Genomic DNA, 86,516 nt, shown 5'->3' on the forward strand with positions numbered 1-86,516 from the left:
AGAATTCAGGAGTTAGAATTCAGAATTCAGAAGTAAAACAGTCTTTATGCTTGGGTTTGAAGCCTAGGATCTGTACTTCACTAACTTGAAATTTGTTGTAAGTGTAAAGTCGATATTGTCCACCCTATATATATTTCAAATATCTAAATCATTAATGAATAATAAAATTCCCGACTTTCTTGCAGAAGTCGGGAATTTTATTCGACAAAAATCATTAGACTAAAATGCGATCGATCGCCCATCCGCAAGCAGTGCAAAAAAGCGATGCCTACGGCGGGCTACGCCTACGCTATGTCAAAATTAATCAGAAGAGTTTTTTCTTTTATCTTAATTAAAGTGCTTCTGGTGGAGAAATATCAGGTCCGACTATGACACTAGTTGTACTAGACTTGATTCCTGGTTTAGCAGTTGCTTCAGTTTTCTGTTTTGACTGAGATAACGATGAAGAGAGGTTACTATCCACATCAACATGCAGAGTTTTGTCGGAGTTGGCTTGTTGAGACATTAAGGATAATCCTCCCACTGCTCCAGCAACGAGCGCTGTATAACCAACATACAAATGCATCGGGCGGATTTCAAGCCCCGACACCCCAGACGCTTTTTTCGCTTGACACCAAGAAGGCAAAACTGATTTGACTGTCTCAAGTTTAGGTAAAGAAGCTGCTAAGGCTGTACCATTTAGCCCTAAAGCATTGCCTGTGATGCGTATAAAACCACGAATAAATACATCTTCTGGTAATAAATCTAAATTAGCATTTTCTAACGCCTCCATATGATGGAGTGGTATGAGAGTATATGCTTGCAGTTGCATCAAAGATAATCCTCTAGACTCACGAGCTTGCCGGAGTTGTTGACTTATTTGACGCAAACTTACTGCATATTCTTCAGCTACGGTTAGCTTATTTTGTTCAGCATTAGACGTTTGTTTATTTAAATTAAACCGCTTCATCCATGCTGCTGGAAATTTAGATTCTTGAGTTTTTGGTAAATCTACAGATGTGTTCGTCTGTGAAGGTAAATTACCCTTATTGCTATTTGCAATCGATTCTGGTGCGTGTGATTTAATACTTGTTAATCGCTGTGTCTGATTTTTTAAATCTTCCTGTTCAACACTGGCAGAAATACTAGTTACATCTGCCTTTGGACTACTATCTGCAACTTGCTGACCATGTGTTGCAAATTGCTGAAATGCTAAACCAATTGCTTCCCGACTGACAGCTTTAAATAACATTTTGGCTTGCTCAGCTGATGATCCTAGCAACTGCTGTAAGGTAGCTAAAGCACGGCGATAAACCTTACTACGATGCAATTCAGCTTCAATTTCGCCAAGTAGCGATCGCAATTCATCTTGAGAAATTTCAATAGGAGTATTTCCAGGAATTGTTACTAAATATACAGGAGTCATAGCCATAATTTTATTCTCTTCCAGTACTGGAGTAGATAGTAGTTCCACCTGTATAATTTCTACGACTATTGGCTAACTTATCCGGATTGTTATATATTATTTTTTTACCTGTTTGGGTCTAAATTTGCAAAATAAAAAGATTTTCTAAATATATTAATACCACCATATTAGTTACTGTAGCCTGCGTAGAGCCGCTACGTATCTATGGATGCACAAATTAATGTAATTACGAGATTTTATTAAACAAGATTATATTAAACTAGAGTGGCAATAAACCTACCATAAGAAATAGTTTAAAAGTTGAGAAGAGAATTTATTATATGTAGAAACTTGAATAATAGCTTTCATAAGGTAGTTAACGTTTTGCATAATTTTTATTAGCCATTTAATTACCTGGGAGCATAAACTTGTTGAACAAAATCATCTATCCATTGCATATATTCCCCACCAGCTACATCTGCTACGTCATTGTGTCCTGCGTCAGGAACTAAAATCAGCTTTTTGGTTTCAGGCGTAATCGCATACAGTTGTTGACTCATGAAAAACGGCACACTCGAATCGGCGGTGCCGTGAATAAATAAAACTGGCATTTTTAACTTCGGTAATTTTTTTTTGATTCAAAGCGCTGTGTCAGAATTAAATTGACGGGGAACATCCAAAACAAGTTCCTGTAGGCTACTACCTCGCGAATGGAGGTGAAAGAACTTTCCACAATTAATCCAGCAGCATTTGGATGTTTGACTGCCAGATCAATGGCTATTGCACCTCCCAAAGAATGCCCGTAAACAAAGATCTGCCCTGGTGGAATTTGTAGTTGCTGTACCAGGTAATTCCAAGCTGTGGCTGCATCTTGATAAACTCTCCTTTCATTAGGAAAAGTACCTTCACTGCGTCCATAACCCCGATAGTCAATAAGCAATACAGAAAAGCCTAGTTGATAAAACCGATAGGCATGAGCAATATTTGCACCAATATTGATACCGTTACCATGCAGATACAGCAACACTTTGGCATTCGAGTGCTTAGCTTTGAGCCACCAACCGTGGATGTGTTCCACTCTACGCGATCGCATCGGTACTGGTAACCAAACTTCTTCATAAGCAACATTAAACAGCGCTGGTGTCTCTTGAATGACATTAGAAGGAAAAAAGATAAACCGCGGTTGCTGAATAAAAAGTAACAGACAAAATCCACAATAGGCGATCGCGGCAATAATACCTAAATAAAGTAGTACCTTTAATAAAAAATCTAATGGTAGTTGCAGCTTGTCTATTCTCATGTACATAATTGGGTAAAATTACTAGTATTTATAAACACAACAATTTTCTTACCTGGTAGCTTAGAAACGCTCCAGCTAAGATAAACCCGAACATAAAATTTTAATGAGTTTGAGTTATCAGTAAGATTATATACAAAAATTTACAAAAATTCACTATGCCAGAAGTAAGTTTTCAAACAAGACTGAGAATAAACAACTTACGAGAAATTTAAGCAGGTCTCATAGTGGGTTACGTCATCACAGATAAAAACATCGTGGTGCTATGTCTATTGCAATTAAAAAAATATCCAGATCTCTGTCTTACCAAAAGCTTTTCTATGTTCCGTTCCCGGATAAATTATTGTTTTATTGCACTGATAAAGCAAAATTCCCGAATTTTTGAAAATTCGGGAATCTCGTAGCTCGTCATAATTAATGTATTTGAATACTATTCCTGCATCAAAAGCCTCTATTTTTAAGAAAATTGTGGTTGATGGATATGCCAGGAAGTTGATTGCTCATAGGCGTAAGCTACCTGAAACAGTTGATCTTCTCGCAGCACTCTGCCAATTAGCTGCAATCCAATAGGTAGCCCTTGCTCATCAAATCCGCACGGTACACTTAAGCCTGGTAAACCCGCAAGGTTTACAGGAATAGTCATCAAGTCAGTTAAGTACATGCTCAAGGGATCTGTAGTTTTTTCTCCAGCTTTAAATGCTGTAGTGGGAGCAGTAGGAGAAACTAACACATCAACTTGTTCAAATGCTCTTTCAAAGTCTTGCTTAATCAGAGTGCGGACTTTTTGAGCTTTGAGATAGTAAGCATCGTAATAGCCAGCAGAAAGCGCGTAAGTGCCAATCATAATCCGCCGTTTCACTTCTGTACCAAAACCAGACGCGCGGGTACGAGTGTACATTGACAGCAGATTCTCTGCATCAGGAGCACGCAAACCATACTTCACACCATCATAGCGAGCTAGGTTGGCAGAAGCTTCCGATGGGGCAATGATGTAGTAGCTAGGTAAGCCATACCGGAAGCGGGGACAGGAAACTATATGAATTTCTGCTCCCAAATGTTGCAGTTGATCGATCGCTTTGGTAACTGCTTGTTCTACCACTGAGTCTAAGCCTTCACCAAAAGTTTCTTTGATGATACCTATTCTCAGCTTTCTTCTAGCTTTCAAGTCTGGTTTTAAACTAGCCGCATAATCAGGAATTTCTACTTTGAGGCTAGTTGAATCTTTGGGATCGTAACCTGCGATCGCATTTAATAATATTGCCGCATCTTCTACTGTGCGGCCAAAGGGTCCTATTTGATCCAAAGATGAAGCATAAGCCACCAAACCGTAACGAGAAACTAATCCGTAAGTTGGTTTTAGCCCAACTACACCACAGAACGAAGCAGGTTGACGAATTGAGCCGCCAGTATCAGAACCAAGGGCAACAACACATTCTTCTGCCGCTACCGCCGCTGCTGAACCGCCCGAAGAACCACCAGGAATCCGCGATAAATCCCAAGGATTAGCAGTGACTTGGTAGGCAGAGTTTTCTGTAGAACTGCCCATTGCAAACTCATCCAAGTTTGTTTTTCCTACCATCACAGCGCCAGCATCTGCTAGTTTTTGCGTTACCGTTGATTCATAAGGCGGCACAAAATTTTCTAAAATCCGGGAGGCGCAAGTGGTGGTAATACCTTTGGTACAGAGATTATCTTTGATACCAATAGGAATCCCTGCTAGCAGTCCGATTTCTTCACCAGCAGCGATTTTAGCATCCACTGCACGAGCCTGCTCTAACGCCTGCGGTGCAGTTACACACAAGAAACTGTGCAATTTCGGCTCTAACGCTTGGATGCGGTCTAAAGCTTCTTGGGTAATTTCAACGGCAGAACGTTCTTTTTTAATTAGTTGTTCGTGCAACTCGCGGATGGATGCCATGATTGCTCCCTTTGTGACTCAAGTCCTTGATTTTAGTACATTATGATTGGGCATGGGTCATTGAGAATTAGGCATGGGGGAGGCAGTGCGGTCTTGGGGTTTCCCCAAGTGGAGCAACTGCCGTCATTGGTTATTTCCCCCAGTTCCCAGTACCTAAATTTTGCCTATTTTCGTGTAAGAGTATAGCAGTGTTCGCCCTGGAATAGATTTTGTAGTATGGGCATTGGCTAGTTTAAAATCTTGATAACTTTATAAATTAAAGCATTTTATAGATTTACTTAAGGAATTAATAAAAAAATGGTCAAAATAGTTACACGTAAATTATTGAGCGAACAAAATGTTTATGACATTGGAGTTGAGCGCGACCATAATTTTGCTATCAAAAATGGTTTGATAGCTTCCAATTGTTTCAATAAATCACATTCAACTGCCTATGGTTATGTAACTTATCAAACAGCGTATTTAAAAGCTAATTACCCGTTGGAATATATGGCGGCACTGTTAACGGCTAACAGTGGAGACACCGACAAGGTGCAAAAATATATTGCCACCTGTATGAGTATGAACATTCAAATCGAACCACCAGATATTAATCGCTCTGGTGTAGATTTTACGCCAGCAGCAGAAAAAATATTGTTTGGATTTTCCGCAGTTCGGAATGTGGGGCAGAATGCGATCGCTTCTATTTTAGAAGCTAGAAACGAAGGTGGAGAGTTTAAATCTCTGGGGGATTTTTGCGATCGCGTGGATCTGCGTGCTGTTAACCGCAGGACTTTGGAGTCGCTGATTTCTTGTGGCGCTTTTGATAAAATCCAACCCAACCGTCACCAGCTCATGCAGGATTTACCGTTAGTCTATGATTGGGCACAATCCCGTGCCAAAGACAGAGCCAGCGGGCAAGGAAGTATCTTTGATTTATTAGGGGGATTTGCTTCTACTAATAATAAAACTGCCAATAATGCGTTTGAAATTGCTCCTAAAGCTCAAGCTGTTTCCGATTTTCCTCCACAAGAAAAATTACGGATGGAAAAAGAACTTTTGGGCTTTTATGTATCAGACCATCCTCTAAAATCTATTAAGCAATCATCTCTAGTTTTAGCTCCAATTAACCTGTCACAGCTTGGTGAGCAACGAGAAGACACAATGCTTTGTGCTGTTGTCATGCTCAATGGTGTAAAGAAAGTTATCACCAAAAAAGGCGACCCAATGGCAATTTTGCAAGTTGAAGATTTAACTTCTCAATCAGAAGCAGTGGTCTTTCCTAAAAATTACGAACGTATTAGTTCCTTGCTCCAAGTTGATGCCAGATTGATTATTTGGGGTAAAGTCGACCGACGAGATGAACAAACTCAATTTATTGTTGAAGATGCTGAAGTAGTTGATACTGTAAAACTGGTAATGGTAGAATTAACTCCCCTACAAGCAGTCAACATTGAAGAACGCGATCGCTTAAGAAATATTTTGAAAGAACAATCAGGAGACAAAGACAAGGCAAAAATACCTGTGATTGGCATAGTACAAGCTGGAAATTCTCGTCAACTTGTCCGTTTTGGTAGACAATTTTGGGTACAAGATTCTCTTAGCGCTGTTATCGCTCTTCAAAATGCCAGATTCCCAGCTCATATCAAACCGCTTACTGGTAGTTGAAACCAGGAAATCACAAGTTAACTAGGTTTTATTAGATACTACCTTTACAGCGTCATTACTGAGATTTTTTGAATTAGCTTGACATAAGATTTACTACTCCGTCAACAGTATATAGCCGGAGATAAAAGGCTGTTTAGTCTGTTTTTTGGTTACTTATGCGGATGATATCTTCCCGTAATACATGGTATCTTTTGATGCCATGCCATTTTGGCAATAGCCAGGGGAAGGAGCTAAGATTTGATGATCATCAATGATCTAGATAAATTTGTCTCATATTGTAAAAGAATTCAACCCCAAACGCAGGAAGATATCAAAAAATTTTTTGAAGGGGTGATTTTTTTTCCATATGACAAAGAACTTCTATTACAAGCTTATTTATTTCTAAATCTTAAGAAATTTTTTCCTTCATGCTCTGAATTGTTGTTATTTGAGAAGTCACCAATTGCAGATTATACTGATTTAGGAAAATGTGATTTTGTTTACCTTACAAATCGAGGTAATCTGTTTTTAATAGAAACTAAATTTATTGATACAGAAGCAACAGGAGCCACAGAAAGAAAAAGAAGAAATAAGCATAGAAACAAAGTATTTGAGCAGGTTATTACTTTAAAAGGCCGATTCAGTGAATATTGGCATATCAAACCTGAGCAATTGGAGTGTGGTGTTTTTACCACAGATCCAGAAGTTGATTGGCGAGGTAATGGTGTAAATGTAATAACTAAATCAGTAACTATAGAGCATCTGGAAGAATGGCGGAAAAATTATCAAATAAATAATTAAATTTATAATTATCTGTATTGGGGAAGGCTACCAGCAGATGTGAAAAGTTTACTTTATAAAAAGTCTAACTTTTTTATAATATAGCCAACTTATTTGTTTCATGAATTTAATCTTAGAGGTAGGCAATAGGTAGCAGAGAAAGAATAAAAATAAGTATGTCTTTTTTCCAAAAATCAAAGATGATTCCTATATACGCAAATGAATTATACGTAGCTATTAATTGCTTCCATAACTTTTTATAACAGTTTTTTCAACTTGGTCCCAATAATTGGCTGCTGTGTCATGCTGAAAAGTGAGAGTTAATTCGGTGACCTTGTTTGTTTTTATTATTCATAGGCTTTATTCCTTTTGGTATTCACAGACTATTCTCCGAAATCTAAATCTCTACACACTCATGATTTTGGGAATAATCTATGTCAGTTTATGTAGGCAATCTTTCTTACGAAGTTACAGAAGAGAGTTTGAGCGCTGTGTTTGCAGAATATGGTTCTGTTAAGCGGGTTCAGCTACCTACTGACCGTGAAACAGGTCGTATGCGTGGCTTTGGTTTTATAGAAATGGGTACGGATGCTGAAGAAACAGCTGCCATTGAAGCTCTTGATGGTGCTGAGTGGATGGGACGTGACCTGAAAGTGAATAAGGCTAAACCCAGAGAAGACAGAGGTTCGTTTGGTGGTGAACGTAGAAACAACAACTTCCGTAACCGCTACTAAGCGTTATCAATTTAGCTATTGAAGCTAATACTAATTTGAAAAATGATTGCGACAGATGGAAATCTAAAACGCTTATACAATAAATGTTTCACAATCCAAAATCTGTCTTGGAAAGTTTGCTACGGAGGGAAACCCTCCTGGTAACGCCAGTTGCTACCCTGCGGGAACGCTTACCTTAGCCTTCGGCAACCCCTACCCTGCGGGAAGGGCTACGCCCAACGGGGAACGGGAACGGCTCCGCCGAACAGCGAACAAGCCGGAAAACCCTTTCGGCAGTTGCTCATGGGGGACTCGGGGTCCCCTCTGGGGATTGGGGGCGAACCCCCAAGACCGCACTGCCTCAACTTTTCGCAAAATCTAAAATCCAAAATGGTATAAGCCATTGAAAACGAAAATTAATTAAATTTAAGTATCAGCTCAGGCAGGAATGCTTGAGCCTTTTTAATCCAAAATATAATTCTTTTGTGAGATAAAACTTCTAGCAAGGCCGGGTTTTCAAGGCACAAATCTGAAATCTAATTTTTATAGTACAAATATACTATTTAACTGTTAAAATGCCTGAACAGCCAATTAGTCTTGTCAGAGGAATCATGAGAGAAATTAAAGACAGCGACAAAAAACCTTTTGCTACGCCTATTTCACCGCCACAGGTAAAAACAATAACTACTGCGATCGCGCCATTGCAATTTCCAGAGAATGATATTGGTAATGAATGGGAGCGTTTAGTAGCACAAGTGCAATGCATCAATCAAATGGCCGCGCAGTTAGAAGCAATGATCTTGGAATTCAAAACGATAGCTGGCACACTGCAAGAGAAAGGTCAGCCATACAAAAGCATTTGTCAGTATTTGCCAGTTAGCGTCCCTTGGGTACTACAAAAGCCAGACGAGTCATTTATCCTGACGATGCGAAAAGTAGATATCTTTCATGCAGAAAGAGAAGCAGCACAGCTAGCACAGCAACTTCGTCTGCAAAGCCGAAAAAAAGAATGGCGATCGTAGTAGCACAGAAAACTGAAGAACCATAATTTTTTCTCAAGACTGTTAATCAACAAATCTTAAAGATATGAAGGTGCAACTAAAGCCCAACCCATAAACTGTAAAAGTTATGCTGATTAAAGTGGTAGTCGATAATTCTTACCCAAAGTCGCTAGTACCACACGCCATTGTCGTCTGCAAAAACTTTACTTCCAAGGCGCAAAGGCGGAACTGTCCTAATAGTTGCACTCACGACAATAACGATAGTGCAATGTCGGGGACGATTAATCAGCAAATAAAAGAGGTAAAGAAAAAGTGTTAAGGACTCTTTTGGTGATTGCCATTGGTTTCCTACCATCCCTGTTCTCCCTGTGGATAATCCGCAAAACTCATTTGCGGACACGTTTAAGGATGAGACAAGCAGCTATGAACGTTACGGGAGTGCGGGTAAGGCAAGATATTAGGCCAGTTGAGGGCGATGCCTGCGGCAACCCCTACCCTTCGGGAACGACTTCGTCGAACGGGGAACGCTACTATCTAGAAGGGGTGGGTTATCTAGTTGGCGACATCAGCTGCAAATTTAATGCGAGATCCGGCTATATTCGCTGTGCTGTTAATCCCAACGGTCCATGTCAGGGATGCCGTCACTACGAACCCAAGGAATTAGTTGGCAGTGAGCATAGGACTTAAAATATTTAACCCTGTGCACTTTCCTTTCATAGGAAAGACTGAAGTAAACTTATTTAATTTAGACCATGCACTTTTAAAGGAACTTTTTAGAAAATAGTTAGATTTTGTGAACTAATTGATATTAGATAATCAAATGATGACGTCAATTAATTAACACCACATCTGTTTATCTATAGCAATCTTAAATGAGTTGTGAAATTACTCGTTAAGGCAGGGAACAGGTGAAGCAGTGACGGGTACGCAGGAGAGCCACTGCGTTGCAGTGAATCCAGCGCTGTGGGAGGGTTTCCAACGCCTTTCGGGTGACGCTCCGAGGAACGAGCGTCACCCGAAGGGATGTTGTAGCAACTGGCGTCGGGTTTCTCGGCTTGTACTCCAAAGGAGAACCCGTTCGCGTAGCGTCTCCGTTAGGAGAAGGATAGCAAATGGCGTGGTTTCCCCCATCAGCAACTGCACCAAGCCGTTCGCTGAAAGCGTTCCCGTACCCCTCCGGGGAAGCAAGCTACGCGTAGCGTCTCCGCAGGAGAAGGGTAGGGGAACAGAGGAAAAACAAACTACAAATTTACTTTATTTTTTCACAAATGAAATAGGACTGCTATATTAAGGCGATTGAGATGATTTTGGCAGACTGAGTAACTAGAACTTATTATAAATTCCATGACAATTTATTTTTACACCGTTCGCGAACAATATGGCTGTTTCTCGAACTTCTCACCCCACGGGTTTGAGTTAGATGAGTTATATTGGCCTACCAGCGAACACTATTTCCAAGCACAAAAATTCGTTGGAACCTTGCATGTAGAACAAATCCGGTTAGTAAAAAATCCTAAGGAAGCAGCAAGGATGGGGCGTGAAAGAAGCCGTCCTCTGCGCCAAGATTGGGAACAAGTTAAAGACGACATTATGCGCAAAGCTGTACTACGCAAATTTGAAACTCATGCAGATATTAAGGAAATTCTGTTTTCCACAGGTAATGAAGAAATCATCGAAAACTCTCCTATTGATTTTTACTGGGGTTGTGGATCTGATGGGAGTGGTAAAAATATGTTAGGAATAATTTTAATGGAAGTTAGAGAAATACTTCGTTCCATCTAAAGTGCAGAGGTTGGAATATATCTGTAAAATAATGTTGTTCTCTTCTTTACTGTCTCTCACCAAGTTCTAAAATAAGTATTGAGTAGCAAACAATTTCAAGGTGTAGCCCTGTTGCTGTAAAAGTGCGTTTATGCATCAATCATCCTTTGTTGCCTATTTATGGAGAATTAGGCTAAAGCTTGTATGCTAGCTATGAAACTTCTATTTGTTTTGTGAAGTTACTTATAGAAGCTGTTAACAGGGAACATGAAAGAAGCTAGATAGACGAGTGTGAAACTTTTCTAAAATAAAACCGGATTTTTATAGTACTGCACGGCAGAAATAAACCACTAATTGGAAATGTCTGTAACTCTTACCAATAGTTAATTACGAATTCCTAATTTTGCACAAAGATAATAGCGACTTCGAGTATTATATAACCTTTTGACCATACTTACTAACTTTAATCTTTAAAGGTCTCTTAACTCAAACTTAAAACAATTATATTTGCATAACAAACAACTAAAAATTAGTCATCTCTCAAAGGAGGAAAGCATTTATGTCTTTCTCAAAAAACAAAAAGAGATATTGCAAATGGTTTTGGGATGAATCCTTGGGAGGCGAATACGAGCATTGGGGCACTAGCACTTACTTTATGGAAGTTGGGCATGATTTATATGCCGTAAGGCAAATAGAAATTTACGAAAACGGTAATATCTTGTCTTATGATCGCAGCCACTTAACAGATGACTATGGTATGTTATGCGATAAGCAATTCAATGAAGAGGATCTCCTAGAATTTGCCATTACTAAGGCAGAATTTGAACAAATTTGGAATACCAAAATTCCAATAAATCGTTCAGTAGTCGATATCAAGGAAGAATAAATTACTTGCATGAAGATTTACTGAAGATTTTGGGAATACTAAAATATATCACCAAACTTCATAGGACTTGGTCGATGTCTACAGGCGGAAAAAACATAGATCCCTTAAAAGTTCCAACAAAATATGGAAAATTAAGAAAGAGCAACACCATTGCCCATGAATTTGACCAAGGTTTATCAGAAGAAACAATTTTTTCACAAGAAAGTAACTCCCAGCTATTAGAAGCATCCAAACTACTGCGGCAAGGAGTCAAACAGCAGCAAGCTGGCGATTTAATTGCTGCAATAAAGTCTTTAGAAGAATCTTTAGCGCTGTTTCAAGCAGTCGGGAATTCCCAAAAGCAGGAAAAAGTGCTTTCCTTTTTAGCATTAACAGTCTATACATCAGGGGACTACCAGAAAACTATCTCCTACTGCCAACAATGTCTTGCCTTAATGAAGGACACCTCAGATATAGCTGTGCGGATGCAAGTGCTTTCCCATTTAGGCAATGCTTATCGTCACCTCAACGACTATGACAAAGCCATTCAGTTTTTAGAAGATAGTTTGAAAATCACGCAGCAACAGCAAGATAAGCGAAGTCAAGTCGCAGCTCTAAATAATCTGGGTTTGGTTTATAAAGCTGTAGGTAACGTTGCAAAGGCAATTAAGTATCAAGAGCAAAGTTTAAAAATTGTCCAGGAACTCCAAGACAATTGGGGTGAAGAACAAGTACTCAAGAATTTAGGCAATGCTTGGTATGCATTGGACGACTACCCAAAAGCGATCGCTTACTATGAAAAGTGTGTAGTCATATCACGTTCTCTAAAAAATCTGCGTAGTGCTGTTCATGTACTCAAGAATTTGGGTAATGCCTGCTATGCCTTAGGTGATTATGCCAAAGCTATTATTTATTACGAAGAGCGTTGGCAATTAGCCAGAGAACTTCAAGACAACCGAAGTGAGGAACAGTCTCTAGGGAGTTTAGGAGTTGCTTGTGAAGCATTAGGTGACTACGCTAAAGCAATTACATACCATGAACAACGTTTGCTCTTAGCCAAGGCTATCAAAGATCGTCGCAGTCAAGAACAAGCCCTTGCCAGTCTAAGAGTTGCCTGTTACGCCTTAGGCGATTATGCCAAAGCAATGCAATACCAAACAATGGATCTTGACTGAAAATACTTTTGCTTTGCTCATGACTAATTGCTGCTGAAATAAACCGATACAACTGATACAATAAAAGTTCTGTAAATAACAATTTTCAGCAACAGTTGATTCCAAAAAAATCTCCTACAGGAGAAGTATTGCACCTAAATTAGACAGGTGCTACTGACCCCAACTTCCAGATTGTCATGAGCAGCGAAACCCAACTCAGCCTATTTGACGATTCAAGCTTCAATCAAAGAGATCTGATTCCTACAGACGCCAAAATTCCCATACCTGCCAATACCTATTCTGACATGACTGAGTTGGCACAGCACTGCAATCAGTGCCACCGTTGTGGTTTGGGAGACAATCGTACTCACGCTGTCGTTGGGCGTGGGAACCTCAAGGCACCAATTATGGTTGTGGGGGAAGCACCAGGGCAAAATGAAGACGAAACAGGTTTACCATTTGTAGGCAGATCGGGGCAGCTGCTAGAGAAAATATTGGCATCTGTGAGTTTAAGTACTGAGAATGATGTATATATTGCCAATATCAATAAATGTCGTCCACCAGAGAACCGAGTTCCTACTACTGAAGAAATGGCGGCTTGCTTGCCCTACTTATTGGAACAAATTCGGCTCGTAGATCCAAAAATTATTTTGTTAACTGGTGCAACTGCGGTTAAAGGCTTAACAGGCGATAAGCGTGGTATTACTAAAATTCGTGGACAGTGGATAGAGTGGCAAGGACGTTTGTGTATGCCAATTTTCCACCCTTCCTACTTACTGCGGAACCCTTCTCGGGAAGTAGGCGGTCCCAAATGGTTGATGTGGCAAGACATACAGGCAGTTCGTGCTAAATATGATGAAATTCATTAAAAAGGTTTACTGCGCATCCGTATACTTCCTGCCTGACAATCCCGCAGCCAAATATTAATCGCTTGCGCAATAGCGCTGTTGCTACTATCTCGTGGCGGAGACGGCGGTTGTTGCTTTGGAGATGAACCAGTTTGGGTAAACATCATTACCAAACGCCAACCATTTTGAGTTTTAGTCAACAGTAGCCAATGGAATTCTTGTAATTCCACCGCTTTTCCACTTATATACTGCCGCTCTAAAGTAGTAAAGAATACTTGGTCGACTCCTGATGCTGTACTTTTGGAGGTATCTGCGGTGTCAATCCCAGGATTCAGGGGCAAAGGCGTAAACTCAGGTCTACCTGCAACTAGCATGTAGCTGTAAACTTCACTACTTCTGCTACGACGGCGGGCACGTTGCGTAACCCGGTTGGTATAACTAGGTAAATCCCGTAATAGATAAGTAGTTAAACTATCTAAATTATGCTCCGAGCAAGAAGACGCTGCCTTATTATTAATCACACCTTTATCCGGTGACGGAGATGGGTTCTGCGACAATGCTAAGTTATCAATACTACTTGCTATTACCAGCCAGAAGCCACAAACAGTAAACCATAAGCTACCCTTGCCTTTTCTGATTGAAGAGGACGCGGATAATGAAGAATATCTTCCGTTGAATGCGAATGCTTTCACGAAAGCGGATTTATCCTTAGAGGCAAAAAAAAGTATTCCTTGTTTGGTGGGGTTTACCCGTGTCTTCGTGTCTCTTTGTCCCCGCGTCTTCTTTATTCCTGCCTTCATGCCACTGTGGTTATCTCCTCAGAAATTCTCTTCCAAGCTAACTCAGGGTCAGCAGCAGTAGTAATAGGACGCCCAATTACTAGGTAATCGGCACCCGCTTTGATTGCTTGTGCAGGAGTGAGCGATCGCTTTTGATCTGCCTTGTCTGACCAAGTAGGGCGGACTCCGGGACAAACTAACAGAAAATCATCCCCGCAAGTTTGTCGTAGTTGTGCTACTTCTTGAGGTGAACACACTGCCCCATCTAATCCGGTTTCTTGAGCTATTAGTGCCATCTCTAGGGCATATTCTGGCAGTTCTACGGGAATTTTTAAATCGAATGCCAACTGCCTAGCAGAAATACTTGTCAGCAGCGTAATAGCAATTAATTTTGGCGGTTGAACACCCGTCTGTGCTGCCCCTGTTTGTACTGCCTCAGTTGCCGCTTTTAAGGCATCCTTACCAGCAGTAGCATGAATTGTCAGCAAATCTACCTCATAACGAGCCGCAGCCTGACAAGCACCAGCAACAGTGTTGGGGATGTCATGAAACTTTAAGTCCAGGAAAATGCGCTTTTGCCGGGACTTAAGCAGTTCGAGGATTTTAGGCCCAGTGCTGGTAAATAACTCCAAACCAACTTTCCAGAAACCAACTTGGGGAAGTCGATCCACAAGGGCGATCGCACTCTGCAAATCTGACACATCCAAAGGTATAATAATTCGCTGCTCGGCTTTCATCGGCGTTTATCGGCGTACCCTGCGGGAAGCCACTTCGTGTCTATATCGGGGTTCATTTCATACATTAAGATACTAAGCGCACAAACTTGTTTTTCCCCACTTGCAAAACTCTCCCAGATAAGTCACTAGGCTGCTCAAAAGTGGTATCGACATTAGTAATGCGATCGCCATCTATGTACACCCCACCCTCTTGAATTTTGCGTTTTCCTTCCCCACTACTTTTGCACAAGCCACTAGCATTGAGCAGATAAGCCAACTTGACGGGAAACTGGGATATGCCAGCTAGAGAAAATTCTGGTAATGCACCTTTTTGTCCACCACTGTCTACTACTTCTTTAGCCTTATTCGCCGCTGCTTCGCCGTGATATTGGTTGACAACTTCCCATGCTAGAAGTAATTGGCGATCGCGTGGTTTTTCGGGCAGTTTCTCTAAAGCTAAATCTGTCAATAGCTCAAAATATTGTTCTAGTAGTTGATCGGGAACTCCCTGCAATTTTTGATATTTCTCAGATGGGTGTTCCGATAAGCCCACATAATTACCTAAAGACTTAGACATTTTTTGCACACCATCTGTACCAATTAAAATCGGCAGCAGTAATCCAAACTGGGGTTTTTGTCCAAAATGACGTTGCAAATCTCGCCCCACAGCAATGTTAAATTTTTGATCAGTCCCGCCTAACTCCACATCTGCCTCAACTGCGACCGAATCATATCCCTGCATCAACGGATAAAGGAACTCATGAAGGAAAATCGGATTCTCTTTTTTATAACGTTCTGCAAATCCTTCCTTGGCCAACATCTGCCCCACCGTCATCGTAGAGAGTAACTCTAAAATTTTCCCCAAATCAAGTCGGGAAAGCCATTCGGAGTTATAGCGTACCTCTAATCTCCCAGGTGTGTCAAAATCCAATATAGGACGTACTTGATCAAGATAAGTCTGGGCATTTTGCGCTACCTCTGCCTCTGTCAGTTGGCGACGCACCTCAGACTTACCAGTCGGATCGCCAATGCGAGCCGTAAAATCCCCAATAATTAGAACTGCTGTATGACCTGCATCTTGAAAAGCTCGCAGTTTTCTTACCGGTATGCTATGACCAAGATGAATATCAGCACCCGTTGGATCAATGCCCAATTTGACCCTTAAAGGTCTGCTTGTAGTTGCCAAGCGCTTTTCTAAACTTTCACTTTCGTTGTCAGCATCAGTTGGTTGTGGGAAAATTTCCACAATACCACGACGCAACCAAGTAAAATCTTGCGCCATACTAGAAGATTCGCTATTAATTAAGCTTTGGGCTGGAGAAGTTGGGTTGGTTGTATTCACTGGCAATTTGTCCGTTCTCTTATCTGCCAAACTACTATAATTGCAAAAAATCAACCGCCTTGCTTCACCAAATCAATTACATTTATATTTACGAGTGAGGAAGTGAAATCGCCGTGTCGTCTAGGACTTTTGAAGACAAGGAAGCCCAAAATAAGGCTTCATCAGGTTTTGAGTTTTTGAAAGGAGTAGGTCAGGTAGCTGGCGGAACTCTATTATCAATCACGATGCTGACAAGTTCAATTGTAGCGGGCGGATTGGTGGGCTTGGCTATAAGTTTCCGTAATTTGCCGGATGTCAGGCAATTACGTAACTTCTTTCCTTCAGAAACTACTTATATTTATGATCTAAAAGGCAAACTGTTAACGAGCGTTCATGGGGAAGCCAACCGAGAAGTTGTACCTTTAGATAAAATTTCCCCAAATCTCAAAAGGGCAGTATTAGCCAGCGAAGATGGTCATTTCTACAATCACCACGGTATCAATCCTACAGGTGTGGGCCGTGCCATAGTTGTTAACTCGATAGCTGGTGGAGTCAAGGAAGGTGGCTCTACCATCACGATGCAGCTAGTTAAAAACATATTTTTGTCTCAAAAGCGTGCCTTTACCCGCAAGATAGCGGAAGCAGTGCTGGCAATTCGCTTAGAGCAAATTCTTTCCAAAGACCAAATATTGGAAATGTACCTCAATCAAGTTTATTGGGGTCATAACAATTATGGTGTGCAAACAGCAGCACGTAGTTACTTTAACAAGTCATCAGAATTTTTAACCTTGGGTGAATCGGCAATGATGGCTGGTTTAATTCAAGCGCCAGAAGAATTTAGCCCATTTGTCAGCATGAAACTGGCAAAACAGAAACAAAAGGAAGTTTTAGGGCGGATGCTGGACTTGAATTGGATTAGTCAGAAAGAGTACGACGATGCCCTTAAACAAGAAATCAAACTTGGTAAAATTCGGTCGTTTCAAGGTAGTGCTTTACCTTATGTAACCAATACTGTGTCCCAAGAATTGGCGAAAAAGTTTGGACGCGACGCACTGCTCAAAGGTGGTATGCGAGTCCAAACTACAGTTGATGCTGACTTCCAAAAAATGGCAGAGCAAACTGTCGTTAAGTGGCATGAAACACTCCAAGGCGAAGGGCTATCTAAGAATCAAATGGCCCTGGTGGCAATTGACCCTCGGACACATTTTATCAAAGCTTTAGTAGGCGGCGTAGATTCCAAAACTAGCGAATTCAACCGTGCCACCCAAGCTCAGCGTCAGCCAGGATCTTCTTTTAAGCCTTTTGTTTACTACACCGCCTTTGCTTCAGGAAAATTTGCACCAGACACAACAGTTGTCGATGCTCCAGTTAGCTATCGAGATGGTGATGGTTGGTACTATCCGAAGAACTATGATGGTGGCTTTTCGGGAGCAATGTCAATCCGCACTGCGCTTGCCCAGTCGCGCAATATCCCTGTGATTAAACTTGGTAAGGCTGTAGGGATGAATAAAGTCATTGAAACCTGCCGCACCTTGGGGATTATGAGTCCGATGGAGCCGGTGACTTCTTTGCCTCTAGGAGCAATTGGTGTCACACCTCTAGAAATGGCTAGTGCTTATGCTACCTTTGCCAATTATGGCTGGCAGTCACCACCAACGGTAATTGCGCGCGTTACGGATAGTAGCGGCAATGTTCTACTAGACAACACACCCAAGCCTCAGTTAGTTCTCGATCCTTGGGCATCGGCAGCAATTCTCAATATAATGCAATCGGTAATTACTGATGGTACTGGTAAAAATGCTGCTATAGGTCGCCCCGCTGCGGGTAAGACGGGTACAACATCCTCAGAAAAGGATATTTGGTTTGTGGGTACAGTACCCCAGTTAACTACTGCTGTTTGGGTAGGTAGGGACGACAACAGACAATTAGCCCACGGAGCTACAGGTGGCGTGATGGTAGCTCCCATCTGGCGCGACTTCATGCAAAAGGCGCTCAAGGATGTACCAGCAGAGAGCTTTAAATCGCCCTCGCAATTTACTCGCCCCAAAGCCCAATAATTTCGGATGCTGGATTTTGGATTGGCAATTAATCCAAAATCCAACATCTAAAATTGCTCAGGGCTGTTTTTCTAGCTCGGCTTTCATCCTCTGTAGGGTGAGATGCATTTGCTCAAACATTTGCTGAGGAGTAACCCCAAACTGACCTAGCTGAGTTTTCATCTGTTCCATAGTCATTTGCGCCATGAAATCTTCTGAGAGCTCGAAGCGCTTCATAAAGATGCGATAGCGATCCATCATGGCTTCCATTTGCTCAATAAACAGCTTTTTGCCCTCACGGTCAAATTTGCCGTAGTTGTTACCAAGCTTGATTAGCGCTTGATAATCGTCAAACAGCTGCTTTGCTTCTTGCTGAACTATCTCAGAGTCAAAGAATCCCATTTTGTTTAATATTCAACTGAGTGCTAACACTCAGTAAATTATGGTTTTGCTTATATTTTTATTCTAATCTAGGGTACTAATCTAGGGAATAAGCTTCGGTTCTATTACTATTATTTACCGAAATTTCAACACTTGACTCAAGACTGTTGCTGCGTTACAAACAAACTTAATAAAGCGGCAATGCTCACAGACGTTGCCATTGATCTGGGATTTACATTGTCATTTGGTTTAATGTTCAACTTGCAAGCGTACTTTAAAGCTAGTGGGTGTTGGGGATTAAGTTTTGATGCTTGAGGAATATAAACCGTTGCCATTCCCGGAAAATTCTGTTGGAGATGTACAACGCCGAGTAATGCATGATAGTCACTATTTTGTAGTTCTAGCTTGATAGCATCGCGCAGTTCTTCTACTGCTCTTGTCCAGTTCGCTAGGTTGGCATACTGAATAGCTCGTTGGTAATGACGTCGAGCGTATTTTTTCAAAACTGGTTGAACATTATTGTCTTTATCTAATCTCCGTTTTACTGGCTAGGCTCTAACTTGCGGAATTATGAGAATCACAAATATTGGCTGCAATAGATCAAGGTTGTGAAACAATTAAGTAAACTAAAAATCTATAATTTCAATTTGTTGATGAAGATTTACTCGATCTAAAATTTTGTTTTTAGATGTATTAATCTTTTAAATATTTTTCTAGCTTACTTGTATTATACGATAATACATAAAAGAGGATGAAATAAGCTAAGAAACACAATGGATTTGGACAAGTTGTCTGGGTAGAGTTGATCTGAATATACCCTACATCTAAGTAGCGGCTCCCCTATAGCGGAAATCAATACAATAGATTTATATGTTGGCGGTTCAGTAGGAGAGCACCAATACAGCACTTATCCAGGTACTTTGCTACGATGACTATCTAATTGTAGGAAATGTGGTAATGGTGAATTGAGGAATATGTTAACTAAGCGCAAAAGCCGCAGTGTTGCCGCTATTTTAGCTTTTTCCGGCACGCTAACAATTTCAGGATTACATAAGTTTTATCTAGGACAGCCTTTCTGGGGACTGTTATATGTTTTGCTTTCTTGGACGCCCATTCCCAAGGTAGCTAGCGCTATTGAGGGAGTTTGGTACTTAGCTCAAGACGAAGAAGCTTTTGATCGTAATTTTAATTTTGGTAAGTCAGCAATTAAGAACTCACAGCAAGTCAGCAATCAGGTTGGGGCAATCGCTGAAGCTTTGCGTGAGTTAGATGCCTTGCGCCAAGATGGACTGATTTCTGAGTATGAATTTGAGCAAAAGCGCCGCCAGATGCTAGACCAAATTTCTTGAAACCAGCGAAAATTATGAAAAACTGGCTACCTTTAAATTCTAGGTTGCAAAAACTTCGTGCCAAGCTCCTCAACGACCCGTACTACAGACTACAATCTGGGGAGGAACTTCAGATGGCGGTACAACTGGGTATTCAGATTGATGCCAATCAAGCAACTGTAGATGACTGGTTACGCTTACCTGGGTTGTCAATTCACCAAGCGCGATCGCTGGTGGAAATTTCACATTCAGGTGTTAAATTCTATTGTATTGAAGATATTGCGGCGGCTTTAGCTATTCCTGTACAGCGGCTAAAGCCAATAAAGCCATTGCTGAATTTTGTTTACTATGACGAAGAATCTTTAGATTGTCCTGCACCTTTGGTGAATCCAAATTTAGCCACAGTTGAACACCTGGCAAAAATACCTTTTATCGATATATCTCTGGCGCAAGCAGTGGTGCAAAATCGTCTATCTGCTGGGCCTTACCGCAACTTAGTTGATTTCCAGCAGCGCTTAGCACTATCACCAGATGCGATCGCTCAGTTAATGTATTATTTAAAATTTTGAGTAGTCAGTTATCAGCTCGTTTATTGTTAACTGACTACTGACTACGGACTAATTAAATAAATCCCACTCGGTTAAGAGGCCAAAACCGAAATGTGGCTCGACCAATAATATTTCTTTTGGGCAAAAAACCCCAGTAGCGAGAGTCGTTGCTGTCGTTGCGATTGTCTCCCATAACAAAAAATTCGCCTTCTGGAACTGTATGTGGCGGGTAAGGACTATTTGGTGGTTCAGCAATGTACTCTTCTTGCAAGGCTTGACCGTTGAGGTAAACTTTTCCACGCGCAACGCTTACTACCTCTCCAGGCTCACCAATTACCCGCTTAATAAAAGCTTGGTCTTGAGGATATCCGCGACGTTGGAGTTCTGCTGGCGGCTGAAAAACAATGATATCTCCAGTTTTGGGAGGATGAAAACGGTAAGAGATTTTTTCCACAACCAGGCGATCGCCTGTATGTAAAGTGGGTAACATTGAATCAGAAGGGATGTAGCGCGGTTCGGCAATAAAAGTCCTAATCACAAATGCCAAACATAGAGCGATCGCAATTAAAATCAGATTTTCCTGCGAACTACGCCATATTTTTGAGGACGCTGGAGTATCTTTTACATCACTTTCGTGAGAAGCCATAGAATTTTTCAGCCAGTTAAAAAAGTGGAACAAATCCCTTGATTATTTAGAAGGTCAAGGTATACTTGTAATCAAGCTGGGTTTTACGCAAAAACCCTTACAAGCATTAAAAATAAGGCTATCGCATCTACCAATTATAGGCAAAAACGCTGAAAATAACCTAAAGCCTGTCTAATTCGATACAAGCTAAAGATTAGGTAGAACAAGTAGGTAATTAAAATACCGTTACCTAACTTTTGCAATTATAAGGCAATGTTTTAGAACATTCTTCGTTTTATTGTCTACTCCTGAAAACTAAGATAGTTGCCGACTGGTAGAGCGATACAGCCAGTCGGTTTTTTCTTGTTTCGGCTCTAATTGTCATAAAAAGAGTCAGAACAGATAATTCAGGATTGAGAATATCCTCACTAATTAATCCGGTTTTTTGGGCAAAGATGCTTTGCTTCTCTATTATTCCATGCGTTCATTAATCAAATGAAATTTGATGCATTTTAATTATTGGTTAAGAAAAACTTAGTCAAATGAAAAAAGTCCTAGCTACAAACTGTAATTTGTTTATGCCTAGCTAGTTATGAAAAAATATGATTTTTCAATACACTGATGTACTTGTCGCTCTTGCAACTGCGAATTTTGAAAGTTTAGTGAGTTTCTATACACAAGTTTTGGGGCAAAATCCTACAACTCTGATTCCCAATGTTTATGCTGAATTTCTGTTTTCTGGTTTGCGGCTAGGTATTTTTAAACCTAAAAGCACACACGAGGCTGAATTTGAAACTACAGCCAAAAGTAAGATAAGTTTGTGTTTAGAGGTGAGTAACCTGGAAGCTGCGATCGCTCACCTTACGGAGTTGGGTTATCCCCCACCCGGAAATATTACAGTTGCTTCCCACGGTAGAGAAATCTATGCCTATGACCCCGATGGCAATCGTTTGATTCTACATCAAGCAGTTACACAAAGTTATGAGTCCTGAATCATGAGTTATTAGGGACGAATGACAAATGACAAATGACCAATGACCAATGACAAAGGACAAATGACCAATGGCTTTAACTCAAAACTATAAATTAAACGTGATCCAATGGTATCCGGGTCACATTGCCAAGGCTGAAAAGAATCTAAAAGAACAGCTAAAGCGAGTAGATGTTGTACTGGAAGTACGAGATGCACGTATTCCCTTAGCGACACACCATCCCCAAATCGGTGAGTGGGTAGGAAATAAGACGCGGTTATTAGTGCTGAACCGGGTGGATATGATTTCTCCCCAAGTGCGATCGCTGTGGGGTGATTATTTTAAACGTCAGGGAGAAGTAGCATATTTTACCAACGCTCAACATGGTCAAGGTGTAGCAGCAGTGTTAAAAGCAGCACAAGCAGCTGGGGTAGAACTCAATCAAAGAAGACGCGATCGCGGGATGTTACCCCGTCCAGTTCGCGCAGTGGTGATTGGTTTTCCTAATGTTGGTAAATCAGCGTTAATTAACCGTCTGTTGGGTAAACGGGTAGTTGAAAGTGCAGCTCGTCCTGGTGTGACTCGTCAACTCCGCTGGGTGCGAATCTCCGACCAGTTAGAATTACTAGATGCTCCTGGTGTTATTCCTCTGAAGCTGGAAGATCAAGAAGCCGCATTAAAATTAGCGATTTGCGATGATATTGGTGAAGCATCTTACGATAATCAACTAGTAGCATCAGAACTTGTAAACATACTTAATTATCTACATGATGTAGCTACTAATTTATTACCACAAAAACCATTAGAAGCCCGCTACGAACTTGACTCTTCACCCCACACAGGAGAAGCATATTTGCAAGCTTTAGCAGAACATCGCTACACAGGTGATGTGGAAAGAGCCGCTAGGCATCTGTTAACAGATTATCGTAAAGGGTTATTGGGTGAAATTCCTTTGGAAGTACCGCCCAATTAATTCATAATTCGTAATTCGTAATTATAGAATTGTCAGGTTTGATCTGGGTTGTTAGGTTGAATCGATTGCTTAAATTGTAAAATCGATAGTTTTGCTATTTATTAGGACAGGAGTTTTTTGTCCGACTTTTCCAAATCCAACCTGGCTCTGGAGAACTAATTTCTATCCAGCCACCCTCTGTTCTGCCAGTTGTTGTGACTTTAGTACCTGCTTTCACAACTTTGCCTGTTTTCCTTTGTCCAGATCCAGATAAAGAGCGTAAGTTTGATGAACTAACAACCATCAGACAACTTTTTTTCTGTTCAGGTGGATTTGGATCATTTGCTACTTGCTTAACTTCATTTTGAGCAGGCTCTGAAGATGGTTTTTGTGAGTGATTAGCAGACATGATACCAACCGCAACTACTGCGATCGCTCCACCAGCCCCGATTAGCAATCGGGATCTTGGAGAGGATTTAGGAATAGAACGCCAGTGAAACGGCGAACTACTAGGCGATCGCGTTGGATTGGTAGTCATAGTTAACAGTTCATTCTGGGCCTCAGAGGCTCTTAGGGTAGATGGAGCGGTGATAAGTTGTGGTGTAGAACCAGAGGAAGTTTCGTTATCTGGCGGAATGTAGCTAGGCTTTGCCAGTTCCTGTAGATAGTGCATCACTTTGGTTGCAGTCACATAGCCATCTTTCAAATAGTGACCTACCACTTGGGTGACAACAGCTGCTACAGCTGCGGGTGTGTTGGCATTAGTTATGGAAGTGAGTGCTTGGAGTGCATCGGTTGCTGACTGATAGCGGTATTTGAAGTAATGGCGGATCATCTTATTCAAGATTGATGCCAATTGATCGCTGACTTGAGCATGATGCTGCCATAATATCTCTCCACTGACGGCATCCTCTCCTAATTGCTTGGGATTCAAGCCTGTTAGAGCTTGGATACAAGTCATACCTAGTGCATAAATGTCGCTACAAGGACGTGGCCTGCCTTGTCCCTGCTCACTTGGCATATAGCCTGGGGTTCCAACAGCAACAGTGTCGTTTTTAAGCTGTTCTGGAGTCATCAGTGAGTAACTCTTAATTTGTTTTACAGCCCCAAAATCAACCAAGACGATTGTATTGTCAGAAGCACGACGGATTAAATTTTCGGGTTTGAGATCTCGATGAATCACCCCATGACTATGAATAAATTCTAGGATAGGTAAAACATCTTGCAGTAGTTTAATTACCTGCTCTTCACTCCACCTGCCAGCGGCTACTTCTAACGACAGTGGTTGTCCCTCGATCAACTCTTGCACTAAGTAAAATTCTTCGTTTTCCTCAAAGTAAGCCAAAAGTCGGGGAATCTGGTCATTGTGTCCCAGCTTTTCTAAAGTTTCGGCTTCCCTATTAAACAAGCGTCTAGCTAATGGCAAAAATTCGGGGTCGCTAGTAACAGGTTTAAGATGTTTAACGACGCAAGTTGGGTTTCCAGGACGGCGAGTATCTAGGGCTATGTAAGTATGACCAAATCCGCCTTTGCCTAATAGTTCGACCACTTGGTAACGGTGGTCTAGTAATCTGCCGATCATGGTATAGCTGGACTGAGGTTAACTGTTAACTAGAATACACTTTTTCCTAAAAGAAGAAGTTTATTGGGAATTTCTTCATAACGCTGATGTATATCTGAATATAATTGTTCCGTAATATTCACTAGATTTATAGTTGTCGAAATGCCATTAATAGTGCCATAAAGATAAAGCCAAGGGCTGATAGTTAATATATTCCCAGTCTTAGACATGCTCTAACCTCCAAATTCCAGAACAGATATTTCACACTCATGACTGAACTCAAACTACGTCTACAAGAGGGAAATACTGAAACAACGGTTTCAGTAGATCAAGATGTATTTACTATTGGCCGTTTACCGGAATGTAGCTTATATCTACCTTTTGGGGGAGTCTCCCGTAACCATGCCCAGATTGTGAAAACTGCTGATGGGGTGTGGACTATTGCGGATATGGGTAGTAAAAATGGAACGCAAGTAAATGAACGTATACTTACTCGTCCACAACAGTTGCATCATGGTGATGTTGTTTGGTTGGGTAATGTGAGTTTACTTGTTTTTGTTCTAGATCCTGCTGCACAGCCGATGAGTAAGCGTGAGCCAATCAAGGAACGGGATGGGGATAATACTGAGCAAAAAACGATTCTACGGAACGTCAAACAACTGCAACAGCAATGGATACAAGCTGATAGCAAGGATGGTGATATCAACAATAAGGATATAACCATTGCCCGACTTAAAGACTTGGTAGATATCGCAAAAAATCTTTGTGCAGCCACATCTATAGAAGAGATTTTCTTCCAAGTGCAAGAAGTGGTGTTTCGTTACCTAGACAGCATCGATCGCTTGGGATTATTAATTGATGTCAATGGTGGGGGAAATCTGGAATTGATGAATGCTGCTACCAGAAACGCTTCCCAACAACAAAATCTAGCAGCTGATGGTAGTTGGATTAGTCGTAGTATTTGCCAAAAGGTATTTGAAGAAAAAGTTGTCATTCAATCTGCTGATACCCATAAAGATGAACGCTTTTCTGGAGAACACAGCGTTTTGGTTAAAGGAATTCGCAGCGTCATGGCGGTGCCGTTATGGGATGAGAATAAAGTTGTTGGCGTTCTCTACGCAGATGCACATCTGTCTTCGTACCATTGGGCTAATGAAGGTGAAGAAGAACTTAGCTTTTTTTCGGCTTTAGCTAACCTTGTAGCTTCTAGCGTGCAACGCTGGCTATTAGTAGATAAACTCAAAAACGAAGAAGTAATTCGTCACAGGCTAGAACGTTATCACTCTCCGGCTGTAGTTCAGCAGTTAATATCTGTAGGTAGGTTACCAGATGGGCGTTTATCTCCCGCAGAAAGCGAAATCAGCATTTTATTTGCGGATTTGGTTGGTTTTACTGCCATTTCTGAAAGAGTGACACCAACCGCGATCGCTCAATTACTTAATAATTTATTTGAAGAGATGCTGCAAGAAGTGTTTGGCTATGGTGGCACTTTAGATAAATATATTGGTGATTGTATTATGGCGTTCTTTGGCGCTCCCGAACCCCAACCGGATCATGCCGAACGTGCAATTGCGGCTGCTAAGGGTATGCTAACTCGCTTAGAACGTCTGAATATGAATGGTTTTTGGCAAGAACCTCTACAATTACGCATTGCGATTAATAGCGGTAAAGCAGTTGTGGGAGATGTTGGTAGCTCTCAACGGGTAGAATATACGGCTTTAGGGGCTACTATTAACCTGGCTGCACGCATGGAAGCTGTTTGCCCTCCAGGTGAATGCGTGATTAGTGAAGTTACTTACAAAATGCTTTCACAACCCTTAGACTTTCAAGAAATGGGAAGTTATAGTTTCAAAGGTATTAATCGTTTAATTAAGGTTTACCAAACAACTATGCATAAATAAAGCAGAAGGCAGAAAATTAGGTTATTTGTAATTTATATAATGTGAACTTAAAATTAAGGCAAAATCGGATTTTCACACAATATTCTTTGATGAATATGATTTGATTTTTTCGGTTTTGCAATTAATATTCCAGGCTTTTTTTATATTTTCTAATGACTCTTTTCTTTCCATAACTACGATCGCAGTCAAATCAGCGCTCAACAAGCCATTCTCAGTTCTCCAACCTAAGTAATGAGTTTTATTATTTAGCTGCGTCACTAAAAATGACTTCATAAGTTGCATAAAATGCATAGCATAAAGCTGAAATATTCTCTATATACTGAGTTGACGCAAGCTAAGAATCTCTAGTTTCCAGCAAATTTAACTCAGTAACATAACAGTAAAAAAGGAGCAGAAATTGATCCGGCCATCGCATCTTCAATTTTGGATGACAGTTTTATTAGCCAGCATCTTCGTCATCAATAACTTCCCTAGTCGTGCAGCACAAACTCAACCAGAAACAAAAGGTGCAAGTTTACCAACATCCCTTAGGGACAAAATATTACAAGATATGGCTTGGCGATCATTTGTACCTAAGCCAGAAGTGCAGATTCTTACTACGGAGGAAGCTTTATTCAATGGCTGCTTGGATGTTGCACCACCAGATCAACTTTGTAGCGCCATTGGTCTTCGTGGTTGGAAAGTCACGATCGCAGCCAGACAAAATCGTTGGATTTATCATGCAACCCAAAATTATGGCTTTAAGTTGAATGCTAAAGCAAGTTTATCGCCTGCGATCGCCAATGAAGTTCTAGAAGAAGCATCTTGGCGTTCTGGTTTACCGATTTCCCGACTCAAAATTTACTGGGCGGAAAACAAAACTTGGGATAATGGCTGCTTTGGTTTGCCAGGTTTAATCTCCTGTATTGCTGCCAAAACACCTGGCTGGCAAGTCACTGTCACTGATGGCACAAAGCAACGCTGGGTATATCGCACAGGTTTGTCTTATTCAGTCTTATTTGATATTGCAGCCAGCCAAATCAATCTGAAAATACCACCTAATTTCACAAAAGGAACTGCAAACGCCGTTTTGCAAGATATGTCCAAGCGTACAGCTATTCCATTAGCTGCGCTGCAAGTTGTGAGTGCTGAACCCAGAATTTTGAATGGTTGTTTAGATATTGCCCCGCCAGGAACAGCCTGTACTGAGATTGGTTTGGCAGGGTGGCGAGTAGTTGCCCAAGGCTATCAACAACGCTGGGTTTATCATGTAGCAACCGGACGCGGTTTGAAGTTGAATGGCCCAGAAAGTTTTCCTAGAAAGCTGGTCAGAGGTGTATTGAAAGATGTCTATCCTGCCACAGAAACACCCCCTGCCAACCTCAAAATCTTTTGGGTAGAACAAAAAGTATGGACAGACAGCTGTCGTGGCTTTCCAGTAAGTGTTCCTAAAGATATTTGTACACCTGGCAATTTTCCCGGTTGGATTGCCACAACTACCAATGGAGAGCAAAATTGGGTTTATCACACAAGTCTATATGAAGGGGCTACCCTATTTTCAACATCAAAGAAACAATGAGTGAATTCTCATCTTCTTTAAAATTAGAAAAATTAAACTATTATTTAGCTTTTCTGAATACTCAATCACTATCAAAATAGGATTAATAATATTTATTGTTATTAACCTATTTTGACAATCAGGTAGTTCCAATATCAAGATTTTCATCACCATGTATGGGAACTCAATCTCTGTGCCTATTTTGAAGTCAAAATAGCTAAGAATTTTTATGTCTAAATTATGAATGCTGAGTTATCAAATAGATTTTCCGGTGTACTAATATACGGCATTCATGATGACTACTTAAAAGTAGAAAAAGCTATAAGTAAAAATACAGAGTATATTGTATAGTTTATTTCTATTTTTATTTTGAAATTGTAATATTAAGCCACCAATTCTTGATGAAAAGACTACAATTTGGGTGGTAGCCTCCACAATTTATCTGTGTAACACTAAGAAGCTACCGCAAGTTATTTTTGAACGGGAGGTCAGGTAATGGCTATCGCCACCATTAATCCCGCTACTGGGGAAACGCTCAAAACCTTTGAGTCACTGAATGATACAGAAATTGCCGCTAAACTGGATTTAGCAGGTCAGGCTTTTGAGCATTACCGCAAAACGAGTTTTGCAGAGCGATCGCAATGGCTACAAAAAGCTGCTGAGATTTTAGAGCAAGAGAAAGCAGAATTTGCTAAAGTGATGACTCTGGAAATGGGCAAGCCTTTGAAGGCTGCGATCGCGGAGGTCGAAAAATGCGCCCTTGTCTGTCGCTACTACGCCGAACACGCTGCTAGTTTCTTAGCTGATGTTACTGTAGAAACCGATGCGAGCAAAAGTTTTGTTCGCTACCAGCCATTAGGTGTAATTCTCGCAGTCATGCCGTGGAATTTTCCCTTTTGGCAAGTGTTTCGCTTTGCTGCACCAGCACTAATGGCGGGCAATGTTGGCTTACTCAAACACGCTTCTAATGTGCCCCAATGCGCCTTAGCAATTGAAGATATTTTTCAACGGGCAGGTTTTCCTAAAGGTGTGTTTCAAACTCTGTTAATTGGTGCTGTCAAAGTTGCCGATTTAATGGCTGATGAGCGAGTTAAAGCTGCTACCTTAACCGGAAGCGAACCCGCAGGTGCATCTTTAGCTGTGGCTGCGGGAAAACAAATTAAAAAAACTGTTTTGGAATTGGGAGGAAGTGACCCATTCATCGTGTTAGAGAGTGCTGATTTAACAACAGCAGTTGTCACAGCTACTACAGCACGAATGTTAAATAACGGGCAATCTTGTATAGCAGCGAAACGTTTCATTGTGGCAGAAGCGATCGCTGATAAATTTGAAAAACTGTTGTTAGATAAATTCCTGTCCTTAAAAGTTGGCGATCCTATGCAACCAGACACCGACTTAGGACCATTGGCTACCCCTGGTATTCTCCAGGATTTAGATCAACAAGTACAAGCTGCTACTCAAAGCGGCGGTAAAGTTCTTACAGGTGGACATCCTATCTTAGATCGTCCTGGCAATTATTACGCGCCAACGATCGTCACAGATATCCCCCAAGATAGTGCGATCGCTCAAGAAGAATTTTTTGGGCCAGTGGCTTTACTATTCCGCGTCCCAGATATTGATGCAGCCATTAAACTAGCAAACGCCATACCCTTTGGCTTAGGCGCAAGCGCTTGGACAACAAACGATCAAGAACGCGATCGCTTGGTTGAGGAAATCGAAGCAGGTTCGGTATTTATCAACGGTATGGTGAAATCCGACCCCCGCTTACCTTTTGGCGGCATTAAACGTTCTGGGTATGGCAGAGAATTAAGTATCCAGGGGATACATGAGTTTGTCAATGTTAAAACTGTGTGGGTTAAATAATTAGTTATTAGTCATTGGTCATTAGTCATTGTTAAAACTGTGTGGGTTAAATAATTTAGTCATTAATCATTGGAATCACAAATGACAATTGACTAATGACAAAGTGCAAAGTCGAGCCAGTCGTGTGGTGAGGCAGCGCGGTCTTGGGGGTTCGCCCCCAATCCCCAGAGGGGACCCCGAGTCCCCCATGAGCGACTGCCGAAAGGGTTTCCCGACTTGAACGAACTGGCGTTGAGCGAAGGAAACCTCCGCTCAGAACTTTGTAAGAATGGCAAATGACAAATGACAAAATTGAGGAAATAATAATGAATACGGCAGAATTATTAGTACAGTGTTTAGAAAATGAAGGTGTAGAATACGTTTTTGGGCTTCCTGGTGAAGAAAACCTCCATGTTTTAGAAGCGTTAAAACATTCTTCAATTAAATTTATTACTACCCGTCATGAACAAGGTGCAGCATTCATGGCGGATGTCTATGGACGCCTAACGGGAAAAGCCGGAGTTTGTCTTTCAACTCTTGGCCCTGGAGCAACAAATTTGATGACTGGGGTAGCAGATGCTAACCTCGACGGTGCGCCTTTAGTAGCAATTACTGGGCAAGTAGGCACAGATAGAATGCACATCGAATCCCATCAATATTTGGATTTGGTGGCAATGTTTGCCCCTGTAACTAAGTGGAATAAACAAATTGTCCGCCCCAGTATTACACCAGAAGTTGTGCGCAAAGCATTTAAGCGATCGCAAAGCGAAAAACCAGGTGCAGTACATATCGATTTACCAGAAAATATCGCTGCTATGCCTGTAGAAGGCAAACCCTTGCATAAGCATAATATTGAAAAAACCTATGCATCTTTTGCTAGTATTCGCGCAGCCGCAGCCGCAATTTCTCAAGCAGTAAATCCATTAATTTTAGTAGGTAACGGTGCAATTCGTGCTCAAGCTAGTGATGCTGTAACGCAATTTGCCACTCAGCTGAATATTCCTGTTGCCAATACTTTTATGGGCAAAGGCATTATTCCTTATACTCATCACTTAGCCTTATGGTCAGTAGGATTGCAACAACGAGATTTCATTACTTGTGGCTTTGATAATACAGATTTAGTAATTGCTATTGGCTACGATTTAATCGAATTCTCACCGAAAAAATGGAATCCTGACGGTAAAATTCCCGTTGTTCATATTGGTCTTAGTCCTGCTGAAATTGATAGTAGTTATATTCCCTGTGCAGAAGTAATTGGTGATATTTCTGATTCCTTGGTTGAAATCTTAAAATTATCAGATAGACAAGGTAAACCTAATCCCTACGCTATCAGCTTACGGGGAAATATTCGTGCCGACTACGAAGAACACGCTTATGATGATGGATTTCCCATCAAACCGCAAAAATTAATTTATGACTTGCGGCAAGTGATGGGCCCAGATGATATTGTCATCTCTGATGTCGGCGCACATAAAATGTGGATGGCTCGCCATTATCATTGCCATAGCCCTAATACTTGCATTATTTCCAACGGCTTTGCTGCAATGGGGATTGCGATTCCTGGTGCTTTAGCTGCTAAACTCGTACATCCAAACCGCAAAATCGTAGCTGTAACTGGCGATGGTGGCTTTATGATGAATTGCCAGGAACTAGAAACAGCTTTGCGTGTGGGTACTCCCTTCGTCACCTTAATATTTAATGATGGTGGCTATGGGTTGATTGAGTGGAAGCAAGAAAATCATTTCGGTCCAGGACAGTCAGCTTTTGTCCGCTTTGGTAATCCCGATTTTGTCAAATTAGCCGAAAGCATGGGTTTAAAAGGTTATCGAGTTGAAGCTGCTACTGATTTAATTCCTGTACTCAAAGAAGCCCTAGCTCAAGATGTACCTGCGGTCATCGATTGTCCTGTAGACTATCGTGAGAATCGCCGCTTCACCCAAAAAGCCGGCGAGTTAAGTTGTGCGCTGTAAAAACTTGAGAGTAAGTAGTTAATTCAATACCTTCGCCGCTAAAATCCGGCACCCTAGACGTAGGGTGGGCACTGCCCACAAAAACCCTACAATTAAACTTCAGTGTACAGAATTTTTTCAAAAATCAAGCCGGATTCCTATACTCGTAGACGCAGTTCTAATATCGTCTACGAGTTTTATATATTAATGCATGAGTTTTAAATACTTGTGAATGAGGCTTTTATCCTCATTAATGAGGTTCTGATACTCGTGAATGAGGCTTTTATCCTCATCAACGAGTCTTTGATACTCGTAAATGAGGCTTTTTTCTTCGTCAGCGAGTCTTTGATACTCGCGAACGAGTCTTTTATTCTCATTCATGAGGTTCTAATACTCGTGAATGAGGCTTTTATCCTCGTCAACGAGTCTTTGATACTCATTAATGAGGCTTTAATACTCGTGAATGAGCCTTTTATCCTCATTAGCAAAGCAGCATTCTGACTCAGGACTTTGCTTCTAATGCTCGTGCAGCCTCATCTAGCCTGTCATTACTATCTTTTGCCAGTTTTAGCCATGAAGCTGTAACACTACCATAAATCCCACCGCCCGCGGCTGTGATAGTTCCGGCTGAGATGTTGCCGGAAAACAGTAGCATAATACCAGCAAAACCTGCGATCGCACTAATCGTTGTCATGGCAAAAGCAAGGTTAAATGCTGCACTAGCTTGGCGGAGTCTCTCCTGATAAATGTTGTGGCGTTCCTGGTAAATTAGATTCACAGAAATGTGAGTTTCTTCTGTTGCCTGTTCTGTATTTGCTTGGTTTTGGTTATCCATCTTGCTTGCCCTTCCAATGAACTCTACAATCTATTGAAATCGGGCAATAGGTGAGAATATAGCTGACTAATAGCTGACTTTTAGTAGATTTCTGAAGTGATTTGTAGTCTTGGTAGGGTTTAGTGCATTAAGCTGTCACGCTTGCTACTCTACAATTAACTTTGAAATTGGTATAACAAATGAGGCGTGATGGCGCGATCGCTTCGGGTAGCCCCAGAGTATATTGAAAAAGTGAAGCTAGCACTTCAGCGTAATGGCTATCCTAGCCAGAAATCGTTAGCTAATGAAGTAGGAATTTCTCTATCCACTATTAAAAACTTTCTTAGTGGAAAACCTGTTGATTATCTCAATTTTGTAGAACTTAGCGGCAAATTGGGATTAGACTGGCAAGAAATTGCATCCAGAGAACTAGAAACTCAACCATCTAAACCCCAGCTAACCAACGGGGAAGCCTCACCCTTCATCACTGGCCCACCCATCACCCAACCGCGTTACTTTTTTGGACGAGAGAAAGAACTAAAACGCCTCTTCAACCTACTCAAACGCCATCCCCTGCAAAACGCCGCCATCATCGGTAAAAAGCGTAGCGGTAAAACATCCCTACTACACTACCTGAAAAACATTACCACCACCCCAGCAGCACAGCTGCGTCCTAATCAAAAATCTGATTGGCTACCACAACCAGAAAATTACCAGTGGATTTTCATCGACTTGCAAGACGCACGAATGCAGAATCGAGAGGGGTTGCTAAAGTGCATTTTAGAATCCCTGAAAATGCAAGTACCGACACCTTGCAACTTAGATTATTTCATGGATGTAGTAAGTGAGAACTTGCATAAACCTACAGTCATTTTGCTGGATGAGATTGGTGTGGGATTGCAACGCTGTCCAGAATTAGATAATGGATTTTGGGAAAGTTTGCGTTCCTTGGCGACTAACTCTACAGGCGGAAATTTAGCATTTATTTTAGCTACCCCCGAATCACCAATTGAACTAGCGCACAATACAGGACATAGCTCGCCTTTCTTCAATATTTTCGCCTACACCACATATTTAGGAGCGTTCACTGAACAACAAGCGCGAGAATTAATAGCCAGTTCACCCATTGCTTTTGATGATGACGATATAGAGTGGATTTTAAATCAAAGTCAGTGTTTGCCAATATTATTACAAATTCTATGTCGCGAAAGATTATTTACTTTAGAAGAAGGAGAAGATGAGAATTGGCAAGAAGAAGGATTGCGACAGATTAGACCATTTTCTGATTGGTATTTGTAATTTGTAATTACTTTTTATGGTTGATTTAGACATCGCTCAATCTTTTTCTTTCTGCTAACCGTTCATCAGTATTAAACTGTAGTAACTTTACTGTTGTTCGTCCTTCTGGTGTTAAGCCAACAATTGCTGCTTCCTCACAAGCAAAATGTTCAGACCATTGTTGTGTCCGGGGATTGAAGAGAAAACTAAATTTTTCTGTTTGGGGATCGAAAGAGCCAAGGTCTGTTCCTTTATGACGATTGCAACGCCAACAAGTTAAAGCTAAATTAGCGGCATCAGTTTTACCACCATGCTTTTCTGGAATTACATGGTCAATTTCGTGAGCATAGAAAGAAACATTTTCGGGAAGTAAACAATACTCGCAACGACGGTTTGCTCGTTCTTCAACTAGGCGACGCAGTGCAGCAGAGATATAACTAACACTCATAAGTTAGTAGTTAAGTGCGATAAATTGCCTGTTTTGAGCATAATTATCAGATGTTCAATGCGCTCATATTCGTCTAGTTCTTTTTGTTCTGTAGGATTGAGTTCTCCAGCTTTATTACGTCTAAGTAAAGTTTGCATTCGTTCTTGCATTTCTGCTGTGGGACGGAAAGCTAAGATTTGTTCTGAAGTCGGATTGCTGACAAGGAAATCAAGAATATATTGATATACACGAGTTGGGAGTGGTGGTTGCTCAAGACTAAGAGCAAGGAGTTCTGGCAAGCGATCGCCTAACTGTACGAGCTTGTGTGATAATTCTTCAGGAACTTCTAAGGTTATTTTGACCACGGTTGAAGCTTTGAGATGTAACTATTTCCTCTAATTTACCTCAAAGTCATTGTCAACCACTTTTATAACAAATTCTGTGTCGAGAAAGATTATTTCTTCTAGAAGAAGGAAAAAATGATGAAAATTGGTGTGAAAAATCCGAGTTACGATACATGAAACAGTTTGCTCATTTATTAGATTCAGAACTAGCAGAGTAATAATGAAAGCACATCGAATTGAAACAACATTAACCGAAGACGGAACTTTGATCATCAAAGACTTACCATTTCAGGCTGTTCTACCATTTTTTTGTCCCAAAATTTATATTTCGGACAGGTTTATTGTCTAGCATTATACTCATGATGCAAAGAAAGAGAGGTGCTATGGTGGCTGTTCGGAGAAAATCACAGTTAAAAGCTTTTGAGACGTCGATTTTGGAGGCTTTAGACCAGGTAGAACGAGCTACCTCAAAACTATTTAAGCTGGAAGATATTTTAGAAGCAGTTTGTCAAAACATCCTGGCACTGGGTTTTGATTTTGCCAACATATCTTTAATTTCTCTAGAAAAGAATATTATTGAAGGCGTACATGGAAGTGGTACGGGAGTAGTATGGGCTAATTTGGCCAAACATTACTTGGAACCAGACCCAGAACTCAGAGATATTCAAGCAGATATAATTCTCACTCAACAAACTGAGATTATTTCTGGATGGGACAAACGCTTCGATCGCTGGATTTATCAAGAGTATGGTCATGAAAAGTTAGTTCGTGTATTTACTCCTATAGTTCTGGTTCAGGATTATAACGGCAGAGTCATTAAAAATTGGTATCAGCGCTGTAAATGGCAGAAAATCAACCCTCAATTTGAAGAGAGTAGCGAAAAACAGCATGAGGTTTACAAATTGCGTCTACCACCAGATCTGCAACCTGAGGGGCGCAATCCAGAAGTGATAGTTATTGGTACAGTAGAAGCGGGTTATAGTTCTCCAGAAAGGCGAATTGAGGAGCCAATATTATCGCGATTACTACAATATATTGCTTGGCAATCTTTCGATATTTGGCAAGCACAACTACCGCGAGTTCTAGAAACGATCGCAGAAAAAGCCAAACAAATTCTTGATGCTGATGCAGCTACGCTGCATTTTTTATACGAGCCAAATGTAGAGCAGGGTCGCTACATTTATGAAGTATTTTCCGGTGGCATTGGTAAGCAATTTCTGAAAGCTTGTCCACCGCGTCATAATGGGCTGGGAAGACAAGCCATTCAAGAAAGAAAGTACAAGTTTATCCCAGACTTATCTCAAGGTCACGACAATCTGGAAATGGCAAAGCTTAACCCCCAAGCTTTTTCGGCTGGGATAAAAGCAATGGCAGCTTTTCCATTACAGGTTGAGAATAAAGAAGGAGTACTTTATGTTGTTTTTCGACGCAGCTATATCTTATCTACACGCAAGCTGCGCTTAGTAGAATTATTTGTTCGCCGCTGGGCTGTTGATGCAATTTGGCACACGATCAAACTCCAACAAATGCGTGATGAAGCACGCCAGCTAGCAGGACTCTACTCTGTCACCCAATCCCTCGGTCGCATACCAGAAGATAATCTTTTACATCGTGTCGCTTGGGATACTTTGAATCTTCTGGGTGCAGATGTAGTTAAGGTCTACGAATATATCCAGACCGAAAGGCAATTTACAACTCCTCCGAAAACAGCAGGAAGATTAAGGCAAGACCAGAAGATGCAAGATGAGATTATTGAACAAAATGTCCCATTTTTGCTGCTTCAAAGGGGAGAAAATGTTTATGCTCCACAACTAGAAAAAGAACCAATATTTCAAAATTCAGCCTTTACTCATAGAGAAAAAATCCGTTCGGCATCTGGTGTTCTATTAGAAGTTGATAAAGATATAGTCGGAGTAATGTTTATTAACTACCGCCGACCTCACAGTTTTTCTGAAGATGAGAAAAAGATTATTGAAACTCTGGCTTCTTCAGCTGCGATCGCGATTAAAAATCAAAGCTGGGAAGTTCAAGCTGCTCAAATTGAACTGGATGCACGAAGTTTAGAAAACTGTGCGGATGTAGAAGCGATCCGTCAAGCTCATCGTGGTCTGGCAAATGGCGAACTTGAAAGCCCAGTTCGCACTCTACTAAACATTTTCAGTCGCATCAGTGAAGGTGTTGATGCTGCACTGAATCAGGCAAGTACTTACAACCAACGCCTAGCCCTCAGATCTGTCACCGACCGTTTAGACGGATACTTGCAAGAATTTAATCGTACTAGTAAAAAATACACAATCAATTTCTATCCCATCGCCAAACGTTGGCGTGAAATTATAGCCAACTATGCAGAAGAACTAGCAAAAGCTACAGAACTTCGCCAAGAAATTGACTCTCCTTACATCATTGGCGTGCCCCTCACACAAGAACAAGAAATTTTCACAGGTCGTAATGATATCGGTACACGCATTGAGCAATTACTTTTAGACCGTCGTCGCCCACCTTTGCTACTTTACGGTCAGCGACGCATGGGCAAAACTTCTCTGCTCAACAACCTGGGAAAGCTGCTACCTAATACCATCATCCCCATGTTTGTAGACTTGCAAGGTGCACCCTCATCAGCTAGCGACCATGCAGGTTTTCTCTACAACCTTGCTAGAGAAATGGTGAAATCAGCAAAAAAGCATGATGTTACTCTCCCACCCCTGAGTCGCGAAGCGTTAACTTCTGATCCCTTTACCAGCTTTGACGAATGGCTAGATACGGTAGAACAGACACTCGAACAAAATACCGCCTTGCTTATGCTAGATGAGTTCGAGGTACTAGACAGCGCCATAACCAAAGGACGCTTTGATGAGCAAGATATTCTAGGAATGCTGCGTCACCTCATCCAACATCGTCCACGCTTCAAAGTTTTGCTGGCTGGTTCCCATACTATTGAAGAATATCAACGCTGGGCTAGTTATCTCATAAATGTGCAGGTAGTGCATATCTCATACCTCAAAGAAGCAGAAGCGCGACAACTAATTGAACGCCCTGTGAAAGATTTTACTCTGCGCTATGAACCTGACGCGGTTGAGCGAGTGTTGCAACTCACCCGTTGTCACCCGTTCTTGGTACAGCTACTTTGTGCGGAAATTATCGCCCTCAAAAATGAGCAAGATCCCTCAATTCGTAGATTGGCGACTTTAGCCGATGTAGAAGCAGCAATTCCCGAAGCTTTCAAAAGTGGCGGTTTCTTCTTCGCTGATATCCAAAATAACCAAGTAGATGACAATGGTAGAGCGATTTTACGCTTTATTGCGGCTCAAGGGGAAGGTGCGATCGCTCCTCATCAAACTCTATTACAACAGTTTCCCCATGCAGACATTACCCGCAAATTGCTATTGCAGCGGGAGTTAATTGAGGAAGTGGGTGAGGGCGATCGCTTTCAGGTTGAGTTGATTCGTCGTTGGTTTACTCTGGAAAAGTAAAGCCTTCATTTACTGACTCGATTAATTCCACGCCAAAAACTTCGGCAAAAGCCTGTGCAACATGGAAGCGTACCTCTTGGCAGGTAATCCCCGGAATCCATTCGGCTAAACTCGCTACAGGTTTATCAGCAATACCACAGGGAACAATCTTCGTAAAACCTTCCATTTCAGGACAGACATTTAACGCAAAGCCGTGCATCGTAATCCAACGGCTGACTTTAATCCCAATAGCTGCAACTTTTCGTCCTTCTACCCAAACACCTGTAAATGAAGGGATGCGTTCACCTTGCAATCCGTAAACTGACAATACTCGAATTAAGACTTCTTCTAGTTGCCGCAAGTACCAATGTAGGTCTTTCTGATAGCGTTGCAGATTTAGAATTGGATAGCCCACCAGTTGACCAGGGCAATGGTAAGTAACTTCGCCGCCGCGTTCAACTCTATGGACATCAAACTTAGTTTTGTCAAGGTCAAATTTGAGAAATTCTGCATTAGCTCCTTGTCCCAAGGTGTAGACAGGGGGATGTTCTAGCAGAATTAACACGTCATCCAGATTGGGGTTGTGAATGCGATCGCTCATCAGCGATCTTTGCCATGCCAGCGCCTCTAAGTAGGGTAACAATCCTTGGTTATATAACAAACAACGATATAAATGCATTTGCTTACTACGGATTCCATGAAAAATCAACTGTTTTAGGGACCAAATATATTTCAAGTCACTAGGTTAGAGTCAACAATTGTCAAGCTTTGCAAAGGATTTTAAAGGAACATCAAGGGAACCCGCTTTAGAAAATACAAAGTGCTAGTTTGAATATATAACCTGAATGGTTTTAGGAGGAATTCTCTGCAATAAGCATCACGCCAAAACAACACAAAAAAATGTACTGGCTGGTGACGTCTAAATAAATTGTTTGCATCGAAAACACTAGTATTCTCTATGCAAAGCGAGCGAACACCTTGGGAGAAAAAGAAACTACTCATAGTTATAAAAACCTTGCTCCGACAGCAAAGGCAAGTAGGAGATCGCCTCCTCAAACTACCTCAAAAAGTGATTTCGCATAGGTGACCAATTGCCTGACAACCATTTGGATACTAACGCAGAGATAGAGAAAATTTATCAAGGGAACGCGTGGTAACACAAAAAGATACAACAACAATCATGATAGGCGTATCGGTAGTACATAAAATTGCTTCAGATATAGTTTTGGCGGCAGTGATAGACCTTACCGCAATTTCGTTTCATACAAAACTAATTCACATCAAATAAATATTGAGCGGGAGAGTTTACATGAAGCTTGTCATCCACGGCAAAAATATTGAAATCACCGAGGCGATTCGGGATTACGTGCATCAAAAAATAGAAAAGGCAGTTAGTCACTTTCAGAACATCACAAATGAAGTGGATGTGCACCTTAGCGTAGCTCGCAATCCCCGAATTAATCCTAGACAGGCGGCTGAAGTCACTATCTATGCCAATGGTAGCGTTATCCGTGCCGAGGAAAGCAGTGAAAACCTATATGCCAGCATTGACTTAGTAGCAGATAAAATTGCTCGTCAATTGCGCAAATATAAAGAAAAACGTCAAGATAAGAAAACTCAAGCTCAACCAACTAATGAGGTAGTAATACCGGAACCAGTAGTTGCAGATTTAATTGGCGATCGCACTCCTGAACTCCCCAGCGAAGTTGTTCGCACGAAATATTTCTCTATGCCACCGATGACTCTTGCAGAAGCTTTAGAACAGCTGCAACTGGTAGGACATGACTTTTATATGTTCCTAAATTCTGAGACAAATGAAATTAACGTAATTTATGAACGCAACCACGGCGGTTATGGTGTGATTCAACCCCGCCATAACAATGGTCATACAAACGGTCATGCCAACAGCAAGAATGGTAAAACAGCCAATGCTAATTTTGCCATCTCGGAAAAACCGTATTTAAGTAAATGAAGCCATTGAGCACTAGTAACTAGTAGAATGGGCATTGCCCACCATCATATCGAGGTTATGGTGGGCAATGCTTGTAGTTCAAAAATCAGATATGAATTCTATAGAGATTAGTAACTCACAAAGAAGGCAAGAGTACGGAAGATAAGAGGACAAGTTAGATAAGGGATACTTTTACCTTGTCTCCCCATTACTTCTACACTCCTGCTATCTATTTCTTCTCTAATCCCCATACCCTCACTTAGCTGCAAGCTGTTGCAGCTTTTTTAGTGCTTCTTCAACGTGAGCTTCAAATTTAAACATTGAATCAAAGATATATTGCACAACTCCCTGTTGGTCAATTACATAAGTCACGCGTCCAGGTAACAAACCAAAAGCAGCTTTTGCACCGTATAGCTTCCGGACTTCGTCGCCTTTGTCACTCAAGAGAGTAAACGGTAAATTGTACTTGGCAGCAAATTTCTGATGTGACTCGTTGGAGTCAGCACTCACGCCAATTACTTCAGCGCCAACGGTTTTAAACACTTCATACTGATCGCGAAAGGCGCAGGATTCAGCAGTACATCCCGGTGTGTCGTCCTTGGGGTAAAAGTAAAGGACTACAGCTTTTTTACCACGAAAATCTTTCAGACTCACCGTTGAGCCGTTTTGAGCAGATAGACTGAAATCAGGAGCAGTATCTCCGAGTTTAACAGGCATAGTTAAATGAAATCAAAACTAGGTTTCTTAGATAATGTTTAACAAAACATTGCATAATATTAACGCAGACTGCTCTTCAAAACTCTAGCTTCAGTTTCAGATAGCAGCTTGAATAACTTGGAACTTGTTCTCAATTCTGCCAATGGGTTCAACTTTACCTAGATAGATAAGTACCTAAACAAAAATATTGACAGTCATTGCGAGCGAAGCGAAGCAATCGCAAGAGGTGAGATTGCTTCATTCCGCTACCCTTCGGGAACGCCAAGGGCGAACGCTGCATTCGCAATGACATTGTGTAATTAATTTTGTGTAACTACTTAGCGCTGAGGAAGTAAAAACGGATGCGATCGCTACAGGTTGAGTTTTTTAGCCAAAAGTTATTTATTACTCATCTGTAACAGCAAAGGTGCTTAAGGTTATGGTTAAAAATTGGGGTTTAAAACAAAATTTTTTAGTCTGTGATCGCTCCCATTGAGTAGCAAAGCCTCATTAATGGAGTTAAAAGCCTCATTCATGAGTATCAAAGACTCATCCACGAGTATCAAAGACTCGTCCACGAGTATCAAAGACTCGTTCACGAGTATCAAAGACTCATCCACGAGTATTAAAGACTCATCCACGAGTATCAAAGACTCGTCCATGAGTATCAAAGACTCATTCACGAGTATCAAAGACTCGTCCATGAGTATCAAAGACTCGTTGACGAGGATCAAAGACTCGCTCACGAGTGTCAAAGACTCATCCACGAGTATCAAAGATTCGTTCACGAGTATCAAAGACTCGTTCACGAATATCAAAGATAAATTCTTGGGCTTTAATTCTCCACCGCCCCCAATGCTTTCAGTGCAGCTATCTGGGCTTCGGTTAAGCCTGTAACCCCGGTGATATTCATGCCCTCATAAGGCCTTTCAACTTGCAAAGTTTTGAAACATTCACCAGTGTTAACATTCCATAGTTTAATCGTCCCATCGCCGCTACCACTAGCTAGGGTTTGACCATCGGGATGAAATGCGACTGACCACACTCTATTAATATGTGCCTGTAAAACATGGATGCATTTGCCGTCATTCACTGACCACAGTCGCAATGTTTGGTCATCACCGCCACTGGCTAAAGTTTTACCATCAAGACTAAATGCGACTGACCAAATCCAATTAGTGTGTCCTTGGAGAATTTTTAGGCATTTACCATCTTTGATTGACCATAACCGCACTGTTTGGTCATTACCACCACTAGCTAAAAGTTGCCCATCTGGACTGAATGCTATTGGCCCAACTTGACCAGTATGTCCCTGTAAAACTTTAAGGCATTTACCATCACTGAGTGACCATAGCCTCACTGTTTGGTTATAACCAGCACTAGCTAACATTTGTCCATCTGGACTAAATGCCAGTGACCATACTTGGTTAGGATTTTCTTGCAGAATTTGCAGACATTTACCTGTGCTTACCGACCATAGTCTAACTGTACTGTCATGGCTGCCACTAGCTAAAATTTCACTATCGGGACTAAATGCTAATGACCGCACTTTATGAGTGTGTTCGCCTAAAACGTTCAGGTACTTACCATCTTTAACTGACCATAGCCGAACTGTTCGGTCATTGCTGCAACTAGCTAAAATCTCTCCATCAGGGCTAAAAGCAACTGACCGTACTTGCTGAGTATGTCCGATTAAAGTATTGCTGCATTGATTATTACCGAGTGTCCAAAGCCTAACTTTTTGGTCGAAACCACCACTGGCTAAGGTTTTACCATCGGGGCTGAAGGCTACTGACTCTACGCCGTTAATATAGCCTTGAAAAACTTTGAGGCATTGACCATCACTGACTGACCACAGCCTAACTGTTTGGTCATAACCACCACTGGCTAAAATTTTACCATCAGGACTAAATACGAGCGACCAGACGCGATCGCTATGTCCTTGAAGAATTTGGTAACATTGAGCGTCACTGACTGACCATAATCTTATTGTTTTGTCGTAACTACCACTGGCTACAGTTTGACTATCTGGACTAAAGCTAACGCATAAAACTTTATCGCTATGTCCGTGCAGTACTTGCAAGCATTGACCATTACTAACAGACCATAGTCTCACAGTAGTATCATAACTACCGCTAGCGAGAATTTTACCATCGGGACTAAATGCTACTGACCGCAACCCATCAGTATGTCCTTGGAGTACTTGCAAACATTGACCAGCACTAACTGACCACAGTCTCACTGTGTTGTCAAAACTGCCACTGGCGACAGTTTGACTATCAGGGCTAAAGGCGACTGACCAAATCTCACGGGTATGACCTTGGAGTACTTGCAAGCAATTACCGTCACTAACTGACCAAATTCTTAGGCTTTGGTCAACACTGCCACTAACTAAAAGTTGACCATCTGAACTATATGCTATCGACTCTACGCGATCGCTATGTCCCTGTAAAGTTTGGATGCACTTACCGTCATTAACTGACCAGAGTTTTACTATTTGGTCAACACTACCACTCGCTAAAGTTTGACCATCTGGGCTAAACGCTACTGACCGTACAAAACCTGTATGACCTTTACAAATTAAAATTTGTTGACCATCTTCTATCTGCCATAGGCGAATTTCGCCATTAGCATCGCCTGTCGCGATAATCTTGCCATTGGGACTGAATGCGACTGAGAAAATAGTTGCCAAAATATCTGTAAAAACTGACCTATCTAAAGCAGCATTAACTAATTTTAGCTGCTGCAAATTCTCACCCTTGAGATATGCTTGCCAAAGTGTCAGATTAGAAAAATCATAATTTCTTAAATCTGTTTGCAGGTAGCAAAGCAAATTTAAAATATTACCGCCTATATATCCCGGTTGATGGGTAAATTTTTCCTGTAATGTTGAGAGAATTTCAGTTAGCTTATTTTCAATTTTTTTATTGCTTCCCAGTAAATTAAGTAACCTTTCCGCAAGGGGTTTAATTATCAGGCGAATTTGGGCTTCCCGAATATAATCTTTGGCGGTTGCTTTCATCAAAGCATAGCGATTGAAAAGTGCAATTTCCCCACCAATAATATTTTCTGCTAATTCTGCAATTAAGCGATCGCTTAAATATTCCATGACCACAGGTTGCAGCGTAAACAGTGCATGACTTTTTTCGATCAGCGACCTTCTCACTAATGACTGCAATGCCTCCATCAAATTTGACTGCGATGGTAAGGCAACAATATCCTCGCGTAATTCCGCAATCCCTATCGGTTCCCGATTAATGGCTAGCCAGTACATCACCTCTGTTTCTAAATCTGATAAGCGATGAAATTGCTGGTCTAAAAGTTGGCGTATCCCCCCAAAAACTACAGTATCCTGTGATAAAAATGCCGAAATACTACTATCAAATAATTCTTTAATTGTGGTAGAGATTATTTTTAATGCTAAAGGATGACCTTTATAAAATTCGATAAGTTTAACTTGTTCTGGTTTTGTACCTGACAGTCCTTGAGTATGAAAAATTTCTTCTCCATCTACTGCTTTTAACCCAGCCAGTTGCAAAACCCGCACTGGCAAAGTTTCGCCCTCTAATGCAGCAACTTCTTGGGGTTTTTCTCTACTTGTTAAGATTAAGCAACTTTCATGAGTCGTACCACCAATGCGTCTGAGTAATTCGCCATAAGCTTCATAGCCTTCTCGATATGCTAAAGCGCCTGACTGAAAAATTGACTCAGCATTATCTAGTATCAACAGACAGCGTGATGAGCGTAGATACTCGATAAGTAAAGAAATTCTCTCTCCCACATCTGGCGGTAAATCGATTTGCTGTTGGTGAGAAATAAATTTAATCAAGTCTGCCAGAATATCTTGTATGGGTGGCGCATTCCTGAGACTGCGCCAGATTACATAATCAAATTCCCCTTGAATCTTTTGCGCCAGCTTAATAGACAGAGAAGTTTTGCCAATTCCCCCCATCCCCAAAACCGCCACCACACGACAGCGTTCTTGGACAACCCACTTTTCCAGTTTGGCAAGTTCTTCAGCACGGCCATAAAAAACTGATACATCAACAGCCTCACCCCAATCAACGCGATATGAGGTTTGAGGTTTTAACTGTGGAGTAGGTTTTGTCTTGTCTACTTGTTCAACTGCTAGCTTTTTCTCACGCCGTTTGTCGATGTAGTCGAGAACTTGTACCGTGCTAGCAATAAAGCCGATTAAGCCCACAATAAAGCCGATGGTAGCGGAGATAGGGTCCATGTTAAGCAATTCAAAATTCAAAGATTCAAGATGAAAAACCTATAGTTAATAGGTATCAGACTATTCACTGTATGCAAATTAAATAATGAGGAACAGCTTATCAGTGCCTTACTGAGGATATTGCTCTGCTAAATTTAACATTTTCGTAAATTAGCGGCAGTCTACTTGAGTGGGAGATTTAATAAAATAGCGATCGCAAATACGAATAAATGCACAGGAAGTATTTATCATGGATTACAATGGCTGATAGATACTTAACTATGAGCTACTGCCTCAATCCCAGTTGCAATCAACCCATCAACCCACACGACACTAATTTTTGCCAGAGTTGTGGGATAAAACTTATACTCCTGCTGCGAAATCGCTATCGAATTATTCAACCACTGGGAGGCGGCGGATTTGGGAGAACTTTCTTAGCAGAAGACGAAGATAAGCTCAAGGAAAATTGCGTTGTCAAGCAGCTAGCGCCGCAAATCCAAGGAACTAATGCCCTACATAAAGCAACTGAACTGTTTCACGAAGAAGCACAGCGTTTGCAACAGTTAGGAGAGCATCCTCAAATTCCCACTTTGTATGCTTACTTTAGTGAGGATCGCTACCTGTATCTAGTACAGCAGTTCATCCAAGGACAAAGTTTACGACAGGAGTTGCAACAACAGGGAACTTTTAGTGAAGCAAAAATTTGGGAACTTTTAGCCGAATTATTACCTGTTTTAAATTTTGTTCATGAAAATCAAGTAATTCACCGCGATATTAAACCAGATAATATTATGCGTCGCATCCCCCACTCCAAAGGAACAGGGGGAAATTTAGTATTGATTGATTTTGGTGTCGCCAAGCTATTAACAGTAAACTCTGCGGAACACACAGGTACAAGCATTGGTTCCTATGGCTACGCACCACTAGAACAAATGAAGTATGGTTTTGCTTACCCAGCTAGTGACTTATTCAGTTTGGGTGTAACTTGCTTTACGCTGTTGACAGGAATTCATCCATCGCATCTTTATATGGAAGCAGGCTATGGCTGGGTAGCAAGCTGGCGAGAACATTTAAAGTATCCAATATCTGCACAATTAGACCGAGTTTTAGACAAGCTATTACAAAAAGATATTGAGCATCGCTATCAGACAGCGAATGCAGTTCTCGAAGATTTGCCGCACCAACCACCACAAGCAACTGTGCCACAGGATCGTGTGGTTAAATCACAGCTTGTAGGGATTAGCCAGACAGCTTCAACTACTATTAGCAACTTGATTAAGCCTAAAATCTTGTTGCCATATCAACTACTAATGGCGGGTGCAATCCTGCTTGTAGGATTAGGGGGATATGTAAATTGGCAAAGTTTGCCCTTGACTGGACATGAGGGGGAAGTCAATTCCCTGGCTTTTAGCCCGATTCCCTCATCTCATACTTCCCAAAGTAAACAAACAAATGTCTCTAGTATACCGTTACCCCAAGCTTCGATAGGGCAAGGAGAAATATTAGCTAGTGGTAGCGATGACAATACCGTTAAAATCTGGAATCTGACACAAAAACAGGTAACTCGCACCCTCAAGGCTGATTCTGGCTGGGTGTATACTGTAGCGATTAGCCCAGATGGTCAAACTGCGATCGCAGGTTATCAAGACAAAACTATCAAACTCTGGAATCTCAACACCGGAGAAGAAATCCGCACCCTCAAAGGGCATCAAGGTTTAGTAAATTCTGTGGCCATTAGCTCAGATGGTCAAACTGTAGTCAGTGGCAGTTACGATAAAAGTATTAAAATCTGGGATTTCCACACAGGAAAAGAAATTCGCACCTTGAAGGGGCATACAGGAGAAGTTTTGTCTGTTGCCATCAGCCCCAACGGTGAGAAAATTGCCAGTGCTAGTGCCGATAGAACTATCAAGATTTGGCAGCTAAACACAGGCAAGGAAATATATACTATTGGCGGTCATTCCCAAGATGTCAATGCTTTAGCTATTAGCCCAAATGGCCAGATATTAGTCAGCGCCAGCGATGATAAAACTATTAAACTATGGAACCTGAATACAGGGAAATACATCCGCACCTTTGAAGGACATACAGCCGATGTGAATGCGATCGCCTTTAGCCCCAATGGAGAGTATATCGCTAGTGGTAGTGATGACAAGACTGTGAAAGTCTGGCAACTGAATACAGGAGAAGCAATACAAACTTTTAAAGGGCATTCATCTGAGGTTTATGCTGTGGCTTTTAGTCCCGATGGTAAAACCTTAGTTAGTGGTAGTAAAGATAAAACTATCAAAATTTGGCATTTAAGGGGTTGACTCTCTAGTTAACTGGACATTTCAGAATGTAATCAGAAAACTATTGAGCTTACCCTTATGCAACTCCCTAATCTAAAAAATAGTTGTTTAGCATTTACCCTAGTAGCGATCGCTTCTTTTTCCAGTAGTCTGTTAACAGCCTGTTCTACAAAAACTTACCACACCAGAACGCAAGAACCAGTACCCCACATTACTACTCGTGATGCTAGCGACAAACAACAGACCAACCAGCATGGTGGAATAGATCACAGTGGTATGAACCACAGCATGGCGATGGATTTAGGCCCAGCCGATGCTAACTATGATTTACGCTTCATTGATGCGATGATTCCGCACCATCAGGGCGCGACTGTCATGGCTAAGGAAGCACAGCAAAAATCAAAACGCCCAGAAATTAAAAAGCTAGCAGACGACATTATCAAAGCACAGAACCAAGAAATTACCCAGATGAAAAGCTGGCGCACAGCCTGGTATCCCAAAGCTGGAGATAAACCAATGGCTTATGATGCTCTCAAGGGCCAGATGAAGGAGATGTCATCTGAGCAAATGCAAGCCATGATGATGAACATGGACTTAGGCGCTGCTGATGCAGAATTTGACCTACGCTTTATCAATGCCATGATTCCACACCATGAAGCAGCTGTAACTATGGCTAAAGATGCTTTGCAAAAGTCTCAGCGTTCGGAAATTAAGAACTTAGCTCAAGCAATTATCAAAGCACAAGATACTGAGATTAACCAAATGAAACAGTGGCGAACAACTTGGTACAAAAAGTAAGCTGATGCATTAACAATATTTGTATTACCTCTGCGACTCTGTGTCTCTGTGGTCAGAAAAATTCTTTTAACCACAGAGGCACAGAGAACACAGAGAAGAAAAGCATTTCTCAATTTCATCCCAATTTCATTTTCAGATGAAACACTGGGAATCAGGTGAACACAGCTAGCTTTGTTTACACTCCCATACTGAAAAATTCCTGATAGCGATGTCCAACTCTCTGCGTTCCCAATCACCTACAGCAATTCGTTCTCTTTCTGGCATACTACTGAGTCTGCTTATATTAGCTAATCCCGCAGTAGTTTTAGCCCACGGCGGACACGGTAATGAATTTCAAGCAGGAACTGAAGCAACTCAAACTGCTACCCCTATTCAAGTTGATGCCCAAACAGCTAAACGTCTAGGAATTAAAGTTGAGCCAGTTAAACGTCAGCCGCTAGCTGTGGGGATTAAAACCACAGGGCAAATTGAAACTCTACCCAGCCAAAAAGTAGAGGTGAATACCCCAATTTCTCAGGCAAAGGTGGTGGAGTTGTTGGTGGAACCAGGCGCTACAGTGAAAAAAGGTCAACCTGTAGCCATTGTATCTAGCCCTGATTTGGTGGAACTGCGGGTTAATTCCCAAGAAAAACTAGCAGAAGGTCAGGCGAATTTGCAACAAGCATTAGCTGATTTAAAATTAGCGCAACAAAACCGCGATCGCTATCTACAAATCACCGCAGCTGAAATCGCTCAAGCGCAGACTCAAGTAGCATTTGCTCAAGAAAAGTACAACAAAGACAAACAGTTAGCCAATACTGGCGCTTTACCACAACGCACAGCCCTCGAATCTCAAACCCAACTAGCTGAAGCTAAGGCCGAACTCACCAAAGCTAACAGTCGCCGGGAAGTTATCGAAGCGGAAAATCAGCTAAAACGTGCGGCTTCAGCAGTTCAAGTGGCAAAATCACGAATTCAACTTAGTAATACCACCTATCAAACTCGGCTCTCGCAATTGGGAACCCGCGCCAATGCTCAAGGACTGGTGACGGTGGTATCGCCAATTTCTGGTAAGGTTGCCGATCGAGAAGTTACCCTCGGTCAATCATTTGAGGATACAGGCGGCAAATTGATGACCATTGTCAATGACAGCCGGGTTTTTGCCACAGCGAATATTTATGAAAAAGATTTAAATCAAGTCAGGAGTAGTCAACGGGTAAGTGTTAAAGTTGCTGCTGTGCCTAACCGTACTTTCACGGGACGAATTACCCGAATTGGCTCTGTTGTTGAAGGAGAATCGCGAGTTGTACCAGTACAAGCTGAACTGGAGAACTCTGGCGGATTGCTCAAACCGGGAATGTTTGCCGAACTCGAAGTTTTGACAAACCAAACATCAGCAGCTATCTTAGCTATCCCCAGCGTGGCGGTAGTAGAAGCAAATGGCAAAAAACAGGTTTATCTGCAAAATGGTAAAGCCTATCAGCCTGTGGAAGTTACCTTAGGTCAAACTTCTGGTGACATGGTTGAGGTAAAAACTGGCTTATTTGAAGGTGATTTAATAGTTACACAACGCGCACCGCAACTTTACGCACAATCTCTGCGGGGGAGTAGTGGAGCAGAGACGCATAGCATGGGAGTAGAGGAGAAACCAGCAACTTTTAATTCCTCAATTCCTTTGTGGATGGGAGTTGGGGGAGGAGTTGCACTTATCGGTGTAGCTTTTATGGGTGGTGTTTTCTGGGCTAGTCGTCGCAGTAAACATCAATATCAACTAAGCACAGCACCAGTAGAGGTATCGCCAGAATGGGTTGATAACCATCACCTAGCGAATCAGGATTCAGAAATCAGGATTGAGAAATAACAATGCTTAGTGCGATCATTAAGTGGGCGATCGCTCGCCGTTGGCTAGTGGTTCTTAGTGCAATTATCTTGATGATTGGGATATTTCGCACGATTATCCAAATGCCTTTGGATGTTTTCCCCAGCTTTGCACCACCGCAAGTAGAAATTCAAACTGAAGCACCAGGACTCGCTCCTGAAGAATTGGAATCTCTGGTAACTTTACCGATTGAAAGTGCAATTAATGGTACTCCTGGGGTACAAGCAGTACGCTCATCTTCAGCAGCCGGAATTTCTGTTGTCAAAGTCATTTTTAATTGGGGAAGTGATATTTATCAAGCTCGTCAGCTGGTAACAGAGCGATTGCAACAAGCACAAAGTAAGTTACCAGCAGGGGTAGAAACGCCGCAAATTTCTCCCACTAGTTCCCCTATCGGTACTGTATTGCAATATGCCTTTACTTCCAAAACAACTCCTTTAATGGAAGTGCGGCGGCTTGTTGATTGGCAAGTAACAAATCGGCTTTTGGCTGTTCCTGGTGTGAGTCAAGTTGTAGCTTATGGCGGTGATATTCGCCAATATCAAGTATTAGTTGAACCAGAGAAATTAAAAGCATTTAATGTCACTTTGGCTGATGTCGAAGAAGCAACGGCTGCGGCTAATATTAATGCTCCTGGTGGTTATCTAATTACCCCCGATCGCGAAAAATTAATCCGGGGTATTGGCAGAATTGAATCTATAGAGGAATTACAGCAATCTGTAATTACTGCTCGCAATGGTACACCAGTAAAAATATCCGATGTCGCAGATGTGCAAATCGGTGCAGCTATCAAACGGGGTGATGGCAGTTTTAACGGTGAAAAGGCGATCGTCGTCATGATTAACAAACAGCCGCAAGCCGATACTCCTACCGTTACCCGTGCTATTGAGCAGGCGATATCTACGATGGGCTACGCCAACGCAGAAATTAAAGCGGGCTTACCCAAGGATATCAAAGTTACCCCGACATTTCGTCAAGAAAATTATATCGATGCTTCGATTGAAAATGTCCGTGCAGCTTTAATTGAAGGCAGTATTATTGTTGCGATTATCCTGATTCCTTTTTTAATGAATTGGCGTAATCTCGCCATCTGTTTAACTGCTCTTCCTTTATCTTTACTACTAGGAATATTTCTCCTCAATTGGTTGGGGCAAGGTTTAAATACCATGACTTTGGGAGGATTAGCCGTAGCCATCGGTTCAGCAGTTGATGATGCAATTGTCGATGCCGAAAATGTCTATAGAAATCTGCGAGAAAATAAATATTCTCCCAAACCCAAACCAGTTTTAGATGTAGTATTTGAAGGTTGTCAAGAAGTACGCGATTCGGTATTTGGAGCAACGATAATTACTATTGTTGTCTTTTCGCCTGTGTTTGCCTTAGGTGGGGTAGAAGGTAGCATTTTTATCCCAATGGGGTTAGGCTACATGGCAGCGGTGATTGCTTCGAGTATCACAGCACTGACAATAACTCCAGCTTTATGTGCAATTTTATTACCCCACGGTCACCTTCCAGAAAGCGAACCTTGGGTAGCGAGATTTTTTAAGCGGCTGTATTATCCACTGTTAACATTTTCTTTGCGGCGTTCGGGAATTATTTTAGCTTTAGCTACTGCTAGCACTGTAGCAGCGATCGCGATCGCTCCGGCTTTCGGCAGAGTCTTTTTACCAGAGTTTCAAGAACAAACTTTGGTAAATACCATAACACTCTATCCCGGTGTATCTTTGGAAGCTACTAATGCAGCAGGATATGCAATTCAAGATGCACTCAAAGGGGATTCTCGATTTCCTTATGTACAGTTGCGTTCTGGACGTGCGCCTGGTGATGGGGATGCAGCGGGGGTGAATTTGGCACATTTGGATATTGAATTGAGCCGCGAAGCCCTAGAAGATAGGGAGTCGGCGATTAAAAAGCTGCGTCAGGAATTTGCGAAATTACTAGGAGTAGCGCCAAATATTGGTGGTTTTATCTCGCACAGGATGGATGAGGTATTATCTGGGGTAAGGAGTGCGATCGCAGTCAAGATTTTCGGCCCCGATTTAGCCCAACTCCGCACGATTGGGAGTCAAGTAAATGAGGTAATGAAAACTGTAAATGGCATTGTCGATTTACAACTTGAACCTCAAGTACCCATCGAACAAATACAAATTAAATTCAATCGCACAGATGCTTCTCGCTATGGTTTAACAGTCGGAAAAATTTCCCAAGTTATTGAAACTGCCCTTAATGGAAAAGTAGTATCCCAAATCTTAGATAAACAACAAACCTTTGATTTAGTTGTGTGGTTAAAACCAGATGCACGGCAAAATTTAGATACAATTCATAATTTATTAGTTGATACTCCAAATGGGCAAAAGATTCCTTTAGCGCAAGTTGCTGCAATTGAAAACGGCACAGGACCAAATACGATTAACCGGGAAAACGTTTCGCGTTTGATTGTCGTATCTGCTAATACTAGCGGTAGGCATTTGCGCTCTGTTGTCAATGAAATTCAAGAGAAAGTTAATCAACAAGTACATCCGCCTGCTGGTTACTATATACAATATGCTGGTCAATTTGAGGCGCAAGAACGAGCTACTCAAAATATCTTAATATCGAGTGCGATCGCCTTTGTTGCCATCACAGTTATCATGTATATTTCTGTGAAATCAATTCCTTCTACCGCCATGATTATGATTAACTTACCTTTGGCATTGGTAGGAGGAGTATTTTCAGTAGCTTTATCTGGCGGTATTATCTCTATTGCCTCTTTAGTTGGCTTTGTTACACTGTTTGGAGTTGCAACCCGCAATGGTTTATTACTAGTAGATAACTACAACAATAAATTTGCGGAAGGAATGCCTTTGAAAGAGACTTTAATCAAAGGTTCAATGGAAAGACTAAACGCCATTTTGATGACAGCTTTTACCTCAGCTTTGGGATTAGCACCTTTAATAGCTGACAGCGGCCCTGGTAAGGAAATATTACAACCGCTTTCCATAGTGGTGTTAGGTGGTTTGTTTACCTCTACAGCATTGACATTGGTAGTTATACCCGCGTTATATGCTAAGTTTGGCAAAATTTTGCTACACAAACAATGAATTTAATTGAGGATTAAATCTATGAATTCACTCAAATATAGCTTGATGATTATAGGAAGTATCGGGTTAATTTTCTTGGGAGCTTGTGCTAACAATCAACCAGCAGCTAATACAGAGAACAATCCAAATACCTCTAGCGCAAATACTCAATCTTCAGCAGCACCTGTAGCTAAAACAGAAGGACAACATGGTAAATCTCATGGCGGTCAAGTTGTAGAAATCGGCGCTTACCATTTAGAGTTTGTTCCAGAGAAAGAAGCTAATACAACTCACATGGATTTCTATCTACAAAAAGGCGACAATCACGAAGCAATACCTGATGCCAAAGTTACGGCTCAAGTGCAGTTACCTGATGGCACGCAAAAGACAGTTCCCTTTACCTATGATGCCAAAGATAAGCATTACACAGGTTTATTAAAAGAAACTGCAACTGGTCAGTATCAGGTTAAGATAAATGCAGATATCAAAGATAAAAAAGTAGATGGGCGGTTTAATTTTAATCGCTAACTGTTAGTTAATTGAAAATTAGATAGAAGTCAAAAATTTTAAGTAGGGTGAGCACTGCCCACCACATCTGTAATATGATAAAAACAAAAGAGTAAATTTAAAGACTTTATGCCAAGTTTAGGTAATATAAAGTTTATAAGCACCAAAGGCTAACTAATTTCAAGGATTTATTAAAAGAATTAATATGACTGAAACTACAGTTCGCAAACAGTATGACCAATTGGCTGCCGTTTACGATCTACGTTGGAAAAGTTATATTGCAAAAACACTTTCTTTTCTCAAAACTTGGGCAGAAATATCACGACTAAATACTGTACTTGATATTGCTTGTGGTACAGGTGAGTTTGAACGTTTACTGCTGAGTGAGTATTCATCACAACAAATTGTTGGGGTAGATATTTCCGAAAAGATGCTGGCAATCGCTAAACATAAATTGAAAGCTTATCCCCAAGTATTATTTAAGAGAGCTAGTGCATCAAATTTACCATTCGACAGTAATAGTTTTGATGTAATCGTATGTGCAAATTCATTTCATTACTTTGATAATCCATCTGCTGCATTAACAGAGATGAGACGTGTTCTTAAGCCTAAAGGTAAAGTTATTATCCTAGATTGGTGTAGAGATTATTTAAGTTGTAAAATATGCGACTTGATTCTTAAATATATTGATCCGGCTCACAAGCGGTGTTACACCCAAGAGGAATTTCATAGCTTGCTTAGAGATGCAAATTTTGTGCTTTCTCATGCGGACAGAATTCGTTTTGGTGTCGTGTGGGGATTAATGGTAGCCACAGCCAGCCTCAAGGTTTAAGGCGATTTTTTATGCGAGTACTACTAGTAGAAGATGAAGCTGATTTAGGTGATGCTATTAAGCGAACTCTTACCCAGCAAAAATACTTGGTAGATTGGGTACTAGATGGTAACGATGCATGGGCATATTTAGAAAATAGCTGGACGCAATATACTCTAGCTATTTTCGATTGGATGCTACCAGGAATATCAGGTTTAGAATTATGCAAAAGGCTACGCCATCATAAAAATCCTCTGCCTGTGTTAATGCTAACAGCCAAAGACAGCATGGAAGATAAAGTTGCTGGGCTGGATGCAGGTGCAGATGATTATTTAGTCAAGCCATTTGGCATGGCAGAATTATTAGCAAGATTGCGAGCATTACAGAGGCGATCGCCCCAATTTCAGCCAGAAGAATTAACGGTTGGCAACCTAACTCTAGATTATGGCAACAATTTAGTTGTCAGCCAGAATGCTACGGAAAAAAAACAGGAAATTCCTCTAACAAATAAAGAATTTCAGTTACTAGAGTATTTTATGAAGCACCCAAACCAAATTGTGACCACAGAACAAATTCGCAATCAGCTTTGGGAAGTGAGTGCAGAACCAGTTAGTAATGTAGTAGCTGCTCAAATGCGATTGCTGCGTCGCAAACTAGCTAATAGTGGCTGCGAAAACATGATTGAAACTTTACATGGGATGGGATATCGTCTGAACCTTACCGATGAAATTCCCTAATTTGAATGCTTGAGGTAATGCCAAGGGGAACTGGTATGCGATGCCTGCGGCGGGCTACGCCTACACGGCCTGCCGTTACACTCAAAATATAGCTATAACTACAAAATAAATCTCAAGGAAGCATATTTACTATGAAGTGGCGAGTAATTCTCGAACCCGATCAAGAAACCGGAGAATGGGCTGTTTGGTGTCCTGAATTACCTGGTTGTACATCCGCAGGTGATACGGAAGAAGAAGCTTTAGAAAATATCCGCGAGGCAATTCAATTATATCTGGAAGCCGATCCAATTCAATTAGCACCAGGAGCAATATCCCGCGAGGTTACGGTAGGATGACTCGTACCCGACGAATGAATGCGGATGAGGTTGAAAGAATTTTACAAAACTACGGATTCGAGCTTATTTCTCAAAAAGGTAGCCATCGTAAATGGCGAAATGGCGATCGCCAACTACAAGTAATTGTGCCCTATCACAAAGGTCGGAATCTACCAATTGGGACTTTGCGTAATATCATGATAGGTGCAGATATTCCCGAATCTGAGTGGAAAACTGATTAGTAAAGAGTCGCAACTTACAACTTACATTTGTTCTTTGCACTAGTGGCGGTTAGTCTATGAAATATTTTTACTTTTCTATTGATTGATTGTTATACTAATTCAAATAATATTTACAACACATCAATTATTCGCCAGGGCACAACAACATTGTGCCCCTACTCATCTGTTACATTCTTTTTTTAATTTGGCATTAAATGCCTACAAACGCATTGAGTTCATTAAGAAGAGTTGCTGCCTGTTCCATCTGTGTTAGAGGCAGAAAACGCCAGTCAGGTAGACTTGGCCATTTACAAAGTCGAGAGTTCAAGTTATCTGCTTGTTCTTTTAGAAAATCGTAACAATCAGGCTCAGTCTTTTCAGTGAGACGGGCAAGGCTTTTACTTGATAGAGAGACATAAACATAGCTACTATCTATTTGCAACTTCTCATGATAAGATTCACATCCCATATAGAAGGCTGCTACATAAATCGGCTGACCATTTTTACCTACTTGGGTTATATCTTTCTCCCAAAAGCTGACACTCAAGTTCTTGTGTACCCTGGGGGATGAGTAAAACTTTGATGCTTCATGCCAAACATATTCAATGATGTCTAGCATCTCAAACTCTTTGGCTCTCTCAAATACATGATTTAATATATTCATTTGTTGTAGTGTTAATTTTTTGCACTTGCAATTTCTGGTGTAATCCATATAACTATCTCCATCAACTTATTACCTCTAGGATTCCCACAAATCTACGGAATTCATATAACGCTCTACTTGACTACTGAGATTTATAATTTTCTTCTACAGGCTCAAGTTGCATAGCTGCCAAAAATGTTTGATTATGAATCAAAATAAACTATTCCAGCAAACTCGCCTGCATTTGGCGCTGTGGTATGCGCTTGTTATGGCTGTAATTTTGAGTAGCTGCGGATTTGGCATTTATAGAGCAATCTCTCATACCCATTGGATGACATTAGACCGAGAATTAGAGTCTGTGGCAGGAACTTTACACGATACTATTGAACTGAAACTACAAAAACCTGGTCAATTGGAACCAGTTATACAACAGCTTTTACCTAATATTTGTGTAGTTGGTAAAAACTGTATTCAAGAACAATCAATTTCTAAGCGTCATATTTTAAGCGCTATCAATCAAAGTAATTACTATGTACGTTTTTATGATAATTCAGGAAGCTTAATTGCTATTGCAGGTAGCCATCCAAAGGAATTACCTATAGTTTTTAACAAAGAACTTTGGCAAACCCTTAAAGATAGTAAAGGTAACTTTTATCATCAAATTTCTTTTGTGTTGCACACCCAAGAAAATCGTGATTGGGGTTACATCCAAGTAGGGCGAAGTCTTGCAGATTATAAGAGTTATCTGGTGGCGGTAAAACTCACTTTAGCATTCGGATTACCAATTGTAATGGGTTTGGTTGGTGTTGCTAGTTGGTTGTTAGCAGGATTAGCAATGCAGCCGATTTATCGCTCATATAGACAAGTTCAACAATTTACAGCCGATGCTGCACATGAATTGCGAACTCCTTTAGCCGCAACTCAAGCGACAGTAGAATCAGCGCTGATGATGTCTCACCTGGATGAAACAGAAGCGCGGGAAATTCTCCGAACTACACAACGTCAAAATCAGCGACTTACAACTTTGGTTACAGATTTACTGCTGCTAACTCGCCTAGATCGTCAATCAGTACCAATGCAACGTGAAATTTGCTGCTTGGATGACATTATCAACGACTTAATCGAGGAATTTGCAGCTTTGGCGATCGCAGCCGATATTACACTCACATCTTCAATCCGGGTTTCCCATCCGCTGAATGTTATCGGCAATCAAGATCAGCTTTACCGTCTATTCTCTAACTTAATTGTCAATGCCATTCAATACACACCATCAGGAGGAAAGGTAACGGTTTGCTTAGACCGTAGTGATTATTATGCTGGAATTCAGGTGCAAGATACAGGTATTGGGATTCCACAGCCAGAACTAACTCGGATTTTTGATCGCTTTTACCGGGTGAATAGCGATCGCTCTCGCAGCACTGGCGGTTCTGGATTAGGATTAGCGATCGCTTGGGCAATTGTCCAAGCACACCACGGTAGCTTAGATGTGCAAAGTGAATTAGGTAAAGGTAGCACTTTTACAGTTAAATTACCCCGCCAGAGTTGGGAAATGGGAAAGGGAGACAAGGGGACACGGTGAGCCACTTGCGGTGGACGGGTTTCCCGGCATAAGCAAAGTGGCGAACCCGGAGGGAGAAACGACAAATGACAAATGACGAATGACAAAGGACAACTCCGTGACGGTAGAATATACCTAATTTTCGTAGCTTCAAATAACGAAGTATGACAATGCATTCTTCTCTTCAACGTGCTTTTGCTAACCGCTGCGTCCTGAAAGCGATCAGCGGTTTAAATAACTTTGATAGCGATCGCGTCGCCGCTACTATCAAAGCTGCCGATCTGGGCGGTGCTACTTTTGTTGATATCGCTGCTGATGCTGCTTTAGTAAAATTAGCGAAAAAGATAACCAATTTACCAATCTGCGTATCAGCAGTAGAGCCAGAAAAATTTGTGGAAGCTGTGGCAGCTGGTGCAGATTTGATTGAAATCGGGAATTTTGATTCTTTCTACGCTCAAGGACGTAGATTTGAAGCTGAGGAAGTTCTAGCACTAACTTACCAAACTCGTGCCTTGCTACCAGAAATCACTCTATCTGTTACCGTTCCCCACATTCTGGAACTAGATCAACAGGTACAACTAGCAGAAGAATTGGTGAAAGCTGGCGCTGATATTATCCAAACCGAAGGCGGCACTAGCAGCAACCCAGCACATCCCGGAACCTTGGGTTTAATTGAAAAAGCTGCCCCCACCTTGGCAGCAGCTTTCGAGATTTCCCGTGCAGTTTCAGTACCCGTATTGTGTGCTTCCGGCATTTCTAGCGTTACAGCACCATTAGCGATCGCTGCTGGTGCAGCTGGTGTTGGTGTTGGTTCTGCGATTAACCAACTCAACAGCGAAGTAGCCATGATTGCCGCTGTTCGTAGCATTGTAGAAGCTTTGGCAACAGCCAATAGCCGGGCGATCGCCTAATAAGTGATGGGAGACAGGGAGGACAAGGAGGAATCATACAAGAGACTTCTTCCTTGTCTCCCCCCTCTCCCTTGTCTCCCTCATCCCCCCGCTTTTCTTACCCCAAGCAATCCTTCAGGGCATAAATCACCTGGTCTTGCTGCTCTTGTGTCAGTTCTGGGAACATGGGTAAAGATATCACCTCATGACAGATTTGCTCTGCTACTGGTAATTGCCCTGGTTGATAGCCCAGATTTTGATAAATTGGCTGTAAGTGTAAAGGCAAGGGGTAGTAAACCATTGAACTCACGCCCCGTTCCTGCAATTGCTGACGCACTGAATCGCGATATTTGGCGGTAGCACCGTTTCGCCCTTCGCCAGAGATGCGAATAGTGTATTGATTCCATACACCAACGCCTCCAGCTAATTCTTCAGGAGCGATGATACCGGGAACTTGGCTGAGGAACTGGTGATAATAAGCTGCGATCGCTCGTCGTTGTCCATTCCAATTATCCAGATAACGTAGTTTAATCTCTAGAATCGCTGCTTGTATCGCATCCAAACGGCTATTTACACCGATTTCCTCGTGAATGTAGCGAACTTTGCTGCCATGATCCCGTAGTACCCGCAGTTTGCTAGCAATTTCTGGGTCATTAGTGGTAATTGCCCCACCATCGCCGCAGCCACCAAGATTTTTGGTTGGGTAAAAACTAAAGCATCCAATGTGCCCAATACTGCCAACTTTTTGATCGCCCCAGGTTGCGCCTGTGGATTGAGCGCAATCTTCAATTACTGCCAAATTGTGAGATTGAGCGATCGCCATTAGCGCCGTCATATCTACAGGTTGCCCAAACAGGTGAACTGGGATAATGGCTTTAGTTTTGGGTGTAATTGCCGCTGCTACCTGCTGTAAATCGAGATTAAACGTAGTATCAATATCTACGAAAATCGGCTTGGCTCCTACAGCACTAATGACTTCAGCCGTAGCAATAAAGGTGAAGGTTGTCGTAATTACTTCATCACCTGGACCAATATTCAAAGCGCGTAGCGAGAGAAAAAGTGCATCAGTACCAGAGTTACAAGCTACACATTCAGTCACACCATGATAAGCGGCAAACTGTTTTTCAAAGCCTTCTACTACAGGCCCACCAATATAACGACCAGAAGCCAGAATCTCTAATACAACCGCACTCACCTCTGCTTCTAGAGTAGAGTATTGCTGTTTAATATCAAAAGCAGGGACGGGATTTACACTTTGGATCATGAGTTTTTATTGATCTGGAAATACAAAAGATGCACTTCGACGGTCAATTGTTGCTGATTGAATTTTTAATCAAAAAGTCAGGTAAGACTGTCGCTGAAAATACGCATCGCTGAGGGTTTATACCGGAATTATTTTATAAGGCAGGCTAACATGATTTCTGCAAAAAAGGTATTGTATATCAACCAAGAGCTAACACCTAGAATCTAAGTTCCAAGTGTGTAAACTGTTCTAAAAATAGAATCTCAGGAGGTAGATAACCAATGCAAGAGCTAATCAAACTGGATTTGGCTGATTTGGCGATCGCTGTCGGCTTAATGGCGATCGCAGTTGGTTTGTCCGCTTGGGAAAAATTAGGACTAGAGTTGAACTTCGTCTTCGCTACTGGGAGAACTATTCTCCAGCTACTCGTCTTGGGATACGTTTTGGACTTCATCTTTGCTGTAGACAATGTTTGGGCAGTTTTGGCGATTCTAGCAATCATGCTGACGATTACGGCGATTGTCGCACGAAACCGCATCAGTCAAAAACTTCCCCATGTATTGCTTTGGGTATGGGGGTCAATTTTTATCAGTACAGCCATAACAGTGTTTTACAGCATCTTTTTGATTGTGCAACCAGAAAGATGGTACGAACCCAGGTATATGATTCCTTTAGCTGGGGTAGTTTTAGGTAATGCTATGAATGCAGCTGCGATCGCCGGAGAACGTCTGGTAAATACTATCAATACATCGCATTCAGAAATAGAAACCCACTTAAGTTTAGGTGCAACTCCCCAGCAAGCCATTACCCAATATCGCAGAGAAGCCATTCGCGCTGGATTGATTCCTACTTTAAATCAAATGATGCTCATAGGTATGGTTGCACTACCAGGTATCACCACTGGACAGTTATTAGCTGGAGTCAAACCTCCAGATGCTGTATCGTACGAAATTTTACTGTTATTTATGGTTGCTTTTGCTAACTTGCTCACAACAATGTTAGTCACGCGAGGATTATGCCGTCAGTTTTTTAGCTCCGCCGCACAGTTGGTGAGGTGATGAGCAGCAAGGTTTTTGAAGAATTCCGATTTGTTCCAGATCCCCGACTTCTCAAAAAAGTCGGGGATCTAATTTTTGATGGATGATTTAGGACTGCTATATTAGTCCTATATAGTGGAACTAATTACTACATCTAAAGTCGTTTTTACTTATAAAAAACGTAAGGATTTAGCCAATAAAAATATGAAACTTACATCTATTAATACAGCAGTAGCCTTCGCCTTGATTAGTGTAGGTTTGTCACAAACTGCCTATACTAAAACTCCCAGCACAAACAATGTGCAACTAATACAAGAAGTTGCGGTACTGCGATCGCAAGGACCGCGTGGTTTAGAAAAATTTCTTAATACTCACGCGCAAGAACTTAAAAACCCTTCGCCGCAGATGCGTGAGGCTTTAGATAAGCTTTGCCAGCAAAGAGATTGCTACGCTTCTAAGCTTTATTGGTATACCGATTTAGAACAAGCTAAAGCCGCCGCTAAAGCTAGTAATAAACCTATCCTCTCACTGCGTTTATTAGGAAATCTTGACCAAGATTTAAGTTGTGCTAACAGCCGCTTTTTCCGTGTATCTTTATATCCTAATAAAGAAATTTCGCAATTTCTGCGCGATCGCTATATTCTCCATTGGCAATCTGTACGTCCTGTACCCAAAGTTACTGTAGATTTTGGTGATGGTCGTAAGCTAGAACGTACCCTTACAGGTAATAGCATTCACTACATCTTAGACAATTCCGGCGAGCCAGTCGATGCCATTCCCGGTTTGTACGGGCCGCAAGCTTTCTTACGTCAGTTAGTTGCTGGTGAAAAAGCAGTTAAAGAATATACCAATTCCCAAGATGTAGTCCGCGCAGGCTTTTTGCGTGAGTATCATCGTAAACAATTAGCATCTACTCAACGTCAATGGGGAGCAGATTTAGCGAAACTAGGTATAAAAAATCTTCCTCGGCTTGTGGAAATGTCTGATGATAATCAAACACCCAACGCGGCCGTTGCTGGTACGCTAGCTGTTACTAAGATGCGAGTCGAATCTCCCCTACTACGAAACATCACTTCTGCGACTAATAATCAAGCAGCACTCCAAGACATTACTGACTCGGCAACATGGCAACGAATTGCCCAACTCTACACAAAAGATGCAAAGTTAGATAATAACAGTGTGGCATTAATAGGTAGCAAACGTTTTCAAGCAGACAATCTTAATAATTTACAGCGCGTTGTTGGTAATTTTGAATTAGCAATAGCATTAGATACTGTGAGAAATGAATATACGCTGCACAGTAAAATTCATCAGTGGTTTATGCAAGGTAATGAAACAAATGATGTGAGTGCATTGAATGAAAAAGTTTACAGCGAATTGTTTTTAACACCGAGTTCCGATCCTTGGTTGGGATTGATGAGCAGTGAAAGTTACAGTGCTATTGATAATGATGGAATTCGCAAGTAATTAAAAACAAACCGTATACATTTCATAGGAGCACAACATTGTTGTGCTCTTAGTTACATAACTCATTCAAACGGAAATTACTATAATTATTTATTAAAATTTTTCTGGCTTTTAGATAATTAGAGAAATTTATAAAAGTTATGAAATTCATTTATTTATCTGTGATTGTTGGCGCTGTTACAGCCAGACGAATTTCAAGCGTCTAATATACATCAAGACTTTAACAAAACAAAAGTAGTTTACCTAGGAATAAGTCTTTCATCCTTGAGAGAGGCTTGTTTTTGTTTTATCTTGAGACATCATCATGTTATGTATTTCACTGGTCAAAAATTCCAATTTTTTATGGAGTCGAAATATAGAAACAATTAATCAACATCAGTTTACTAATTAAATAGAAGCTAAAGGCTAGGTAATAAAAATAGCCGATTACTTGTACATGATTCAGGGTACTAAAAAATTAGTTGCTTGCAAAACTCAGATTTTCTGCGCCACCAGTAAGAGGTAATCTATGGTGCAAAATTCAAAGTTAGGGGACAATGTGTACCCTAAGTCTATTCTGCGTCCATCCGTTTTGATCAGTATAATTGCATCTTTATTGGTAGGTGGAATCAGCTTTTATACAGTGAAACGTTTGCAATATTCTGGCAATTCAAATACAGAAGTTGCAGCCAAAAAATTACCACAAATCAAAACAGTAACAGCCTTAGGAAGATTAGAGCCAAAAGGAGAGGTAATTAAACTTTCTGCTACTGTCTCTACACAAGGAAGCCGAGTAGAGCAGTTGTTGATAAAGGAAGGGGATAGAGTTAAAAAAAATCAGGTAATTGCCATCTTAGACAGTCGCGATCGTTTGCAAGCAGCCTTAAAAGAAGTCCAAGAACAAGTAAAAGTAGCTCAAGCGAATCTAGCTAAGACGCAAGCAGGAGCCAAACGCGGTGAGATTGTAGCTCAAAAAGCTGCGATCGCTCGCATAACAGCAGAACGCAAAGGCAATATCGCATCACAAATCGCCACAGTCGCCCGCTTGCAAGCTCAAGTGGAAAACGCCGCAGCCGAAAACAACCGCTATCAGCAGTTGTATCAACAAGGTGCAGTTTCCGCCTCACAAAAAGATAGCAAACGCCTGGCTCTAGAAAGTGCCCGCAAAAGTCTGCAAGCAGCCCAAGCACAGTTGCAACAAATTCAATCAGCCAGCCAACAACAACTCAATGAAGCCACAGCCAATTTAGATCAAATTAGTGAAGTTCGCAGTGTAGACGTCGCAGCAGCCCAAGCAGAAGTGCAACGTGCTCAAGCAGCCATCAATTTAGCAAAAGCAAATTTACAACAAGCTTACGTGCGATCGCCCGAAGATGGACAAGTATTTGAGATTCACAACCGTCCGGGAGAAATAGTCTCAGATGATGGTATCGCCAATATTGGACAGACCAACCAGATGTATGCTGTAGCCGAGGTTTATGAAAGCGATATCAGCAAAGTACATCCAGGACAGCGAGTACGAGTAATTAATGAATTTCTCCCTCATGAATTGCAAGGAAAAGTAGATTGGGTTGGCTTACAGGTGCGACGGCAAAATGTCATTAATACTGACCCTTCTAGCAACATTGATGGCCGAGTCATTGAAGTTCATGTGCGCCTAGATCCGTCTTCTAGCCAGCAAGCTGCCACATTTACCAATATGCAAGTCAAAGTTGTCATTAAACTCTGACATTTACTCAGAACTCAGCACTTTCAATAATGGGACTCATCCAACAACTGCGACGACGAACACCTCTAGGATGGCTACAACTAAGTCATGAAAAAAGTCGGCTGCTAGTAGCATTGTCAGGCATTGCTTTTGCTGATGTTCTGATGTTCATGCAGTTTGGCTTTCAGAGTGCTTTGTATGACAGTAACACCAGACTACATCGCAGTTTGCTGTCAGATATCGTTGTTATCGGTTCTCAAACCCGTAACCTGCAAAGAATATCTACTTTTTCTCGACGGCGACTTTACCAAGCTATGGATATACAAGGGGTGAAGTCAGCAGAGGCAATTTATATTGGCACGATGATTTGGAAAAATCCCCAAACACGACGTGACACAGAGATTTTGGTGATTGGGTTCAATCCAGACAAGCCAACTTTTGATTTACCAGAAGTTAATCAACAATTACAGACAATTAAACAACCATATACCGTCTTGTTCGATCGTGGCGCTAGAGGAGAATACCAAAAAACAATTGCTCAACTGGAACAGGGTAAGCCTGTCAAGACCGAAATCGAGCGCCGGACGGTAACAATTAGTGGTTTATTTAAAGTCGGTGCTTCCTTTGGGGCTGATGGCACTTTGATGACTAGCGATGAGAACTTTCTGCGACTATTTCCTCGACAACTAGCTGGCAATGTCAGTGTCGGTTTGATTCAGTTGCAACCCAGTACTGACCCGCAGCAGATAGTAGCAGCGTTAAAATCTCATCTGGGAAATGAGGTCAAAGTGCTGACTCATCAAGAATTCATTGAATTTGAGAATGACTTTTGGCGAACAAACTCTCCCATTGGATTTATTTTTAACTTGGGTGTTTCGATGGGTTTTTCCGTAGGGGTGATTCTTGTTTATCAAGTCCTCTCTACGGATGTGAATGCCCATGTAAGAGAATATGCCACTTTCAAAGCAATGGGTTATCGCAATTTATACCTGCTAATTGTGGTGTTTGAAGAGGCAGTTATTTTGGCTATTTTAGGCTTTATTCCCGGCACAGCAGTATCTTTGGTACTTTATTATCTAACTTGCAATGCCACCAATTTACCAATGTACATGACTGCTGCAAGGGCTTTATATGTGCTATTTCTTACTATTATTATGTGTGCTATTTCTGGGGCGATCGCTACTCGTAAATTACAGTCGGCTGACCCCGCTGATATGTTTTAAATGTTATTTGTCCTTTGTAATTTGTCATTGGTCAGTTGTCCCCCTCATCTCCCTAGTCCCTAGTTATGGCTAGCAAACCAGCGATCTCGATCCGCAATCTCGACCACTACTTTGGTTACGGTCAACTCCGCAAGCAAGTTTTATTTAATATCAACCTAGAAATTAACAGCGGTGAAATTATCATCATGACTGGGCCGTCTGGTTCTGGTAAGACGACACTTCTCACCTTGGTGGGTGGGTTGCGTTCTCCTCAGTCTGGTAGTTTGCAGGTCTTAGGGCGAGAACTTTGCGGTGCTAGTGCTCAGGAATTAGTAGAAGCTAGACGCCGTAACGGTTATATTTTCCAAGCACACAATTTGCATGGTAGCTTGACAGCAATCCAAAACGTCAAAATGGGCTTGGAATTGCACCAGCATGTTGAATTAGCTGAAATGCGCATTCGTGCAACCCAAATACTAGAGCACGTAGGATTAGGACATCGCCTACATTATTACCCCGATCAGCTATCGGGAGGACAAAAACAACGAGTAGCGATCGCTCGTGCTCTAGTTAGTTATCCGCAAATTGTCTTAGCTGATGAACCTACCGCTGCTCTTGAGAGTCAGTCGGGTCGAGATGTGGTCAATTTGATGCAGAAGTTGGCTAAAGAACAAGGCTGTACTATCCTCATGGTTACCCATGACAACCGGATTTTAGATATTGCCGATCGCATTGTGCATCTAGAGGACGGAAACTTAAAGTCAAAAGTTAAAATTGCCAATTAAAAATATAAAATCAATAACAATTTTTTATTTTAATTAATTACCAATTGTGGCAAGAAGGTTTTAATAGCCACAGCACAGGCGCTGGATATTTCTAGACCCTACCAAAATCCTCAAGTCTTTCCTAACTAACAGTCAAACTTTCTTTGATAGAGTACTAAGGAGCCTCAACAATTTGGCATTAGTTAAAGAACCTATGCGGTTCTGTTGGCAACAGCAATCCTTCTGACACCGAAATAAAGGTGCCAAATGTACGATGATTGAAAACCTGTTCCATGCTTATACTCCTTTGTTCACCTGGATTGGCTTAGGACTGATACTGTCTCGGTTTATCCCCGATAGTTTTCTCAAATTACTGGGGTATATGCTCTACTGGGTAGGAGTTCCTCTACAACTTTTCGTGCTAGCACGTCACACAGATTTATCTCATGGTGGACTAATACCTGCGATCGCAGTAGCCATATTACTACTGAGTCTTGTCCTAGCATTGCTAATTTGGTGGGCATTGCAATCTGTAGCAAGTCGAAAAGTGCAACCAGAACAGGTTGGTTTAGATTTGCCTGTCGAAACTTCCTTATCCAGTGTGAACTCTTTAGCGCAGGCAAGTTTAGGCAGTTTTATTTTGGCGACCATTTTAGGCAATACAGGCTTCGTCGGATTGACACTGGCTCAGGTGCTGACTGGCCCAGCAAATATGGACTGGGCAGTATTATTCAGTGTCACTAACAATGTTGTGGGCACTTACGGTATTGCTGTCTTAATTGCTAGCTATTTTGGCAACAAAGCAACCAAAAACCATTGGTGGATTCAGTTGCGGGATTTGTTAACCGTCCCTAGTTTGTGGTCATTTTTTATTGGCTTAAATACCCAATTTATCAAATTGCCTGAAGTGGTTGAGTCAGGACTAGAACAAGCTATTTGGGTAGTAATCGCCTTTGCTTTATTGCTGGTTGGTCTGCGGATGAAAGCAATGAAGGGCTGGAAAAGCCTAAAAATGGCTTTAGTTGCCAGTATGTTGAAAGTAGTGATTGTGCCTATGCTAGTAGGGTTAAGTGCTACCTATTTAGGCGTTATTGGCGAAGCACGTCTAGTACTGGTGTTAATGTCTGGAACACCTACAGGGCTTTCTGTATTAATTCTGGCAGAAGTTTATGACCTAGATCGGAATTTGTTGGCGAGCAGTATAGCCTTAACTTTTGTGGGATTACTGCTAGCACTTCCTTTGTGGCTTGCTTGGTTTGGCTAAAATTTGTAACAGTATAAAAATAATTACTTGGAAGCGATAGATTAAACTAAAAAACAGTTAAACTTAAGCTTTGTTCCCTAAATAGATTTGCCTTAGTCTACTTCTTGTGTGTCTCAGCTGCTAGTACAGCTACATTAATATTAATTATCGTTCCCGATTCTTGACAATACGGCAATTAGAGTTTAGTCTCTGGACAATTTGCTGAGATTTATCTTTTTACAAAACATTTACTTCAATCAGGAAACACGAGTAGTAGTAAGCTAGTCTGTTGTCCACAGAAGTAAAGTTTTTTGTGGCTCTATGACTATCGAGGATCGCACTAATAATTTTCAAAAAAAGTTGATTGATTTTAAGATCAAAGGTTTTGCAGCTAATTGCCGTACAGCAAATTTTTTAATGGGGATATTTGCGGCTTTCCCCGTCACTTTGGCATTACCTGTAGATGCGTTGCAGGTACAAGTAAATCCTAATAATCCCCAGTTGGGGGATACAGTCTCAGTGATGATTAATTTAGATAATCCTGAGAATGCTAACAACCCAACAGTGATTAGCGGCGATAAGACTTACCCTGCATTTGAAATTGCACCCAATCAATATCGGGCTTTGATCCCCACAACTCCCCTGGAAAAAGCTGGAACCAGAACACTGCGGATATCAGGGGATGGTCAGGTGCAAAACTTATCAGTACAGGTACGAAAACGTACATTTCCCGTACAACGGATTAATTTACCGCCAGGAAAAGCCGGAGTAGATGCTACAGAGTTTGAACTTAAACGTGTGGCAGCTTTCAAAGCTCTACAAACTCCTCAAAAGTATTGGAGTGGCACTTTTTTGAAACCAAATGGTGGACGGATTAGTACAATTTATGGTGTACGTCGCTACTATAATGGTAAATTTGCAGATGATTATTATCATCGTGGCGTTGACTACGCTGGTGCAGCGGGTTCACCCGTAGTTGCCCCAGCCGCGGGAAAAGTTGCTTTGGTAGGCAAAGTGTCTCAAGGTTTCCGAGTTCACGGTAATGTAATTGGCATCGATCACGGTCAAGGAGTGACCAGTATTTTCATGCACCTAAGTCGCATTAATGTCAAAGAAGGCGATTTTGTCAAAGCTGGTCAGCTAATTGGCGCAGTAGGTGCAACGGGAGCTTCCACTGGACCTCATTTGCACTGGGGTCTGTATGTCAATGGACTATCTGTTGATCCAACACCTTGGCGCACTAAGGTTGTTGAGTAGCAGAGACAAAATTGATTGCGACTGTACATAATTTGTATATTATTTTGCCTATAATTAGGCAAAATAAACTAGATTGGTACCGTCCCTACCTTGCTGCGGTGGCTTAAAGATGATTAGCGTTATGAGTATTGAAAAAATTGTAGAACAAGCTCTCCAGGATGGTTATCTGACACCAGCAATGGAAGCAGAAGTCGGGCGTATCTGTGATAATGCCTCGGAACTCTCAATAGAAGAGTATATGGCGCTAGATCGACTAATGGGAGCGCTATTGACTGGCGAAGTTGTGGCGGTACCTCGCAAACAATTTATTAACGTCATGGAAGAGTTAGTACTAACAGAAGCGATCGCCCGTGTAGCAGAAATTGAAGCTACTAGCGAAAGCTCGTTAGATGTTGGAGATATTGCTGCTTACGCTCTAAATCGCCTTCCCCCGTTATACGCTACTACCGAAGAAGGTGCTAACTACCAGCGTCAAAGAGCCAAGGCAGAACTTCAAGAATTAATTTCTCACCAAATAGGTGAAGCGATTGGCCGTAACCTTGACCAACCCAATGACAACAGAACACCAGTCTTGGGCAAAAGCACTGGCAATGAAGTTTTACGCCAAGTTAGTAACTTGCTCCAGGTTTACGCACCTAGTTTTGAGCAAAAATCATCATCTTAATAGCCCAAGATTCCATAGTCCACAGTCAATGGTCAATAGAGCCTTGACCCTTGACTGTGGACTATTGACCAAATCATTCACGCACTATCACTGTTGTTCCCACGATCACTTGCTTGTATAGCAATCGCACATCAGGATTGCGCATTCTTAAACAGCCGTGAGAAATAGCGCTTCCCATTACGTTGGTGTCTGGCGTACCGTGAAAGCCAATTTCATTGTGTCCATCTGACCAAAAACCAATCCATCGGTCTCCCAGCGGACTATCGGTGCCAGGTGCAAATACTTTATTAGTAATTGGATGACGCCATATAGGGTCATGTTGTTTGTGCATGACTTGAAAAGTACCTGTAGGCGTTTCCCAACCCTTCTTACCCACAGCAACTGGGTAGCTGGCTATGACCACATCTGAACGGTAAACATAGGCGCGGCGATCGCTTAAATCAACTACTACTTGCCTCTTACCGGATGTCAGCCCACCAGTATTCAATAATTTTTGTTGAGCCAAAGCCTGAGGTAACAGCGACTGCGGCAGAAAAGACATAATTGGGTTCTGTTTTTGTTCTGGCGAGACTAGCCTAGTCTTTTGCGACTCTTCAGTTGGTAGAGCTACATTTGTGCTGGCTGTTGTCGGCTTACTATTATGAAGCTTTGTTGACGAGGACTTGGATGAAGCTATCCTCTGTGTGCGTTCGCCAGGAAGTATAGATGCTCCCATGACGCTTGTTGTTTTTAGCCTTGCTTTAGATGACTTCTCATAGCTTTTGTTCGTGGAGGCTAGCTGCTCAAACTGCTGTCCTGTTGTCATAACGCGCCAATGGACAAGCAGAGATAAAATTGCTGTACCAAAACAGAGCCACATTATTATCCGCGTTACAGATTCATTTCTTACCATTGCCACCACCTTTTGTTGATCCCTGACATATCCGGTTGGCTAATTCGATTTCTTCACTGTTAACTCATCAAAAATTTATCAATACTTGTTAGTTTCCTTATCAATCTACCAATACCTGTGGGCACACTAGGGCTATGCAGAAGTCCTAGCAAGAATAACTCTAAATAAGAGACTTCATACCTTGGAACTCTTGAGGTGCAGCAATCAATCATTAATGGTGTGGGTGGGAGTGAGACCATGTTTGAAAAACTATTGCTAGCAGTCACGATTACATTTTCCCTTAATTTCTTTTTGCAAGTTCGTGTACCCAATCAAGATAAGACTGGTGCTAATTATCAGCAGCACACAGAAACATCAGCAACAATTTTAGTCACAATACCAGATAAATAAAAGTCCTAGCAGTTACAGCAACCTCAATTACACAAATTCTTGCCTTGTGGCTAGATAAATGTTGCGTATCTGAAACTTTGTATATTTTTCTGTCTTTGGAAAAAACCGTCATACTCTTTTTCATCTCAAGTTTGGATTTTCCTGTTTTTCTTAGTACACTTTTTACCTTAGATGTCAAGCGTATAGTGCCAGATGTCAGTAGCAGCACAAATATAAGTAAGATTGCTGTGCTGATGATATCTAGTAAATTATGGCTAAAAACTATGCTGTGTCATAGGTAGAGCCAAAAAATGATTAGTTAGATTGTTAGAAAGCGACCCAAACTTATATACCGCATTGTTCCAGTCATAAATCCGTCCCTGATTGCGGAACTTCTTACCAATTAGCAGGTCTAATAGTAAGGGATGATTTAAAGCCAGTACGATCTATGAGTCAATCGATTACTGTATCCTGGTCAACGGTTGATGCGAGGTGCCCAGAAGCATCAGTGCAAGTTGACAAACTGTCTAATCACGATTTAATTTTGCGCTGTCAAGCTGGACTGCGTCCCGATCGTGCTGCGTTTGCAGAATTATTGCACCGTTATCAAAGTCAGGTCGATAGAGTGCTATACCACTTAGCACCAGATTGGGCTGACCGAGCTGATTTAGCTCAAGAAGTTTGGATTCGAGTGTATCGGAATATTAACCGATTACAAGAGCCAGCTAAATTTCGCGGCTGGTTAAGCCGCATTGCTACCAACTTGTTTTACGACGAGTTGCGCAAACGCAAGCGGGTTGTTAGTCCCTTGTCGCTAGATGCTCCCCGCTCGGTAGATGATGGTGAGATGGATTGGGAAATTGCTGGAGATACTCCCGGACCAGAGGAAGAACTGACAACTAGAGAATTTTACGAGCAGCTGCGAGAAGCGATCGCTGATTTACCAGAGGTGTTCCGCACTACCATTGTTCTTAGAGAAATCGAAGGTATGGCATATGAAGAAATTGCCGAAATCACTGGAGTTTCTTTGGGAACTGTGAAGTCGAGAATTGCTAGAGCTAGATCCAGATTGCAAGCCCATCTGCAAAATTATCTAGATTCATGATTTACAGTATTTTTCCTCTGCCAAAGGGCAGAGTTTAAATATTAATTAATAATGTTAAATCATTGTGCCGAAGGCTTAAAGATAGTCTGCTATTAGGAACAAATTGATGAATTTCTCAAAAATATTCGCTGTCTTTACCCGTGTATGAATTGGTAATAATGTTAAGATGACTACTGATTCTCAGTTTTACGACCGTTTTCGCTTGCAAATTCCTCAAGATTTAGCAGATGGAATGGCTAAGCATACCAATGAATCAACGGGTGCTATGGATGATATGGTGAAGCGCGATCGCTTCGAGTTATTGAGTGCTTATCTCGATGGAGAGGTAACAGCCGCCGAACGTAGACAAGTAGAAGAATGGCTGGCAAACGATGCCTCCGTTAAATGCTTGTATGCCCGATTGTTAAAGCTACGGCAAGGTTTGCGAACTATGCCAGTGCCAGCCGCCGAACAGCCGCTAGAAAAAACAGTCCAGCAAGTTATGGCACGTTTGCGTCGCCGTTCCCAATTAGCTTGGGCATTTGGAGGTGCAGCTATTGCTGCTTGTGTAATTGGCTCAGTATCCGGCATCATCCCTAGTGGCGATAGCAGGACGCTGCAACTGGCACAACAAAGAATAGAACCAACGGAAAAAATGCCAGAACCTGCTGCTGTTCCAGCATCACCGCTGATGGTGGCCTTAAATAACCCAGTAATCGAAATTCCTAAAGCAGCAGTAGCCTCGCCAACAAAACCAGGGCATCACCAACAGCCTAAACAAAGAGAAATTGAACAGAATTTTAACTAATCGCCAAGTTATATCTAGTCCGGTTAATTGCTCAATTATCTGTGATTGCGCTTAGCGCAATCACAAGTATTTAAAAGGGCATGATATTAAGAGTAAATTCTTAAATCTTGTCTACACTTAGCTTTGCTTTAAACCGTGGCTACTCCACCAGCCATCAGCTTGAGGGATACCTCGTAGCTGGCTGATTTTTGTCGGCGACATGAAGTAAACCCAAGCAAAACCCAAGGATAGGCCTTGTAGATCGTAGATCTCTATTTCCTGTCGATTATAGAGATTTTCTGATAAGTGTCTATGAGGCTGGTAATCTTCCAGTTGATCTAGCTGATTTAAAATTTCTAACTCGGCAAATGAGAGTAAATATCCTTGGACTTGGCTATTCTCCAGTGTCATGGCTGGATAACCCATCGGCAGCGCAAACAGTTTACCCGCCGCTATCGCTCTTTTGGTATCTATGACCTTAGCAGCACAGTATTTTTTATAATTAACTTCACCTGGTTTGAGAGTGCCGTAGACAAAAATACGCACTTTCTCAGAAAATTTTATTTTTAATTCAGTCATAGCTTATTTTAACCAACTGAATTTGTTTGCCTAGCATCTACAATATGGAGGCAGACACAGACAAGATTCCAGTAGGAGCATTTTTGGTGGATTCCCGATATAACCCAGCAGCAATTGAGGAAAAATGGCAAAAAGCATGGGCAGAACTTGGCTTAGATAAAACACCTAAAGATAGTGACAAGCCAAAATTCTACGCTTTGTCCATGTTCCCTTACCCATCGGGCAGCCTGCACATGGGTCACGTTCGTAATTATACAATTACTGATGTGATAGCTCGCCTCAAGCGAATGCAAGGTTACCGGGTACTGCACCCAATGGGTTGGGATGCTTTTGGTTTGCCCGCTGAAAACGCCGCCATTGATCGTGGTGTGCCGCCAGCTACATGGACTTATCAAAATATTGCCCAGATGCGGCAGCAATTGCAGCGTCTGGGATTGTCTATTGACTGGGACAGTGAATTGGCTACCTGTTCACCAGACTATTACAAGTGGACACAATGGATTTTCTTGCAATTTTTGCAAGCAGGGTTAGCTTACCAAAAAGAAGCAGCAGTTAACTGGGACCCCATTGATCAAACTGTATTAGCAAACGAGCAAGTCGATAACGAAGGGCGTTCTTGGCGCAGTGGTGCAAAAGTTGAGCGTAAACTTTTACGGCAGTGGTTTTTCAAGATTACTGACTACGCCGAAGAATTACTCAATGACCTGGATAAATTGACAGGTTGGCCAGAACGCGTCAAATTGATGCAGGCAAACTGGATTGGCAAATCAACAGGTGCGTACTTAGAATTTCCCATTGTTGGGTTGGATGAAAAAATTAGCGTCTACACTACACGCCCAGATACAGTTTATGGTGTGAGCTACTTGGTATTAGCTCCAGAACATCCCTTAACAAAGCGTGTTACCAAAAAAGAACAGCAAGCAGCCGTAGAAGCCTTTATTCAAGAAGTTGCCAATCAAAGTGAGTTGGAGCGTACTGCTGAAGACAAACCTAAGCGAGGCATTCCTACAGGTGGTAAGGCAATTAACCCCTTTACTGGAGAAGAACTGCCTATCTGGATTGCTGACTATGTACTGTATGAGTATGGTACTGGGGCAGTGATGGGTGTGCCTGCTCATGATGCGCGGGATTTCAAGTTTGCCAATAAATATAATCTGCCGATTGAGTTTGTGATTGTCGAACCAGAGGCAGTTGCAGATAAAGATTTAAGTGCCACAATACCTGATGAAGATGGTGAAGTCTTCAATATCATCCAGGTTGAATACAACGAAGCCTATACAGAACCAGGAATTTTAATTAATTCTGGTCCTTTTAGTGGCTTGCCTTCCACGGATGCTAAGCAAGCAATAGTTGAATATGCCGAACAGCAAGGTTTTGGCAAAGTGCGGGTGCAATACCGCTTGCGAGATTGGTTGATTTCGCGGCAACGATATTGGGGTGCGCCAATACCCGTAATTCACTGCTCTAACTGTGGTATAGTACCAGTCCCAGACAAAGACTTACCTGTTGAATTGCCAGAAAAAGTAGAATTTACCGGACGCGGTGGTTCACCTTTGACTCAGTTAGAAAGCTGGGTGAACGTGCCATGCCCAACTTGTGGCACTCCAGCCAAGCGAGAAACTGACACAATGGATACCTTTATTGATTCATCGTGGTATTTCTTGCGGTTTACTGATGCTAAGAACGCACAACAGGTTTTTGATTCCAGTCAAACTAATGACTGGATGCCAGTAGATCAGTACGTGGGTGGGATTGAACACGCAATTTTGCACTTGTTGTATTCACGGTTCTTTACCAAGGTGCTGCGGGATAGGGGTTTATTGAACTTTGACGAACCTTTCCAACGCCTGTTAACTCAAGGTATGGTACAGGGTTTAACTTATATGAATCCCAACAAGGGTGGGAAAGATAAATGGATTCCTTCCCATTTAGTAGACCCAAGCAACCCGCGAGATCCTCAAACAGGGGAAACATTGCAACGCCTGTATGCCACCATGTCCAAATCCAAAGGCAATGGTGTTGCACCAGAAGATGTAATTAGCAAATACGGTATAGATACAGCTCGGATGTTCATCTTGTTTAAAGCGCCACCAGAAAAAGATCTGGAATGGGATGAAGCTGATGTTGAAGGACAATTCCGCTTTTTGAACCGAGTTTGGCGCTTGGTAACAGATTATATTGCTGCTGGCGCAGCCTCTGGAAAGATTAAAACCTCCGATTTGACTAAAGCTGAAAAGGAATTGCGCCGAGCAATTCATAGTGCTATCCAAGCAGTTACAGAAGATGTAGAAGACGAATATCAATTCAACACAGCTATTTCTGAATTGATGAAGTTGAGTAACGCGCTTACTGATGCGAGCTGCAAAGATTCACCAATTTATGCTGAAGGAATTCAGACTTTGGTGGTATTATTAGCTCCTTTTGCACCACACATAGCTGATGAATTATGGCATTTATTAGGGAAAACTGATTCTGTCCACACTCAAGCTTGGCCATCTTTTGACCCTGCGGCCTTGATAGCTGATGAAATTACTTTGGTAATTCAAATTATGGGCAAAACTCGTGGTGCAATTCAAGTACCATCACAAGCAGATAAAGCCGCGTTGGAAAAATATGCCCGTGAATCAGAAGTTGCCCAACGTTATATTGAGGGTAAAGAGATTAAAAAAGTGATTGTTGTACCTGGAAAATTGGTGAATTTTGTAGTCAGCTAAGAGTATGTTTGAAAAGTCCTCGATGATGTAGCAAATACTTTTAGATCCCCCTAAATCCCCCTTAAAAAGGGGGACTTTAATTCTATTTCCCCCCTTTTTAAGGGGGGTAGGGGGGATCAATAAGTGTCTAAAGTCACAGCCAAATACTTTTAAAACAACCTCTAAGCTCGACTTTATCCATTTTTATGAAACCCAAAACCTGACGCTGAAACCATTGTGGGGGGGGAGTTTTAGTTTTTGGACTTGAGCACAAATCAGTGATATGGAAAAAGTATTTGCCAAAAAGCCAAGTTTTTTGTCGGATCAGGAAAGCCGAGTTATTAATTTCGGATAAAGTCGAGCTAAGGGCACAGAGAGAAGGTGGGGAAGAATATATGATTATTATTTTTCCTCAACCTCTGACAAATATAGATTTTGTTTTTGGCATATGTCGAAGAACAAATTATTTGTCGTAGTTAGCATATTAGTGTTGCTCTACGATGCACTCTGCTAAGTTAGGCTATATCAAGGATTAGCCTAATAAATTAACCATATATGTGTTTTGCCGATCGCGGTTCTGTAACTAATCAAGAATCACGAGTACCAACAGTAGGATATTGCCCACATCTGCAAAAAAAATCGCTCTCTAACTTCAGCTTTGACGTTGGGCTGAATCGTCATACACTGATTTTGGACTAATCAAAGGGATTGCCCTTATAGGAACGATGAGCGAAAGTAAGATACCAGACATCCTGGAAACTTTCGAGGCAGACATGCTGTTGGAGTGGATTCAGGAGTTAGCCACTGTCAATATTCGCAGAGGCTTGATTAAAGAAGCCGAGCTAAAGGAGGAGTGCCGGGAATTCCTTAGCTTGTTTCGGATCGCCGTTGGGCAGGGCAACTTGACTAACATTCAGGCACCAGAGTGGCAAGATGTCCGGGAGATGTTGACTAGCGTTTCACGATCGCGATCGCAAAAAGGCTTCACGCCGTCTGAAACGGCTACATTCGTTTTTTCGTTCAAGCAACCCCTCTTCAACCGGATGCGTCAGCAATTGCAAGACCCCATTGAGTTGGTTGAAGAACTCTGGCTAGCTACAACCTTACTGGATCGGCTGGGATTGCTGACGATAGAAGTGTATCAAAAGGTACGAGAGGAAGTAATTCTGCGGCAGCAGGAAGAGTTGCTGGAGTTGTCTACCCCAGTGGTTAAACTCTGGGAGGGAATTTTGGCTTTGCCGATTATCGGTACCCTGGACAGTGCCCGCACTCAAATAGTTATGGAGTCGTTATTGCAGAAGATTGTCGAAACCGGGTCAGAAGTCGCCATCATTGACATTACCGGGGTTCCCACTGTCGATACCCTCACCGCTCAACATCTGCTCAAGACCGTTACCGCAGCCCGTCTCATGGGAGCCGATTGTATGATCAGTGGCATTCGTCCTCAAATTGCCCAAACGATCGTCTATCTCGGCATTGATTTGGCTAATATTACAACAAAGGCAACGTTAGCCGATGCCTTTCTCACGGCGCTAAAACGGATAGGAGCGACCATTACCCGTTCTCAACCCAAATAGGTGGGCAGGAAAAACCAATGGAACGCATTCCTATACTCAAAATGGGCAATTTTCTGCTTGTGACAATCCAGGTGGATATGCACGATCGCCTCGCTATGACGCTACAAGATGACCTGACCAACCGCATCGCTGAAACTCACGCTCAGGGTGTTCTGATCGATATTTCGGCATTAGAGATTGTTGATTCCTTCATTGGCAGGATTTTAGCCAACATTGCCAGAATGTCACAAGTGCTGGATGCCCAGACGGTTGTTGTGGGGATGCAGCCTGCCGTGGCAATTACCTTAGTGGAATTGGGGCTGTCGCTGACGGGCATTCGCACTGCCTTAAACATAGAAAAGGGCATGGCACTGTTGCGATCGTCACTCAATGAAACCACAAATCAAATCACTGCCACCAAATGGCGTGCAGATGACGATGCAGAAGACTGAAACAATCAACATTCAATCTTCTGCGGATGTAGTTTTAGTTCGGCAGGCTGTGCGCCAGTTTGCCGTGGAGATTGGCTTTGGTTTAGTAGATCAAACTAAAATTGTGACTGCCGCCAGTGAGTTAGCCCGCAATACTCTAGACTATGGGGGAGGCGGCACAGCCAAGCTAGAAACGCTTCAGGAAGGGAGACGACGAGGATTGAGGCTGACCTTTGAAGATCAGGGGCCGGGAATTCCCAATATTGAGCTGGCGTTGAAGGATGGGTTCACCACGGGCAGCGGATTGGGTATGGGGCTGGGTGGTGCCAAACGACTTGCTAACGAGTTTGAGATTCAGTCTGCGGTGGGAGAAGGAACAAGGGTAAAAATTGTACGATGGAAGTAAAATGAGAGAATCTGTCGCCATCACAATTACTGAATCTAGCCAGGCTGGGGAAGCCCGACGGGTAGCGATGGCTTTGGCGACTCGGCTCGGCTTTGCGGAAACAGAACGGGGCAAAGTTGGCATTGTGGTGACAGAGGTTGCTAATAATCTGGTGCAGCACGCTCACGGCGGAGTGATGCTACTGCGATCGCTCAAGCACCATTTAGCCGTCGGCATTGAGGTTTTGTCGCTTGATAAAGGGCCGGGAATGGTCGATGTAGATGAGTGTTTGCAAGATGGCTTTTCCACAGCCGGAACGTTAGGCAATGGCATGGGTGCAATTCGTCGGCTCTCTGGTTTAGTAGAAATTTACTCGATTCCCAACCAAGGGACAGCGCTTCTTGCTCACCTCTGGTCAGACCCGAGACTCCATGCACCTGAAAATATCTTAGAAATTGGGGTGATCTGTTTGCCCAAACGCGGGGAAGACGTCTCCGGAGATGCCTGGGCATGTCAAGTTGATCGTTACCGTAGCTTGTTGCTAGTAGTTGATGGCTTAGGGCATGGTTCTGCGGCTGCTAGTGCTGCTTCCGAAGCCGTGAGAATCTTTCAAGAACACGATCATCGTTTTCCTGGGGCGATCGTCGAAGCTGCCCATGCAGCCTTGCGAAGTACACGAGGAGCAGTACTCGCCATTGCCGAAATCGATTTTGAACAACAATCTGTCCGCTTTGCCGGAATTGGCAATATCGCTGCCAGCATTTTCTCGGTTACTGAACATCGCAATCTGCTGTCACACAATGGCACAGTCGGACATGAAATCCGCAAAATTCAAGAGTTTAGCTACCCTTGGTATCCCAACGGACTTTTGATTATGCATTCTGACGGCTTAGGCGCTAAGTGGCAGCTCGATCGCTATCCCGGCTTGAGTCAAAAACATCCTAGTTTGATTGCAGGTGTGCTCTACCGAGACTTTAACCGAGAACGGGACGATGTGACGGTGTTAGTGGCTAAAGGAATGGGCAGATGACAATTCTTTTCAAGCTCGAAATCCACTACGAGCAGGATGTTGTGCAAGCTCGGCAACGAACTCGTGAGATCGCTGAAGAGTTGGGCTTTGAGGCTCAAGATCAGGCACGATTGGCAACAGCAGTTTCAGAAATTGCCCGCAACGCTTTTCAGTATGCCAAAGGCGGAACGGTGGAATTTTGTGTAGAAGGAGAGCCGCAGGCGTTTCGGATTCGGATTCAGGATCGGGGTGGGGGCATTCCTCATCTGGCAGAGGTTTTGGCAGGACGCTACACCTCTAACACAGGAATGGGGCTGGGTATTGTGGGCAGCCGCAGGCTGATGGATTTTTTTGAGATTGAATCGCTGCCAGGTCAGGGAACAACGGTGGTGATGAGCAAAAGATTATCGATGCGTACACCTACTTTTACCGATTCACAATTGCAGCAGATTCGAGAAACCTTGATTAAGCGATCGCCCCAGAATCCTTATGAAGAAATCCAGCGACAAAACCAGGAATTGCTGCGGGCAATGGCAGAGTTACGCAAGCGCGAGGAAGAACTGACCCAGCTCAACCGGGAACTAGAAGATACCAATCGCGGTGTGATTGCCCTCTATGCGGAACTGGATGAGAAGGCAAGTTCTTTGCAGCAGGCAAACGAGCTAAAAACGCGTTTTCTCTCAAACATGAGCCACGAGTTTCGCACGCCGCTCAACTCGATTCTGTCGCTCTCTCGGATGTTGCTGGCACGGATGGATGGCGATTTGACCGCCGAGCAAGAAAAGCAGGTAACATTTATCCAAAAGGCGGCAAGCGGATTATCAGAGCTGGTCAATGACCTGCTAGATTTGGCAAAGGTAGAAGCTGGAAAAATTGAAGTGCGTCCCAGTTCTTTTGAAGTCAGCGACTTGTTGGCTACGCTGCGGGGAATGTTGCGCCCATTATTAGTTCAAGGCTCTTCTGTCGCGCTGATTGTGGAGGAACCTGACAGCATAGCTCCGCTCTATACCGATGAGGGCAAAGTCGCTCAAATTCTCCGAAACTTTGTCTCGAATGCACTCAAATTTACCGAGCAGGGAGAGGTGCGCGTGAGCGCTATGCAAACAGGTCATACCGTGACCTTCTCTGTGTCCGATACGGGCATCGGTATTGCGACCGCCGATCAGGAGCGCATTTTTGAGGATTTTGTGCAAATTGAGTCCCGTCTCCAAAAGCAGGTGAAGGGAACCGGATTAGGATTGCCGTTATCGCGCAAGCTGGCGGAGCTACTCGGCGGCAGCGTTTCGGTTAGAAGTGAGCTCGGTCAAGGCTCCATTTTTACAGCATCAATTCCGATCGTCTACCCACATGGAACTGAATTTCCCACCCTACTGCAACCGATCGCATCACTTGAGCCAACTCGCTTGCCCATTCTGGTGGTTGAAGATCATCCTGAAACACTATTTATTTACGAAAACCACCTTCAGCAGTCAACTTATCAATTCATCGCGACCCGCACCTTAGCTCAGGCGAGGCTTGCCTTACAACAACTTCGACCGGCGGCGATTATGCTAGATATTATGCTAGAAGGAGAAAATGGCTGGACGTTCTTGCGAGAAATTAAAGGAGATGCAAGTACTCGCAGCATCCCTGTACTCGTTATTACTATTATTGATAACGAGAAGCAAGCATTGGCGTTAGGAGCGGACGGGTTCTTAATTAAGCCTGTAGACAGATTGCCTTTATTAAACAAGCTTAATATCCTGATTGCTCAGGATCAACCTCAAAAAATATTACTAATTGATGATGACCCTGTCTCTCGGTATCTTGTAAAACAACTGTTGGTAAATACACCGTTGAGTATTTTAGAAGCCGCGAACGGACAGGAGGGGTTAAATTTGGCACAACGCGAGCAGCCAAGTGCGATTGTACTTGACTTGGAGATGCCAGATATCAGCGGGTTTGATGTACTCAAGCAGCTTCAGAACAATTCCGTCACTAAGTCGATTCCTGTGATCATTCACTCATCTGCCCATCTAGATGCAAAAGCGCAGAGCCAGTTAGCAAAACAAAGCATCGCCATTCTTGCTAAAGAGACTGGCTCGCAAGTAGCGGCGAGCGCCCAACTTCAAGATGCGCTCGTCAAAGCTGGACTCGTTTTGGGTGATTGGGGGAAAAGTCATGTCTGAGCCACGAGGTACGATCCTGCACGTTGATGATAATGAAGCCAACCGTTACATTGTGTGCCGGATTTTGCAAAATGCAGGCTTTAGCGTGGTGGAAGCAGCAACTGGAGCAGCAGGATTAAAGGCAGTTGCTGAACATCAGCCTGCTCTGGTAATTCTGGATGTCCAACTACCGGATATCAGTGGCTTTGAAGTCTGTCGCCAAATAAAGGCAAACCCCGAAACGGCTTTTATTCCTGTGCTACACCTTTCTGCAAGTTTTGTCCAAAGCCAGGATAAAGCAGAAGGCTTAGACAGTGGTGCTGATGGCTATTTAGCACAACCCGTTGAACCCATTGAACTGCTTGCTACCGTGCGATCGCTACTGCGAATTCGGCGGGCGGAGGAAGCTGCTTTGTCCTCAGCGCGAGAGTGGCAAACGACCTTTGACTCGATCAACGACGGCGTATGTCTGGTAGACCGAGAAGGTATAATTCTGCGCTGTAATCGAGCGGTGAAGCAGCTTTTTTGCAAGCATCCCAGCGAAATTTTGGGTCGTCCTCACCATGAGCTGATGAACGCAGAATGGGGAATGGGCGACGGCACCTGTTTTCGCCGTGCTAAAGAAACTCACCAACGGCAAGTTCTAGAATTTCAGTTCCAAGGACGGTGGTTTGCCAAAACTATCGATCCGGTATTTGATGGGCAGGGGACTCTCACAGGTGCCGTTTTCATCCTGTCCGATATCACCGAACGTAAACAAGCAGAAGCCTTATTGCAAGAGCAGAACGATCGCCTCAATCAACTAATGCTCTCTTTGCAACAACAGACTGAGGAAGCCCAACAAGCCAATCGGATCAAAGATGAGTTTCTGGCGGTGTTATCTCATGAGTTGCGATCGCCCCTGAACCCAATTTTGGGTTGGTCAAGGCTTCTGCAAACAAGCCAGCAAGATGCAGCCAAAACTCAATACGCGCTCGAAACTATCGAACGCAATGCCAAGCTGCAAGCACAACTGGTTGAAGATCTGCTCGATGTGTCGCGCATTCTCCGAGGCAAGTTGAGTTTGAACGCAGTGCCAATCAGTTTAGCGTTCATCATCAAAGCTGCCCTAGAAACCGTGCGACTCTCAGCTGAAGCTAAATCTATTCAAATTGAATCAAAATTTGAACCGAATGTTGGGCAAGTGTTAGGTGATTCCGGTCGCCTGCAACAGATTGTTTGGAATCTACTGGCCAACGCGATCAAATTTACCCCACCGGGTGGTCGAGTAAAGGTGCGGTTAGAAAGGGCAAAGGATAAAGGTGAAGGGATGACTGAAGTAGATACTCATCCTGCGGAATACGCTCAAATTACTGTCAGCGACACTGGCAAGGGCATCTCTAGTGACTTTCTACCTTATGTCTTTGACTACTTCCGCCAAGCTGATGGGACAACGACCCGAAAATTTGGTGGGTTGGGGTTGGGGTTAGCGATCGTGCGTTACTTGGTTGAATTGCATGGAGGAACTGTTCAAGCAGCGAGTCCTGGAGAAGAGCAAGGGGCAACGTTTACAGTCAAACTTCCAATCATCGCTGCCTCAAAATTGAATCCAGATGATCCTTCTGCTCATCATCACTCAGACTTCAATCTGAATGGATTGCAAGTGCTTTTTGTAGACGATGAAAGAGATTCGCGGGAGTTCATCACCTTCATGCTAGAACAGTACGGGGCAAAAGTGACTGAAGCAGACTCAGTTAACGCAGCTCTGAGCAATTTGGGGCAAGCAAAATTTGATTTGCTCATCAGTGATATTGGTATGCCGGATATGGATGGCTACACACTCATTCGTCAAATTAGAGAGAAGTCGCCCGACCAAGGTGGAACAATCCCCGCGATCGCACTCACTGCTTATGCAGGAGAAATTGATCAACAACAAGCACTAACAGCAGGATTTCAACAGCATATTTCCAAACCAATTGAGCCAGAAGTATTAATGCAGGCTATTTTAACTATAGTAGGGGTATAAAGGGCTAAATGAAATCGTACAGAGAGTTACGCTAGCGAAATGTAGAGATACTGTCGCCAGTTTGAAAAACAATATGCACTCAGTTGGGCATTTCTTGAAGGGAGTACTTACTGAACGCTGGCAGAAGCGATCGCTCAGAATGCATGAAGCTTGAAAAAACTGCCGATACTATATATTTAACTCTTACCAGACTTCTTAAAAACTTTCCAATACTTGTCTTTTCTATACATAACCCTGCTTGAAGCTTAACTGAACTAGGGTCGTAATTACTGTGACGTTTCTACTGGATTGCCTAAAATAGAGTGTGCTTTTGATAACTTTTATAATTTATTTTCAGAGAGTAACTTTTTTATTTATACACGAAAAAGCGCTTGAGATTTTTGCTGACCCAAGCGCCTTCCCGTATAACTTTATACCAATTCACTTGTTTGATGCAACATCTGAAATCCGCAATTACCTTTGAAGAAGGGCACTGCGAGGATAACTTGTAACAAACATGCAGTGAAGTGGTATCACTCCTTGCACTAATTAGAATATCTCTTCTATAATCATACTGGTACTCTGGTGAGTGACAGTTTATCAACTGACACTAGTAAAAACAGACTCACCATGAATGGTGTCTATCAAGACCAAGCAAGACCGTAAGCTATTTGCGTATTTAGTATAAAGCATGACTGTAATTTTGCGATCGCTCACAAGGCAACAGCAATAGGGTAGTTAAGCAAGATACTGATGGTAGTAGCATCAATTCCTTACCCATCAACCAGGAATTGCCATCGACTAAGCTAGGCAATAGCCAAAAATAAGCTAAAAGAATAACTCAACATCAACTCACAGATGGCTCTAACATTTGTATTATTCCAGCATTCGCATCGATTTCTACTTGCACGCCTACTGGCAAAGTAAATTTATCTTTAATATGACCGATCGCGGAACCATACCAAGCGGGAATGCCTAAAGGTAGTATGTGATCTTGCAATACTTGCAATAAGGTAAAATTCGGTTCATCGCCAAGACTACATTTGGTGCATTGCCCAAAAATCAAGCCAGCAATGCGATTCAGTATTCCAGCATTTTTTAACTGCGTCAGCATTCGGTCTACACGATACATATCCTCGCCTATTTCTTCCACAAACAGAATGCATTGGTTCCATGAAGGTAGATAAGGTGAACCTATCATCGCTGATAGTACTGATAAGTTACCACCCACAAGCTTACCTTTAGCTTTCCCTGGTGCGACCGTTGAGAATTGTGCTTCGTTAGTGGTGGGATTTTGCATTCTCACAGCTTCCCCTGTAAACAGAATGCGCTTAACGTAATCCACCGTAAACTGATTCCAAGTAGAAGTGGCAACTGGTCCATGAAATGTAATTACTCGGCTACGGGCGTTGATCGCTAACAATAAAGAAGTAATATCGCTGTACCCCATCAAGATTTTGGGATGAGAGCGAATATTAGTGTAGTTCAGTAAGGGTAAAATGCGATTACAGCCCCAGCCACCACGCATAGCGATAATCGCTTTCACAGATTTATCGATAAACATAGCGTTTAAATCTGCTGCGCGATCGCGATCTTTCCCTGCTAAATATCCATAACGATCTAAAATATGTTTCCCTAACTTGACTTTTAAACCTAAATCTGCAAGGCTACGCTGTGCTATTTCTATATCTTGGGCGTCAACGATACCCGCAGGAGCAACTAATCCCACAGTGTCGCCTATATGCAGACGAGGTGGTTTGAGGGTAGTCTGCGGAGATAGTTGACCTTGGGCAGTAAATGGTTGTAAGTGAGCGGCTAAGGTAGCTAGTCCAAAGCTAGTGAGAAATCGGCGGCGATTTATGGTCATGAAGGCAGTTTAACCCTCTTGTGTCACGCTCTGAAGAGTAAATCTTGAAAAATCAGGATTGTCAATTATTCTCCAACTAAAGTGACAAACCAGGTTAAGTCGCTTAACCTGCAAGGACGAACTGCTCAATGCATCGACCTGCAATGCGATCGCATCGCCCTACAATGCGATTGCATCGACCTACAATGCGATTGTATCGACCTGCAATTTGATTGCATCGCTCTGCAATTTGATTGCATCGACCTGCAATGCGATTGCATCGCCCTACAATTTGATTGCATCGCCCTACAATGCGATCGCATCGACCTGCAATGCGATTGCATCGACTTACAATGCGATCGCATCGCCCTGCAAAAACTAAGCCACCTTTTATTTAACCTGCTATATCTGAGGTAGAAAAGTTTACATTACAGCGAGACTACACCGTAGTAAGCAAGAATAACAAAGACCGCCCCGAGTCCCAAAAGGATAAATCCCGTGTACACAGTTGCTAATGAAATCGCTTGGTAAAGCTTGGAATACGGTGGTTTTTGCCACTCCCAGCGATATGCTAGAGGAGGTTTAGCTTGGAAATATCCCAGTTGCGCAAGTTGCTGACGATGATAGCTGTCATAGCGAGGAACGCGGGCAAAAGGTAGCTCTCCCAAGTGATGCTGAGAAATAATGCGGCGACGTTGATAGGGAACTGTATTCTCCCCAAAATTGGTTTGGTATTCTTCACTATTTAGCAGTGCATTAATGAACCCATGCAACCCTTTTGTAGCCAGGATAATAGACCAGGAAATAGTTTCCTGTTGACTGTAAACGTTTCGCCCCAAAAGACGTTGTACGCACATTTCAACAAATCGGTAGTTGTTGTTTGTGTCGTAGTTGCGTAAGCGAAAGGTATCAGAAATTGCCAATCCCCGAATAAAATCCCGCACGGTAATGCTTCTATTTTTCAACTGCGATTCTAAAGCCAGTTGACGGTTACTGACGAGAATTTGTTGTTCGTTAAAAATCTGACGATAAGCAGCCCAAATCAACTGATTTATTTCTGCGGTCGAAGGAGTTGCTTCAGTAGTGTAGGTTTTAGGATGTTCGTCTCCAGGCAATTCAAATCCTGCAACCCTTTGGTTTTGGCTAGAGGGAGCGTAAGCTAGTAAGGGAATACTCATAATTATGCTGACAAAAGTGTAGAGAAGAGGATTCACTAATTCCTGCATCACGACTTGGTGGAAAGCGGTGCTGGCTTAGACTGTGGCGTAGGCGTAGCCTTTTGTAGACATCGCTCGAAAGTATCGCTCTACGATTTTGAGTAGAGCGCGATCGCCACCAATGCAGGTAAGGATGCGGACAATATACGCCTGTACTTTCAAAAGCAGTAGCAGCAGCGAAATGCCGCTATCAGAGATTCCACACTTTCTGGAGCAAGTAGCGCTAGCTCCTATACAATCACTGTAACAATTACCTGAGAGACCATTTATAAAGTAAATATTAAGTAGGGTGTGTTACGGCTATGCAAGGATTTGGG

General features: G+C 42.2%; 75 protein-coding genes and 1 pseudogene. 52 read left to right on the forward strand and 24 right to left on the reverse strand.

Annotated elements, in window-relative coordinates:
• Nucleotides 1-331: 331 nt before the first annotated feature.
• The 3 genes and pseudogenes from BV372_RS14280 to gatA all read right to left on the reverse strand — a co-directional run bounded on the left by BV372_RS14280 (nucleotide 332) and on the right by gatA (nucleotide 4,599).
• The gene (locus BV372_RS14280) at nucleotides 332-1,453 is read right to left on the reverse strand and encodes a RodZ family helix-turn-helix domain-containing protein (RefSeq protein WP_306298973.1); all 1,122 of its coding nucleotides are present in this window, start codon (nucleotides 1,451-1,453) and stop codon (nucleotides 332-334) included.
• A 341-nt stretch (nucleotides 1,454-1,794) separates the two neighbouring features.
• A pseudogene (locus tag BV372_RS14285) lies at nucleotides 1,795-2,684 on the reverse strand (alpha/beta hydrolase).
• A 454-nt stretch (nucleotides 2,685-3,138) separates the two neighbouring features.
• Nucleotides 3,139-4,599 carry an Asp-tRNA(Asn)/Glu-tRNA(Gln) amidotransferase subunit GatA gene (gene gatA, locus BV372_RS14290; protein WP_086687166.1) on the reverse strand — a complete coding sequence of 487 codons (1,461 nt, stop codon included), beginning with the start codon at nucleotides 4,597-4,599 and terminating at the stop codon, nucleotides 3,139-3,141.
• A 297-nt stretch (nucleotides 4,600-4,896) separates the two neighbouring features.
• On the opposite strand from gatA, the gene BV372_RS14295 reads away from it, so the two are divergent.
• The 9 genes from BV372_RS14295 (at nucleotide 4,897) to BV372_RS14335 (ending at nucleotide 13,368) form a co-directional block, all read left to right on the forward strand.
• A complete protein-coding gene (locus BV372_RS14295; protein ID WP_086687167.1) occupies nucleotides 4,897-6,246 on the forward strand; it encodes an OB-fold nucleic acid binding domain-containing protein in 1,350 nt (449 codons plus the stop codon).
• A 240-nt stretch (nucleotides 6,247-6,486) separates the two neighbouring features.
• Nucleotides 6,487-7,026, forward strand: coding sequence for a hypothetical protein (locus BV372_RS14300; protein WP_086687168.1), 540 nt, complete (start codon nucleotides 6,487-6,489; stop codon nucleotides 7,024-7,026).
• A 413-nt stretch (nucleotides 7,027-7,439) separates the two neighbouring features.
• Nucleotides 7,440-7,739, forward strand: coding sequence for an RNA-binding protein (locus tag BV372_RS14305; protein ID WP_086687169.1), 300 nt, complete (start codon nucleotides 7,440-7,442; stop codon nucleotides 7,737-7,739).
• A 590-nt stretch (nucleotides 7,740-8,329) separates the two neighbouring features.
• A complete protein-coding gene (locus BV372_RS14310) occupies nucleotides 8,330-8,740 on the forward strand; it encodes a hypothetical protein (RefSeq protein ID WP_086687170.1) in 411 nt (136 codons plus the stop codon).
• 291 nt (nucleotides 8,741-9,031) lie between these two features.
• Nucleotides 9,032-9,406, forward strand: coding sequence for a DUF6464 family protein (locus BV372_RS14315; protein WP_086687171.1), 375 nt, complete (start codon nucleotides 9,032-9,034; stop codon nucleotides 9,404-9,406).
• A gap of 657 nt (nucleotides 9,407-10,063) precedes the next feature.
• Nucleotides 10,064-10,501 carry an NADAR family protein gene (locus BV372_RS14320; protein WP_086687172.1) on the forward strand — a complete coding sequence of 146 codons (438 nt, stop codon included), beginning with the start codon at nucleotides 10,064-10,066 and terminating at the stop codon, nucleotides 10,499-10,501.
• A gap of 538 nt (nucleotides 10,502-11,039) precedes the next feature.
• Nucleotides 11,040-11,366 carry a hypothetical protein gene (locus BV372_RS14325; RefSeq protein WP_086687173.1) on the forward strand — a complete coding sequence of 109 codons (327 nt, stop codon included), beginning with the start codon at nucleotides 11,040-11,042 and terminating at the stop codon, nucleotides 11,364-11,366.
• A 74-nt stretch (nucleotides 11,367-11,440) separates the two neighbouring features.
• On the forward strand, nucleotides 11,441-12,520 hold the full coding sequence (locus tag BV372_RS14330) for a tetratricopeptide repeat protein (protein ID WP_086687174.1): 1,080 nt from the start codon (nucleotides 11,441-11,443) through the stop codon (nucleotides 12,518-12,520).
• 176 nt (nucleotides 12,521-12,696) lie between these two features.
• The gene (locus BV372_RS14335; RefSeq protein ID WP_086687175.1) at nucleotides 12,697-13,368 is read left to right on the forward strand and encodes a uracil-DNA glycosylase family protein; all 672 of its coding nucleotides are present in this window, start codon (nucleotides 12,697-12,699) and stop codon (nucleotides 13,366-13,368) included.
• Here BV372_RS14335 and BV372_RS14340 read toward each other — a convergent pair.
• The 3 genes from BV372_RS14340 to tyrS form a co-directional block, all read right to left on the reverse strand.
• Nucleotides 13,365-14,147 carry a hypothetical protein gene (locus BV372_RS14340; protein WP_256973217.1) on the reverse strand — a complete coding sequence of 261 codons (783 nt, stop codon included), beginning with the start codon at nucleotides 14,145-14,147 and terminating at the stop codon, nucleotides 13,365-13,367. The two genes, BV372_RS14335 and BV372_RS14340, sit on opposite strands and share 4 nt — an antisense overlap.
• Nucleotides 14,144-14,863 carry an orotidine-5'-phosphate decarboxylase gene (pyrF, locus tag BV372_RS14345; RefSeq protein ID WP_086687176.1) on the reverse strand — a complete coding sequence of 240 codons (720 nt, stop codon included), beginning with the start codon at nucleotides 14,861-14,863 and terminating at the stop codon, nucleotides 14,144-14,146. Before pyrF ends, BV372_RS14340 begins: the two co-directional genes overlap by 4 nt.
• Nucleotides 14,864-14,927: 64 nt before the next feature.
• The gene (gene tyrS / locus BV372_RS14350; protein WP_179198094.1) at nucleotides 14,928-16,124 is read right to left on the reverse strand and encodes a tyrosine--tRNA ligase; all 1,197 of its coding nucleotides are present in this window, start codon (nucleotides 16,122-16,124) and stop codon (nucleotides 14,928-14,930) included.
• A 173-nt stretch (nucleotides 16,125-16,297) separates the two neighbouring features.
• On the opposite strand from tyrS, the gene BV372_RS14355 reads away from it, so the two are divergent.
• A complete protein-coding gene (locus BV372_RS14355; RefSeq protein ID WP_086687178.1) occupies nucleotides 16,298-18,220 on the forward strand; it encodes a transglycosylase domain-containing protein in 1,923 nt (640 codons plus the stop codon).
• 57 nt (nucleotides 18,221-18,277) lie between these two features.
• Here the strand turns inward: BV372_RS14355 and BV372_RS14360 are convergent, their stop codons facing one another.
• Both BV372_RS14360 and BV372_RS14365 read right to left on the reverse strand, forming a co-directional pair.
• Nucleotides 18,278-18,601 carry a DUF1825 family protein gene (locus BV372_RS14360; RefSeq protein WP_086687179.1) on the reverse strand — a complete coding sequence of 108 codons (324 nt, stop codon included), beginning with the start codon at nucleotides 18,599-18,601 and terminating at the stop codon, nucleotides 18,278-18,280.
• Nucleotides 18,602-18,738: 137 nt separating this feature from the next.
• The gene (locus BV372_RS14365) at nucleotides 18,739-19,083 is read right to left on the reverse strand and encodes a hypothetical protein (RefSeq protein WP_086687180.1); all 345 of its coding nucleotides are present in this window, start codon (nucleotides 19,081-19,083) and stop codon (nucleotides 18,739-18,741) included.
• A gap of 471 nt (nucleotides 19,084-19,554) precedes the next feature.
• On the opposite strand from BV372_RS14365, the gene BV372_RS14370 reads away from it, so the two are divergent.
• Together BV372_RS14370 and BV372_RS14375 are read left to right on the forward strand one after the other, a co-directional pair.
• Entirely contained in the window at nucleotides 19,555-19,929 is a 375-nt protein-coding gene (locus tag BV372_RS14370) for an NINE protein (RefSeq protein WP_086687181.1), read from the forward strand.
• 14 nt (nucleotides 19,930-19,943) lie between these two features.
• A complete protein-coding gene (locus BV372_RS14375; RefSeq protein ID WP_086687228.1) occupies nucleotides 19,944-20,477 on the forward strand; it encodes a ComEA family DNA-binding protein in 534 nt (177 codons plus the stop codon).
• 52 nt (nucleotides 20,478-20,529) lie between these two features.
• Here BV372_RS14375 and lepB read toward each other — a convergent pair whose 3' ends face one another.
• Entirely contained in the window at nucleotides 20,530-21,102 is a 573-nt protein-coding gene (gene lepB, locus BV372_RS14380; protein WP_086687182.1) for a signal peptidase I, read from the reverse strand.
• Nucleotides 21,103-21,683: 581 nt separating this feature from the next.
• Between lepB and BV372_RS14385 the strand changes: the two genes are divergently transcribed.
• Together BV372_RS14385 and ylqF are read left to right on the forward strand one after the other, a co-directional pair.
• Nucleotides 21,684-22,073 carry a VOC family protein gene (locus tag BV372_RS14385; protein WP_086687183.1) on the forward strand — a complete coding sequence of 130 codons (390 nt, stop codon included), beginning with the start codon at nucleotides 21,684-21,686 and terminating at the stop codon, nucleotides 22,071-22,073.
• Between the two features lie 70 nt (nucleotides 22,074-22,143).
• The gene (gene ylqF, locus BV372_RS14390; RefSeq protein ID WP_086687184.1) at nucleotides 22,144-23,025 is read left to right on the forward strand and encodes a ribosome biogenesis GTPase YlqF; all 882 of its coding nucleotides are present in this window, start codon (nucleotides 22,144-22,146) and stop codon (nucleotides 23,023-23,025) included.
• Nucleotides 23,026-23,119: 94 nt separating this feature from the next.
• Here ylqF and BV372_RS14395 read toward each other — a convergent pair whose 3' ends face one another.
• On the reverse strand, nucleotides 23,120-24,586 hold the full coding sequence (locus BV372_RS14395; protein WP_086687185.1) for a serine/threonine protein kinase: 1,467 nt from the start codon (nucleotides 24,584-24,586) through the stop codon (nucleotides 23,120-23,122).
• A 248-nt stretch (nucleotides 24,587-24,834) separates the two neighbouring features.
• Between BV372_RS14395 and BV372_RS14400 the strand changes: the two genes are divergently transcribed.
• The 5 genes from BV372_RS14400 (at nucleotide 24,835) to BV372_RS36290 (ending at nucleotide 32,295) form a co-directional block, all read left to right on the forward strand.
• A complete protein-coding gene (locus BV372_RS14400; RefSeq protein WP_086687186.1) occupies nucleotides 24,835-26,466 on the forward strand; it encodes an adenylate/guanylate cyclase domain-containing protein in 1,632 nt (543 codons plus the stop codon).
• 427 nt (nucleotides 26,467-26,893) lie between these two features.
• Nucleotides 26,894-28,024: a hypothetical protein gene (locus BV372_RS14410; RefSeq protein ID WP_086687188.1), complete on the forward strand. Its 1,131-nt coding sequence runs from the start codon at nucleotides 26,894-26,896 to the stop codon at nucleotides 28,022-28,024.
• A 474-nt stretch (nucleotides 28,025-28,498) separates the two neighbouring features.
• The gene (locus tag BV372_RS14415; protein ID WP_086687189.1) at nucleotides 28,499-29,866 is read left to right on the forward strand and encodes an NAD-dependent succinate-semialdehyde dehydrogenase; all 1,368 of its coding nucleotides are present in this window, start codon (nucleotides 28,499-28,501) and stop codon (nucleotides 29,864-29,866) included.
• 305 nt (nucleotides 29,867-30,171) lie between these two features.
• Nucleotides 30,172-31,815, forward strand: a complete 1,644-nt coding sequence (locus BV372_RS14420; RefSeq protein ID WP_086687229.1) for an acetolactate synthase large subunit — start codon at nucleotides 30,172-30,174, stop codon at nucleotides 31,813-31,815.
• 249 nt (nucleotides 31,816-32,064) lie between these two features.
• Nucleotides 32,065-32,295: a hypothetical protein gene (locus BV372_RS36290; protein ID WP_179198089.1), complete on the forward strand. Its 231-nt coding sequence runs from the start codon at nucleotides 32,065-32,067 to the stop codon at nucleotides 32,293-32,295.
• 1 nt (nucleotide 32,296) lies between these two features.
• On the opposite strand, the gene BV372_RS14430 is transcribed toward BV372_RS36290, so the two are convergent.
• Nucleotides 32,297-32,629 carry a hypothetical protein gene (locus BV372_RS14430; RefSeq protein WP_256973218.1) on the reverse strand — a complete coding sequence of 111 codons (333 nt, stop codon included), beginning with the start codon at nucleotides 32,627-32,629 and terminating at the stop codon, nucleotides 32,297-32,299.
• 189 nt (nucleotides 32,630-32,818) lie between these two features.
• Here BV372_RS14430 and BV372_RS14435 point away from each other — a divergent pair, with 189 nt between their 5' ends.
• A complete protein-coding gene (locus BV372_RS14435) occupies nucleotides 32,819-33,907 on the forward strand; it encodes a helix-turn-helix domain-containing protein (protein WP_086687190.1) in 1,089 nt (362 codons plus the stop codon).
• Between the two features lie 25 nt (nucleotides 33,908-33,932).
• On the opposite strand, the gene BV372_RS14440 is transcribed toward BV372_RS14435, so the two are convergent.
• Nucleotides 33,933-34,334: an HNH endonuclease gene (locus BV372_RS14440; protein ID WP_086687191.1), complete on the reverse strand. Its 402-nt coding sequence runs from the start codon at nucleotides 34,332-34,334 to the stop codon at nucleotides 33,933-33,935.
• Complete coding sequence (locus BV372_RS14445; RefSeq protein WP_086687192.1) at nucleotides 34,331-34,678, reverse strand: hypothetical protein; 348 nt, start codon at nucleotides 34,676-34,678, stop codon at nucleotides 34,331-34,333. The genes BV372_RS14440 and BV372_RS14445 overlap by 4 nt, the downstream gene beginning before the upstream one ends.
• 338 nt (nucleotides 34,679-35,016) lie before the next feature.
• On the opposite strand from BV372_RS14445, the gene BV372_RS37605 reads away from it, so the two are divergent.
• Nucleotides 35,017-38,127 (forward strand): GAF domain-containing protein, encoded by a 3,111-nt coding sequence (locus BV372_RS37605; RefSeq protein WP_143845115.1) that lies wholly within the window; start codon nucleotides 35,017-35,019, stop codon nucleotides 38,125-38,127.
• On the opposite strand, the gene lipB is transcribed toward BV372_RS37605, so the two are convergent.
• Nucleotides 38,111-38,785 (reverse strand): lipoyl(octanoyl) transferase LipB, encoded by a 675-nt coding sequence (gene lipB / locus BV372_RS14455; protein ID WP_086687193.1) that lies wholly within the window; start codon nucleotides 38,783-38,785, stop codon nucleotides 38,111-38,113. The genes BV372_RS37605 and lipB overlap by 17 nt on opposite strands.
• Nucleotides 38,786-39,415: 630 nt before the next feature.
• On the opposite strand from lipB, the gene hpf reads away from it, so the two are divergent.
• Nucleotides 39,416-40,078, forward strand: a complete 663-nt coding sequence (hpf, locus tag BV372_RS14460) for a ribosome hibernation-promoting factor, HPF/YfiA family (RefSeq protein ID WP_086687194.1) — start codon at nucleotides 39,416-39,418, stop codon at nucleotides 40,076-40,078.
• A gap of 234 nt (nucleotides 40,079-40,312) precedes the next feature.
• Here the strand turns inward: hpf and BV372_RS14465 are convergent, their stop codons facing one another.
• From BV372_RS14465 to BV372_RS14475, 3 genes are all read right to left on the reverse strand, one after another.
• Nucleotides 40,313-40,774, reverse strand: coding sequence for a peroxiredoxin (locus BV372_RS14465; protein WP_086687195.1), 462 nt, complete (start codon nucleotides 40,772-40,774; stop codon nucleotides 40,313-40,315).
• 422 nt (nucleotides 40,775-41,196) lie between these two features.
• Nucleotides 41,197-41,562 carry a hypothetical protein gene (locus BV372_RS36300; protein ID WP_256973219.1) on the reverse strand — a complete coding sequence of 122 codons (366 nt, stop codon included), beginning with the start codon at nucleotides 41,560-41,562 and terminating at the stop codon, nucleotides 41,197-41,199.
• A gap of 26 nt (nucleotides 41,563-41,588) precedes the next feature.
• Complete coding sequence (locus tag BV372_RS14475; RefSeq protein ID WP_086687196.1) at nucleotides 41,589-44,990, reverse strand: NB-ARC domain-containing protein; 3,402 nt, start codon at nucleotides 44,988-44,990, stop codon at nucleotides 41,589-41,591.
• Nucleotides 44,991-45,250: 260 nt separating this feature from the next.
• Between BV372_RS14475 and BV372_RS14480 the strand changes: the two genes are divergently transcribed.
• From BV372_RS14480 to BV372_RS14520, 9 genes are all read left to right on the forward strand, one after another.
• A complete protein-coding gene (locus tag BV372_RS14480) occupies nucleotides 45,251-47,281 on the forward strand; it encodes a serine/threonine-protein kinase (RefSeq protein WP_086687197.1) in 2,031 nt (676 codons plus the stop codon).
• Nucleotides 47,282-47,338: 57 nt separating this feature from the next.
• On the forward strand, nucleotides 47,339-48,058 hold the full coding sequence (locus BV372_RS14485) for a DUF305 domain-containing protein (protein WP_086687198.1): 720 nt from the start codon (nucleotides 47,339-47,341) through the stop codon (nucleotides 48,056-48,058).
• A gap of 208 nt (nucleotides 48,059-48,266) precedes the next feature.
• Entirely contained in the window at nucleotides 48,267-49,898 is a 1,632-nt protein-coding gene (locus BV372_RS14490) for an efflux RND transporter periplasmic adaptor subunit (RefSeq protein ID WP_086687199.1), read from the forward strand.
• A 2-nt stretch (nucleotides 49,899-49,900) separates the two neighbouring features.
• Nucleotides 49,901-52,996, forward strand: a complete 3,096-nt coding sequence (locus BV372_RS14495) for an efflux RND transporter permease subunit (RefSeq protein ID WP_086687200.1) — start codon at nucleotides 49,901-49,903, stop codon at nucleotides 52,994-52,996.
• Between the two features lie 21 nt (nucleotides 52,997-53,017).
• Nucleotides 53,018-53,503 carry a hypothetical protein gene (locus BV372_RS14500; protein ID WP_086687201.1) on the forward strand — a complete coding sequence of 162 codons (486 nt, stop codon included), beginning with the start codon at nucleotides 53,018-53,020 and terminating at the stop codon, nucleotides 53,501-53,503.
• A 184-nt stretch (nucleotides 53,504-53,687) separates the two neighbouring features.
• Complete coding sequence (locus BV372_RS14505; RefSeq protein ID WP_086687202.1) at nucleotides 53,688-54,314, forward strand: class I SAM-dependent methyltransferase; 627 nt, start codon at nucleotides 53,688-53,690, stop codon at nucleotides 54,312-54,314.
• Nucleotides 54,315-54,325: 11 nt separating this feature from the next.
• Entirely contained in the window at nucleotides 54,326-55,030 is a 705-nt protein-coding gene (gene rppA / locus BV372_RS14510; protein ID WP_086687203.1) for a two-component system response regulator RppA, read from the forward strand.
• Nucleotides 55,031-55,161: 131 nt separating this feature from the next.
• Nucleotides 55,162-55,365 (forward strand): type II toxin-antitoxin system HicB family antitoxin, encoded by a 204-nt coding sequence (locus tag BV372_RS14515; RefSeq protein ID WP_086687204.1) that lies wholly within the window; start codon nucleotides 55,162-55,164, stop codon nucleotides 55,363-55,365.
• Nucleotides 55,362-55,586 carry a type II toxin-antitoxin system HicA family toxin gene (locus BV372_RS14520; RefSeq protein WP_086687205.1) on the forward strand — a complete coding sequence of 75 codons (225 nt, stop codon included), beginning with the start codon at nucleotides 55,362-55,364 and terminating at the stop codon, nucleotides 55,584-55,586. Before BV372_RS14515 ends, BV372_RS14520 begins: the two co-directional genes overlap by 4 nt.
• A 190-nt stretch (nucleotides 55,587-55,776) precedes the next feature.
• On the opposite strand, the gene BV372_RS14525 is transcribed toward BV372_RS14520, so the two are convergent.
• Nucleotides 55,777-56,229 (reverse strand): hypothetical protein, encoded by a 453-nt coding sequence (locus BV372_RS14525; protein WP_143845117.1) that lies wholly within the window; start codon nucleotides 56,227-56,229, stop codon nucleotides 55,777-55,779.
• 184 nt (nucleotides 56,230-56,413) lie between these two features.
• On the opposite strand from BV372_RS14525, the gene rppB reads away from it, so the two are divergent.
• Together rppB and BV372_RS14535 are read left to right on the forward strand one after the other, a co-directional pair.
• Complete coding sequence (gene rppB, locus BV372_RS14530; RefSeq protein ID WP_086687207.1) at nucleotides 56,414-57,787, forward strand: two-component system sensor histidine kinase RppB; 1,374 nt, start codon at nucleotides 56,414-56,416, stop codon at nucleotides 57,785-57,787.
• Between the two features lie 143 nt (nucleotides 57,788-57,930).
• Nucleotides 57,931-58,677 carry a DUF561 domain-containing protein gene (locus BV372_RS14535; protein ID WP_086687208.1) on the forward strand — a complete coding sequence of 249 codons (747 nt, stop codon included), beginning with the start codon at nucleotides 57,931-57,933 and terminating at the stop codon, nucleotides 58,675-58,677.
• A 97-nt stretch (nucleotides 58,678-58,774) separates the two neighbouring features.
• Here BV372_RS14535 and BV372_RS14540 read toward each other — a convergent pair whose 3' ends face one another.
• The gene (locus BV372_RS14540; protein ID WP_086687209.1) at nucleotides 58,775-59,920 is read right to left on the reverse strand and encodes a DegT/DnrJ/EryC1/StrS aminotransferase family protein; all 1,146 of its coding nucleotides are present in this window, start codon (nucleotides 59,918-59,920) and stop codon (nucleotides 58,775-58,777) included.
• Between the two features lie 260 nt (nucleotides 59,921-60,180).
• On the opposite strand from BV372_RS14540, the gene fetB reads away from it, so the two are divergent.
• The 8 genes from fetB to BV372_RS14580 all read left to right on the forward strand — a co-directional run bounded on the left by fetB (nucleotide 60,181) and on the right by BV372_RS14580 (nucleotide 69,220).
• On the forward strand, nucleotides 60,181-60,957 hold the full coding sequence (gene fetB, locus BV372_RS14545; RefSeq protein WP_086687210.1) for an iron export ABC transporter permease subunit FetB: 777 nt from the start codon (nucleotides 60,181-60,183) through the stop codon (nucleotides 60,955-60,957).
• Nucleotides 60,958-61,140: 183 nt separating this feature from the next.
• A complete protein-coding gene (locus tag BV372_RS14550; protein ID WP_086687231.1) occupies nucleotides 61,141-62,403 on the forward strand; it encodes a hypothetical protein in 1,263 nt (420 codons plus the stop codon).
• A gap of 511 nt (nucleotides 62,404-62,914) precedes the next feature.
• Nucleotides 62,915-64,111 (forward strand): ABC exporter membrane fusion protein, encoded by a 1,197-nt coding sequence (locus tag BV372_RS14555; protein WP_086687232.1) that lies wholly within the window; start codon nucleotides 62,915-62,917, stop codon nucleotides 64,109-64,111.
• Between the two features lie 29 nt (nucleotides 64,112-64,140).
• The gene (gene devC, locus BV372_RS14560) at nucleotides 64,141-65,313 is read left to right on the forward strand and encodes an ABC transporter permease DevC (protein ID WP_086687211.1); all 1,173 of its coding nucleotides are present in this window, start codon (nucleotides 64,141-64,143) and stop codon (nucleotides 65,311-65,313) included.
• A gap of 65 nt (nucleotides 65,314-65,378) precedes the next feature.
• Nucleotides 65,379-66,077: a DevA family ABC transporter ATP-binding protein gene (locus tag BV372_RS14565; RefSeq protein WP_086687212.1), complete on the forward strand. Its 699-nt coding sequence runs from the start codon at nucleotides 65,379-65,381 to the stop codon at nucleotides 66,075-66,077.
• Between the two features lie 253 nt (nucleotides 66,078-66,330).
• Nucleotides 66,331-67,320 (forward strand): AEC family transporter, encoded by a 990-nt coding sequence (locus BV372_RS14570; protein ID WP_086687213.1) that lies wholly within the window; start codon nucleotides 66,331-66,333, stop codon nucleotides 67,318-67,320.
• A gap of 300 nt (nucleotides 67,321-67,620) precedes the next feature.
• Nucleotides 67,621-68,556, forward strand: coding sequence for a M23 family metallopeptidase (locus BV372_RS14575; protein WP_086687214.1), 936 nt, complete (start codon nucleotides 67,621-67,623; stop codon nucleotides 68,554-68,556).
• A 121-nt stretch (nucleotides 68,557-68,677) separates the two neighbouring features.
• Entirely contained in the window at nucleotides 68,678-69,220 is a 543-nt protein-coding gene (locus BV372_RS14580; RefSeq protein ID WP_086687233.1) for a late competence development ComFB family protein, read from the forward strand.
• 73 nt (nucleotides 69,221-69,293) lie between these two features.
• Here BV372_RS14580 and BV372_RS14585 read toward each other — a convergent pair whose 3' ends face one another.
• On the reverse strand, nucleotides 69,294-70,112 hold the full coding sequence (locus tag BV372_RS14585) for a L,D-transpeptidase (RefSeq protein ID WP_179198091.1): 819 nt from the start codon (nucleotides 70,110-70,112) through the stop codon (nucleotides 69,294-69,296).
• A 237-nt stretch (nucleotides 70,113-70,349) separates the two neighbouring features.
• Between BV372_RS14585 and BV372_RS36305 the strand changes: the two genes are divergently transcribed.
• The 3 genes from BV372_RS36305 (at nucleotide 70,350) to BV372_RS14595 (ending at nucleotide 72,373) form a co-directional block, all read left to right on the forward strand.
• On the forward strand, nucleotides 70,350-70,502 hold the full coding sequence (locus BV372_RS36305) for a hypothetical protein (protein WP_179198092.1): 153 nt from the start codon (nucleotides 70,350-70,352) through the stop codon (nucleotides 70,500-70,502).
• A gap of 427 nt (nucleotides 70,503-70,929) precedes the next feature.
• The gene (locus BV372_RS14590) at nucleotides 70,930-71,586 is read left to right on the forward strand and encodes a sigma-70 family RNA polymerase sigma factor (RefSeq protein ID WP_086687215.1); all 657 of its coding nucleotides are present in this window, start codon (nucleotides 70,930-70,932) and stop codon (nucleotides 71,584-71,586) included.
• A gap of 166 nt (nucleotides 71,587-71,752) precedes the next feature.
• Nucleotides 71,753-72,373 (forward strand): anti-sigma factor, encoded by a 621-nt coding sequence (locus BV372_RS14595; protein ID WP_086687216.1) that lies wholly within the window; start codon nucleotides 71,753-71,755, stop codon nucleotides 72,371-72,373.
• 117 nt (nucleotides 72,374-72,490) lie between these two features.
• Here BV372_RS14595 and BV372_RS14600 read toward each other — a convergent pair whose 3' ends face one another.
• Complete coding sequence (locus BV372_RS14600; protein ID WP_086687217.1) at nucleotides 72,491-72,931, reverse strand: gamma-glutamylcyclotransferase; 441 nt, start codon at nucleotides 72,929-72,931, stop codon at nucleotides 72,491-72,493.
• Between the two features lie 86 nt (nucleotides 72,932-73,017).
• On the opposite strand from BV372_RS14600, the gene leuS reads away from it, so the two are divergent.
• The 7 genes from leuS to BV372_RS14635 all read left to right on the forward strand — a co-directional run bounded on the left by leuS (nucleotide 73,018) and on the right by BV372_RS14635 (nucleotide 83,157).
• Entirely contained in the window at nucleotides 73,018-75,645 is a 2,628-nt protein-coding gene (gene leuS / locus BV372_RS14605) for a leucine--tRNA ligase (protein WP_086687235.1), read from the forward strand.
• A gap of 704 nt (nucleotides 75,646-76,349) precedes the next feature.
• Entirely contained in the window at nucleotides 76,350-77,201 is an 852-nt protein-coding gene (locus BV372_RS14610) for an STAS domain-containing protein (RefSeq protein WP_086687218.1), read from the forward strand.
• A 17-nt stretch (nucleotides 77,202-77,218) separates the two neighbouring features.
• Entirely contained in the window at nucleotides 77,219-77,632 is a 414-nt protein-coding gene (locus BV372_RS14615; protein ID WP_086687219.1) for an STAS domain-containing protein, read from the forward strand.
• Nucleotides 77,571-78,017 carry an anti-sigma regulatory factor gene (locus BV372_RS14620; protein ID WP_256973223.1) on the forward strand — a complete coding sequence of 149 codons (447 nt, stop codon included), beginning with the start codon at nucleotides 77,571-77,573 and terminating at the stop codon, nucleotides 78,015-78,017. Before BV372_RS14615 ends, BV372_RS14620 begins: the two co-directional genes overlap by 62 nt.
• Nucleotide 78,018: 1 nt before the next feature.
• Entirely contained in the window at nucleotides 78,019-79,026 is a 1,008-nt protein-coding gene (locus BV372_RS14625; protein WP_086687221.1) for an ATP-binding SpoIIE family protein phosphatase, read from the forward strand.
• Complete coding sequence (locus tag BV372_RS14630) at nucleotides 79,023-81,173, forward strand: ATP-binding protein (RefSeq protein WP_086687222.1); 2,151 nt, start codon at nucleotides 79,023-79,025, stop codon at nucleotides 81,171-81,173. Before BV372_RS14625 ends, BV372_RS14630 begins: the two co-directional genes overlap by 4 nt.
• Nucleotides 81,166-83,157, forward strand: coding sequence for a response regulator (locus BV372_RS14635; RefSeq protein WP_086687223.1), 1,992 nt, complete (start codon nucleotides 81,166-81,168; stop codon nucleotides 83,155-83,157). Before BV372_RS14630 ends, BV372_RS14635 begins: the two co-directional genes overlap by 8 nt.
• A gap of 826 nt (nucleotides 83,158-83,983) precedes the next feature.
• Here BV372_RS14635 and BV372_RS14640 read toward each other — a convergent pair.
• Complete coding sequence (locus tag BV372_RS14640; protein WP_086687224.1) at nucleotides 83,984-85,003, reverse strand: LD-carboxypeptidase; 1,020 nt, start codon at nucleotides 85,001-85,003, stop codon at nucleotides 83,984-83,986.
• 81 nt (nucleotides 85,004-85,084) lie between these two features.
• Here BV372_RS14640 and BV372_RS35240 point away from each other — a divergent pair, with 81 nt between their 5' ends.
• Nucleotides 85,085-85,399, forward strand: a complete 315-nt coding sequence (locus BV372_RS35240; RefSeq protein WP_143845121.1) for a hypothetical protein — start codon at nucleotides 85,085-85,087, stop codon at nucleotides 85,397-85,399.
• Nucleotides 85,400-85,410: 11 nt separating this feature from the next.
• On the opposite strand, the gene BV372_RS14645 is transcribed toward BV372_RS35240, so the two are convergent.
• Both BV372_RS14645 and BV372_RS37610 read right to left on the reverse strand, forming a co-directional pair.
• The gene (locus BV372_RS14645; protein WP_086687225.1) at nucleotides 85,411-86,160 is read right to left on the reverse strand and encodes a phycobilisome rod-core linker polypeptide; all 750 of its coding nucleotides are present in this window, start codon (nucleotides 86,158-86,160) and stop codon (nucleotides 85,411-85,413) included.
• A 75-nt stretch (nucleotides 86,161-86,235) separates the two neighbouring features.
• Nucleotides 86,236-86,361, reverse strand: a complete 126-nt coding sequence (locus BV372_RS37610) for a hypothetical protein (protein ID WP_256973225.1) — start codon at nucleotides 86,359-86,361, stop codon at nucleotides 86,236-86,238.
• Between the last annotated feature and the right edge of the window lie 155 nt (nucleotides 86,362-86,516).

This window comes from Nostoc sp. T09, from assembly GCF_002154695.1.
Taxonomy (GTDB): Bacteria; Cyanobacteriota; Cyanobacteriia; order Cyanobacteriales; family Nostocaceae; genus Aulosira.

Excerpts from the sequence above, each read along its gene's own strand:
- gatA (WP_086687166.1), bottom strand. The coding sequence starts at position 4,599 with ATGGCATCCATCCGCGAGTTGCACGAACAACTAATTAAAAAAGAACGT.
- BV372_RS14295 (WP_086687167.1), top strand. The coding sequence starts at position 4,897 with ATGGTCAAAATAGTTACACGTAAATTATTGAGCGAACAAAATGTTTAT.
- BV372_RS14300 (WP_086687168.1), top strand. The coding sequence starts at position 6,487 with ATGATCATCAATGATCTAGATAAATTTGTCTCATATTGTAAAAGAATT.
- BV372_RS14305 (WP_086687169.1), top strand. The coding sequence starts at position 7,440 with ATGTCAGTTTATGTAGGCAATCTTTCTTACGAAGTTACAGAAGAGAGT.
- BV372_RS14310 (WP_086687170.1), top strand. The coding sequence starts at position 8,330 with ATGAGAGAAATTAAAGACAGCGACAAAAAACCTTTTGCTACGCCTATT.
- BV372_RS14320 (WP_086687172.1), top strand. The coding sequence starts at position 10,064 with ATGACAATTTATTTTTACACCGTTCGCGAACAATATGGCTGTTTCTCG.
- BV372_RS14325 (WP_086687173.1), top strand. The coding sequence starts at position 11,040 with ATGTCTTTCTCAAAAAACAAAAAGAGATATTGCAAATGGTTTTGGGAT.
- BV372_RS14330 (WP_086687174.1), top strand. The coding sequence starts at position 11,441 with ATGTCTACAGGCGGAAAAAACATAGATCCCTTAAAAGTTCCAACAAAA.
- BV372_RS14335 (WP_086687175.1), top strand. The coding sequence starts at position 12,697 with ATGAGCAGCGAAACCCAACTCAGCCTATTTGACGATTCAAGCTTCAAT.
- BV372_RS14340 (WP_256973217.1), bottom strand. The coding sequence starts at position 14,147 with ATGAAGGCAGGAATAAAGAAGACGCGGGGACAAAGAGACACGAAGACA.
- pyrF (WP_086687176.1), bottom strand. The coding sequence starts at position 14,863 with ATGAAAGCCGAGCAGCGAATTATTATACCTTTGGATGTGTCAGATTTG.
- tyrS (WP_179198094.1), bottom strand. The coding sequence starts at position 16,124 with ATGGCGCAAGATTTTACTTGGTTGCGTCGTGGTATTGTGGAAATTTTC.
- BV372_RS14360 (WP_086687179.1), bottom strand. The coding sequence starts at position 18,601 with ATGGGATTCTTTGACTCTGAGATAGTTCAGCAAGAAGCAAAGCAGCTG.
- BV372_RS14370 (WP_086687181.1), top strand. The coding sequence starts at position 19,555 with ATGTTAACTAAGCGCAAAAGCCGCAGTGTTGCCGCTATTTTAGCTTTT.
- BV372_RS14375 (WP_086687228.1), top strand. The coding sequence starts at position 19,944 with ATGAAAAACTGGCTACCTTTAAATTCTAGGTTGCAAAAACTTCGTGCC.
- lepB (WP_086687182.1), bottom strand. The coding sequence starts at position 21,102 with ATGGCTTCTCACGAAAGTGATGTAAAAGATACTCCAGCGTCCTCAAAA.
- BV372_RS14385 (WP_086687183.1), top strand. The coding sequence starts at position 21,684 with ATGATTTTTCAATACACTGATGTACTTGTCGCTCTTGCAACTGCGAAT.
- ylqF (WP_086687184.1), top strand. The coding sequence starts at position 22,144 with ATGGCTTTAACTCAAAACTATAAATTAAACGTGATCCAATGGTATCCG.
- BV372_RS14395 (WP_086687185.1), bottom strand. The coding sequence starts at position 24,586 with ATGATCGGCAGATTACTAGACCACCGTTACCAAGTGGTCGAACTATTA.
- BV372_RS14400 (WP_086687186.1), top strand. The coding sequence starts at position 24,835 with ATGACTGAACTCAAACTACGTCTACAAGAGGGAAATACTGAAACAACG.
- BV372_RS14410 (WP_086687188.1), top strand. The coding sequence starts at position 26,894 with ATGACAGTTTTATTAGCCAGCATCTTCGTCATCAATAACTTCCCTAGT.
- BV372_RS14415 (WP_086687189.1), top strand. The coding sequence starts at position 28,499 with ATGGCTATCGCCACCATTAATCCCGCTACTGGGGAAACGCTCAAAACC.
- BV372_RS14420 (WP_086687229.1), top strand. The coding sequence starts at position 30,172 with ATGAATACGGCAGAATTATTAGTACAGTGTTTAGAAAATGAAGGTGTA.
- BV372_RS14430 (WP_256973218.1), bottom strand. The coding sequence starts at position 32,629 with ATGGATAACCAAAACCAAGCAAATACAGAACAGGCAACAGAAGAAACT.
- BV372_RS14435 (WP_086687190.1), top strand. The coding sequence starts at position 32,819 with ATGGCGCGATCGCTTCGGGTAGCCCCAGAGTATATTGAAAAAGTGAAG.
- BV372_RS14440 (WP_086687191.1), bottom strand. The coding sequence starts at position 34,334 with ATGAGTGTTAGTTATATCTCTGCTGCACTGCGTCGCCTAGTTGAAGAA.
- BV372_RS37605 (WP_143845115.1), top strand. The coding sequence starts at position 35,017 with ATGATGCAAAGAAAGAGAGGTGCTATGGTGGCTGTTCGGAGAAAATCA.
- lipB (WP_086687193.1), bottom strand. The coding sequence starts at position 38,785 with ATGCATTTATATCGTTGTTTGTTATATAACCAAGGATTGTTACCCTAC.
- hpf (WP_086687194.1), top strand. The coding sequence starts at position 39,416 with ATGAAGCTTGTCATCCACGGCAAAAATATTGAAATCACCGAGGCGATT.
- BV372_RS14465 (WP_086687195.1), bottom strand. The coding sequence starts at position 40,774 with ATGCCTGTTAAACTCGGAGATACTGCTCCTGATTTCAGTCTATCTGCT.
- BV372_RS14475 (WP_086687196.1), bottom strand. The coding sequence starts at position 44,990 with ATGGACCCTATCTCCGCTACCATCGGCTTTATTGTGGGCTTAATCGGC.
- BV372_RS14480 (WP_086687197.1), top strand. The coding sequence starts at position 45,251 with ATGAGCTACTGCCTCAATCCCAGTTGCAATCAACCCATCAACCCACAC.
- BV372_RS14485 (WP_086687198.1), top strand. The coding sequence starts at position 47,339 with ATGCAACTCCCTAATCTAAAAAATAGTTGTTTAGCATTTACCCTAGTA.
- BV372_RS14490 (WP_086687199.1), top strand. The coding sequence starts at position 48,267 with ATGTCCAACTCTCTGCGTTCCCAATCACCTACAGCAATTCGTTCTCTT.
- BV372_RS14495 (WP_086687200.1), top strand. The coding sequence starts at position 49,901 with ATGCTTAGTGCGATCATTAAGTGGGCGATCGCTCGCCGTTGGCTAGTG.
- BV372_RS14500 (WP_086687201.1), top strand. The coding sequence starts at position 53,018 with ATGAATTCACTCAAATATAGCTTGATGATTATAGGAAGTATCGGGTTA.
- BV372_RS14505 (WP_086687202.1), top strand. The coding sequence starts at position 53,688 with ATGACTGAAACTACAGTTCGCAAACAGTATGACCAATTGGCTGCCGTT.
- rppA (WP_086687203.1), top strand. The coding sequence starts at position 54,326 with ATGCGAGTACTACTAGTAGAAGATGAAGCTGATTTAGGTGATGCTATT.
- BV372_RS14515 (WP_086687204.1), top strand. The coding sequence starts at position 55,162 with ATGAAGTGGCGAGTAATTCTCGAACCCGATCAAGAAACCGGAGAATGG.
- BV372_RS14520 (WP_086687205.1), top strand. The coding sequence starts at position 55,362 with ATGACTCGTACCCGACGAATGAATGCGGATGAGGTTGAAAGAATTTTA.
- BV372_RS14525 (WP_143845117.1), bottom strand. The coding sequence starts at position 56,229 with ATGAATATATTAAATCATGTATTTGAGAGAGCCAAAGAGTTTGAGATG.
- rppB (WP_086687207.1), top strand. The coding sequence starts at position 56,414 with ATGAATCAAAATAAACTATTCCAGCAAACTCGCCTGCATTTGGCGCTG.
- BV372_RS14535 (WP_086687208.1), top strand. The coding sequence starts at position 57,931 with ATGACAATGCATTCTTCTCTTCAACGTGCTTTTGCTAACCGCTGCGTC.
- BV372_RS14540 (WP_086687209.1), bottom strand. The coding sequence starts at position 59,920 with ATGATCCAAAGTGTAAATCCCGTCCCTGCTTTTGATATTAAACAGCAA.
- fetB (WP_086687210.1), top strand. The coding sequence starts at position 60,181 with ATGCAAGAGCTAATCAAACTGGATTTGGCTGATTTGGCGATCGCTGTC.
- BV372_RS14550 (WP_086687231.1), top strand. The coding sequence starts at position 61,141 with ATGAAACTTACATCTATTAATACAGCAGTAGCCTTCGCCTTGATTAGT.
- devC (WP_086687211.1), top strand. The coding sequence starts at position 64,141 with ATGGGACTCATCCAACAACTGCGACGACGAACACCTCTAGGATGGCTA.
- BV372_RS14565 (WP_086687212.1), top strand. The coding sequence starts at position 65,379 with ATGGCTAGCAAACCAGCGATCTCGATCCGCAATCTCGACCACTACTTT.
- BV372_RS14570 (WP_086687213.1), top strand. The coding sequence starts at position 66,331 with ATGATTGAAAACCTGTTCCATGCTTATACTCCTTTGTTCACCTGGATT.
- BV372_RS14575 (WP_086687214.1), top strand. The coding sequence starts at position 67,621 with ATGACTATCGAGGATCGCACTAATAATTTTCAAAAAAAGTTGATTGAT.
- BV372_RS14580 (WP_086687233.1), top strand. The coding sequence starts at position 68,678 with ATGAGTATTGAAAAAATTGTAGAACAAGCTCTCCAGGATGGTTATCTG.
- BV372_RS14585 (WP_179198091.1), bottom strand. The coding sequence starts at position 70,112 with ATGGTAAGAAATGAATCTGTAACGCGGATAATAATGTGGCTCTGTTTT.
- BV372_RS36305 (WP_179198092.1), top strand. The coding sequence starts at position 70,350 with ATGTTTGAAAAACTATTGCTAGCAGTCACGATTACATTTTCCCTTAAT.
- BV372_RS14590 (WP_086687215.1), top strand. The coding sequence starts at position 70,930 with ATGAGTCAATCGATTACTGTATCCTGGTCAACGGTTGATGCGAGGTGC.
- BV372_RS14595 (WP_086687216.1), top strand. The coding sequence starts at position 71,753 with ATGACTACTGATTCTCAGTTTTACGACCGTTTTCGCTTGCAAATTCCT.
- BV372_RS14600 (WP_086687217.1), bottom strand. The coding sequence starts at position 72,931 with ATGACTGAATTAAAAATAAAATTTTCTGAGAAAGTGCGTATTTTTGTC.
- BV372_RS14610 (WP_086687218.1), top strand. The coding sequence starts at position 76,350 with ATGAGCGAAAGTAAGATACCAGACATCCTGGAAACTTTCGAGGCAGAC.
- BV372_RS14615 (WP_086687219.1), top strand. The coding sequence starts at position 77,219 with ATGGAACGCATTCCTATACTCAAAATGGGCAATTTTCTGCTTGTGACA.
- BV372_RS14620 (WP_256973223.1), top strand. The coding sequence starts at position 77,571 with ATGAAACCACAAATCAAATCACTGCCACCAAATGGCGTGCAGATGACG.
- BV372_RS14625 (WP_086687221.1), top strand. The coding sequence starts at position 78,019 with ATGAGAGAATCTGTCGCCATCACAATTACTGAATCTAGCCAGGCTGGG.
- BV372_RS14630 (WP_086687222.1), top strand. The coding sequence starts at position 79,023 with ATGACAATTCTTTTCAAGCTCGAAATCCACTACGAGCAGGATGTTGTG.
- BV372_RS14635 (WP_086687223.1), top strand. The coding sequence starts at position 81,166 with ATGTCTGAGCCACGAGGTACGATCCTGCACGTTGATGATAATGAAGCC.
- BV372_RS14640 (WP_086687224.1), bottom strand. The coding sequence starts at position 85,003 with ATGACCATAAATCGCCGCCGATTTCTCACTAGCTTTGGACTAGCTACC.
- BV372_RS14645 (WP_086687225.1), bottom strand. The coding sequence starts at position 86,160 with ATGAGTATTCCCTTACTAGCTTACGCTCCCTCTAGCCAAAACCAAAGG.